Raw genomic sequence first — 115,343 nt, forward strand, 5'->3', positions numbered from 1 at the left:
GCCCGCCCTCGCCGCCTCCCCCGACCCGGACGCCGGCCGGCTGGCCGTACTGCTCGACTCCGCCTTCCTCCTTCTGCTCGCCACCTCGCTCAGCCGCTTCCTCACCCACCACCCCGGCAACCCGCGCATCCCCTGGGTGCTCGGCCTGAGCATCGCCCTGGCCGTCGTCCAGCCGGTCGGCTCCTGGCTCGCCCACCGCCGTCCGCCCGCCCCCGGGCAGCGCCGCCGCCCCTGGCCCCTGGCCGTGGTGACCGTGCTCTGGGTGGTCCTGGTGCTGGTCGCGCCGAGCTTCGCCTGGTGCGCCGTCCCGCTGGTCTACACCGCCCTGCGGACGCTGCCCACCCCGGCGGCGGTCCCGCTGGTCGCGGCGCTCACCCTGCTGGTGGTCGTCGGCGAGGTCCGGCTGCCGGGCCCGCTGGACGCCAACCTCGTCCTGCTGCCGCCCGCCGTCGCCGCGCTGGCCACCGGCGTCTTCCTGTACATGGAGCGGCAGGCCGAACGGCAGCGCGCGCTGATCGCCGACCTGGTCCGCACCCGGCGCGAACTCGCCGCCACCGAACGGCGGGAGGGGACGCTGGCCGAGCGCGAACGGCTGGCGATGGAGATCCACGACACCCTCGCCCAGGGCCTGTCCAGCCAGCAGATGCTGCTCCAGGCCGCCGACCGCACCTGGGACGGCGACCCGGCGACCGCCCGCGGCCACGTCCGCACCGCCGCCGAGGTGGCCGCCCGGAACCTCGCCGAGGCCCGCCGCTTCGTCCACGACCTCGCGCCCGCCGAACTCGCCGACGGCCGCGGCCTGGACCAGGCGCTGCGCGCGCTCGCCGAGCGGGAGGCCGCCGAGAGCGGACTGCCGGTCCGCTTCCACCTGGACGGCGCGCCGGTGCCGCTGCCGGCGGCCGCGCAGTCGGCGCTGCTGCGGATCGCCCAGGGGGCGCTGGCCAATGTCCGCGAGCACGCCGGGGCCTCGGCCGCCGCGCTGACCCTCTCCTTCCTCGGCGACCAGGCCGTCCTGGACATCGCCGACGACGGCCGCGGCTTCACCCCCGCCACACCGACGTCCCCCTCGCCCTCGCCGTCCTCGCCCTCACCGTCCTCCCCCTCACCGTCCTCCCCCGGCCGCGGCCACGGCCTGCCGGCCATGCGCGCCCGGCTGCGCCAGCTCGGCGGCACCCTGACCGTGGAGAGCGCCCCCGGCGAGGGCACCGTGGTCTCCGCGGCCGTCCCGCTCACCCCCGACCGCCGCTAGACCTGGAGCCGCCCGATGAACGCCGTCCCCGCCCCGTCCCCGGTCCGGCTGCTGGTCTGCGACGACCATGCCGTGGTCCGGGCCGGTCTGCTCGCCCTGCTGGCCAGTGCCGGCGACATCGAGGTGGTCGGCGAGGCGAGCAGCGGCGAGGAGGCGGTCGACCTGGCGGCCCGGCTGGCCCCGCAGGTGGTGCTGATGGACCTCCAGCTCGGCGACGGCATCGACGGCGTGGAGGCCACCCGCCGGATCACCGCGGCCCCGGACGCCCCGCACGTCCTGGTCCTGACCACCTACGACACCGACGCCGACATCACCCGGGCGATCGGCGCGGGCGCGACCGGGTACCTGCTGAAGGCCGAGCGGCCGGAGGAGCTGTTCGCCGCGGTGCACTCGGCCGCGCGGGGGCGGACGGTGCTCTCGCCGCCGGTGGCCTCCCGGGTCATGGCGCAGATGCGGGCCCCGTCGCCGCAGCTCACCGAGCGCGAGACGGACATCCTCGCCCAGCTCGCCCAGGGGCTCGGCAACCGGGAGATCGCCCGCGCGCTGTTCATCAGCGAGGCGACCGTCAAGACCCACCTCGGCCGGATCTACGACAAGTTGGGCGTCGACACCCGGGCCGGCGCGGTGGCCGTCGCCAAGGAGCGCCGGCTGCTCCGCTGATACCGACATCCCGTTCGGAATGTCGGATTCCGAACAAACGTCTTCGTCCCGCCCCGCCGCCTCCGACGGCATCCGAACGACCGGGCCCCATCAGCCCTTTCTCCCACCTCCCCGGCACCCCTTGCCATCCGGACCTCCATCCCCGATTGTGGATGTTCCGTGGATTTGAGCATTGACAAACCAACCATGCGGTTTGTTACCGTAACGATCAACGACGCCCCACCTCAAGGGGGCTTGCCGGGCCTGTGCGGAACGCTCTCGCCGGAGAGCTGTGCCAGGGGGGACGGCGGGAGTCCGGGGCGATCGGGGGGAGCGGCACGAAGCCGCGCGTCGACGCGGCGCGGAGCGGGTCCGGGGGGACTCGCTCCGCGCCTCCCTGCTTTCCACCCCACCCTCATCACCTCGCGACGACCCCGCGCCGCCACCGGCCCGGCGGGTAAACTGCACCGGGTAGTGCAATCCGCCGAGGAGGGACCCGCCCGATGAGCACAGCGAACCCGGCTCCGACCGCCGGCCCCTCCACCTCCCAACGCGACCTCGCCACCACCCACTTCACCCTCCTCCGCCTCCTCCCCCCGCCCCTGACCCGGCCGTCGGCCCATCTCCCTTGCCCGGTGGACCGGCCCGGTTCACACTGATCACCGGAACGAGGGGGACGCCATGGCGGAGGGGACGGCGGGCGGGCCGGCGGCGTTCGGTGCACGGCTCCAGGCGTTCCGCGGGCGGGCCGGACTGGGCCAGGAGGCGGCCGCGACGCGGGCCGGGATCAGCACCAGGGCGCTGCGCGACCTCGAACACGGCCGGGTCCGGCGGCCCCGGACGGACACCCTGCGACGGCTGGCCGGGGCCCTGGAGCTGACCGGCGCCGAACTGGCGGACCTGGTGGCCGCCGGCCGCACCGAGCCGGCCCGCGGCGCCGGCGCGCCCCGGCTGCTGATCCTCGGACCGCTCGCCCTCCAGCACGGCCGCACCCCCGTCCCGGTCACCGGTCCGATGCTGCGCCGCCTGCTCGGGCTGCTGGCCCTCAAGCACCCCGGTCCCGCCACCCCGCAGGAGATCACCGACACCCTCTGGCCGTCCGGGCCGCCCGGATCCCACCAGAGCCTCGTCCACGGCTACGTCAGCCAGGTCCGCCGGCTGCTGGCACCCGAGGACCTGAGGACCGCCCCGCCGACCGTCGTCCGCACGCCCACCGGCTACCGGCTGGAGGCCGCCCGGAACGAGATCGACCTCGGCCGGTTCGACGAACTGCTGGAGCGGGCGCACCAGTTGCACCGCGCACCAAACCCCGAGGCCGCGTACGAGGCGCTGACCCGGGCCCTGCGGTGCTGGCGCGGCCCGGTGCTCGCCGACGCGGACCCGGCGCTGCGCCGGCATCCGGCCGCGGTCGCGGCCGACGAACGGCGGGTCGGCGCCGCCCTGTTGCACGCCGACACGGCGCTGCTGCTGCGCCGCTCCGGGGAAGCCGTCCCGGTGCTGTCGGAGCTGGTGACCGCCGAGCCGCTGCACGAGGGCCTGCACGCCCGGCTGATCCTCGCGCTCGCGGGCTGCGGGGAGCAGGCCGCCGCGCTCACCGTGTTCGGCCGCCTGCGCGACCGGCTCGACGAGGAGTTGGGCGTCGCGCCGGGCCCGGAGGTCCACGACGCCCACCTGCGGGTGCTGCGCCGACAGGTGCCGCTCGCCCCGGTCGGCGGCGCCGCCCCGACCGGCCCGCGTTCGACCGGCCCGCTCGCCGCCGCGGCGCGCCCGGCCCAACTGCCCGCCGCGACCGGCTGCTACGTCGGACGGCGGCAGCAACTGGAGGAGCTGGACGCCCTCGTGGCGCCCGACCCGGCACGACGCCCGCACGTGGTGGCGGTGGTCGGCGCGCCCGGGATCGGCAAGACCGCCCTCGCCACGCACTGGGCACACGCGCGGCGCAAGCACTTCGAGGACGGGCAGCTGTTCGTCGACCTGCACGGCCACTCCCGGCTCCCGGCGCTGCGCCCCGGCGACGTCCTGGCCCGGTTCCTCCGCGCCCTGGGCGTCCGGCCCGACCGGCTGCCCGCGGACCAGGACGAGGCCGCGGCGCTGTACCGCACACTGCTCGCCGACCGGCGCATGCTGATCGTGCTGGACAACGCCCGCGACGCCGAGCAGGTCAGACCGCTGATCCCGGGCGCCCCGGGCTGCGCCGTCCTGATCACCAGCCGCAGCAGGCTCGCCGGACTGGTCGTCGACGGCGCCCGCCGGCTCGGTCTGGACGTGCTCGGCCCGGACGAGGCCCGCCACCTGCTGGGCAGCACCGTCGGCGCGTGCCGGGTCGCGGCCGAGGAGGAGGCGGCCCGCGAGCTCGTACGGCTCTGCGGCGGACTGCCGCTGGCGATCCGCATCGCCGGCGCCAACCTGGTGTCCCGCGGCACCCGGATCGCCGACCACTGCGCCGAGTTGGCGGGCGGCGACGTACTCGGCCGGCTGCACGTCGAAGGGGACCGGCACTCGACGGTGCGGGCCGCCTTCGACCTCTCCTACCGCGCGCTCCCGCCCGCCGCCCGGCGGATGTTCCGGCTCCTCGGCCTGATGCCCGGCCCGGACCTCACCGCGGACGGCGCCGCCGCGCTGGCGGGCTCCGCCCCGGCCGCGTCCGCCGCGCTGCTGGCGGCCCTGGCCGACGCCCACCTGGTGCAGGAACGGGCGGCCGGCCGGTTCGGACTGCACGACCTGCTGCGCTCCTACGCCCGCGAGCTGGTCGGCGGCGCCGAGGCGCACGCCGCCCGGAACCGGCTGTTCGGCTGGTACCTGGACCGCACCGACGCCGCGGCCCGACTGCTCTTCCCCACCGCGCCCGCCGCGGACCCGGCCGCCGGAGCGGCGCCGTCCGCGCCCGCCTTCCCCGACCACGGCCGGGCCGCGCAGTGGCTGGAGCGCGAACGCGAGAACCTGGCCGGCGCCGTCCAGGAGGCGTCCGGCACCGGCTTCACCGCCGTCGCCCGGCGGCTGGCCCGGCACCTGCACAGCTACCTGTCGACCGGGATGTACACCGGCGACTGCTCCGACGTCGCGACCGCCGCCCGGCTGCGACGCACCCGCCCCGGCCGCCGGGAGGATCCCGACGAGGACATCACCACCCTCGGCCTGGTCTGCTGGCAGCTCGGCCGGCTGCACGAGGCCGCCGCGCACTTCACCCAGGTGGCCCGCCACTTCCGCGAGCTCGACGCGGGCCGCGCGGAGGCGATCTCGTACACCAACCTCGGAGTCGTCCACCGGGCGCTGGGACGCCCCGCGGACGCGATCCGGGTGCTCGGCGGGACGCTCCCGGCGCATCTGCGCAGCGGCAACAAGTTCAGCGAGACGGTGGCCCTGAACGCCCTCTCCGGCGCCCACACCGACCTGGGCGACCACGCCACCGGCCGGCTGCTGGCCCACACCGCGCTCGCCGGCGCGCGGACCCTGCGCAACCGGGCGCTGGAGGCCAACGCCTTCCTGGCCCTGGGCGCGGCGCAGGAGCGCGCCCACCGGCCCTCCGACGCGGCCGACAGCTACCGCGAGGCGCTGCGCCTCGCCGAGTCGGTGCACGACCGCTTCCCGCAGGCCGCCGCGCTCGTCGGGCTCGCGACGGTCCAGACGTGCCGGGAGCCGCGGGCCGCCCTGCGCACCGCGGAGCGCGCCGTCGCGCTCTCCCGCGAGGCCCGGTTCCGGATGCTCGAAGGCTGCGCGCTCGACGCGCTGGCCCGGACCCGGTTGCGCCTCGGCGAGTCGCGGACCGCCCTGGAGAGCGGACGCGCCGCCCTCGCCGTGCACCGCGAGACCGGGCACCGGCCCGGCGAGGCGCGCAGCCAACTGGCGCTCGGCCACGCGCAGTCGGCCCTCGGCGCGCGCGGCCCGGCGTTCGAGCACTGGCGCGAGGCACGGCGGCTCTCCCGGGCGATGGGCGGCGTCCGGCTCCGCTGAGCACCGCTGAGCACCGCTGAGCGCCGGGCGGCGGCAGAAGGACCGGTCCGGCAGTTTCCCCGGTTCTGCCGGTCCCCCCGGCCCGGCCGCCGGGCACGCGACAGAACCGCAGGTCAGCACGGAGGTGCCCGCCCGGAACCCGCCTGCGGCCGAGCCCTTTCCCCTCCGGTCCGGCTACGGGAGCCCGACCAGCGCGGCTCCGTACGGTGGTCGCACCCCAGGCCGTGATCCCCCAGGAGCGTCCGATGAGCCGCTACGACCACCTCGCGTTCACCCCCGCGGTGCGCCGCGTCCAGCAGGAACTCGGCAGCGCCGCGGCGGCCGAGCGCCGCCTGCGGACGCCGGGCGGTGAGGAGCCCCAAACGCTCACCGGCGTCGAGGCCGACTTCATCCGCGGCCTCGACGGCTTCCTGTTCGCCACCGTGGGCGCGACCGGCTGGCCGTACCTCCAGTTCCGGGGCGGCCCACCGGGCTTCGTCCACGTCCTGAACGAGCGGACCCTCGGCTACCTGGACGTCCGGGGCAACCGGCAGTACATCACCACCGGCAACCTGCGCGGCGACGGCCGGGTCGCGCTCTTCTTCCTCGACCACGCCCGCCGGGCCCGCCTCAAGCTGTACGGCCGCGCCACCGCCGTCCCGGTCGGCGACGCCCCCGCGCTCACCGCCCGGCTGGACTCGCCGCGCACCGACGGCACGGTCGAACAGGTCGTCACCATCCGGGTGGAGGCCTTCGCCTGGAACTGCCCGAACCACATCACCCCCCGCCTCAGCCACCGCGAACTCACCGACCGCCTCGCACGGCTGGAGCGGGAGAACGCCGCCCTGCGCGCGGAACTCGCCGCGCACGACCGAGGAACCGAACGCCCGTGAAAGACCTCCTGACCGACCTGCCGTCCGACGCGCCGCTCTCCCCGGCGACGCCGCCGACCACCGAACCGGCGATCTGGTCCCGCAACTTCCGCTCCTACTTCACCGCCCGCAGCGCCGGCCTGCTCAGCTGGGCGATGCTGCCGGTCGCGGTCTCGGCCGGCCTGCTCAGCGGCGGGTACGGCCTGGACACCGCGGGGTACGCGATGGCCTTCCTGGTCGGCCCGTTCGCCGGCCTGGTGCTGTTCGGCGGGGTGCTCGCCGACCGCTTCACCGCCCGCCGGATGATGATCGCCGCCGACCTGGCCAACCTCACCACCCAAGCCCTGCTCGCCCTCCTCTTCCTCCACGGCATCGACCACCCCTGGCAGCTGTACGCCCTGCTGGCGGCGAGCGGCACCGCCAACGCGATGTTCCAGCCGGGCGCCTCCTCGACCGTCCCGCTGGTCGCGCGCGACGTCCAGGGCGCCAACGGCGTGCTCCGCACCGCCGAGGCGCTCACCGGACTCGGCGGCCCGGCGCTGGCCGGCGTCCTGGTCGGGCTCGGGAACACCGCCTGGGTGATGGTGATCTCCGCCGTCGCCTACGGAACCAGCGCCGCCTGCCTGTTCGCGCTCCGGCTCGGTCCGGTGCCCGCCCCGCCGGCCGGCGAGAGCTTCCGGCACGACCTCGCCGTCGGCTGGCGGGAGTTCCGCTCCCGCAGCTGGCTCTGGGGCGTGATCGTCATCTGGATGGTCTTCGCGGTGCTCTCCTGGGGCCCGCAGCTGACGGTGGCCGCCGGCGTCATCGTCCCCGAGCACGGCCCGACCGCCTTCGGCCTGCTCAACTGCGCCCTGGGCGCGGGCACCGTCGCCGGCGGCCTGCTGGCGATCCGCTACAAGCCCGCCCGCCCGCTCGCCGCCGGAGCCGTGGCGATACTGGCCTACCCCCTCTACCCGCTCGGCATCGTCCTCGACTGGCCGCTCTGGCTGCTGGCCGCCGCCCAGATCGCGGTCGGCGCCGGCACCGGCGTCTGGAGCGTCATGTGGGCCACCAGCGTCCAGACCCAGGTCCCCGGTGAGGTCCTCAACCGCGTCCACGCCTACGAGGTCGCCGGCTCCGTCGGCATGTACCCCCTCGGCAGCGCCCTGGCCGGCCCCGCCACCCACGCCTTCGGCACCGACCGCGTCCTCCTCCTCGGCGCCGCCGTAGCCCTCCTCACCGCCCTCGCCCTCCTCACCACCCGCCCCATCCGCACCCTCCCCCGCGCCCACCCCCGGCCCCACCCGGACAACACAAAAGCCGCAGGTCACTGACCTGCGGCTTTACCGTGGAGCGGGCGACGAGAATCGAACTCGCGCTATAAGCTTGGGAATCTCTTTCAGCCAAACGGGCATAACCGCAGGTCGCAGGCCGGATGCGCGCCTACGGTGAAGCCTCGAAGTGCTCAGATCCTTGACCGCTGTTGACCGTGGTTTACCGCTGCTACCCGCGCGCTAGTCGCGCACGACGCGTTTTGGCCGTTTCGATTCGTCGGCGGGCCGCCGTCGTCGGCGCCAGCCGAAGCTGCACGATCACCGGCGCGGCAGGCCGGGCTCGCGCCGGCCTGCCGGAGGTCGGTGACCTCGTCTGAGCACCTGGTTCGCTGGTGCCCGAGCTACTCCTGCAAGCGCGACCAGGCGGAACCGATCACCCCGACGCGGTCGCGTTCGCAGTAGAAGGCGGGACGGTCGCTTTGTCCGCCGCTATCGCCCTCCTGGAGGGCATCGCCCCGAGGAGGACGGAACCAGGTCATCTCGTTGGGCCGGTACATGCAGAGCGCCCAGAATATGAATACGGACGGCCGCGTGCTGATGGTCCAGCTGCGGGTGAAGGAGGGCGAGCTGATCGTCGACCGGGCACGGCACCCTGCTCGCCGTCACACTGAACGGCGGCAGTCGCCACGAAGTCACACAGCAGCTGCCCCTGCTGGGGATACCGTCTCACCGATCCGCGGTCTGCGCTCGTAATGCACGAGGTCGTTACTGAAGTTGAATTAGTGATGTCGGTGTGAAGCTGGTCAGCCGTCCATGGTCAGGCCTGTGGTGACGAGACACCCGTCAACGAGGTGGGGGCGATACTGGATCTGTTTCAGGCTGCTCAGGCCAGCTGGTCGAGGTTCGCGGCGGCGAGGTTGCCGATGGTGCGCTTGACCAGCCACCAGATGCCCTCTTGTGGGTGGAGGTCCGGTGCGTACGAGGGGAGCTGGAAGACGGTCGGGCGGTCCTTGCTCGCCTGGACGAACTCCTGCATCGGCGGCCGGGATACCGGTTTCGAGTAGGTCCGCTTCCGATGGCGCTGACTCCGTTGCGCGGTTGTCGGTCCGGCTGCCCCGCGGCCGGACCGGCCGCCGCGCGAGGGTGCTCCGCACGCCCGTGCGCACATCTTCGCGCCCCGGGGATGAGGCTTTCGCGCCCCCTGCGGCCGTCCTTCGGGCTCCTGCTCGCAAGGGGCGTCCTCCTTCCGACATCGCCGCCGAACGGAGCACTGGTGGCCACAGGTCTTTGTTTTGCCGCCTTCGCCGAACTGCACCACGGCCACTACGAGATGTACGCGCGGGTACGCCTGGGCGACGCCGGTCTCGCCGAACGGGTCGTCGCGCTCGTTCTGCGCAGGACCCGGACCGAGTGGGACCGGGCGCTGCGTGACGGGCCCGCAGCGTTCACGTGGTGCGTGCTGCGTGAGGCCGTCACCGCGGCCCGCGCGCTCGCCCCGGCCCCGCCGCCGGGCGGCCTTCACCGCGTGATGCCCGACCAGGCCGCCGACGCCGCGCTGCTGCACGACCGTCTCGGTCTGGCGCCGGCCGCCGTGGCCGCGGTGATGGGGCTGGACGAGCCGACCGTGCGCGCCCGGCTACTGGCTGCGCACCGCCGGTGCGCCGATCGCGTCGGTTCGGGAGGCTGGCGCACCAGCCACCCCGGTCGGCGACCCAAGGTTACAATCTGGCATCATTCCTCGAGCCATTGAAGGTCGCGGAGGTCGGGATCCAGCCGATTCCCAGTTCGGCGAGGACGAGCGAACCGGACACGAGTAAACACGCAGAGTGATGACTGGAGCCAGAATTGCAAACTATGCCCGCAACGGGCCATTACAACCTGTAGTGAGGTGTGATGCACGGGGCGTGGATAAGCGAGCGGCGGCTGACGGCGATCAGTCGTGCGACTCTCTCGGTGCCAGTCCGGCAAGCGATTATCGATCAGCAGCTTCAGCCCGGGGCAAGCATTCTCGACTACGGCTGCGGCCGGGGTGACGATGTGCGCAGCTTGCGCCATATGAACTTGAACGTCACTGGCTGGGATCCGCACTACTTCCCGACCAGCCAGCAGGAGCCAGCGGACGTCGTGCTGATCACCTACGTCTTGAATGTGATCGAGGACCCCGCCGAGCGGCGCGAAACGCTCTTGCGCGCCTGGGAGTTGACTCGTGGGGTGCTGGTGGCATCGACCCGATTGGTATGGGAGCGGAACAAGGTCAACGGCGCTCAGGTCGCCGATGGCGTCCTAACGAGTCGGGGCACGTTTCAGCATCTTTTCGGCGCGGGCGAGTTGCGCAGCTTTGTCCAGGACGTTACCGGAGTGCGCTGCGTTTCAGCAGCCCCCGGGGTCGTCTACGCGTTCCGGAACGACGTCGATAGAATCGCGTTCCTGGCTCGACGGATCGTGCCGGACGCAGGGTGGTTGGCCTCGGAGGACACCGCTTCGGCAATCGCCTCGGTGGTGGACTTCACTGAGCGGCGCGGGAGGCTGCCCCAGCTGGAGGAAATGCCGGTTCCGCTCTCCAGGTTGCTCGGTCACCTGCAGGGTTCAGAGATCCGGCGCTTGGTGCAGCGTTCTGCCGATTCGGAGAAGGTTACTGAGGGGGGCAAACGGACCACGTTGGGCACGCTGCTGTTCCTGGCGGTGGAGCTGTTCAACGGCCGGGGTCCGTTCGGGAGCTTGCCACTGCAGGTACGGCTGGACATTCGGACGCACTTCTCGTCCTATTTGGAGGCATGCAAGCGTGCCGACCGGCTGTTGCTGAAGCTACGTGACGATTCGTACGTGCGGGGCGCAATGCAGGCCTCCTCGGTCGGCAAGCTGACTCCGACGGCGCTCTACGTGCACCGCAGGGCAATCGACCAGATGCCGACTGTCCTACGGCTGTACGAGCATTGCGCGGCGATCGCTGCCGGCCGGCCTCCGGACTGGACGCTGATCAAGCTCAAGCACCGAGGCCGCGCTGTGAGTTGGCTCGACTATCCGGACTTCGACGCCGACCCGCACCCGCGGCTGCGTTCCTCGTACTCTGTCGAGATGGTCGGCTTGGAGACTACGTACCTGTCGTACGAGAACTCACCGAGCAGACCGCTGCTGCACCGCAAGCACGAGTTCCTCTCCCCAGACGATCCAGACGTACCCAAGTACCGGCGGCTCACCGACGCCGAGGTCCGCGCTGGCCTCTACGAGTCCCCGCATCTGATCGGAACGGAACAGGGCTGGGAGGCGGAGCTGGAGCGCTGCGGTCGTTCGCTGTGCGGGCACCGGCTGGTGCGGCGCATCCAGCAGCCGCGCGCCGTTGGGGATGATGCACGCTCCCCAAAACCTACTGCTGGAACTGGTTGACAGCGGCAACAAGTTCGGCCGCATCGAAGTCCTCAACCTGGGAGGGGAACCACGACAGGCGCAACCCGTTCGAGGAGACCTTCTCTGGCAAGCCCATGGCGGTCAGGACATGGCTGGGGGTGTAGGAGGCGCTGGTGCAAGCCGACCCGGTCGCGACTGCTGCGACGTTCTTGAGTCTGACGATGAGAGCCTCGGCGTCCACCTCGTCGAAGGAGATGTTGAGGATGTGCGGGACGGCGTGGTCGGGGTCACCGTTCAGATGGAAGCGAGTGGCGGCGAGTTCACCCAGGAGCTGCTCGCGGAACTTCTGCGCCCCGGCGAGCCATTGCTGGTGCTCATTGCGGAAGACCTCTTCCGCCTTGGCAAGTCCCATGATCAACGGGACCGGAAGGGTGCCCGGGCGGAGTTTTCGCTCCTGGCCGCCGCCGAACATGAGGGGTTGCAGGGGCACCCGGTCCCAGCCGCGCTTACGGACAAGCAGCGCGCCGACGCCCTTGGGGGCGCCAATCTTGTGGCCGCTGATGCTGACGAGGTCAATCGGCGCGGTGAGGTCCTCGGGGAGCTTGGCGAAGCCCTGGGCTGCGTCGACGTGGAAGTAGGTAGGGGTCTCGCGTAGGATGCGGGCCAGTTCGGCGACGGGCTGGATGACGCCCGTCTCATTGTTGACGTGCATCAGCGACACGAGCAGGGTCTCGGGACGCAAGCGCTCCTGGACCGCTTCGACGCTGACCCTGCCGCACTGGTCGGGTTTGAGGAAGTCGACCTCGAAACCGCGGCTCTGCAGGTGCTCCAGTGGTTCGATGACCGCCTTGTGCTCGATCGCCGAGGTGATGATGTGACGGCGTCCAGTCAGTTCGCCATGAGGCGCGAGTCCAAGCAACGCAATGTTGTTGCTTTCTGTCGCTCCACTGGTAAAGATCAACTCATTCGACTCGGCCGCGAGTTGAGCAGCGAGCTGGCCGCGCGCCTGCCCCACCGCCCTCTTGGCTCGAGCGCCGTAGTCATGGGTGCGACTGCCGGCGTTGCCGAAGTCTTCGGTCATCCAGTGCATGACGACCTCGGCTACGCGCGAGTCGACTCGCGTGGTGGCAGCGGCGTCCATGTACGTTACCAGCATCGCTACTCTCGTCTCCAAATCCCGCCGTGTACGTCATCCAGATAACGTACGTCACGGTACGATACAGCTGTGACGGATCAGAGAGTGGCACGTACGACTGGCGAGACGACGTCTGTCGGCTTCCAGTACGTTTTTCCTGCCATCCGGGGGGTTCAGGCCGGCAGAGAGTTCTTTGTATCGATGTGTCCCTTGCGGCTCATCCCGAAGATCTTCCTCTTCGATGACGACGAGATCGCTCCCGAGGTCCGCGCCCAGCGCGTCCTCAACAAGGGACGGCTGCCCGCATTGTCCCGCTACATCCTCGACAACCCCGACGACTACGTGTTCAGTGCGCTGACCGCGTCCATCGACGGGGACATCGCCTTCGAGGGCATCGCAGGCGAGGGCACCGGCATGCGCGCGGGCCAGATTCGGGTACCGATGGCAGCCAAGTTCTTGATCAACGATGGGCAGCACCGCCGCGCTGCCATCGAGCTGGCCCTCAAGGAAAATCCGGATCTTGGGGACGAGACGATCGCCGTCGTCTTCTTCCACGACGCCGGCCTCGCGCGCTCGCAGCAGATGTTCGCCGACCTGAACCGCCACGCGGTCCGACCCTCCCGTTCCATCGGCGTCCTCTACGACCAGCGCGACGACCTCGCGAACCTGACCCGGCTGCTGGCGCTGAAGTCCCCGGTGTTCAAGCAGCACGTCGAGATGGAGAGCAGCACCCTCTCCGCACGCTCGCGCAAACTGTTCACTCTCAGCGCCCTGCACTCGGGCAACCAGGCCCTGTTGCTGGGCCTGGAATTGAAGCGCGAGGACGCCAACACCCTGGTGCAGGAGTTCTGGGAGCACATCGACACCCTCATCCCCGAGTGGGCAATGGTGCGCGACCGCCGTCTGACGGCTCCCGACGTGCGCCGCGATTACATCCACAGCCACGGCATCGCGCTCCACGCGCTGGGCCGCGTCGGCAACACCCTGGTACGCGAATCAGTCGATCCTGCGGTGTGGCAGCAGAGATTGAAGAGGCTCACCTCAGTTGACTGGTCCCGCACCAACCACGACTGGGAAGGCCGGGCGATCATTGGCGGCCGGGTCTCCAAGAGCCATACCCAGGTCACATTGACTGTCAACTACCTGCGCCGCGCGCTGAAGCTGCGGCTCAGCCCCGAAGAGCAGCGTGCCGAAGACGCCAACAAACGAGGAGACGCATGAGCACCCTGATCCCGACCCCAGTTCGACGGGTCGTGCCGTTCGAGGGCAGCGGCCTGAAGCAGGTCGTAGCCGAGCTCACGGACGAGATCCGCGAGCTGTACCTCGCGGACGAGGTGCCCTGGGTCGTCGGCTACAGCGGTGGCAAGGATTCCACCGCCACCCTGCAGTTGGTGTGGCTGGCCCTGAAGGAGGTGCCGGTCGAGCAGCGCAAGAAGACCGTGTACGTCATCAGCACGGATACACTGGTGGAGAACCCGGTCGTGGCCGCGTGGGTCTCGCAGTCCCTGGAAACCATGCGGCAGGCAGCCGTCAAGCAGGAGCTGCCCATCGAGCCGAACCGGCTCACCCCGGAGATCAAGGACACCTTCTGGGTGAACCTGATCGGGCGCGGCTACCCCGCGCCCCGGCCGAAGTTCCGCTGGTGCACCGAACGTATGAAGATCCGCCCGTCGAACTCTTTCATTCGCCGGGTGGTGCGTCGCCACGGTGAGGCGATCATGGTGCTGGGTATCCGCAAGCAGGAGAGCCAGTCCCGTGCCCGCGCAATGGCCAAGCACGAGAAGCGGCGCGTACAAGAGCGTCTCTCCCCCAACGGCAATCTGCCGAACTCGCTGGTCTACAGCCCGATCGAAGCGTGGTCCAACGACGAGGTATGGACCTTCCTGATGCAGCAGGACAACCCCTGGGGTCACCGCAACAAGGACCTGCTGACGATGTACCAGAGCGCGACCGAGGACCAGGAGTGCCCGCTGGTCGTCGACAGCTCCACTCCCTCTTGCGGTGACAGCCGCTTCGGCTGCTGGACTTGCACGCTCGTCGAGAAGGACAAGTCGATGGCGGCGATGGTCAACAACGCCGACAACGAGATGGAGTGGATGGAGCCGCTCCTCTCGCTGCGCAACAAGCTGGACGTGACCGGCGAGGAAGAGCACAAGCTCCGGGACTTCCGCAAGATGAACGGCAGCATCCAGCTGTTCGACGAGCGCATCGTCCACGGCCCCTACACCCAGGCAGCCCGCGAGGACTGGCTGCGCCAGCTGCTGGCCGCGCAGAGCGTGGTGCGCCAGCTGGCACCTGAGCATGTCCGCAACATAGAGCTGATCACGATGGAGGAGCTCCACGAGATCCGCCGGATGTGGGTCTTCGAGAAGCACGAGGTCGAGGATTCCCTGCCCCGGATCTACGAGGAGGAGACCCACGAGTCCTTCCCCGGCCGGCCCCTGGACGAGCACCTCGCGCTCGGTGCCGGTGAGATCGACCTGCTGCGCGAAGCCTGCGACGGTGACGACCTGCTGTTCACAACCGCCCGCGAACTGCTGGAGGTGGAGCGCAAGTTCCGCACCATGACCCGGCGCTCGGGCCTGTTCGAGGCCCTGGAGAAGACTGTCAAGCGCGGCTTCTTCGATGGCAAGGATGATGCGCACGCACACGCGCTGAACAAGAAGAAGTTGCGCGAAGAGATCGCCGACCGCCTGCCGATGACGCTGACCGAGGACGAAGACACCGCCGATGCTTCTGCGTAACATCACCCTTCGCGATTTTGGGGCCTATCGGGGAAACCAGTCCCTGGAGCTCTCCACCAGCCCCGGGCGGCCCATCGTCCTGATCGGCGGCATGAACGGCTGCGGCAAAACCACCTTGCTCGACGCGCTCCAGCTGGTCCTGTACGGGCCGAGGGCACGCTGCAGTGGACGCGGCAACCGCCCGTACGAGACATACCTGCGCGAGTGCATCAACCGCCAGGCCGACCCATCCACCGGTGCGGAGATCGAGCTCGAGTTCTCCATCACCGTCGACGGCAACGAGCGCGTCTACCGCGTCTGCCGCAAGTGGGCTGCCAGCGGCAAGAGTCTGCACGAGTACGTCAACGTGCTCGTCAACGGCACCTGGGACCGGACCATCAGCGAAGGCTGGGCCGACCATGTCGAGGACCTCCTCCCGCTGGAGATCGGCTCGCTGTTCTTCTTCGATGGCGAGAAGATCGAATCCCTCGCCGACCCTGAACGCGCCTCCGCCGTGATCGAGTCCGCCGTGCACTCCCTGCTCGGCGTCAACACCGTGCAGCAGCTGCGCACCGACCTCCTCGCCCTACAGCGCCGGCAGAAGCTCACCGGCGAGGAGCGGGAGACCGTCGTCCAGATCCGCGAGCTGGAGAGTCGGCACGACGCCATCCAGCACGAGGTCGAAGCCGCCCACGCCAAGGTCGCCGAGCTGCGCTCCCGGCTGGACGCCGCCAAGGTCACCCTGGACAACGCCGAATACTCCTTCCAGAAGGACGGCGGCGCCCTCTACGAGCGCCGTCGCGAGCTGGAAGCCCACCGCAAGGACGCTGCCAAGGCTCTGGCTGCCGACGAGGAGGCCCTGGCCAACCTTGCTGCCGGTCCGCTTCCGCTACTGCTGGTTGGCGACCAGCTGACCGCCGTCTACAAGCAGGCCACTGTCGAGCAACAGGCCGACGAGTCCGCGCAGATCATCGGGGTCCTTGCCAACCGCGACCGCGACATCCTGGACCGCCTCGACGCGCTTCTGTCCACCGCAGACCTGAACGCCTTCCGCGCCCACCTGGACGGCGACCGCAAGGAGCGTGAGCTCGCCGGCTCGGCCGAGCGCATCCTCGCACTCTCCCCCGACGGCTACGGACGGCTCGCTGGCCTTGACCAGGTCCTCACCCACGAAGTGCAGCGGGCCCAGGAACTACTTGCCCAGGCCGCCGAGCAGGCCAGCATCCTCGCGACCCTCGACCGACAGCTGGCCGGTGTGCCGGACGAGAAGGTCATCGCCACCCGCATCGCCGAGCGTGAGCAGTCAATGCGGGCAGTACACCGCCTGGAAGCCGACCTGGAGAGCGCCCTGGCTGTACACGCAACCAGCAAGGGCCGCCGCGAAGCACTCACCGCCGAGCTGGAACGCGCCCACGAGGCACGGGTCAAGACCCTGGTGCGGGCCGAGGAGGTCGCCCGGATCATCTCCTACTGTGACCGCCAGCGCGCCGTCCTCGACAAGTTCGGCACCGCCCTGCTGGCCCGGCACATCAACCGGCTGGAGGTCGCGGTCCTCGACAGCTTCACCAAGCTCATGCGCAAGCACGGCCTTATCCGCGGCCTGCGTATCGATACATCCCGCTACCAACTCACCCTAATCGGAGCCGACGGCGAACCCCTCGATCCCGGCCGTCTCAGCGCCGGCGAGCGCCAGCTCCTAGCCGTCTCCCTGGTCTGGGGGCTCGCACGGGTCGCAGGCAACTGGCTGCCCAGCGTGATCGACACTCCGCTCGGACGTCTCGACAGTCGGCACCGTGAGCACCTGGTGGACCGTTACTTCCCGCAGGCCAGCCATCAGGTCCTGCTGCTGTCCACCGACGAGGAGATCGACGAGCGGCTACTCATGCGGCTCAGGCCCTCCCTTGCCCACACGTACACCCTCGTACACGACGACACCACGTTCACCACCTCGGTCCAGCCGGGCTACTGGTGGGGCACTGGAGCATCGCATGTCGCTTGAGACCATCCGCCTGTCCCAGCCCGCCCGCGACCAGCTCGTCAGGTTGAAGCGGACGACGGGAATCAAGAACTGGAACGTGCTATGCCGCTGGGCCCTGACCCTGTCCCTGCGCGAGCCCTCCACACCCCTGATCAAGGAAATCGTCACCGACTCGAACGTCGAGATGTCCTGGAGGACCTTTGCGGGTACTTACGGCGACGCGTACCTCGCCCTGCTGCGGCAGCGCTGCGCGACTGACGGCCTGCCGCTCACGGATGAATCGCTCAGCCGTGAGCTGACGATTCACCTGCACCGCGGCATCGGCTACCTTGCCGGCAACAAGGAAATCGCAACAATCCGCCAGCTCGTCGGTTCAGCCTGCGAGTAGCGAGGCCGCCGAGATCGGCACGGAGCGGCGTGGGGTCGGCATCGACTCCACGCCCTCCTCTCTCGTTCCTGACAAGCCAAGATGCCAACCGATCAATGCCCTGTGGAATCGGGGAAGGCCGTGCGCGGCCTACAGGGTGGCTGATGAGACGGCCCCTCGCCAAGCTGGGATGCCTCGTCGTGGAGATGGCACTCGCGCTCTCCAGTCATCCGATCGACCTGAGGTGCACGCTCGGGCACTCTGCCGGAGGTGTGACTCTGCCGGCCGTCGCCTCATCACCGCCTCCCCCCTGCGGCACTTCAGGTTTCCTCCGGAGGGTGGGTAAGTGTCAGCAACATCCTCTAGTGTTCGTCCTCACGAGGAACCGTGCGCGAGCCCTCGGAGGCCCGACCGTGCCCAGAGGAGAGGCGCCGCTCACTATGACAAGCGAGCTGCAAGATCTTTTACATTGTCACGGAGAGTACTCCGCTGGACGCTCCGCGGATTCGATCAATTGTTCGAGCCGTCGGCTCAGGGCGATGCCTACAGCCCACCTTGACAGCTCTAATGGCCTTCTGACCTGCAGTTTCGCTGATCGACTCACGGTCTGGACCTCCGGACCCCGGCGGTCTGCTGCCGTCGAGGAATCCAAAACAACCGCAACACTGGGGGAAGTCCGGCTGTGACTAACGGTCTCGCGCATACACGTTTCACGATGCTCGACGTAGACCAGGCGCCCGAGTCTCCTGGGTTGTACGCCTGGTACGTGAACTTCAGCGCCGGTCCGCACGACTGGAAGATGCAGCCCAGTCCGGACGGTGACCAAGCGATCGAGGGCTTCCTGCGGCTGCTCAGAAAATACGCCGGCTACTACGAGCCCCTGCCCATCGCCCTGCGCGGAAGCGGATCGTATGGAGCCACATGGGAAGGAGAACTCGAACTCGACACTCCCATGCGAGAACCGGGAGCAGCAACGTCTGGTGTCGATGTCGAAGAGGACAAGCGCCTCGAGATACTGATGGGCTCTCTTGACAACGAGGAACGCCGTCGGGTCATGGCCACCATCATGGAGATGGCGTCCCCAGTGTTCTCTTCCCCGCTCTACATCGGTGTCGCAACCAACTTGCGCGATCGGTTGCGTACGCACCGCAGAAACTTCACCAAGACGTACGAATGGCTGCGCGAACACCCGGAAGACACCGAGACGGTCCGTGCGAAGGCCAAGTCCTTCGGCGCTCGGGCGGCTGCTCGCAACATCGCCATGGCGAACCTCGAAGCCTGGATCATCGATATCGGCGAGACGGGCAGCGACGACCTGACTACCAAGCACCTGCGGGACACCGCCGAGTCGGCCGAATGGCTGCTCCACCGTATGTACGCGCCGATTCTCGGAAGGCAGTAAAGAGACCATGTTCGGGACAGGAACCAAGCTCACATTCCGTGACTGCGTCCAGGGGACGTGGGGCAGCTTCACCACGCCCGCGGGCCGCGTGGACTACATCATGACTAAGGCCCGCCTCGGTGAGGACTCCGACGACCCGGAGCGCCAGCTCACCAAGAGCCTCGCTCCGGTGCGCGAGGTCATGGAAGCCGGGGACCTCGACTTCAACCAGCTCCTGCAGCGTGACCTGGACGACCATCGGGTTGCGGTGAACCTGATCCCTTACCTCCTGAACCGCAAGGCCACCGGGCCGGCGTTCTTCCCGCCGATCGTTGCGGTGCTGCTGCCCTTCCGCAGCAAGAAGCCCTCCTTGTTTCCCTCCCTGGGCGAGTCGGCCGTAATCGAGGACGACGGCGCCCGATGGCAGCAGGAGCAGGCCGGAACCTCGTTCCAGGTCCAGCGTCTGCTGGGCGCGGATGACCGGCTGCACCCGGCCAGTGTCGGCAAGCTGTGGTGGAACAAGATCGAGTCTCAGCTGGTGGTCCTCGACGGCCAGCACCGTGCTATGGCATTGCTCGCCGTCGAGCGAACCATGACGAAGAGCTGGCAGAACTCCGGCGGTGCCCGCTTCCGATCCTTCTATGAGAACCAGGTCATCCAGGCGCTGGCGAACGTCGGGGACATGGATTTGAGCAAAGTCGAGGTCCCGGTGACGGTCTGCTGGTTCCCCGAGGAAACTGGGGAGAAGGCCAAGCCCCACGAGGCAGCACGCAAGCTCTTCGTCGACGTCAACAAGGAGGCACGACCGCCGTCCAACTCGCGGATCATCCTGCTGTCGGACGCGGAACTGAGCAACGTGCTCACCCGTCGGATGCTCAGCGAGTTGCGTAACGATACCAGCAACAGCCTGTTGCCCATCTACGCAGTCGAGTACGACAACCCCGAAACGAACTCCACCCGGCCGGCCCGCTGGTCAGTTCTCACCAACATCCACCTGCTCAAGTTCGCTGTCGACCGCTGCGTCTTCGGCCCTCCCAAATACTTGAACGACGTCTCGCAGAAGCTCGGTGGTCGACTCAGCCAGAGCATCATGGACGCTTGCATGCAGACACAGTTGGAACTCACCAACCTGTTCCCCGATCAGTTTGAGGACGGCGGCTTCACCTACCAACGGGGCGACCTCGGCAACGAGAACTTCCCCCTCGGGAAGCTCGACGCGATCAGCGACCGCTTCGCGGGCACATGGGGCAAGGCAATGCTGTCCTTGCTCTCCCGTGTCTCCCCTTACGCGGCACACGCCAGCGCGTTGACCCAGTCGAAGGAAGACTGGCACATCGACGATACCGGTCTCACCCTCGCCCATGACGCCATGTTCGGCGGCGTCGGCGTGTATTGGACGCTCAAGGACAGCTACACCCACTACGAGGATCAGAAGAACAACGGGACGCGCCCAGCGAAGTCCGACGTGATCCGTGCGTGGGAAGCGCTCAAGATCCGCGAGGAAACCTTCGAGACCTACCGTGCGACGGAATACATGGGCTCTGGGCGTGTCGCTGCGCTCAAGCAGTCGAAGGCGGCGTACGCCGTGTTCAACACCCATGCCTGCCAGTTGGGCATGATGATGACCCTCGGTTCATTGTGGGAGCTTCGGAAAGCAGAGCCGGGCGAGGCGGACCTAAACGATCTACCGAAGTTTGCTGACGCACTCGCGGCGGCATGGAACGCCTATTTCGCATTGGAGCCCGGTAAGGCAAAGGACCGCCGACTCGCCTTCAACAAGTCCGAGATCAGCCACCCGCTTAACCAGATCGGCAACATGGACACCCCGCAGGCCGTGTACTTCCGGTACTTCTGGCTGCAGGTACTCGACACACCCGAAGCGTGGGCGAATGTCGAACCGTGGTTCAAGGACCGTTCGGCGTTCTCCGCGATGCTCGGCACCGCTCGCGGCCTCTACCTAGGCCTGTGCACGGACCAGCAGTTCAAGGCACTGCGGACCAGCAAGCCTGGCACCAGTGACGCGAAGCTCCGCGAGGAGGCGGCAGCGGCCGCCAACAAGACGCTCGGCCGCGCGCTCAAGGAATGGTTCTACGGCTCGGACGAGCCGTTCCGGCTCTGGTTGGAGCAGTTCAAGCAAGCAGAGAAGCCCGCCTCTCATGTCGAATTCGGAGGAGACGATGCCTCTTCCGACAGAGCGGAGGACGCCGCAAACGAGGCCGAAGTTGCCGAGGACGCCCCCGCCACCAGCATCGACGAATTGCTCGGCGAGTAGATCAGGATCTGGCGGCGAGGACACAACCCGTCCTCGCCGCAGATCTGAGCAGTCAGCCCATCCGCCACAGACAAGGCCATCACGATGTCGTCCCCCGTCTCGTCGCCACCTCAGACATGGCGTTCCCTGCTGTCGTGGCTGGACCGGGTATCCGGTGAGCAGGCGCTGACGCTCCAGGGCTTGGGCGGGCCGGCGCAGTGGTGGCTGCACGAGGGACCGGCAGAGACCGAGTCGCGGCGCCACTATCTCAAAGACATCCTCGACACCCTGGGTTCCTTCCTCGAAACGAAACCGTTCGACGAGGAACCCCTGGGAACGCTCCTGCCAACTGTGCCACCACAGAGGAGCACCTCAAGTCTCGACCTCAACTCTCGGACCCTTACAGCTCTGAAGTTGCTTGGTGGGGCGACCCTCCGCGGGCTGCGAAGCGTCACGCCAGCCGACATACTTGCGATGCACACAACAAGCTACCGTGATCGCCGGGAGTGCCTGGTCGTACTCGTACGTGCCGCAACTCTGCCGGAGACAATGAACATGTCCGAGACCCATAGCAAATGGGAACAGCAGCCGGCGAACCTCGAAAAGCATGGCCTGACCTCCGATGACTCCTCGCAACCCGTCACATATGAGACGGGCAGCCCAGCCGAGGCACGAAACATCCGCGCTTGGGCTATCGCCAACGGTTTCGCCATTGCCGAGCGAGGTCGGCTCTCAGAAGCGGTCCGTGACGCCTACAAGGCTGCACATCGACGTCCCGAGACCACCAGAGCGGCCGAGTTGCGCCCAGCCGACGCGGCAGCCCCTGGGGCGCGCGCAGCCAATGAGCCGCATCAACGTCACGCCGAGACCGACTTTCTCCACTCGGGAGCGGCAATTCGCGCAGAAGCCATCAAGTCGTGGTTCGCCAGTCTGGACAATCGCCAGCAAGACCTGATCACTCTGCACCTGTGCGCCCAGGTGCCGCACACCGTCGACGACTTGGCAACGCAGCACCGCATTACGCGCGCCCGGATGGTGCAGTTGCTCCACGAGATCCCCCAGCAATTCGATTCCGCGGCAGCTCAGAACGGCGCGATGCGCAACGCCCTGATTCTCCTCAACCAGGCAACCTCCACGCCCGTGACCGGTCACGAACTCATCACACGGCACCCCTGGCTCGGGGTCGTAGTACCCGGGACTGAAGTGACGGTGCTGCAGGTGCTCATCGAGGTGCGCTGGTCCGGCTCGATGCAGCAGGGGTGGCTGTACTCAGACTCACTTCATGAAGCGCGGCGCGTGACGCAGCAGGCTCTGAGCCTGGAGCTGGGCGAGCGCATGTCCGTGACCGCTGCAACGCAGCTGCTCGCCAAGACCGGTTGGCAGTTGGTGCCGACCGAGGCATGGCTGCGCTTCTGCGGCTTGAGCCTCGTATCCAACCATGTGCAGCTTGATCCGGCAAAGCCCGCGGATCACTCGGGCGGACTGCACGCTCGACGTAGGGACATCGACTACGCGCTCGCGCCGGCACAGGACCCAGAGACGCGCGGCGAGCAGGTCCACGGGCCGGAGACTCCCGTTGCCCACCACTCCCGTACGCAGCAGCCTCCAGTTGGCGATGAGCGGCACGCACCCGTGGGGGTACGTCAACAGTTCACCGAAGCGCTCGACCAACTGCACGAATACGTCAGAGACAGCCACCCCGGAGTGCGGCTGGCGGATCTACTCCGTGGCGATGATCAGTTCCATGACGAGATAGGGACCTTGACGGCGCGCATCCTCGCTGCGAGCGCTGGTCCGGAGGGCTGGACGCTGCCTGCGGAGGCTTCCGACGCCTCGGCCCTCGGGTCGATCCCGACGGCGCCCGCCAGTATCGACAGGCCACAGCCCGGCGCGGAAGTCCCGGCGGGCCTGGAGCCGCTCGCCGACGAGGTGCCTGCTTCTCTCCGTGAGGCAGCCGTACCAATGTCTGCTTCTCCTGCCGAGTCGTTTGCTCTGGTAGCCAAGGGAGTCCGGGGGACACTCAAAGATCGTGCCCGGGAGGTTCTCGAAGAGCTCAGCCATCCGCTGCCCTCCCAGTTGCTGGCTGACCGTATGGGTGCCAACGTCAACCTGCGTTCACTGAAGGCTCAGCTTCAGAGCGATCCCCGCTTCATGCGCAGTGATGTCGACTCCTGGGGACTGCGTGAGTGGGATCTGCGCCCCTACACAACGATCAAGGAGTTGGTCGGGCAGGAGGTGGCCCGTGCAGACGGGGAGATCCCTACCGAGGAACTGGTCGAGATCCTGACGCGGGAGTTCTCCATCAATGAGTCGAGTGTGCGCCAGGTCGCCTCCACTCATCCGTTCACGGCTCGCGGTGGGATTGTTCGCCAGCTGGATTACGTGGGGTGGGCTGACGACACTTCCGGGGAGCCCCAGGTGGAGGCCAACACCAGCATCCCTGCGGTCGATGACGGCCCGTCGGTCAATGACCTGATCGACCTGATGGGATTGTCATGAACAGTCCTTCAGTCGTCCTGCGCCGCAGCGACCTGCTCGGCGACTATCGCAGCGACCGCTGCGATATAGTGCGCGACTTCTATGCTCCGGCCTTGGCGGCGGCTACTGCCTACGACCGCGCGGTCGGGTATTTCAGCGCTTCGGTGCTGGCGGTACTCGGGCTTGGGATCGGCGAGTTCGCTGCTCGCGGCGGGACGATGCGCGTCGTCGCCTCCCCACAGCTCAGCCAGGAGGACGTGGAGCAGATCAAGGCCGGCTATGCGCTGCGGATCGTCCTGGAGCAGGCAGCGCTGCGGGATCTGGAGCTGGCTGTCCAGGATCCGCGGGCGGCACACGGCTTGGGCCAGCTCGCTGCGCTCATCGCGGATGGCCGGCTGGACATCAAGCTCGCCTACGTCGAGGTCCAGGGCAGGGTCGGCATCTACCACGAGAAGATCGGCATCTTCCGTGACGGGCGGGACCTGGTCGCGTTCAAGGGCAGCGCGAACGAGACCATGCCTGGCCTGGTCGGCAACTTCGAGTCCATTGAGGTGTTCCGCACGTGGGAGCCGGGCGACGGCCCGCGCGCTGTGCGTATCGGCAAAGACTTCGAGGATCTGTGGCACGACCGCACCCCGCTGCTGCGCGTCATCGACTTCACCGATGCCGCGAGGGACATCATCGAGGCGTATGCGAAGCGCACAGCTCAGCAGCGTGAGCCTGCGCTGCCGCCCATGGACGGTGCCCCGCTGCCGCTGCCACTTCCGAACACCGCAGGCCGGCTGACCATCCCTGCGGAGCTGACGGTACGCGAGTACCAGAAGCAGGCCATCAGGCAGTGGTCGGCCCACGGTTGCCGGGGCATCCTGCGTATGGCCACCGGCACCGGCAAGACGCTGAGCGCCCTGTCAGCTGCCGCGCGGCTGGCCCAGGCACTGCACAAGAGCGGCGAGCCGCTGCTGACCCTGGTCATCGTCCCGTACCAGCACCTGGTCGACCAGTGGTCCAAGGACATCGCCTGGTTCGGAATGCAGCCCGTACGAGCCTACGAGTCCACGGCCAGTTGGTACGCGCAGGCCTCCTCGCTGTTGGACAGTCTGTCGCTGCGCTGCGCGCAGGGCGGCGTCATCGTGACCACCAACGTCACCTTCGCCGGAAAGCCCATGCAGGGCATCCTCGACCGCTACGAGGGGCGCCTGCTGGTCATTGCAGACGAGTGCCACAATCTGGGCGCCAGGCACCTGCGCGAGAAGCTACCCGACTCGGCGCAGTACCGGCTGGGGTTGTCCGCCACGCCGGAGCGCTGGTTCGACGATCGGGGCACGGACGCGCTGACGGAGTACTTCGGCGAGATCGTCTACGAGATGGGCATCGGTGATGCCATCAAGGCGGGTGCCCTCTGCCAGTACACGTACACCCCGGTGCTGATCGAGCTCGACGAGGAGGAGACCGAGCTCTACGCCGAGGTCACCAGCCAGATCGCCAGGATCATCGCATCGCAGGGCTTCTCCGAGGACGCCGACCGGGACAGCCCGCTGGGCAAGTTGCTGCGCAAGCGGTCGAACATCCTGGGCCATGCCCGCGCCAAGCTTCCCGCACTGCGGCAGGAGATCACCAAGCGGCGGAACGACTGGTACCAGTTGTTGTACTGCGCCGAGGGCCGCCACCCTCTCCTCTACGAGTACGGGGATGCCGAGGAGGCGACCCAGCTCCAGCAGGCACTGGTGATGGTGGGACAGGACCTACGCATGCCGGCCGCCCCGTACACCGCCGAGACCAGGCGCGACGAGCGGCAGAAGGTGCTGCGGCGCTTCGCACAGGGCCAGGACCTACAGGTGCTGCTGTCGATGAAGTGCCTGGACGAGGGGGTGGACGTGCCGGCCGCCCGCACCGCCTACCTCCTCGCCAGCTCCTCGAACCCACGGCAGTTCATCCAGCGCCGAGGCCGCGTGCTGCGAAAGTCGCCCGGCAAGAAGCGCGCAGACATCGTGGACTTCATAGTGGTCCCGCCCACGGGGACCGGCGCTCTGGCGCATGCGACCGAGCGCAATATGGTGGCCCGGGAGCTGACGAGGGTCACCGAGTTCGCGCGTCTCGCCGACAACGAGACTGAGACCCTTGACATCCTGCGTCCGCTACGCCAGCGCTACGGGCTCTTTGACACTTGACCTTGTCCAGCAGGCCCCTGAAGATCACGGAGAGCACCATGAGTACACCCGAGACCTTGGAAGACATCATCAGCAGTCTGTCGCCGGAAGCGAGGAAGCTCGTCATGAAGGTGTGGCAACTGGAGCGCGAGAACTTGCACGTCAAGAACCCGACTCTGTTGACCGACGAGATCGTCAAGGCTGCCAAGGAGCTGGCCCGGTGAAACTGCTCAAGCTCACGATCGAGAACTTCCGCGTCTTCCACGGTATCCAGGAACTCGACCTGGAGGTCACGGAGCACAAGCCGGCGGTGCTCATCTTCGGAATGAACGGAGCCGGGAAGACAACCCTGCTGAATGCTTTCACCTGGGCGCTGTACGGCAGCTTCTCCGGCGACTTCGAGCGCCAGGAACGTGTCATTAATGACCATACCTGGGCACTCACCCCGTTCGGTGCGCAGGTCGGAGCCTCAGTTCGGCTGGTCTTCGAGCACGAAGGCCATCTCTTCAGCGTGCTGCGTGCGGTGAACACGACCAAGGCAGCCGAGGAGCAGAGTGCTCTTCCCCTCGAGTTGACGGTTACCGAGACAGCTGGCGGGGTCAGCCAGAAGGTGGACAACGGCCAGGACCGGCTGCAGAAGATCCTCCCCGAGGGTCTGCGCCAGTTCTTCTTCTTCAACGGTGAGCGCATGGAGCGGATGTTCACCGGCGATCGCACCGACGAGGTCCAGCAGGCCATCAAGACGCTGATGGGCTTGGAGGAGATCGAGCGCGCCATCACCAACCACCTCCCCAAGGCGTCCAAGAAGCTGGCACGTCAGATCGAGCGCGGCGGTGACGGACGGCTCCAGCGCCTGACCGCCGGGCAGACCCAGCTCGAGCAGCAGAAGCTCGACGTCCACGAGAAGCTGCTGGAGTTGTCAGAGAAGGCCGCCGGCTACGAGCGCGAACTCGAGGAGACACACCTCGCGCTGCTGGCCAACGAGAAGGCCGCTCCGCTCCAGCGGCAACACTCCAAGCTCGAGGACCGGCGGCGCGATCTGCTGGCGCAACGTATCGAGCGTCAGGATCGTAAGAAGGACCTGCTCACCAAGAGCAGTTTCCTCGCCTTCACCAGCGGACTGGACGACAAGATCCTCGGCTTGGCCGATGGCATGCGCAAGCGCCGGGAGCTCCCAGCTGGGATTCAGCGGGACTACATCGACGGCCTGCTGGAGGACGGGTACTGCATGTGCGGGCGCGAACTGGCCGCGGGTTCCGAAGCGCGCCACGCCCTGGAGGAGCGCCGCTATAACGCCGGCCTCGCCGATGTCGAGAGCCGCTGGATGTATCTGGCCGGCAAAACCGCCGACCTCGGGCAGGCCAGGCAGGAACTCCTTGCCCAGTTGCAGGGGTGCATCCAGGACATCCAGGAGATCGAAGCAGGCATCCGGAAGGTCGATGCCGAGGAAAGCGATATCGCCCGCGACCTGGACGGCGTCAATATCATCGACGTCCAGCGCCTGGTGGAGCGCCGAAAGGACCTCGACTCGAAGCGGCTGGACACACTGCAACTGCACACCGTAGCCAAGGCGAAGCTCGCCGAACTCGACGAGCAGATCGAGAAGATCAGGCGTCAGTATCACTCCGCCCGGGTACAGGACGAGGAGTCTCGCCGGATTCAGCGCCAGGTCGCCCTGGTCGACGACGTCCTGACGGCCTTCGAGCGCATCCTCGCGGTCAAAACGGAGGAGGTTCGGCGGCAGTTGGACACGAAGGTCAAGAGCGTCTTCGCGCGGATCTGCATCAGGCCCTTTACGCCGAACCTGACGCCGTCCTTCGCCTTGGAACTGGTCAACGACTCCCTCGGTGGTGCCGCAGCCCGCAGTACGGGGGAGAACCAGATCCTTGGCCTGTCGTTCGTGGGCGCCGTCTCCGAACTGGCAAGGGAGACACACGACCGCAGGCTCGGGGCGGCTGAGGAGTCCCTGGGCGGGGGCGGGGTATACCCCGTCGTCATGGACGCCCCGTTCGGAAACCTCGATGTCGCCTACCAGAACGACATCGCCGAGTCGCTGCCCAAGCTGACCTCGCAGATCATCACGCTGCTGTCCCAGTCCCAGTCCCGGGGGCGGGTCCTGGAGCACCTCGGCGCGGCTGCCTCCCGAATGTACGTGCTGCGTTCCTACACGACTAACGCGAGCGCGCAGGAGCAGACCATTACGATCCGCGATCGCGCTGTCCCCTACGTCTCGCACGGCGAGTTCGACCACACTGTTCTGGAAGAAGTGACCGTCTGATGACCGTAGAGATCCGTTTCCGCCGGCCGGCGGAGCACGAGCAGTTGCTGACCCTGCTGACGGGCAAGGATGGGCCGTTCCGCGCGAACTACGAGGCGCTGCTATTCGCTGCGGCGCTCGGTCGCCACAAGGAGCGTCGCGAACCATTCGAGAAGTCGAGCGAGCCGATCCGCTATGCGCTCGTGGAGAACCGCTCCTATGGCGATGTGCTGATCGACCTGCTTGCGGCAGCTGAGGTCCCCGACGATGCGACGGTCCTGTCCGACGAGCGGCTCGCCGAGCGCCTTCAGATCTTCGAGGAGTACGCCAACGGCGGGCTGAACTTCCTCCAGGGCGAGGTCAACTCCCGGGGCAGCCGGGACCTGGTCGCGATCGTCACCTCGCTCGTCGTGGATGCCCTCGTGTCGGTGCCTCAGACAAACGACGACCCAATCAAGGACATGCTCAACGAGCTGGAGCGGTGGTAGCGCACATCTGACAGGCCCTGTGCGGAGGCTCAGTTTCCGATCGGATCCCCCGGACAACGGCGCGTTGTCGGACCTGGCACCTACCCTTTGAATCTCTTATGTGAGAATCAACATAATCCCAGGTCGCCGGCCATGCAGACCCCGGACACGGATGTTGTGGATCATGAAATCTTTGACCGCGGTTGACTGTGGTTTACCGCTGCTACCCGCGCAGTAGTCGCGCATGTCCGTTCACGTCCGCTTCGATTCGTCGACTCGGATGCCACCGTGATCGCGGTCAACCACGGCAGGCGGTCGGCGGGCCACACCGCCGCGAAGGATCCCCAACAACCCTGCGGCCATCTGTTGCCGTACAGCCATCCCGTCGACTCGCAGCCGACATGGCCGCCGCCGAGCCTCTCGGCCGATGCGTCGCCCGGGTGGCACGACAGCAAGCTCACAGGGCTCGAAGGCCCCCGAGCGGAAGCATCTCCACCGTGCCCATGAGGTCCAGACTGGTCGCACAAGCACCTATCCGTAGTCGCAGACTCAACGACCTGAAGATCGCAGCACGGCTCGTGAGACGGCCGTGCTACCGATCGGGCGACGCGACGATCCTCCGCCTCTGCGCTCGACCTGCGGTTGCCGTCCGCAGAGGAGGACCATCATGACCCGCAAGCCGAAGAAGCCGCGGCGCAGATTCGGCAACATCCGCCAGTACCGTTCCGGCCGCTGGAGCGCGACCTACACCGACTGCCACGGCCAAACCCGGCGGTCCCCGAGACCTTCGATACCGAATTCGACGCCATGACCTGGCTCACGCTCGTCCGGACCAACCTCACCCACCGCCGCCGTGCACAAGCGCCTTCCCGGTCAAGAGTGTCCTGTTCAAGGACTACGCCAAGGACTGGATCGACAACCGCCCCTGATGCCTACCACCCATGCGCTCTACCAGCGCCTGCTGCACGCACACCTCCTGCCCGCCTTCGGAAACGTGCCCGTCCCCGCATCACCTATGCAAAGGTCCGCGCCTGGAACACCGAACAGCGCGACACGACCGGACCCTCGGTCTCCGCCAAGGCCTACCCGCTGCTGAAGTCCATCATGGAACCCGCCGTCGCCGACGACGAGACCATCCTCCGCAACCCCTGCCGCATCCGCGGCGCCGACAGTGACTACCCCGCCGAACGCGGCGTCGCCACCATCGCCCAGGTCTTCGCACTTGCCGGCCATGTCGGCGACCGATGGCAGCTCCTCGTCCTGGTCGCCGCGCTCACCACCCTGCGGCCCGAGGAACTCGCCGCCCTGCGCCGCGAGGACATCGATCTCGCCTGGTGCCTGCTCAGGATCCACTCCCCCTCGCCGGAACTCGCCAACGGACGACTCGCCAACGGACGCCCCAAATCCAGAGGAACACGCACCGTCCAGCTGCCGGCCTTCCTCGACGACGCACGTCGCCTGCACAAGGACCACTACGCCGAACCCGGCCCCCTCGGGCTCAACGTCGTCCCGAATTATGGGCTAAACGGTCGATGAGGTCATCTATGCAGATCGGAGGCGGCGCCAGGGGTATTGGTGGTCGTTACTGGATGGCCCGGTTGCTGTGCTTTGCTGCTGTACTCCTGGAGGGCGAACAGGGGTGGGGAGCGATGGACGAGTGCATTCTGGCGATGATGGAGACCATGAGGTAGGTCGAGGCCGGCAAGCTGGTGCATGCCATGCGTGGCATGGCGGAGCTCAGCCCGGAGATCTCGGGACGCGACGTGCTTGTCAGGCTCGAAGTCGTGGCCGGGGAGGCCGAGGAACGGGCGAACGAGCGAGGCGATCGTGGCAAGCGAACCCGCTCGGGATGAGTGCCGGAAGTGTGGCCAGCCCATTGAGACCGACTCCGGGGGCCGCGAGCGTTGGCCACGGTTCCGATCGCAGTCGCGGGTGCCGAGCGGCCACCATTACGGATGAGGACGGTTGGAACGAGAACATTCCGCGATCGTGGGTTGCCATTCCGCAGAGACGGCCAACCCCAGTCACACGCGACCACGTCGACGTCTAGCGACATGAGCTTAGATTTCACAAAACGACCGCGACTGACCGCCGCTTACCGCTGTTGCCCGCCATTTGCCGCCGTTGACCGTGGCTACTCGCGCAGTAGTCGCGCACGAGCACAGAAAAGGGACCCATTGGTCTAGACAACCAGCAAGCCCCAGGTCACTGACCTGCGGCTTTACCGTGGAGCGGGCGACGAGAATCGAACTCGCGCTATAAGCTTGGGAAGCTCATGTTCTACCATTAAACTACGCCCGCCTGATGAGCCGTCAGAGACCGCTCGATCTGTCCCTCACTGTACCCCATCCGTGATGGTGGCCGCACAGGTGGGTGGTGGCGCGGGCGGGGCGCGGGGGGTGGGGGCGGGGGCGTACTGTGTGGGCCGCGTGAGAGTGCCCCGGCGGGTGGGCGCGGGCGGCGAGCCTTGGTGTGGAATGTCCGGTACATCCCCTAATGTGACGCTGGTCCCGGGGGCTCCGCCGTTCGGGGCGACGAGTACGGGTGAGTACTGGGGTAAGGATGGGAAGGGGATCGATGGAGCAGCGCGCCGTCGTTCGTTGTGCCGAGGGGCACCTGTTCAGCACCACCACGTTCCCGATGCAGAATCTCGGGCCCGGCCGGCTGGGGCCCGGGCGGCTGATCAGGTGTCCGCAGTGCGGACGGCTGCGGAGTTCGGTGCTGGCCGACGTACGGGAGCTGTCCGAGCCGCAACTGGCCCGGGCACTGCGGCTGGAGGCCGCGGAGTTCCTCGCCTGACGAGGACGGACACGGGAGAGAAGTGACAGGTGCGGCCCCGGACGATTCGTCCGGGGCCGCGTCGTGCACGTAACCTCGAAGCGTGCTGCTCTCTGACAAGGACATCCGGGCCGAGATCGACAACGGCCGGGTGGTGATCGACCCGTTCGACCCCGCGATGGTCCAGCCGTCGAGCATCGACGTGCGACTGGACCGCTTCTTCCGGGTCTTCGAGAACCACCGCTACCCGCACATCGACCCCTCCGAGGAGCAGCCGGACCTGACCCGGCTGGTCGAGCCGGAGGGCGACGAGGCGTTCATCCTGCACCCGGGCGAGTTCGTGCTGGCGTCGACCTACGAGGTCATCACGCTGCCGGACGACGTCGCCTCGCGGCTGGAGGGCAAGTCCAGCCTGGGCCGGCTCGGGCTGCTGACGCACTCCACGGCCGGCTTCATCGACCCGGGCTTCAGCGGGCACGTCACGCTGGAGCTGTCGAACGTCGCGACGCTGCCGATCAAGCTCTACCCGGGGATGAAGATCGGGCAGCTCTGCCTGTTCCGGCTCTCCTCGCCGTCGGAGCACCCGTACGGCTCGCAGCGGTACGGCTCGCGGTACCAGGGGCAGCGCGGCCCGACGCCGTCGCGGTCCTACCTGAACTTCCACCGTACGGACGTCTGAGCGGGACGAAGAGCGCACGGTGCGGGCGGTCACCCCTGGAGGGGTGGCCGCCCGCCGGCGTCTCAGGCCCGCTTCGGGCGGGTGACGGCGACCAGCTCGCTGCCGTCCTCGGAGAGCCGCAGCTCGGTGCGGAGCTCGGCCAGCTCGCCCAGGTGGTGCAGGTGGGTGCCGCCGCAGAAGATCCGCGCCGCGCCCTCGGGCAGCTCGCAGTGCCACTGGCGGCGGGCGGTCAGCTCCGGGCCGGGGACGTCGATGCGCACCGGGGCGTCGGCGGCGACCCAGGCGGCCAGCCGGCGGTTGACGGCCTCGGTGAGCCCGGGGAGGGCGTCCGCGAGGGCCGGGAGGTCCTCGGTGGCCTCGGCGGTGAAGCCCTTCTTGCGCAGCGACTTGCCGAGCCGGTAGGTGTCGGTGCTGGCCTCGGTGTCCATGACCGAGCTCGCCATGGCGAGGCTGTCGAAGTCCGGGTGGCCGAAGGCGTCGGCGCGGCCCGGGTCCTTGCGCCAGCGGGGCGCGAGCGCCTCGTTGAGGGCGAGGGCGAGCAGGTGGCAGCCGCTGTGCGAGGCGCTGAGCGCGCCGCGGCGCCCGGCGTCGACGGCGAGGACGGCGCCGCGGCCGACGAGGTCGCCCGGGTCGGCCGCGAGGACGTGCAGGACCAGCCAGGACCACTCCTCGTCGCCGCGCCGGACCGGGATGTCGGCGCCGACCAGCGGCGCGCCGCCGTCCGGGCCCACCGCGCCGGTGAGGCAGTCGACGACGGCCAGCTCGACGCCGTCCACGGTGAGGGTGCCGAGGTCGGCGGGCTGGTCGGGCCAGGTGTGGTCGAGCGGGTGGAACGGGGTCGCCCCGGTGACCACGGCGTAGCGGCCGTCGTCCAGCGGGTGCACCGCGAGCACCGTCGACTCGCCGGTCACCGCCCCGGCCGGGAAGCTGACGTGGGTGGTGGGGAGGGTCATGCCTGGCTCCGTGCGGGTGAGGGTGGACGAGTGGATGGGCAGGACAACGCGACGGGCCCCGCGAGGCGAGGCCCGTCGTCCATTGTCGCCGAGGGTCAGCCCAGGGTCGGCAGCTTGATCAGCACCAGCAGGGCCAGCAGCTGCAGCGCGGCCGCGCCGGCCGCCTTGCCCCAGGGCAGGTCGTGCACCCGGCGGACCATGAGGGCCAGCAGGTAGCCGCAGAGCAGCCAGGTGGCCCAGCCGACGGCCTGGACGAGCAGGTTGTCGGCGGGCAGGACGAGCGCCAGCAGCAGTCGGGGCGCGTCGGTGACCCAGCCGATCAGCACGGCGAGGCCGACCGTGGACTGCCACGGGCCGTCGCCGCCGAACTGCCGGGCCAGGCCGTAGGTCACGGCGCCGAGCATGGCGCCGGCCAGGGTGAAGCCGATCGCGGCGGCGAGCATCGCGGTGAGCGCCACGGTGAAGGTCGAGTTCACCACGTCGTCGCGGGTCAGGCCGATGCCGAGCACGGCGAGGGCGCCGTACAGCAGGGAGACGGTGACGGCGGGGAGCCAGACCTGGTGGTCCCGGGTGCGGTCGAAGACCGCGGTGGGGGTGCGGAACAGACCGGTCAGCAGCTCGCGCCAGGCCGGCCGGGGGCCGGTGGCCTGCGGCGCGGACTGGCCGCCGGCCCGGTAGACGGCGACGTTGTCCTCGCCGTGGCCCTGCTCCTGGCCGTAACCCTGCTCCTGGCCGTAACCCTGGTCCCGGCCGTAGCCCTGCTGGTCCCGGCCGTAGCCGTCCGGGTACGGGTACGGCGGCTGCCCCGGGTGGTAGGAGGACGGCTCGCCCGCGTACGGGTCGGCGCCGACCGGGAAGGCCCGGGTGTGGCCCGGGCTGTCGGCCGCGTACGGGTCCGGGTGCGGGGCCTGGTGCGGGGCGTGCGGCGCACGCGGACCGTACGGGTCGTACGGTCCGTACGGCTCCTGGTGCGGCCCCCGCTGCGGGCCGGTGAAGTACTCCGGTCCGTCCGTCGGCCCGTGCCCCCCGGGCGTCGCCTGCTGCTGCGGCGGCGCCGACCACCCGCCACGGGGGTCGGCGCCCTGACCGCTGTCGTATCGATTGCCAGCCACGTTCCGAAGGTACCCGCCCGGCGGGCACCGCGGTGGGCGAGCACCGGACCGGGTCCGGTTTGCAGCGAGCCTGTTACCGCCGCACGGCCTCCCGGCCCCGCACGGCCTCCCGGCCCCGCACCGCGACGGCCGCCTACTGCCGCGCGCCGACCTTCGGCCCGTGCACCGCCGCCGCGGCGCTGGTGCCGGCCGGGCACCCGCCCGGGCCGGCCGAGGTGCGCACGGCGCCGACCGGCAGCAGCGTGCCGCACGCGATCCGCACGCCGTTCGGCAGCTCGTTGTCGGACTCGACGATCGCGCCGTCGCCGATCACCGCGCCGTCCAGCGCGGTGCGGTCGCCGATGGTCGCGAAGGCGCCCACGATCGAGTCCTTGACCAGGGTGTCCGCCCCGATGACGGCACCGGGCAGGATCACGCTGCCCTCGACGATCGCGCCGGCCTCGACCACCGCGCCCTCGGCGACCACGGTGCCGCCGCTGAGCACCGCGCCGTGCCGCACGGTCGAGCCGGGCAGCGGCAGGGCGTCGCCGGTCGGGCCGGGGACGGCGGGCGAGTCGACCTTGCCGAGCACCAGGTCGGCCGAGCCGCGCACGAAGGCGGCCGGGGTGCCGAGGTCGAGCCAGTACGAGGTGTCGACGACGCCGCGCAGCAGCGCGCCGGTGGCCAGCAGCTCGGGGAAGGTCTCGCGCTCGACGGACACCTCGCGGCCGGCCGGGATGCGGTCGATGACCGAGCGGGTGAAGACGTAGCAGCCGGCGTTGATCTGGTCGGTGACGATCTGCTCGGGCGTCTCCGGCTTCTCCAGGAACTCCAGCACCCGCCCGTCGGCGTCGGTGGGGACGAGTCCGAAGGCGCGCGGGTCCTCGACCCGGGTGAGGTGCAGGGTGACGTCGGCCCCGGCGGCCACGTGGCCGTCGCGCAGGGCGGCGATGTCGACGCCGGAGAGGATGTCGCCGTTGAACACCAGGACCGGCTCGTCGGGGCCGCAGGTGAGCCCGGTGGCCGCGTTGCGGATGGCACCGCCGGTGCCGAGCGGCTCGCGCTCGGTCAGGTAGACCAGCTCGATGCCGTAGGGCGTGCCGTCCTGGAAGTGGTCCTCGAAGACCTCGGCGAGGTAGGAGGTGGCGAGCACCACGCGGGTGACCCCGGCCGCGGCCGCGCGGGCCAGCTGGTGCGCGATGAACGGAACGCCTGCCACCGGCAGCATGGGCTTGGGGGTGTGAGTGGTCAGCGGACGCAGTCGCGTGCCCTTACCACCGACCAGCATGATCGCCTCGGTCATGGTCTGCGCTGTTCCCCTTGTGGTCTCTGCGGCCCGGCCCGGCGGGCCGATACCTCCGTCGGTCTGCTGTACGCCGTCCCGGGGGCCGGAACGGATCGACCGGCTCGCGGCCGGTCCGGCGCCTACTGTATTTCCTTCCTCACGCCGGGCCGCCGGGCGGCCCGGCGTTCGGCGCCGGGGCGGGTGTCCGCGCGGCGACCCCGGGGCCCGAAAAAGCCCGGCCCGGACGGGCGCCGGTGGCACCCGCCGGGCCGGGCGGTTGTTGCAGAACTGTCGAACAACGCGCCTCAGGCGTCGACGGTCCGCGGCTCCTCGGCCTCGGCCGGCGGGACCGCCCTGACCGAGTCGAGCAGCAGCTGGGCGACGTCGACGACCTTCAGGTGCTCCTTGGCCGCGCCCTCGTTCTTCTTGCCGTTGACCGAGTCGGAGAGCATGACGAGGCAGAACGGGCAGGCGGTGGAGACGATGTCCGGATCGAGGGACAGCGCCTCGTCGACGCGCTCGGTGTTGATCCGCTTGCCGATGCGCTCCTCCATCCACATCCGCGCGCCGCCGGCGCCGCAGCAGAAGCCGCGCTCCTTGTGGCGGTGCATCTCCTGCTGGCGGAGCCCCGGGACCTTGTCCATGATCTCGCGCGGCGGGCTGTAGACCTTGTTGTGGCGGCCCAGGTAGCAGGGGTCGTGGTAGGTGATGAGGCCCTCGACCGGGTTGACCGGCACGAGCCTGCCCTCGTCGATGAGGTGCTGCAGCAGCTGGGTGTGGTGGATGACCTCGAAGTGGCCGCCCAGCTGCGGGTACTCGTTGGCGATGGTGTTGAAGCAGTGCGGGCAGGTCGCCACGATCCGCTTGACCGGGGCGTCCTCCAGCGCCGCGGTCAGGGTCTCGACGTTCTGCGCGCCGAGCATCTGGAAGAGGAACTCGTTGCCCAGGCGGCGGGCGGAGTCACCGGTGCAGGACTCCTCCTTGCCGAGGATCGCGAACCGCACACCGGCGGTGTGCAGCAGCTCGGCGAAGGCCTTGGTGGTCTTCTTCGCGCGGTCCTCCAGGGCACCCGCGCAGCCCACCCAGTACAGGTACTCGACCTCGGCGGGGTCGATGTCCTCGCCGATCACCGGCACCTCGATGCCGGTCTCCTTCTTGAGCTCCTTGACCCAGTCGAGCCGGGCCTTGGTGGCCATGCCCCAGGGGTTGCCCTTGTTCTCCAGGTTCTTGAGCATGGTGCCGGCCTCGGTGGGGAACGAGGACTCGATCATGACCTGGTAGCGGCGCATGTCGACGATGTGGTCGATGTGCTCGATGTCGACCGGGCACTGCTCGACGCAGGCGCCGCAGGTGGTGCAGGACCACAGCACGTCCGGGTCGATGACGCCGTTCTCCTCGGCGGTGCCGATCAGCGGGCGCTCGGCCTCGGCCAGGGCGGCCGCGGGGACGTCCGCGAGCTGCTCGGCGGTGGCCTTCTCGGTGCCCTCCATGTCCTTGCCGCCGCCGGCGAGCAGGTAGGGGGCCTTGCCGAAGGCGTGCTCGCGCAGGCCCATGATCAGCAGCTTCGGGGAGAGCGGCTTGCCGGTGTTCCAGGCCGGGCACTGCGACTGGCAGCGGCCGCACTCGGTGCAGGTGGAGAAGTCGAGGATGCCCTTCCAGGAGAAGTGCTCGACCTGGGAGACGCCGAAGACGGCGTCGTCGGCCGGGTCCTCGAAGTCGATCGGCTCGCCGCCGCTGGTCATCGGGCGCAGTTCGCCGAGCGCGGTGGAGCCGTCCTCCTCGCGCTTGAAGTAGATGTTGAAGAAGGCCAGGAAGCGGTGCCAGGCGACGCCCATGGAGGGGTTGATGCCGATGGTGATCGCCCAGGCGAAGGAGATGCTGATCTTCAGCATCGCGAACAGGTAGACCAGGTTCTCCAGGGTCCCGTGGGACAGGCCGCGGAAGGCCACCACCAGCGGGTAGGAGATCAGGTACTTGGCCTCGTAGGAGCCGACGTTCTCCAGCGCGCCCTCCAGGCCGCGCAGGATCATGATGCACAGGCCGATGCCGAGGATCGTGTACTCGACGTAGAAGGCCTGCCAGGCGATCGAGCCGGCGAAGCGGGACTTGCGGCCCGCCCGGCCGGGCAGGCTCAGCAGCCGGATCACGATCAGCGTCGCGATGCCCAGCGTGGTGAGGGTGCCGACCAGTTCGGTGAACAGCTCGTACGGCAGCCAGCCGCCGAGCACCGGCAGCACGAACTCGGCGTCGAACAGCTGGAAGAACGCGGTCAGCAGGGTCAGGCCCAGGGTGAAGAAGCCGACCGCCACGAACCAGTGGGCGATGCCGACGATGCCCCAGCGGTTCATCCGGGTGTGGCCGACGAACTCCACGCCCACGGTCTTCACCCGCTGCGCGGGCTGCCCGAAGCGGGTGGGGTCCGGCTGGCCGGTCCGCACCACCCGGTAGATGTACAGCGCCGCACGAGCGGCGAGCGCGGTGCCGACCACGAATGTGACCAGCGAGATGACGATCGCTGCTAGCTGCATCGGCTCTCCGTCTCCTGCGGCTTGCGTGTTACGGGTGTGCAGTGTCTCCGAGGGGAGTGTACTCGTCGGTAACTTCCAGGGCCGACGGGCCGGACATTACCGTTCGCCAACACTTCTCCTGAAGATGCTCAAGGTATGGCGGCAGTCACGCGCACGCACGGCCGACGCGGCCCGTCCGGCTCCACCCGGCCTTCGGCTCAGCAAACTTGAGCGACCCGGACTCATGGCTGTTGACGCCCTCCGCTTCGTCATGCATCCTTGAGCCCGTAAAGCTCAACTCTTCCGTGGAGGTATCTACGATGGCACGCGCGGTCGGCATCGACCTCGGCACGACGAACTCGGTCGTCAGCGTTCTGGAGGGTGGCGAGCCCACCGTCATCACGAACGCCGAGGGCGCGCGGACCACGCCGTCCGTCGTCGCCTTCGCGAAGAACGGCGAGGTGCTCGTCGGCGAGGTGGCCAAGCGCCAGGCGGTCACGAACGTGGACCGCACCATTCGCTCGGTCAAGCGCCACATGGGCACCAGCTGGAAGATCGGGCTGGACGGCAAGGACTTCAACCCGCAGCAGATCAGCGCCTTCATCCTGCAGAAGCTGAAGCGGGACGCCGAGTCCTACCTGGGCGAGACCGTCACCGACGCCGTCATCACCGTCCCGGCGTACTTCTCCGACTCGGAGCGCCAGGCCACCAAGGAGGCCGGTGAGATCGCGGGCCTCAACGTCCTGCGCATCGTCAACGAGCCCACCGCGGCCGCCCTGGCCTACGGCCTGGACAAGGACGACCAGACCATCCTGGTCTTCGACCTCGGCGGCGGCACCTTCGACGTCTCCCTGCTGGAGATCGGCGACGGGGTCGTCGAGGTGAAGGCCACCAACGGTGACAACCACCTCGGCGGCGACGACTGGGACCAGAAGATCGTCGACCACCTGGTCAAGGTCTTCCAGGCGGGCCACGGCGTGGACCTGTCCAAGGACAAGATGGCCCTGCAGCGTCTGCGCGAGGCCGCCGAGAAGGCCAAGATCGAGCTGTCCTCGTCCTCCGAGACCTCGATCAACCTGCCCTACATCACGGCCTCCGCCGAGGGCCCGCTGCACCTGGACGAGAAGCTCACCCGGGCCCAGTTCCAGCAGCTGAGCTCCGACCTGCTGGAGCGCTGCAAGATCCCGTTCAACAACGTGATCAAGGACGCCGGCATCTCGCTCTCCGAGATCGACCACGTCGTCCTCGTCGGCGGCTCCACCCGCATGCCGGCCGTCGCCGACCTGGTCCGCGAGCTGACCGGCGGCAAGGAGGCCAACAAGGGCGTCAACCCGGACGAGGTCGTCGCCATCGGCGCCTCGCTCCAGGCCGGTGTCCTCAAGGGCGAGGTCAAGGACGTCCTGCTGCTCGACGTCACCCCGCTGTCCCTCGGCATCGAGACCAAGGGCGGCATCATGACCAAGCTGATCGAGCGCAACACCACGATCCCGACCAAGCGCTCGGAGATCTTCACCACGGCCGAGGACAACCAGCCGTCCGTGCAGATCCAGGTCTACCAGGGCGAGCGCGAGATCGCCGCGTACAACAAGAAGCTCGGCATGTTCGAGCTGACCGGCCTGCCGCCGGCCCCGCGCGGCCTGCCCCAGATCGAGGTCACCTTCGACATCGACGCCAACGGCATCATGCACGTCGGCGCCAAGGACCTCGGCACCGGCAAGGAGCAGAAGATGACCGTCACCGGCGGCTCCGCGCTGCCGAAGGACGACATCGAGCGCATGATGCGCGAGGCCGAGCAGTACGCGGAGGAGGACCACAAGCGCCGCGAGGCCGTGGAGACCCGCAACCAGGCCGAGCAGCTCGTCTACTCCACCGAGAAGTTCATCGCCGACAACGCCGACAAGCTGCCGGCCGACGTCAAGACCGAGGTCGAGACCGCCATCGGCGAGCTCAAGGAGGCCCTGAAGGGCGAGGACATCGCGAAGATCCGCGAAGCCTCGGAGAAGGTCTCCACCACCGCCCAGAAGCTCGGCCAGGCGCTGTACGCCAACGCCGACGCCGCCGGTGCGGCCGGTGCGGGCGCGGGTGCGGCCGGTGACGCCGGTGCCAAGGACGACGACGTCGTCGACGCCGAGATCGTGGACGACGAGAAGCCCAAGGGCGGTGCGGCATGACGGAGAAGCCGCAGGGTGCCGAGCCCGGCGACGACTCCGCCGCCGAGGAGGCCGTGATCAAGGCGGCCGAGGAGGCCGCCGCGGCCGGGGCCGAGGGCTCCGCCGCCTCCGGCACCGATGAGGTCGCCGCGGCCAAGCGCGAGGCGGCCGAGCGCACCGCCGACCTCCAGCGCCTCCAGGCCGAGTACCAGAACTACCGCAAGCGGGTCGAGCGCGACCGGCTGACGGTCCGCGAGATCGCCGTCTCCAACATCCTGGAGTCGCTGATCCCGGTGCTGGACGACATCGGCCGCGCCCGCGACCACGGCGAGGTGACGGGCGGCTTCAAGTCCGTCGCGGAGTCGCTGGAGACGGTCGTCGCCAAGCTGGGCCTTCAGCAGTTCGGCAAGGAGGGCGAGCCCTTCGACCCGACCATGCACGAGGCGCTGATGCACAGCTACTCCTCGGAGGTCACCGAGGACACCTGCGTCCAGATCCTCCAGCCCGGCTACCGGATCGGCGAGCGGATCATCCGCCCGGCGATGGTCGCGGTCGCGGAGCCCCAGCCGGGCACCCAGACCGCGTCCGGCCCGGACGCCGACACCGCCAAGGGCGGGGAGAAGAAGGACCAGGCCGACGGTGGCTCGGACAGCTGACCACCGGTGACAGCTGACAACCCCTGCGCTGCGGAGTCGTACGCCGGCCAGTACGGCGGCCGGCTCCGCAGCGCGTTGTCGATGTGCCCGGGCACGGACGGCCGTGCCCGGCCCGTTGACAGCACAGTGACGATGGACCTCGGGAGGTGGCGCCGGCCATGAGCGGCAAGGACTACGTGGAGAAGGACTACTACAAGGTCCTCGGCGTGCCCAAGGACGCCAGCGCCACGGAGATCAAGAAGACCTACCGCAAGCTGGCGCGCGAGTTCCACCCCGACGCCAACAAGGGCGACACCAAGGCCGAGGAGCGGTTCAAGGACATCTCCGAGGCGTACGACGTCCTCTCCGACGAGAAGCGCCGCAAGGAGTACGACGAGGCCCGCAGCCTCTTCGCCAACGGCGGCTTCCGCCCCGGCGGCCCCGGTGGCACCGGCAGCTACAGCTTCGACTTCGGCGACCTCTTCAGCGGCAGCCAGGGCGGCGGCCAGGGCGGGCTCGGCGACGTCTTCGGCGGCCTGTTCAACCGCGGCGGCCGGCAGGCCCAGCCGCGGCGCGGCGCCGACGTTGAGACCGAGGTGACGCTCTCCTTCGAGGAGGCCGTCGACGGCGCCACCGTCCCGCTGCGGATGACCAGTCAGGCCCCCTGCCGGCTCTGCAACGGCACCGGCGCCAAGGCCGGCACCACCCCGCGGGTCTGTCCGACCTGCGTCGGCTCCGGCACGGTCAGCCGCGGCCAGGGCGCCTTCGCGCTCTCCGAGCCCTGCCGGGACTGCCGCGGCCGCGGCATGATCGTCGACGACCCGTGCCCCGACTGCCACGGCAGCGGCCGCGCCAGCTCCGCCCGCACCATGCAGGTCCGGATCCCGGCCGGCGTCCAGGACGCCCAGCGGATCCGGCTCAAGGGCAAGGGCGCCCAGGGCGAGCGCGGCGGCCAGTCCGGCGACCTGTACGTCACCGTCCACGTCGACGCCCACCCGGTCTTCGGGCGCAAGGGCGACAACCTGACGGTGAGCGTCCCGGTCACCTTCCCCGAGGCCGCTCTCGGCGGCACCATCGAGGTGCCGACCCTGAACGGCCCGTCGGTGAAGCTCAAGCTGCCCCCGGGCAGCGCCAACGGCCTGACCCTGCGGGCCCGTGGCAAGGGCGCCACCCGCAAGGACGGCACCCGCGGCGACCTCCTGGTCACCGTGGAGGTCGTGGTACCCCAGCACGTCACCGGCGACGCGCTGGCCGCTCTGGAGCAGTACCGCGAGGCGACCGCCTCCGACGACCCACGAGCCGCCCTGTTCCGAGCGGCGAAGGGAGCGTGACGACCAGATGATCCCCGACGACCCCATCGGCCCCGGTCTCGGCGAGGGCCTGCCCGGTGGCGGCGGCGCCCGCCGCACCACCCGCCGGAGCAGCCCGCAGCCCCAGTACGTGCTCACCGAGGAGACCCCGGTCTACGTGATCTCGGTGGCGGCCGAGCTCTCCGGACTGCACCCGCAGACCCTCCGTCAGTACGACCGGCTCGGCCTGGTCTGCCCCGACCGCACCGCCGGGCGCGGGCGCCGCTACTCCGCGCGCGACATCCAGCAGCTCCGCGAGGTCCAGCGGCTCTCCCAGGACGAGGGCATCAACCTGGCCGGCATCAAGCGGATCATCGAACTGGAGAACCAGGTCACCGCCCTCCAGTCCCGGATCGCCGAGCTGGCCGACTCCCTGGAGGGCGCCGCCACCGCGCTCCAGCAGCGCGAGGCCACCATCCACGCCTCCTACCGCCGCGACCTCGTCCCCTACCAGCCCCCCACCCCGCACTCCAGCGCCCTGGTGGTCTGGCGCCCCAAGCGCTGACGGCCGTCCCGCCGCCGCCGGTTTCCCCCTGGCCGGGGGGTGCCGGCGGCGCGGCGTTGGTGAGAGGGTGCTGAGGAGCGGGCCGGGCTTGCCCACCGGCGTGGCCCGATCCGGCATGCTGCACGGCGTTTCCTGCTTGGATACCTGGCAGTACCGGTAAGCACGGCCACGGCAAGGAGCCTCAGATGAGTGGACGAGAGCAGCTCGGTGCCACCACGGGTGGGACGGGCGTCCTCTCCCGAGGGGCGCGTGCGCTGTACCTGGCCATCATCGGGGAGAACGGGCGGCTCCCCAAGGACTCGGAACTCCTGTGCGACGACGCGGCCCGGGGCGAGCTGGTGGGCCTCGGCCTGCTCGTCCCCGACACCGACGAGCCCGACGTCCTGGTCGCGGTCGATCCCCGCCAGCTCTCCGAGAGCCTCAGCGCGAGCTGGCAGCGCCAGGCCCTGGACCTGCTCACCCGGGCGTCCGCGCTCAGCAACGAGCTGCACGACCTCACGGCCGCGTACCACTCGCCGGAACAGGCCGGCGGCACCATCGAGTACGTCCGCGGCAAGGTCCTGATCAATCAGCGGGTCCAGCAGATCGTCGCGGGCGCCGCCGAGGAGATACTCGCGGCCCAGCCCGGCGGGCCCCGGCCCTCCGACGCCCTCGCGGGCATCCTCGAACGGGACCTCGAAGCCCTCCGGCTGGGGATCACCCTCAGAACGATCTACCATCCGAGCACCCGCTACCACGCGCCCACCCGGGACTACGTGGCCGCGATCACGCAGGCGGGCGGCAGAGTCCGGACGCTCGACGAGCCGTACACCCGCCTGATCGTGATCGACCGCCGCATCGCGGTGATCCCCATCGCCGAGGACCTCAACCTCGCCGCGTTCATTCACGACCAAGCCGTCATCAGTTACCTGATCAGCGAGGTCTTCGAACGGAACTGGAGCCACGCGCTGGACTTCGACGGCGCGCGTGGCGTCCCGCAGCAGGTCGTCTCCGGGATGCGGCAGACGATCATCGACCTGATGCTGGAAGGCGTGAACCACCGCGTGATCGCCCGCCGACTGGGCATCAGCGAACGGACCCTGGCCCGCCACCTCGCCGAGATGCGGGACGAGCACAACGCGGAGTCACTGTTCCAGCTCGGTTACGCACTGGCTCGCAACAGCAGCATCGGTGAGCACCCCGAACTGTTCGGGTGACCGGTCCCCCGGCTCCGGGTTCAGTTCCAGATCGTGTCCGTCGCCAGCGCGACGGTCTTCTCCGACGACGCGTCGTGGCCCACCCGAATGTTCCAGATCGTGTCATCCGCCGAGCCGGCACCGCCAATGAGAATCGCCGCCCCAACGGCGAGTGGAACCAGGACAAACCGAACCACTCGACGTATACGAGACATGATGTCCTCTCTCCAATTCAGGGCTTTTCGCGGGTATCCAGCCCATTGTTTCGAACAACCTGCCACATAATGCCGCACGGCCGCACCGCAGGGCCAGAGGGCCGGGGCACCCAGTGCGTCATCTCTCTGCCAGTCATCGAGATGACACCGCAGGTCTGTGGACGGTGGTCGCGGTCGACAGAGACGATCAGTGCACTCCCCGGAGAGTCGACCGAGAAGAACGCGGGGGCAACAAAGGCAAACATGGGCACGACAACTTAGTTTTGACGGCAACGAATGCGCAGCAGCATTCCGATGGTCACCACCCAACGGGGCGCACCAGCCTAGTTGGCACCTATCCCCGGAGTCGACATGACCGAGCCCTACCTGCGTCACCACGACAGCCAGGCCCATGAGGGCCGGCGTGCACGCGTGTTCCTGGCCGCGCCGCTGATGCGGCTGACCGGGCCGGCGGACAGTGTGGTGACGCTCGCCAGCCGGACGCGGCTGACGACCCTGCGCACCACCCTCCTGCGCAGTGGCGCCGCCGTGTACAGCGCCCACCACAGTGACGCCTGGACCGTCGCCGGGCGCGCCCCCGAGCCCCGCGTGCCGTCGGACTTCCGCGCACTGCAGTCGGCGGACCTGGTCTTCGCCTACGTCGGCGCGCCGCTCTCCGCCGGTGTGAGCCTGGAGCTGGGCTGGGCCTCGGCGCTGCGCAAGCCGATCGTCCTGCTCGTCGACGAGGCGATCACCCACAACCCGCTGATCGCCACCATCGAGCAGGTCGCCCCCGTCCTGCCGCTGGTCTTCGACGACACCTGGTCCCAGGAGGCCCTCCACCACACCGTGGAGACCGCCCTCGACTGGGCCGGCATGGCGCTCTCGCTGCGCGAGGGCTTCTGGACCGCCCCCGGCGAGCAGTTCACCGTCCCCCGGCAGCAGCCCCCCGCCGTCGGCCCGTCCGGCTACTGGCCCACCGGCGCGGCGACCGGCTGACCGCGGCTCAGCCATCGCGGGTCCCCCGCACCCTCCGGGCGGACCGGTGCGTCCGCGGCCCGTCGTGGTGACCCCGCATCAGCCAGCCGAGCTGGAACAGCGTCCGGGCGCCGTGGCGTTCACGCATCCCGGCGATGTGGCCGGCCACCGAGCGTTCGCTCAGGCCGATCCGGGCGGCGATGGCCCGCTGGGTGAAGCCGCGGGAGAGGAGGCGGCCGATCCGGTCGGCCACCGGATGCGGACCGCCGGCCGACCAGTCGACGACGGTGGCACGGCCCCAGTCGCGCTCGAAGACGGCGACCAGCGCGTCCACGGTGGCCCGGTCGGTGATGAACGCGGCCGCGCTGTGGTCGGCCCGCGCGGAGACGACCGCCGTGGCCCGGTCGACGATGATCATCCGGTCGAACGCCTCGTCCAGCAGGCGGATCTGCGAACCGTGCGGGACCACCGCGCCCGCGTACTCGGCCACTTCGGGCTGACGGCGCACCACGGGCTGGTAGATGGTCCGGATCCGCCGCCCGGTCATCAGCAGCGGCAGGTCCTGGGTGAGGGACAGGGTGAGGGTGGCCCGCTGACGGATCCCGGGCTGCGCCGTCAGCAGTTCCTCCCGGCACTCGGCGACCAGCAGGGAGAGCCGGTGCCGAATGGCCTCCGGGCCCTCGACGCAGGGCGGCTCCGGGGCCGGTTGCCGGGTGGCGTCGAAGGCGGCGCTCAGCGGGGCGAGGGTGTCGGGCAACCCCTCGGCGCGGACCAGCAGCCGGGTCGCCTCGGTACGCAGGTCGGCGGCACGGCGGTCCCCGGCCGTGCGCGGGCTGACGGCGGTGTACCCGCCCGCGGCGCGGACCAGCAGACCGCGGGCGACCAGGCCCGCGAGCGCCGCCGGGTCGGCGGTGAGCGGCAAAGCGAGCCGGCCGCCGTTGGCGAGGGCGGTCAGGTAGAGGTCGTGCTCGGCGGGCGCGGGCTCATCCGTCGTCACGGCCGCCCCGCATCAGCCAGCCGAGCTGGAAGAGGGTCTGGGCGCCGTAGCGGTCGCGCAGGCGGGAGATGTGGGCGGCGACGGTGCGTTCGCTCAGGCCGAGGCGGGTGGCGACGGCGCGCTGGGTGAGGCCCCGGGCGAGCAGGCGGCCGACCCGTTCGGGGGCGCTGTGGGCGGGGCCCTGGCTGAGGACGGCCGACCAGTCGGTGGCGTCGGCGCGGGACCAGTCGCGTTCGAAGGCGTTGACGATGAAGGCGATCGCGGCCGGGTCGGTGATGAAGGCGGCGGTGCTGTGGTCGTCGGTGGCGGAGATGACCGCGACCGAGCGGTCGAAGACCATCAGCCGCTGGAAGGGCTCGTCCAGGACCCGGATCAGCGAGCCGCGCCGGGTGACCTCCTCGGCGTAGGCGAGCGCGGGGGGCTCGGAGAACGCGACGGGCTGGTAGATGGTGCGCAGCGAGCAGCCGCGCTGGAGGAGTTGGACGTCCTGCTGGATGGCGATCTTGAGCGCGTCCGCCGGGCGGGCGCCGGGCTGGGCGGTGAGCACCTCGGTGCGGCAGTCGGCGACCAGTTGGGCGATCCGGTGCCGGATGTGGATGTGGCCCTCGATGTAGACGGCGCCGCCGGAGCGCTCCGGCGGGCGGGGCATCGCGTCGTAGGCGCGGGTGAGGGCGTCCAGGGCGCCGGGGAGGCTCTCGGCGCGGACCAGCAGCCGGGTCGCCTCGCTGCGCAGCTCCGCGCCGAGCCGGTCGCTGACCGCGCGGGGGCTGACGGCGGTGTAGCAGGCGTCCATGGGGTTGGTCATCAACAGGCCGAGGGAGACGAGCCGGCGCACGGTCCCCTGGTCGGCCTCGGGGACGTCGGCGACGCGCATCCGGCCGCCGTCGGCGAGGATCGCAAGGTAGAGCCGGCGGGCGGCCTCGTCGGGTTCGCCGGTGGTCGCGGCGCCGGCCGTGCCGTCGACCCCGACCGAGCCGTCGACCCCGGCCGTGCCGCCCGGGATGGCCGTCGGGTCCGCCGTCGCCTCGAACGTCACGTCGACCGCTCCCTGCCGGATGCTCTCGGGTCTCTGGTGCTCCGCGCGCCGCGCGCGGTGGCCGGCGGTGATCACGGTACTGGGAACCGGCGGTCCCCCGGATCCCGGGTGCCGTCGCACGCGGGTCCAGGGGCCGCCGGTGTACGCCGCGGTCCCAGCGCTTCCGGCGAGGCGGAGCAGCAACGCCTCGCCGGCTCCGGTCCCGGGGGCCATCACCACACATGGCGTCCCGGCCGGCGCTCTTCCCCCCGATATGCAGGCACGTGCGGACGTGCCGGTCGCATCCAGTAATGAAGAGCAAGTCGCCGTCATCGGGCTGCGGTTGCCCGGACGACCTGGCGTGACTCCACCCTCACAGCGTGACGGCCGGTGAACAAGTGCCGCCCTGCTGCATGTTCTCGCAATTGCAGGAACCTGCACCGGCGATCCGGTGCGCCCCGTTGCGGCCCGCTTCCGCTTCCTGCGAACGTGCAGGTCACCGGGGTGGAGCGGGGTTTTTCCGACCGTCCGACCGGTCGGTCGCGGAGTCGCGTGTTCCGGAACCCGGGCGGTTCCCGGGGCGGGTCCGGCTCGGCGGGGAGGTCCGGCTCGGCGGGGCCTGCGCCTCAACGGGCCAGCAGCCGCCCGCCGGCCAGCGCGGCCGCCGTGCCGCCCGCCGCGAGCGCCCAGCCGGCCAGCAGCAGGACGAACAGTCCGGCGGCGAGCGCGGTGAAGCCGGGGAACCCGGTGTGCCGGGCGAGCGCGGCCGCCCCGGTGACGCAGGTGCCGACCGGGAAGGTGAACGCCCACCAGGTCATCGCGAACCCCATCCCGGCCCGCCGGGCGCGCAGGTTGGCGGCCACGGCGAGCAGCAGCCAGACCATCGCCGCGCCGAGCACCCCCACCCCGAACAGCTCGGCGAGGGCGCGCGCCGCGGGCGCCAGCTCGGGCAGGACCGGGCCGGCGGCGTCGGCGAGCTGGTGGACGGCGGTGGTGGACTGGCCGAGCGGGCCGAGCACCAGGAACAGCGTCGGGGTGAGCGCCAGGGCGGGCAGCTTGCTGTGCACCAGGCCGGTGAGCACCACCGGCAGCAGCGCCAGGGTGGCGAGCAGGCCGATCCCGAACAGCGCCGCGCAGCCGTACAGCAGGGCCTCCCGGGCCGCTCCGGCCGGCAGGTGCGGGACCAGCGCCGGGCCGGTGGCGGAGGCGACCAGCGGGGCGACCACGGGCAGCAGCCAGGTCGGGTTGGCGGCGAGCGGGGAGACGCCGTGCCGGGTGATCATCAGGTACGGGATCCCGGCGGCGACGGCGAGCGCGTACAGCGTGCCGGCCGTCCAGAGCGCGAGGTCGAGCGCGACGGCCGGGCCGGTGCCGACGACCCGGGAGCCGACGGTCAGGGTGCCGAGGCCGACCGAGAGCAGCGCCATCGGCGGGCAGCCGTAGAAGACGGCGGTGGCCGGGTTGTCCAGCAGCTGCTCACGGGCGGCCGCCCGGTGCCGGGTGAGGTGGACGGCCCGGGCGGAGCCGAGCACCAGCAGGCCGGCCAGGGCGAGCGCCCACATCAGCTCGGCGAACCCGGTCAGCCCCGGCCACCGCACCGGCAGGGCGGCCGCGCCGTTGGCGATGATCGCGGTGCCCATGACCGCCGCGTACCAGTTGGGGCCGAGCTGGGCGAGGTCGAGGCGGCGGACGCGGGTGGACGGACGTGGGTGGGGTGCGGTGCTGAGCAGGGTGGCCATGGCACCCACCGTCGCCCGGGGCGGACGCCACCGGTAGCGCCGCCCGCTCTATGAGGGCATAGCCTGAACCTATGGCCCTCTCTCCGCGCGTCCCCGAACTCGGTGCGCTGGAGCTGCTGCTCGCGGTGGCCCGGCTCGGCAGCGTCGGCCGGGCGGCCGCCGAACTCGGGGTGAGCCAGCCGACCGCGAGCGCCCGGATCAAGGGCATGGAGCGGCAGGTCGGCGTCCCGCTGCTGGAGCGCTCCCCGCGCGGCTCCCGGCCCACCGAGGCGGGCCGGCTGGTGGTCGAGTGGGCGCGGCAGGTGGTGGAGGCGGCGCAGGCGCTGGACGCCGGGATCGACGCGCTGCGCGAGCGCCGGGACGCCCGGCTGACCGTGGTGGCCAGCCTGACCGTCGCCGAGTACCTGATGCCGGGCTGGCTGCTGGCGCTGCACGCGGTCATCCCGGGCACGGCGGTGACGCTGCGCACCGCCAACTCGGCGGACGTGGCGGGCCACGTACTGGCCGGGGACGCCGACCTCGGCTTCGTCGAGGGACCGCTGCCCCCGGCCGGACTGGCGGGCGCGGTGGTCGCGGCCGACCGGCTGGTGGTCGTGGTGGCGCCGGACCATCCGTGGGCGCGGCGCCGCTCGCCGCTGTCCGGGCGGGAGCTGGCGGCGACCCCGCTGGTGCTGCGCGAGCCGGGGTCGGGGACGCGGGAGGTGCTGGAGATGGCGCTGGCGCCGTACGGCGGCACCGCGCCGCCGCGGCTGGAGCTGGCCTCGTCGACGGCGCTCAAGGCGGCGGCGATGACCGGCGCCGGACCGGTCTGCCTGAGCGAGCTGGCGGTGGTGGAGGAGCTGGCCACCCGGCGGCTGGTGGCGGTGCGGCTGGCCCCGGAGCTGGACCTGCGGCGGCCGCTGCGGGCGGTCTGGCCGTCCGGGCAGCGGCCGACCGGGCCGGCCCGGGAGCTGCTGGCACTGACCCGGCGGACCGCCGGGACCCACCAGGCGCGGATGGCACAGGCCCGGACCCTCCCGCCGAAGACGGCCCGCGAGGGCCCCGCGGCGCCGCAGGGCCCCGCCCTGCGGGTCCGCCCCGACCGTTCATCCAAAAGTTGAGCGGAATAGACTCAACTTAGTGCATGCTGTATCCAGCAGACATCACGCACGACGAGGGAGGACCCCCCAGCAGTGGACGCCAGCAAGTTCACCACCAAGACGCAGGACGCCCTGTCCGCCGCGATCCGGCAGGCCGGCGCCGTCGGCAACCCGGACGTCAAGCCGGTGCACATCCTGATCGCCCTGCTGGAACAGCCCGAGGGCATCGCCAGGCCGCTGCTGGAGGCGGTCGGCGCGGACGTGTCCCGGATCGACGCCGAGGCCCGCCGCGGGCTCGGCGCGCTGCCCAGCGCTTCGGGCTCCACCGTCGCCGCGCCGCAGCTGGCCCGCGACACCCTGGCCGTGCTGACCGAGGCGGGCAAGCGCGCCGACGACCTCGACGACCAGTACGTCTCCACCGAGCACCTGCTGGTCGGCCTGGCCGCCGAGGGCGGGTCGGTCGCCGACCTGCTGGTGCGGCAGGGCGCCACCGCGAAGGCGCTGCTCGCCGCGTTCAAGGACGTCCGGGGCAGCGCCCGGGTCACCTCGCCGGACCCGGAGGGCACCTACAAGGCGCTGGAGAAGTACGGCACCGACCTCACCCAGGCCGCCCGGGACGGCAAGCTCGACCCGGTGATCGGCCGGGACCAGGAGATCCGCCGGGTGGTCCAGGTGCTCTCCCGCCGCACCAAGAACAACCCGGTGCTGATCGGCGAGCCCGGTGTCGGCAAGACCGCCGTCGTCGAGGGCCTCGCCCAGCGGATCGTGGCCGGCGACGTGCCGGAGTCGCTGCGCGGCAAGCGCCTGGTCGCCCTGGACCTCGGGGCGATGGTGGCCGGCGCCAAGTACCGCGGCGAGTTCGAGGAGCGGCTGAAGGCCGTCCTCAACGACATCAAGCAGAGCGACGGCCAGGTCGTCACCTTCATCGACGAACTGCACACCATGGTCGGCGCGGGCGCCGGCGGCGACTCCGCGATGGACGCCGGCAACATGCTCAAGCCGATGCTGGCCCGCGGCGAGCTGCGGATGGTCGGCGCCACCACCCTGGACGAGTACCGCGAGCGGATCGAGAAGGACCCGGCCCTGGAGCGCCGCTTCCAGCAGGTGCTGGTCGGCGAGCCCAGCGTCGAGGACTCCATCGCCATCCTGCGCGGCCTCAAGGGCCGGTACGAGGCGCACCACAAGGTGCAGATCGCGGACGCCGCGCTGGTCGCCGCGGCCACCCTCTCGAACCGGTACATCACCTCCCGCTTCCTGCCCGACAAGGCGATCGACCTGGTCGACGAGGCGGCCTCCCGGCTGCGGATGGAGATCGACTCCTCCCCGGTCGAGATCGACGAACTCCAGCGCTCCGTCGACCGGTTGCGGATGGAGGAGCTGGCCCTGGAGAAGGAGTCGGACCCGGCCTCGGTCGACCGGCTGGCCAAGCTGCGCCGCGACCTCGCCGACAAGAACGAGCAGTTGAGCGTGCTCACGGCCCGCTGGGAGCAGGAGAAGAAGAGCCTGAACCGGGTCGGCGAGCTCAAGGAGCGGCTGGACGACCTGCACGGCGCGCTCGAACGCGCCCAGCGGGACGGCGACTTCGAGCGTGCGTCCAAGCTGATGTACGCCGAGATCCCGGCCGCCGAGAAGGAGCTCGCCGACGCCCAGGAGCGCGCCGCCGGCGAGGACGCCTCCGCCTCGATGGTCAAGGAGGAGGTCGGCCCGGACGACGTGGCCGATGTGGTGGCCTCCTGGACGGGCATCCCGGCCGGCCGGCTGATGGAGGGCGAGAGCGCCAAACTCCTGCGCATGGAGGAGGAGTTGGGCCGCCGCCTGATCGGCCAGGCGGAGGCCGTGCAGGCCGTCTCGGACGCCGTGCGGCGCACCCGCTCGGGCATCGCCGACCCGGACCGCCCGACCGGATCGTTCCTCTTCCTCGGCCCGACCGGCGTCGGCAAGACCGAACTCGCCAAGGCCCTGGCCGACTTCCTCTTCGACGACGCGCGGGCGATGGTCCGCATCGACATGAGCGAGTACGGCGAGAAGCACTCGGTGTCCCGCCTGGTCGGCGCCCCGCCCGGGTACGTCGGCTACGAGGAGGGCGGCCAGCTCACCGAGGCGGTCCGCCGCCGCCCGTACAGCGTGGTGCTGCTGGACGAGGTGGAGAAGGCCCACCCCGAGGTCTTCGACGTGCTGCTGCAGGTGCTCGACGACGGCCGGCTCACCGACGGCCAGGGCCGCACGGTGGACTTCCGCAACGCGATCCTGATCCTCACCTCCAACCTGGGAAGTCACGCGTTCAATGAACCGAGCCTGGTGGACCCGACCACCCCGGAGGAGCGGAAGAAGGACCTCGTGCTGGAGTCGGTGCGGGCCGCCTTCAAGCCGGAGTTCCTCAACCGGCTCGACGACATCGTGGTCTTCGACCCGCTGGGCACCGCCGAGCTGACCCGGATCGTCGACCTCCAGGTGGCCCGACTGGGCGACCGGCTGCGCGAGCGCCGGCTCACCCTGGAGGTCTCCGCGGCCGCCCGGGACTGGCTGGCGCTCACCGGCTACGACCCGGCGTACGGCGCCCGGCCGCTGCGCCGGCTGGTGCAGTCCGCGATCGGCGACCAACTGGCCCGGGCGATCCTGGCGGGCCAGGTGCACGACGGCGACACCGTGCTGGTCGAGCGGGACGAGGAGGGCGACCGGCTCACCGTCCGTGCCCGCGGGCCGCTGGAGAAGTAGCCGCCCGTCACACCTGAACGATCATGGTCCACTCCCGGGGTTCACCGGGCGTGGGCCGTGATCCGGCCATGCCCCTCCCGCCGGTTGCCACCCCTGTGAGGCAAGCCCCGGATGAGGCAGGATGGACTCGGAAGGGCGGCCTCTCATTGCCGACCACCATGTGCACTGAGGAAGAGGACCCCATGAGCATCGACCCGTCGTCCATCCCGTCGTTCGGCGTCCCCCAGGGCGGCCAGCCCGGAGGCCAGGGCGGGCGTCCGGCCGGACCGCCGCCGATCATCGTCCCGGACCAGAACCTGGTGGGCCAGCTCCTCGACCAGATGCAGCTCAAGCACGGCGTCGACGAGGAGGGCGACCTCACCGCCCCCTGGGAGGGCTTCCGCGTCTACTACATGTTCCGCGGCGAGCAGAAGGAGCTCTTCGCGGTCCGGGCGTTCTACGACCGCCCGTACCCGCTGGAGAAGAAGGGCGAGATCCTCGACCTGATCGACGAGTGGAACCGCGAGACCCTCTGGCCCAAGGTCTACACCCACACCCACGAGGACGGCGTGGTCCGCCTGATCGGCGAGGCGCAGATGATCGTCGGCACCGGCGTCAACCTGGACTACTTCGTCACCACCACCGCCAACTGGACCCAGGCCGCCGTGGGCTTCGAGCAGTGGATCGTCGAGCGCCTCGGCCTGCAGGACGACATCGAGGGCGAGGACGGCGAGGGCAAGCCGTCCGGCGACACCAACGAGAGCTGACCCCCCGGGGGGCTCCCCCGCACGGCCCGCCACCGGCACCCGGTGGCGGGCCGTCGCCGTCCCCGGGTGCCCCGGGCGGCCGGAGTGGTCAGCGGCGGCGCCGGCGGTACCTGAGGAGCAGAACACTCAGGGCGCCGAGGACGAGGACCGTGAAGCCGACCCTCACGGGGGTCGGAAGGTTCCCCGACCCGGCCGCCGACGCCTCGACCGCTCCGGCGCCGCCGGGATCCCTCGGGAAGGTGACGGTGGCGCGCGTGGTGTGCTCGGCCACGCCGCTCCGGAGCGTGAGCTCCACGGTCCACGGGCCGTCCGGCAGCCCCGCGTCCAGCGGGACGACCGCCTCCCCGGCGTCCCCCGGAGCCAGCGTGGTGCCCGTCTTCACCGGGAAGGGCCCGGCGCGCAGCCCGCCCGGCCCGTCGAGGAGGGCGAGCGTCCCGCCGATGTCCAGGGCACGGCCCCCCGTGTTGCGGACCCGGGCGTGGACCTCCCCCCGCCCGCCGCGGGCCTTGGTCGGATAGAGCCGCTCGATCGCGAAGTCCGCGGGCGGCTCACCGCCGGGACCGACGTCGACGTACATGCGGACCCCGACCCGCCCCAGGATCGTCAGGTTCTGCGAGCGGTCCGCGGGAGCGGCCGTCTGGGCCCAGATGACGCCGTACCGCTCCCCGGCGGCGGCTTCCCCGGGGATCCGGATGGTGGTGCGCACCCGTGCCGTTGCCGAGGGCGCCAGCTCGAGCTCCGTCGTGTCGAGCGACGTCCAGCCGGTCAGCTCGTTGGGGGTGCGCTCCGGTGCGAAGGTGAACTGCCCCTTCTCGATGCCGGCCGCCCCGGCGTAGACGCTGACGCGCATCGGCGTGGACGACGCGTTGGAGACCTCCACCCGCCGCTCGACGGTCGAGCCCGGTGCGACGTGGTCGACGATGTACGCCTGCGCCCGGGGATCGTCACGGCGGTTCTGCGGAGCGTCGAGCAGCTTGATGCCGATGCTCCGCTCCGCGGGGCTCGGCCGTGCGGAGGGCGTCGAGGGTGTCGAGGAGGGCGCGGGTGTCGAAGGGGCGGGCGTCGAGGGCGTCGAGGGCGTCGAGGGTGTCGAGCGGGGCGCGGGCGTCGAGGGCATCCCGTCCGCCGCTGCCGGGAGCACCCCGACCGCCTGGACGACGGCCAGCACCGTCAGCAGGACCCAGTACCGGCGCGCACCCTTCATCCGGTCACGCAACGGAGTGGGTCAGCGTTCCGGTGTAGATCCCACCGATCGCGCCGGTGGGCAGGGAGACGGTGACCGTCGGGTTCCAGGTCGCGGTGTTGTCCCCGACACCGCTGCTCCCGGTGACCACCGCCTGCGGGGAGTTGCTCAGCGTCACGCTGGTCGTGGTGGCGGTGATGGTGCCGGTCGTCGTCACCGTCCCTGGCACGTAGGTCGCGCTGGTCGCCGGAATCGTCGACGGACCGTTGGCGAAGTCCGTCGACGACGCGGTCACCGTCCAGGAGGCCGAGAGAAGGGCGCGCAGGTCGGTGACGTTCACCGGGCCGATCGGAGCGCTGACCTGGGTGCCGGGCGCTCCCGAGCCGAGGGCGGCGCTGACCGGCACCGACATCGTCAGCGCGCCGGACGTGACGACGAACGTGACCGTGGTGCTGGGGTCGAACGCCGCGACGGCGGTACCCGGCTGGACCATGGCGAGGACGGCGGCCGCGGCCGCGACGGAGATGATTCGTAAGCGCATGACAACTCCCGGGACAACGCCCGCCAGCGGGCATTCTGAGTGACTTGATGTCAGGCAAAAGCCGGTGATCGGTTCCCGCAAGCCGCGATCCGCCGCACTCCGCCATAGGGGCCGCATTTCAGCCGGATCGCGGACCGGACCGCCCCGCCGGGACGCTGAGGACGGCCCGGCACCACGGGAGCTTGTCCGCGGCCCGTGGCCGTCGGAGGATGGGCCCGACCGCAATCTGTGAGGAGCCGTGATGGGTGCGAGGCCGCTGTTGAACCGCCGGCTGGCGGGCATGGGAACGACGATCTTCGCGGAGATGTCCGCGCTGGCCACCGCCACCGGTTCGATCAACCTCGGCCAGGGATTCCCGGACACCGACGGCCCCGAGGAGGTCCGCGAGGCGGCTGTCCGGGCCCTGCGCGACGGGCGCGGCAACCAGTACCCGCCCGGCCCCGGCGTCCCCGAGCTGCGGACCGCGATCGCCGCGCACCAGCGGCGCTTCTACGGCCTGACCTACGACCCGGACACCGAGGTGCTGGTCACCGCCGGCGCCACCGAGGCCATCGCCGCGACGCTGCTCGCGCTGCTGGAGCCCGGCGACGAGGTGATCGCCTTCGAACCCTTCTACGACTCCTACGCCGCCTGCATCGCCATGGCCGGCGCCGTCCGCGTCCCGCTCACCCTCCGCGCCCCGGACTTCCGCCCCGACCTCGACGAGCTGCGCGCCCTGGTCACTCCCCGTACCCGGCTGCTGCTGCTCAACTCCCCGCACAACCCGACCGGCCTGGTCCTCACCCCCGACGAACTCACCGCCATCGCCGAACTCGCCGTCGAGCGCGACCTGTTGGTGGTCACCGACGAGGTCTACGAGCACCTCGTCTTCACCGGCGCCCACCACCCCCTCGCCGCCCTCCCCGGGATGCGCGAACGCACGGTCACCATCTCCTCGGCCGGCAAGACCTTCTCCTTCACCGGCTGGAAGGTCGGCTGGGTCAAGCCCTGTTCGCCTACCTATTTGCTGGCGAGCTGAGTACGACCCGCTGTCTCCTCACCTGATGGCCATCAAGCTCAGGTTGGCGAGCCGGTACTCCACAAACTCATCCCGCTCGTCAGTGGCGCTAAGTAAGGTGTCGGTGACCAGGGAGGGGTCACATGGCATCTGTCCGACCAAGTCGGCGAGTCGAGCGGGCAGGCGTGAACGCGCTACGCACCCTCCTTGAAGACCACGAGCACATCGTCCAGGAGATCGACGGTGGCAACGATCACGGCGAAGACATGCACGTGCTCCTGACTCGCAACGGCCGTAGGACAGGACACGTAGTCGCGATCCAGGTCAAGAGCGGCAAGAAGTACAAGCGGGCCAATGGGTATGCCATTCCCGTAGAGGATCACTATCACGACTGGAAAGAAAGTCGAATCCCGGTCCTCGGGGTGGTACACGACATGGAATCCGGCCGCCTCTTCTGGGTGAACCTTACACGCCGACTTAACCTTCCCGGAGAAGCCCCAAAGTGGGTCCAGATCCCCGCCGATTCCGAGCTGGCCACGGAAAGCATCCGAGGATTCGTCGCAGAAATTGAAATGTACATCGACAGTGAAGGGATGAGAATTCGCGGGGCCACGAAAGAGGAGACATTCGCAGGAGCCGTCCAAGCCCGACTCGGCAAATATGAGCCCAGGTCGACAGACGTCGCCAACCCTCTCTATGAGGGGATGGCCGAGATTGCGCTACGACACGAAGACAAGATCAAACGCTTCGCCCGCGAATACCTACGGATCATTCCCCTGCTGATCCTCGTAGGGATCATGATCTTTGAGTATCCCTACCAGGTGCGCTTCGTAAATAATTACGGTAGTGGCGTGCCGCCAACCCCATGGATCATGGGCCTCTATAGCTTCATCTTCTACATGGCCCTAACCCTCTTCTTTGAGTTTCGCGCCGGGAGGCTGCCAGCCAACACCGGAAGGTTCTTCGGGCTGATCGTCAGCAACTTTCTCTGGCTGCCATTGATTGATGACGGAAAAAGCGAATCATGGTGGGGAACTACATGGATTATTGCAGGAGCATTGGTGCCATCACTCGGCCTAAAGTTGCTGTTCGCCAGCTATATTCGCGCCGCCATGGACAGACGCCGCGCAGCGAAAGCGCGCACACCTGAAAGGTGAATCGCAACTCAATTCGCCAATACACGGATACCGACGCCTGCGCGAGAACTAGTCGACATCCCCTGGAAGACCCTTTGGGTACGCTGCGCGCAACCTCCTCCTTCGACCGGCTTCCTTCTCGGCGTAGAAGGCGCCAAGACAGAGGATCAGCGCCTGAGCGATAGCCGGCATCATCCAGACGAATACCCGGCTGAACATTGAATTGACCGGCCATGCGGCAATTTCTTCACCCACTCCCACATACCATCCGCAAGCCAGGAGAAGGTGGGCCGACCAGGAGATCAATCGGGCCCTTTTCCGCTCAGGATCCGTGCTGCCCGCCCTGTACAGATAGGTCACAGTCCCATAAAACCCGATCAGCCAAATCCATCCATTCCACAGCAAACCGTCATCCTCGCGAGCCGCGGCCTTATACAAGCCCGGCCCCGTCATGATAAATGCACAGATTAAGACAATGAAGAAAGATACTTTGACCGCTTGACTATCGAAACGGGGATGACGTTCGCGAAAGTCAACGGAGGCAACTCCTAGCTCATACGGAATCCCCCCGATCGGCACCTCGGCAACTGCCCTGTGACTGCCGAGCCGCCGCACCGCACGTCCGATCACCTGCGGAAATGTCCTTGGGGCATCTGGCATTGCCCCGTCACGCGCCTCTATAAAGCGCGACGCGCTGGCTACGAAATGAGCCACGGTGGTCGCGTCAAGGATTTCAGTCTCACCAATCGGAACGCTCTTCGGAGTCTCACCCCGACCAATCCGTTCCAGGAGGTGTTCGGTCATATTAACCCAGAACAGCTTGCGCAGCTCCGGGTCATAGACAACACCGATCACTGGAATCCGGCTCAGGGTCCAATCTCTGAGATGATTACGGCATGGGATTCCGTATCCGACGGGTCGCCTATAAGCTCCGCCACTCTTCACCTGGACAGCTACGATCTCGCCTGTCCGCTCCCCTAGCCTGGTGAAGCTCAGGTAACAGTCCTCCCCTTGGTCATTCCCCCCATCGATTTCTTGAACGATGTGACCCGCAGACTCCATCAACGAGCGAAACTCGTTTACCCCGGCCCTTTCGGTGACCCTTGTGGCGCGTACCTTGGTCATTTCGTCTCCCCCTCAGCTACTGCTCCGAATGGCGCCGTAATTCCCGGATCCAACAGCAGTGCGTGCTGCAGCTCACGCGGCACAACAGTTCGCCTGGCAGGCATGCAGAGATGGTACTCAAGTGGACTGACAATCAAGGATTTTGTTTCGACTTCGGCGACCCGATTCGGCCATCCCCCAGTCTCATGGAGGTACTCCCGTGGGCATACATGCTGTATCGGGCCTGCCCTGTTATGGGCTGATGGCCTTCCTGGGCAGCATCAGGAATCAGCACCCTTCGGGCCAAGCCGGCAAGCGAGACGCGCAGCGGTCTCCGGCAACACCAGCTCCACTCGGCGGCGACACAGGCCCTTGGCCACGAAGAAGCACGAGAACTTCCCGAACGGGCCGATCTCCCGGCACTCGTAGAGGCCGTTACCGCTGAGCGGCCAACCGTGGGGCTGGCCGCTCCGACCGAGGAACGTACGCGCGTACACGTACCTCTCGTCCGTGCCGCGGATCTTGGCGACCCATCCAACCGAGACTGAACAGATGAGGCGCTGGGGCATGATGGACACCTCTGGAAACGGGGCCGCGGGATCCGCGCTGGCAACGTCAAGGGGTACATCGAGCGCCGCTCTCGATGCGGCGGTCTGTTCGGCAGTGGCGTGCCGTGCGCACACTCCTGGGTCAAGCCCTGTTCGCCTACCTATTTGCTGGCGAGCTGAGTACGAACCTGCGGCACTGCCGAGCCACCGACAGTGTGGCTCATCGTCGTCTTCTTAGGCGGCCCAGCGGAGTACCGTCCGTAATTTCCTGGAGGGCGGCCAGCCGCGATTCCAGGTCGTGGAGTTCCTGTTGGGTGTGGGCCGCACGCATACGCATCTCGTCTGCGGCCTCCTCCGCCTGAGCACGCCGTCTCTCAATGCTGGCAAGCTCTGACATCGTTGCGTCCAACCGCCGTCGTGCTTCCCGAGCTTCGGCCTCAGCAACGCTCGCGACACGTAGTTGCTCTTCTCTGAGCCGCAGAGCCTCGGCCTCGTGGTCGTCCTGTTCTCGAGCCTCTTCGGTGGTGTCGGCCGTCTCTTCCGCAGCAGTCTCCCCTGCGGCTTCGAGCCGATCCTCCAAATCGGAGCACCTCTGCTGCAGCAACCTCGCATGCTGCTCGGCTCGCTCCAGAGCCTCGCTGAGATGATCGACTTGCTCACGAAGCTGATCGCGCTCTGCCCGGAGCCGCTCTTGATCACCTACAAGGCGCTCACTCTCGGCAGCCGACGCAACCGCTACGGTCGCCGCTTCGAGCTCAAGCTGACGATTCTCCCCCTCAAGCTCCCGTACGCGCTGGCGAGCCTGATCCAAGCCCTCCGCCAGAGTCTTCACCAAGGTGCTCGCCTTGCTCAGGTCCTTGTTGGCGGAGACGATCTCGTCGCGCAGGGCTTGTACTGAAGCAGACTTCGGGCTGACAGCGCGCAGGGCCGCCCGGTGCAACTGCCGGACGTGTTCGCGGACCTCTGCTGCGAGCTGGTTCCCCGAGACTTGGTCCCCGTCTGCGATCAACCTCTCAACAAAGTCAGCGGGCGGAACCTCCCGCCCGCTGAAGTACTTGGACAGCCTTCCGGCATCGCGGTACGCGAGGACTGCGTACCCTCGAAGCGATCTTCCCGTTCGCTGGCCGAGGAACCGCAGGATCTCAGCAAATTCACGACACTCAGGTCCGACGCCATCGGGAATCGGCCGAAAGTCCATCCGTCGCATCGCGACAGCCGCTTGTGGTCCACCCCTGGCGATCTCCGCACTCAAACGTATGCCGAGGTCCGCATCGGGAAGCAGCTCTCCTTCGATCACGCCGCCGTCGCCACCGTCTCCGTAGCTGCCTGACACAGACGCATCTCCTGGCCGTTGCTCGCCATCCGCAACAGTGTGCGGCTTGCCGCAACACCCGCCCTCTGAGCGACTGTTGCCGTATCAGCTCTACTCGTAGGCCACCGCAGAAAGGATCTCACGATGAGTCATGCAGAGACGCCAGACGATCCGAGGCCGCCTGTTTCCAGGCGGCCGGCCTCGCACCAGCTGCTGGCAACCCCCTGCGCTGTCTGCGGCAGTCTCGGCATCTGCTCGTTGGCCGGTTCTCCGTGGTGGGTGACTCTCCCGTGCATCAGCCTCGGGGCATTGCTCACCGCTCTGCAGACTGTCTTCCCCCAGGATTCCGCCGATCGAGTGGCATGGTGGAGGCATCGATGGGAGCGGACAAGGGCAGGGCGCCAGCTCGCCCGTTCGTCCTCCCCTCGGAGGACGAACCGCAATAGGCTTCGGCCCGAACCTGACGAGATCCAGGACCGTCGATCTTGAGCCAAGGAGATGGACACACATGGGCACAAGGCCGTTGCTGAACCGCAGGTTGTCGGGGCTGGGCACAACGATCTTCGCCGAGATGTCCGCCCTGGCCATCTCCACCGGCTCGATCAACCTCGGGCAGGGCTTCCCCGACACCGACGGCCCCGAGGATGTCCGCGAGGCTGCCGTCCGGGCCCTGCGCAAGGGCAACGGCAACCAGTACCCGCCCGGCCCCGGCATCCCCGAACTGCGCCAGGCCGTCGCCGAACACCAGCAGCGCTTCTACGGCCTGACCTACGACCCGGACACCGAGGTTCTGGTCACCGCCGGCGCCACAGAGGCCATCGCGGCGGCCCTGCTCGCGCTTCTGGAGCCCGGCGACGAGGTGATCGCATTCGAGCCGTTCTACGACTCGTACGCCGCCTGCATCGCCATGGCTGGCGCCACCCGCGTCCCACTTACCCTGCGAGCCCCATCGTTCCGCCCGAACCTGGACGAACTGCGCGCGCTGATTACCCCGCGTACCCGGCTTCTGCTGATCAACACCCCTCACAACCCCACCGGCACCGTCCTCACCGCCGACGAACTCGCGACCATCGCCGAACTCGCTGTCGAGCACGACCTCCTAGTGATCACGGATGAGGTCTACGAGCACCTCGTCTTCGGCACAGCCACCCACCACCCCATTTCCGCCCTGCCTGGCATGCGCGAGCGCACCGTCTCCATCTCCTCCGCCGGCAAGACCTTCTCCTTCACTGGATGGAAGGTTGGTTGGGTAACCGCGAGTCCGGCGCTCGTCTCAGCGGTCCGCACCGCCAAGCAGTACCTCACGTACGTCAGCGCAGGCCCATTCCAGTACGCAGTTGCTGAGGCGCTGCGCCTCCCCGAGAGCTACTTCGCCACCTTCCGCGCCAACTTGGTCCGCAAGCGGGACCTGTTGGTTGAGGGTCTCTCGTCGGCGGGCTTCCGCGTGTTCAACCCCGAGGGCACGTACTTCATCACCACCGACATCACCCCACTCGGGGAGAAGGACGGCCTGGAGTTCTGCCGTTCCCTGCCCGCGCGCTGCGGCGTGGTCGCCATCCCGAACGTCGTCTTCTACGACAACACCGAAGCCGGGCAGAGCCTGGTTCGGTTCACCTTCTGCAAGAAGGACGAGGTTCTGAGCGAGGCGGTAACGCGACTCCAGCAGCTCTGACCGACTGCGCGCGGGACAAGGGGACTACTTCGGCGGCTTTGCCGTGCTCTGCGCTCGACCAGCCCGACGAGGCCAGCTCGGCTTCTGGCCGATCGCGATGGCGCAGGCAGCCGCCGTCCAGATCCGGGCAAGCTCCATGCCGTCGGCCCTGCGATCAACGGAGCACATGAGGGCGATGATCCCGATGAGGCCAGCGAAGAGTACGAGCAGCACTGCTGGAACGGCCCGCAGCGGCAGGGCTAAGGCACGGGCGAAGGAGGATGCCTCGACCATGCCGTCACCTGGCCAGTACGGGGCTGGCCCCGAAGTCGGCGACCCAAGCTCGGGCCGCATGTTCCTTGGTACTGATCAGGATCTCAGCGTACCCAATCCCGCTGTGACTCAGAGGCTCCAGCTCATGCCACACACTCTCGGACATGGCCAGCACCAGGACCGACGCGCTGGCGTTTAGCGCACTGCGCAGCTCGGGGCCGTCGAGCAAGCGGAACGCATGGCTCACGTGACGACCGACGTAGCCGTGGTCGTCTCGGAATACCTCACCGCTGTGCAATGCCGCTCGGAGCCGGATCTGGGCGTCTGGGCGCGCAGTGCTGTTGTACTCGTGGACGGCGGTGGCCAGTGCTGGAACCACCGTGCCAGCGAGGGTGTGAAGCCCCGTGGACTCGTCGATCACGGCCATGATGCCGTCGCCCCGGTCGAGTAGGTCATAACCCTTCGCCTGTAGACCGCCTGCGGCCAAGGCGCGGCCAAGCGCCTCGTACAGGCCCTGCCTCATCGCGAGGCAGGCAGTGTCCGTGCGGCCCGTCTGGTTGAAGCCGGCGATATCCAGGCCGAAGAAGATCTTGCGCAGATGCTTGATCAAGCGGTCACGCCCCCGAGAGTGGCATTCCTCAGCATTCCGACTGAGTCAGAATAGCACTCTGACTGTCACTCAGCCGCCTTGGCACGCAACGCATCCAGATCCTGGATGACGATCTTCCGCCGCTCCGTGGTCACGACACCCTCGTCCCGCAGCAGCCGCAGAGTCCTCACGATCGCCTCACGGGACGCGCCTGCCCATCCGGCCAGGTCTTGCTGGGTTAGGGGCAGCCGCACAACGCCCGTCGCATCGTCGACCACTCCGATCTGCGGCACCAGAGCTACCAGGCGTGCGGCGACCCGTTGGGCAACAGTGTGGGTGACCAACTCCAATCGGCCCTGGTCGGCTTCACGGAGCCGCTCGGTGACGATCCCAAGCACGGCGACAGCAGCCTCCGGGTGCTCCCCAACCAAGGCTCGAAAATCCTCGGCAGAGATGGCGAGGGCCGTCACGTCAGTCAACGCGATCACCGATGCCGACCTCGGTGTGCCGTTGAGGGCGGCCTGCTCGCCGATGATCTCTGGCGCCTCTCGCAGGCCAAGGACGATCTCAGTGCTATCCGCATCCCGGGTCACCACCTTGGCGCTTCCAGCGCGCAACATCAGCACGTGGTTCGAGAGATCACCCTCCTGAATGATCGTCTGGCCTGCACGGAACCGGACCGCAGAGCCCACGCCTCCCTTAGAGACGAGCCCTTCCAGAACCTCGGCCTTCGTGAGGGCGCTCGCATCAGACATGGACACTTCCTTTTGGACTCGGGCGGACTCGCCCACAACGTAGAACACTTTTGATGGCCCTGGAATGACGGGCATTCAACCTATTCCTGCCTCTATCCCGGGTGCCCCTGGGCACGAGATCGGCTCGCTCAACGACATGAGGGTCGTCGCGGGGCAAAGATCTCAGGGGAGCTCAGATGCCAGCAGCGGGCACGATGCGCCTGCCACCCAGCGCGGACCTCACGGCGGTCATCGCCGCCCGGGCGCGGGCAGCACCCTCGGCGGCGATCGCTGCCCCGTTAACGGCTACCGACCGACGTCCGCCAAGGCCCGCACACGCCCGGCAGATCCCCGGCCGAGGCACCGGATCGTGACACTCGGCGCACTCCGCGTACCGGGGCCTTGTGGACCGCTCCTGCGCACGGGCGGGTGGCAGCTTGTGCTCCAGGCGGTAGCGGAGCACCGCTACCGCCGAGTGCACGGGCGTCGGCAGGCCCGGCAGTAGGGCCTGGGTCAGGTCGCTCGGACTACAGCCGCGCTCCAGCCACTGCGCGACGAGGGGCGCGAGCTCCTCGGCTTCGGCTTGGCCAACCCGCAGGCGCTGCTCCGGGCGGATCACCCGGAGCAGCGTGGCGACCGCCTCGCGGATCTGCTCGTCCGGGACCGCCACGGGCTGCTCGTCCGCCTCGTCCTCGTGGTCTTCCTCCCGCCCTCCCGTCCTCGCTTGCGGCTCGTCGGCGAGGACCGGCTCGGTCGCCTGCTCGGTGGGGAGGGAGGGTTCTTTCACCAGGTCCTTTACAAGGGCGTCAGCGCCGCCGGTGGTCGCTCCACCGGAGACCGGACGGGTGACACCCGGCAGCGCAGTCTGCGGGGTGTCGTAGACGTGGGTCTCGGTGATGATCGTGCCGTCCGGCATCCGGACCTTCTCGACCCGGTAGAAGCCGGCGTCGGACAGCTCCTTCAGGGCCTTGCGGATCGCGCTGCGTCCCTGGGGGCTGCTGTCGGCCATCTGCCGGCCGTCCTCGCGCCAGCCGTCAGAGCGGGAGAGGAGGTCCGCGAGCAGGCCCCGGGCGGTGTAGGAGAGCCGTCGGTACTGCAGGACGGCGTTGGGCAGCACGGTGAAGTTGCGCACGTGGGCGCTACGATGGACGCGCATCGGGAGTGTTGGCTCCTGTTGCCTGACCCCGGGATGTTTGCCGCATCGCCGGGGTCGCCTATTTTCGGTTGGACCACGGAACGTACCACAACGGCCAGGCACACAAGCCGCGTTGACGCCAGCGGCCTTGATCACATTCGAGATCGAGAAACCCACTGGCCGATGCTGTGGCGAATGACGCGATCGCTGGTGTGGAGCGCGGCCATGAGGTGGTCGTCGAGGTCGGCGGGGAGTGCCCCTACCCCGAGAGAGCAGGCGTGGAGAATGGCCTGGAAGTCCTGAGCCTGCTGGGCAGTGGCCAAGGCGGTGAACAGCGGGTGGGCAAGGGTCTCCCGAGCCGCGTAGCCGTCGGTGGTCTTCGTCGTCCGGCGGTGCAGTTCCGTGACGGTCTGGCGTGCGACCGGGGCGTCGCCCGAAGCGGCAATGTCCAGGAGGACGAGCCCCATTCTCGTGTCGAAGACGGCCATCCCGTCTTCGACAGGGCGTTCGAGATAGGTGGTCGCCAGGTCCCGCAGGACGCGACGCCAGGGCTGGCCCGACACGCGGCGACACAGCAGGGCCAAGCACTCGGTGACGGCTTCCTCCCAGGGCTCTTCGGGCACGGTCTCGGCCAGGAGTTCGCTGGTCTGGAAAATGTCCCCGCTGGTGAGGGCGGCGAGGACAGCGACTTGGCGGCCGTCGAGCATGCGTTGCCCGATGCCGTGATGCGCCTGGACGTGAGCGTGTGCCTCCGTCCAGCGTCCGGCGGCGGTCAGGGCGCGGGTGCCATCGGCGAGCAGGACGGTCCACAGCCAGGAGCGAACGGTGTGGCGGTCGGCGCGGTCCGCGACGAGGTCCGCGGGAACGGTGATGCCCTCGATGTCGGCGGGTTTGGCGTCGGTGACGGCATCGAACAGCGCCAGGAGGTGCTGACGGCCCTGGTCGGCTTGCCCAGCGCGGAGTCGTAGGCGGGCGAGGTTGACGAGGGGTTCGAGGGCGCGGATCGCGGCCGGGGCCGGAAGCGGGACGGCGTGCAGATAGGCGGCGGCGTGCCGGCGGCACATCGCGCGGGCGGTGGCGGGGTCGCCGATGTCGGAGGCGATCAGGGCAGCCTGGTTGTAGACGGTCGAGGCCGCACTCGGGTCCTCCCGTTCGGCTGCGGTGCGGGCGAGTTCGGTCAGTGCCGTCACGCGCTGGGGCAGGGGCAAGCAGGCGGGACGGGGCCGGGCGACGAGGGGGAAGCACTGGGTTGCGGCGTCAGGGAGTTTCCACACGGCCGGCATCGTTCCTCTCTGTGGTTGGGTCAGGGCCGAAGACGACGGTCCTGGCGGTGGCGGCGAGCGCGCTCTGGGTGGCGTAGGGCAGACCGGTCCGGTTCCAGGCGAAGATCACGTGGTGGGTCAGGACGTCGCGCAGGCCGCGGTGGAGTCTTCCGGCCGCGTGGAGTTCGGCAAGTTCGGCTCCGGCGTCGCGGTGGGCGCGGGCCCGGCCGGCGGCGTGGGCGAGCGTGCCACCCGGCCGCAGCGCGTGCAGCGGGTCCGCCGAGAGCAGGCGGCGGACGGCGGTGTGCAGCCGGTCGTCGCCGGTCGCGGGTTGGTCCCGGTGGGCGGCGACGCGGGCCCAGACGTCGCCCCGCTCGTACCAGTCCAGCCCGGCGGCGTGAAGCAGGAGGCTGCACAGGAGAAGGGAGGTCTCGACGGGGTGCGTGCGGGGCTCACCCGTGCGCAGGACGCTGCGGCTGTCGTGGTGGAAGAGCCGGTGGGCGCTGTCCATGGCTTGGGTGCCGCCGAAGGCGTGGACCTCGGGTTCGTAGATGCTCGGTGTCCAACCGTCGATGTGGCCGGCGGCGACCAGTTCGTCGAGCCTGTGGGTGACACGGTCGTGCCCGCCGGGCCCGGGCCGGTAGCGCATGCGCCAGCAGGGGTGTTTGCGGATGACGAACCAGGCGGCGAGGGCGCCTTCGGTCTCGGCGGCGTGCAGGAGCGGGGCGAGGTGGGTCAGGGCGGTGGCCTCGGCGCGGTCCCATTCGTGGAAGCTGACGTTGGCCTGGCGCCAGGGGGTCGGGTGCATGAGGGAGTCTCCGGGGTTCATGCCAGGGCGAGGAAGGTGTCCCAGTGCGGTCCGGGCGCATGTCCGGTGCCGATCGTGTGCAGGGCAAGGGCCGTCCCGGCGGCACCGTCGAGGAGTTCCGCGTCGTGTCCGCCCTGGTCGAGTGCGGTGATCAGGCGGTCGGCCAGGTGCGGCACCTCGGCGGTGATGGCGGGGTTTCCGGTTTCGGCGGCCATGCGCCATGCGGCGTGCAGCAGGCCGGCCATGCCGTGGCACAGCCCGGTCTCGGGAAGAAGGGCCAGCTGCAGTGGGTCGCGCAGGGCGGCGAGGATCGCGTTCTCGGCGTCGCGCACGCGCTGGGGGTCGCCGAGGGCCAGGCCGGCGAGCTGCTGGGCGCGGGCGGTGCCGCTCACCCCGTAGCACCAGGATGGCCTGGGCCGCAGGCCCGGGTGAAGGCGGTGGTCAGCCGTCTGTTCGACGGTGAGCTGGCCCGGCCACCACGGGCCCTCCTGGCTGTCCTGGCTGTCCTGGCGCCAGTGGTCGGTCCAGGAGCAGATCTGCTCGATGGCCTCCGCCGTGCCGCGAACGGCCGGGCCGTGGAGCAGGGCCCGGGACAGCACGGACAGGGTGGCGCTGATGCCGTGGGCGGTGCCGAAGTTGCCGTGGCCGTCGGGGTAGTCAGGGTGGGGTGCGCCGGTCGGTGCAACGTCCATCCACCAGGGCGGCAGCCCGACCGTGTCGGACAGCGGTTCGGTCAGGCGTACGAGGTAGGCGAGCACGTCGCGGGTGATCTCGTGGTGGGGATGCCGGCTCAGGTGGTAGGCGCCCAGCCCGGACAGGCCCTGGACCAGGTCGAACTCCTCCATGGGGGGCCGTTCGGCGCGGTTGATGCGCCGATGGGCAGCGGCCAGGCGAGTGCGGGTGACGGTGATGGTCGCCGCGTCAAGGCGGTCCAGGACGCGCCGGTAGCGGCCTTGTGTGGCGGCCGCGGTGGAGGTGACGAAGGCGAGTGCCGGGGCGCCGAAGTACAGATTGGCGTTGGCGGCGGCGCTGATGTCGCCGTGCAGGGCGGCCAGCAGCCAGGTGTGGGCGGTGTCCCAGTCACCATGGCCGGTGCGGGCACGTTCGATGTGCAGCAGGGCGATGCCCGAGGCGCCTCCGGCGAGCGACTGCGGCCAGGACCGGCCGCCTTCGGGCTGCCCGAGCGGCCACGCCGTTTCCGGGTCGGCGAGCGTCTGGACGAGCCGGTCGGCTGCGGCCAGTGCGGTGGTTGGGGTGGCTGTGGTCATTGCTACCTCCGTGCGGTCCGGCTCAGGGCGGCGGCCCGGGCCAGGTGCAGGTGTGCGCGTTCCTCGTCCAGGTCCGGGCCGTGCATCCGAACCTGGTGGAGGTGCAGCAGGTCCGGCAGCAGGTCCTCGGGGCTGGTGCCGGTGTCCTGGAGTGTCCGGCGGTAGGTCGCCAGCGCGTCGCGGCGGGCGGCCCACGCGGCGGTGACCTGTTCGCCCAGGACCGCGGGGCCGGTGGTCACGAGGTCGACGGCCTGGCGGTAGACGGTGCGGTCCGGGGAGGTGGGGCTGGTGCGGGTGTGGTCGATGAGCCAGCGCATCGCCGTGGCGGTGTCGCCGAGCAGGCCAGTGGCGATGTCCGTCATGCTCGCGGCGGTGACTGCATCCGTGTCCACCGCGCCGGTGGCGGCGAGTTGGGCGAGGGAGGCGGCGGAGTCGGCCGCGAAGTACCGCTCGGCCGCCTCGATCGCGTTCGGGCCGCCGAACCGCGCGGTCTCCGGGTGGTAGGTCTCCAGGATGGTGTGGGTGATGAGGCTGTGGCGCCGCAGGCGCCGACTCCACTTGCCAATGCATTCCATGGTGCGGCCGAGTGTCCCGGGCTCACACGACAGGCGCAGGCGGAGGTGGTCACCGGGATCGCGATAGCGGATGAACCACCATGGCGGGGAGCCCAGTTCGTCCAGCAGGTCCGGCAGGTGCCGGGTCAGGACCTGGTCCTGTCGCTCGCGGCGCCCGTGCAAGTGGAGCTGGATGCGGTCGTCGCAGCCGGGCAGGTGACCGTGCTCCCGGCCGGTGACGTGGCCCATCGTCTTGACCGGGGCGGCGTTCTGCACGGTGGCCAGAGGGATGACGACTTCGTGGGCCCGCCCGCCGGTCCAGCCCAGGTCGCGGGACCCCGGGGCGGGGTTGAGCGTCACGGTGGTGTCGCGGTCCAAGTGGGTTCGCAGCAGGGCCCGGTGCGCGGGCTGGGTGAGGTCGAGGGCGAGACGCTGGTCTGCTTCGCTCAGGTACACCTGCTCGGGCAGGTGCACGTCGCGACGCCATCGGGTCAGGGCCTGGTCCCAGGTGGTCCATGGTGTGTCGGCGGCGGGCAGATCGTCTTGAGTGAGAAGCCAGCGGGCTGGGGACAGGACCGTGCGCCGGTAGCGCAGGGCGGGCAGGAACGGCAGGTTGGAGGCGGCGGCGCCCCATAGGAAGCCGGTGCAGGGGACGGCCAGTGCGACGGGGGCCTCTGTCAGGAAGCGGGCCAGCGGATGGGAGTGGTGGCCCAGGTCGACGGCGTTCAGCAGCAGGGTATGGACGGGGCGGTTGCGGGAGATGGAGACCAGGTGCAGTTGCCCGGCGTCGGCGGTGACGGCCAGGTCCGTCACCGGGATCAGCGCGGTGTCCAGGTCGTGGAAGTCGCCGAGCGGGATCACCAGGTCGGCGGCCTGCGGGGCGCGGGCGACGTTCTGGGCGCGGGCGGACAACGGTGGGGAGCTGATCTGTGTGAGGACCGCGCCTTCGTGCACGCCGGGCAGGTTGCCGTACGACGTCGTCATGCGGCGGCGGTCCGCCTCGTCCAGCAGGTCGAGGAAGCGGCCGGTGGTGGAGCCGGCCGAGCGCGCCACCCCGACGACGTGCAGGGTGAACTCGCCCTGCTGGAGGGCCGTCAGGTCCTCGGCGTGGATCCGGACGGTCAGTTCGGTGCTGGGCTGCACGGGATGGCCCGGGTCGGTGGTGGCCAGGTGTTCCAGTGCGGCGCCGTCGAGTTCGACTTCGAGCCGGTGCCGCATGCCGGCGGTGTGGGCGAGCTTGATGAGGCGGGCGTCGCGCTCGGGCAACGGGGCGGGCTTGGGGGCGGCGGTGGCGCCGAGGTAGCCGGGCGGGTAGCCGAGTGCGTCGATGGCATCCAGGACGGAGACGGCTGCCCGGGGTCCGTAGCGTTCCAGGAAGCGGCCGTGCCATTCGGCCCAGCCGGTCAGCGCCGCCCGGGGCGCGAGGCGGGTGAGCGCCAGCGCGGCCGCTGCCGCCTCGGCGGCCACTGTCTCGGGGATGGTCAGGTCCCAGTCCACCTGCAGGTCGACCACGGGCATCGGGCTCTGGCGGATCTGCGCGGCCTCGGCCGAATCGAGGCGGGTCAGGTGGTGGTGAAGGACGGCGAGCGGATCCGTGACGGTCATCGCGGGGCGGAGGCTGGTGAGGAGAACGCCCTGCTTGACCAAGCCCGTCAGGAGATTGTCGACCGAGGACGCCAGCGCGCCGGGGAACGCAGCGGACAGCTTCGCGGCGAGGTCGCACCACGGAATGGGGGTCCGCGCACCGTCCAGGGCTTCGCGTACCGGCGCGGAGATGCGTACGTGCACGTGCTGCGGTCCCTCGCCTGCGGTCCGGCTGGGGCGGTGTTCGATGACCACATGGCCGTCGCGTTCCACGGCGAGGGAACTGGTGGTCAGCATCAGGTGGGGCCGCAGGACGAGGTGCGGCTCGAAGCGGTCGACCAGGGCCGTGCTGAACGCCGCGTCGGCTCTCGCGGTGGCGTGGTGTCCAGTACCGGCCCGCAGCGCGGCTGTGGCGGCGATGTGTGCGGGCGCGACGCCGGCGAAGAGACCGAACGGTGTGGCGCGGGTGCGGGCCCTCAGCAGATAGCGCACGACGGTGAGGACCGTGCGCCGCGTGTCCGGGGTCGGGAACGGCCTGCCGGAGCGGATCCGTTCCACCCGGTGCGCGAGGTCCGCGCTGGCGGCCGTGACGGCGGCCGCGAAGTCCGGTATCTCCCAGACCTGCTGCAGCCAGGATCGCCACGACTGCGTGTCCGAGCCGACGAGGTCGGGCCAGGGCACCTGCTGGTCTGGGTGCCAGGCGGCCGCCCTGACCAGGGCCGCATCGATGTGGCGGTACATGAGCCCCCTCCTGTCGCCGTGCGGTGCCCGGCCGCGTTCCCCACGCGGCCGGGCACCTTGATGGACTGGCCGGTTACGGGCAGCTGACGCACGCGGTCGCGCACGTCGAGTTGCAGCCGTCGTTCGTCAGGCGGATGAGCTGGTCCGCGGCGGGACCGCCCTCGACGATGGTGATGTCGAGGTCGAAACCGCTCAGGTCGTGCTGCTCGTCGGCCGGCTGCGAGGGCGCGATGGGGCCCTCCAACTGCACGGTCATGCATGCCTCCTTGGCAGATCGGTTGATGGTGTACCCGGGCCCCGGGCGGGGCCCGGGAGTCTCAGTGCCAGGTCGCCGTCACGATGCCGTGGCGTCGCAGGACGGCGTTGCCGGGCAGGGGGGTGGGCGCGGGGCCGGGCAGGTAGCGGAACATCGCGGCGCCGCGGCGGCGGTGGTCGCGGGCCCAGCGGCGAAGGAGCGTGACGTACTCGTCGGCGAGTGCTTCGGCGCCGGGACCGTGGGCGACCACGCCGCTCTCGAAGCCGCCGGTGTCCGCGTTCTCGCGGCGGGTGCGGTAGGCGAAGCTGTCCTCGCTCACCAGGGTGGGCACCCCGAACAGTGCGGACGCCTCCACGATGCCGCGCTCGACCACGTCGTTGGCGGCGTGCAGGCGGGCCGGGCTCGACAGGTTGAGGGTGAGGTAGAGCTCCAGCTCGTCGGGCAGGTCGTACGCCTCGCCGGACCAGCGCTCCAGACGGGGCAGGTCCAGCGCGCGGTCCAGCGCCCGGGCGTCGAGCGGCACCCGGATGTCGTCGCTCTGCACGGCGACTCCCTCGCGCAGCATCACCTTGCGTTCCTCGGCGGCGCCTTCGCCCTGCATGGGCACGAAGCGGGCCAGGGTGTACGAGCGGCTGACCAGGCCGGTGCCGTCGCGGTCGAAGGCGATCGAGCGGGTCGTGCCGCAGACCGTCAGCGGGACGACGAGGCGCCCGGCGGGTGCCAGCCCGTCGATCCACGACGGGGGGACGTCCCACGCAGCCGCCGTCACCATGATCAGGTCATAGGGGGCCCCGTCCGGCACACCGCCCTCACCATCAGCCAGGACTGTACGCACCTGCGGGTATCCGGCGTCGTCCAGACACCGCCGGGCCTGGTCGATCACGTCGCGGTCGATGTCCACGGTGGTGACCTCGCCCTGCTTACCGACAAGTTCCTGCAGGTAGGCAGCGTTGACTCCGCCGGAGCCGACCTCCAGCGCCTTCATGCCGGGTTCAATGCCAGCCTGTTCCAGCATCACGGCCTGCAGGTGGGCCGCCGACATGACGCTGAGCTCCAGGCCGTTCTCGTCCTTCTTCACCGGCACGGTGCGGTGCAGGTCGTAGGCGATCTCCGCTGGCGTGTCCGGCGCGAACAGGTGGCGGGGCACCGCGGCGAAGGCGGCGGCGACCGGCTCGCTCCTGATCCCGTCCTGGTCACGCAGCGCACGGACCATGTCCGCCCGCAGCACGTCGGGGTCGCGGACCGGCGAGTCGTCGATGGCAGTCATCCGATTACCTGTTTCTGTCGGGAGGTTGACGCTTGCGGCAGCCCGGATCGGCCCGGCGCTCAGGCAGGAGGCTAGCCAGAGAGCTCCATGCCGCGCGGGCAGGTACGCGCTGCTGTGGGGGCGGACTTCGGCGTTCGACTTAAGCGAACGTCTGGGAGTGGAGTTGGGCGCGCATCCGAACGCGGCAGATGTAGTGGTTGGCTCGCTCACACCCCGTCTCGCAGTAGGGCATGGTCACCGGTTCACCTGGCGCGTTGGGCAGTTGGCGTTCGCACGGCCGGGCGTGCTCCTGGTTTGGGGCAGGCTCTGCGGCGGCCGGTGGGGCAGCAGGCACCTGACCTGTTTGCCGACCGGTGTCAAGGCGACCTCCCAGCCCGGCGCGAGCGCCGAAGCGAGCAACAGCCCTCGACCGCCTTCGGCCTGCCGGTCACCGACCCCAGTGCCGCGCCGTCGGGGCAGTTCACCCGACTCCGGGTCATGGACTCTCACCTGCACCCCATCCGAGCCCATGGCAACCTCGACAACCAGCGGAACCCCATCCCCGCATGCCCGGACCGCATTCCCGACCAGCTCGCTCACCAGCAGCTCCGCGTCCTGGGCCAGATCGAGGCCGATACCGGCCTTGCCCAACCTGAACACTGCCAGCCGCCGCATCCTCGCCAGGTTCCCCTGGCCGGCGACCAGATGGACGGTCACACCCGCGTCGCCGTCCTGGACGTAGAACCCGGGTTTGCTCTGCAACAGCTCATCAATTGCCGAGACCATGGCCCCTCCCATCTGCGGGCTAGCGTCCGCGCAGCATCGGAACAAGTAACGCTCGGCTGACGTCGATTGACTATCAGTTAGCGCCTACCCTCAGAGAATGGACCCTTCTCAGCTTGGGCGCAAGTTTTCTACCCAAGTTGGTCGAGCGCGAGGAGATAGGTGTTCGCCTTGCTCGCGCAGGTAGTGCGACACTCTGCACATGTCCAACTCTCCGCTGGTTCCCACCGTCCGGCGCCGTCAGCTCGGCAAAGCCTTGAGGGGCCTGCGCAACACGGCCGGGCTAACGCTCGACGGTGCGGCCGAGGCCATGGGATGGAGGGGGCCGAAGCTCTCGAAGATCGAGAACGCCACCCAGTCAATCCGCCCCGCTGAGCTCACCGGCCTGTTGACCGTCTACGGCGTCAGTGACCCCGAGGTGTTCACCGCTCTGGACAGCCTTGCCAAGGACGCCAGCAAGCGGGGTTGGTGGCAGACCTACGGCGGCGTGCTGTCACCGGCCTACGCGGACTACATCTCCCTGGAGACGGATGCGGAGAGTATCCGCATCTACTCGCCAGGACTGGTTCCCGGGCTCTTGCAGAGCGCGGCCTACGCTCGCGAGACCATCGCGGCGATCGCGATGACCCGCTCCCCCGAGGAAGTCACAGCCCTGGCCGAGGTCAGGCAGGCCCGCCAGGCCGTCCTCAGCCGCACCGGCCGCCTGCCGCTGGAACTGTGGGCGATCATCCCCGAAGCGGTCCTTCACCAGCGCTTCGCGGTGCGGCCAGCCATCATGCGCGAGCAACTGCGGCGACTTCTCGACGCGGCCGAATTGCCCAACGTGACGATCCAGGTCATGCCCCTGGAGGCCACGCTGCACCCGGGCACCATCGGCGGTTTCAACCTGATCGGGTTCCCCGGGCCGCTGCCCGACGTCGTGCAGCTGGAGAACCTGCTCGGATCGTCCTACGTTGAGGACGCCGACGGCGTGAAGCTCCACGCTGCGGCCTTCGAGCGGATCCAGGCGACCGCCCTGCCGCCAGAGGATTCGCTGGCACTGATCGCACGCATGGAAGAAGGAACCCGCAAGTGAACGCACCAAAGGCCGACCTCTACGCCTACGACCTCACCAGCGCTGTCTGGCGTAAGTCCTCCGCGAGTGGAGGAGAGGGTGAGTGCCTTGAGGTCACCGACCTGCCCGGTGGGGGCCGGGCCGTCCGCGACTCCAAGAACCCCGACCGCGCGCCTCTGTGCTTCACCGCCCGCGAGTGGGAAGCCGCCAAGGCGGGCATCCTCGCCGGCGAACTCTGATCTACCCGCAGCCTTCGCCGGTCGCGGGGCTGCTTCCCGGCCACACCGGGGCACCGGGGCGGGGCCCCGGTGTGTCGTCGGCCGGACGGGGTCAGCGGGTTCGGTGTGGCGGGGTGCCAACGGGTGCGGCGGGCGGTGTGGCCGCTGGTGGGGGCGGCGCACCGACCTGCGGCGCAAGCGCGACCTGCTCGCGAAGGGCCTCACCGCCGCCGGCTTCCGGGTCTTCCTGCCCGAGGCACCTACTTCATCACCACCGACATCACCCCGCTGGACGAGAAGGACAGCGTCGAGTTCTGCCACACCCTCCCGCAGCGCTGCGGGAGGGTGGCGATCCCCAACGCCGTCTTCTATGACGACGCCGAGGCCGGCCGGCCTTGGTGCGCTTCACCTTCTGCAAGCAGGTGGCCGTCCTGGAGGAGGCGGTCGACCGGCTGTCCCGGCTCTGACCCATCACCCGGATCTCTCGCATGCCTTGACTATTCATCAACTTGCCCGGCCGGCACGGCTTTTGCCGCCCGTCGGGCGATTCGTGCTGCCCGCTCGGCAGGGCGTGGACGGGGTGGTGGGGCGGTACGAGCGGCGTGAGGAAGGTGGGGCGCACGGGACGTGTGGGCAGCGCGTGAACGGCGCAGACGGCGCGTGGGCCGGGGTGAGGGGTGCGCGCTGTGCATAGTCGTACACCGGGTCGATCAGAGCAGGGAAGCAGATGTGCTCGAAACGGTGAATGCTTGACAAAGTTGGGTAAATCACCGACGGACCCGGCGTATTCGTGCTTCTCTGCTGCTGAATCTCCAGCCGGAATCCTTCCTTCCACGGTCGGCCGCGCCCTGGACCGCACAGCCACGAACAGCCTCGCCTTGGCCTGGGCCTACTCGCTGCTGCTCGGCGGGCGCGCACGGAGCTGAAACGCGGAGCCGAGCATGCTCACCACTTTGCAGACCTCCTACACGGACACCCGCGCGGGTGACCTGGCCTGGTGCCTGGGCGGCGAACCGCTGCCCGCCCTCGCGGTCCGCGACCTGAGACTCGACGGCCCCGGCCACCCCGGCCCGTCCGGAACCCTCCAGCTGCGCCTGCTGGGCGCCTCCCACCAGGTGGCGATCACCGCCGGGCCGGGCCGCTGCCTGGAGACCGTCGCCTGCCTGCCCGGCCGCCGCACGCCGCTGCCCGCCCGGGTGGCCAAGCAGGTGGACGGCTGGGAGTACGAGTTCGCCGCCCGGATCGAGGCGCTGCCGCCGCACGACTTCGCCGCCCGCGCGCAGGAGTTGCTGGCCCTGGTCGAGGGGCATCCACGCGGGCTGGCCGGCGTCTTCCCCGGCGACCCCAGCGCCTTCACCGCGCTGGTCACCCAGGGCGGCGCGGACCGGCTGCTCTGGCGCACCTGGCACGCCTATCCACAGGAGGGGCAGCTGGTCTGTACCCGGTCCTCGCTGGTGGTGTCCCGATGACCGACACCGACGAGCCGCGCATAGCTCGACACATCGGCTTTCATTCGCACGCAGGAACGATTCGTCAACCTGCCATACCGCGCTGTCCTTCGAATGGGCGCAGCCGTCCGTCCCGCACGTCGCCTAGCGTTTGTTCGTGATCAATCATCCGGCCGGTCCGCCGCCCGCACAGCCGAGCCTCGACCTCGACGACGGCAGCCCGCCCCGGCCCGCCCGGAGCCTGACCCCGCTGCCGGCCCGCCGCCGCTCCCGGCTGCGCGCCCGCCCCGAACTCGCCCGGCTGACCGTCCTGCTGGCCGCGTTCGTCTGCGCGGCCTGCGGACTCGTCTACGAGCTGGAACTCGTGGCCCTCGGCGACTATCTGCTCGGGGACTCGGTCACCCAAACCTCGGTCGTGCTCTCCGTCATGGTGTTCGCGATGGGCCTCGGCTCGCTGCTCGCCAAGCGGTTCACCCGACGACCGGCCACCGCCTTCGCCCTGGTGGAGTGCGCCCTCGCGCTCACCGGCGGCCTGTCCGTCCTGGCCGTCTACTCCTGCTGGGCCTGGATCGGCCACCACCAGGCCGTGATGGTCGGGCTGACCTGCCTCATCGGTGTCCTCATCGGTGCCGAGATCCCGCTGCTGATGACCCTCATCCAGCGGATCCGCCGCGAGGACGCCGGACACGCCGCCGCCGACCTGTTCGCCGCCGACTACGTCGGCGCGCTGATCGGCGGGCTCGCCTTCCCGTTCCTCATCCTGCCCGTGCTGGGCCCCGGCAGCGGTGCGCTGGTCACCGGCGCGGTCAACGCCGTCGCCGGGGCCGCCGTGGTGCTCTGGCTCTTCCGCGAGGAACCGGCGCCCCGGGTGCGGCTGCTGCTCTGGGGCGGCTGCGGGCTCGTCCTGGCCCTGCTCGCCGCGGCCGCCGCCTGGTCCGGCGCGGTCGAACGCGCCGCCCGGCAGGCCCTGTACGGCGGGCAGGTCCGCTCCGTCAGCCAGAGCCGGTACCAGGAGATCGTGCTCACCGGCCCCGCCGAGGGACCGCTGCGGCTCTACCTGGACGGCCGGCTCGCGGTCTGCGGGCCCGACGAGTATCGGGGCAACGAGGGCCTCGTCCACCCCGCGATGGCCGCCGGGCCGGACGCCCGGGTGCTGCTGCTCGGCGGCGGGGACGGGCTGGCCCTGCGGGAGGTGCTGCGGCACCGCGGCGTGCGCTCCGTGCTGGTGGTCGACCGCGACCCGGCGCTCCCCCGGCTCGCCCGCACCGACCCCGGCCTCGCCGCGCTCTCCGGCCGCTCGCTGGACGACCCCCGGGTGCGCACCGCCCTGGCCGACCCGCTGGAGTGGCTGCGCACCGTCCGCCCCGGCCCCGGGGAGTCCTTCGACGTCGTCCTCGCCGACCTGCCCGCGCCCGCCGACGGCGGGCCGGTGACGTTCCACTCCCAGGAGTTCTACGGCCTCACCACGCGGCTGCTCGCCCCCGGCGGGCGGCTCGCCGTCCGCGGCGGCGACGAGCAGCACGGGCAGAAGGGCCTGTGGCAGGCGGAGTCGGGGCTGCGGGCCGCCGGGCTGCGGACCGTTCCGTACGCGGTCGCGGGCAGTGCCACGGCCAGCTGCCGCCCGGGGCCGGAGGGCAGCCAGAGCTTCCTGCTCGCCGCGGCCGCCCAGCCGCCGCTCACCCTCGCCCCGGACGCCCCGCCGCCCCGCGCCCTCACCCCGGACGCCCTGCGGGCCTCCGCCGCCCGCCTCACCGCCCTCCGCCCCCTCCACCCGCCCGCCGCCCTCACCCTCCTCGGCCCGCACTGACCGGGGGACGGCCGCCGCGGGGCAGCCGCGGGGGTGGGGCGCGGCGGCAGGTAGGGGACAGGGCGGGGCCGGGAGGGGGTTCGGTCGGTAGGCTCCGTGGCATGGAGCATGAGGTTGTCGTCCCGATGCCGGCCGGGCAGGTCCGGCAGGCCCTGCAGGATCCCGCGCTGCTGGCGCGTTCCGTGCCGGGGCTGAGCACCGAACCGGCCGCCGTCGGCGGTGGCGGGGCGGAGGAGATCGGCGGGCGGTTGAAGCTGCGGATCGGCACCTCCACCATCACGTACAAGGGCGTGCTCTCGCTGATCGAGGGCCGCGAGGGCGTGCTGACCGCGTTCGCCGAGGGCCAGGAGGCACGCGGCACCGGCGAGGCCACCGCGACCGTGCGGATCAGCGTCGCCGAGGGCGCCGGGGAGGGGACCGCGGTGGTCCGCTTCACCGGTGACCTGAGCGCCACCGGGCGGCTCACCGAGTTCGACGACGAGACGCTCGCCGCGGCCGGCCGCCGGCTGCTGGACCGTTTCGCCGCCGCCCTGACCTCCCCGGACGACGCGACCGAGGCCGATGTCGAGAGCGACGGGGAGAGCGAGGACGACGCCGACGCCGAGGGCGGCCGGGACGGCGCGGCCGGGGAGGCCACCGGCGAGGAGGCCACCGTGGTGTTCCTGGAGAGCCGCCAGGAGGACCGCGAGGACGAGCCCGGCGACGACCTCGACGACGACCTCTCCGACCTCATCGCCTTCTCCGACGCCGACGCCGAGCGCTTCGGCCTCCCGCTCGGGAACGCCGACGCGGACGACGACGACGTCGAGGAGCCCGCCGAGGCCGAGGAGCCCGCCGCCGCGGCCGAGCAGGAGGTGTCCGCCGAGCTCCCCGCCGAGCTGCCGTTCGGCTACGAGCAGGAGCCGGTGCTCGGCGGCCCGGTGCGCCGCAGCATCGTCGGCCGCTCCGCCGAGGAGGTCGACCACGCCCCGCCGCGCGGCCCGTACGCGCCCGCCCTGCCGGCCCGCAGCGCCCGGGCCCGGGCGGCCACCCGCTGGGGCGGGGACGCCGGCGGCATCGTGGTGCCGGGTACCGGCGGCCGCAGCGCGGTGCCGTGGGTGATCGCCGGCGGCGGGGTGGCCCTGCTGGGCGGCGCGGTGGTGCTGGTCAGGGCCCTGCGGCGACGCTAGCGGCCGGTTCAGGGCCTAGACTGGACGCTCATGAGCAACGACCGCGACGCCCTGCTGGCGCAGATCAAGGACAAGGCCGTCGTGCACGGCAAGGTCACCCTCTCCTCCGGCAAGGAGGCCGACTACTACGTCGACCTGCGCCGGATCACGCTGGACGGCCAGGCCGCTCCGCTGGTCGGCCGGGTGATGCTGGACGCCACCGCCCACCTGGAGTACGACGCCGTCGGCGGGCTGACGCTGGGCGCCGACCCGGTCGCCGCCTCGATGCTGCACGCCGCCGCCGCGCGCGGCCGTGAGCTGGACGCGTTCGTGGTCCGCAAGGCCGGCAAGGCGCACGGCCTGCAGCGCCGGATCGAGGGCCCGGAGGTCAAGGGCCGCCGGGTGCTGGCCGTCGAGGACACCTCCACCACCGGCGGCTCGGTGCTGACCGCCGTCGAGGCGCTGCGCGAGGCCGGCGCCGAGGTGGTCGGCGTCGCGGTGATCGTCGAGCGCGGCGGCGCCGCCGCGGTCGAGGCCGAGGGCCTGCCGTACGTCACCGCGTACACCCTGGAGGACCTCGGCCTCTGAGCCGGGCCCTCCTCCCCGCACAAGCGAACGGCCGGGGCCGGTGTGTTTCACGTGAAACACACCGGCCCCGGCCGTTGTGCGGCAACGGGGACGGGCTCAGTCGCGCCGGTGGCGGCCACCGCCGGTCTGGACGGCCTCGCCGGTCTCGGCGGACTGCTCGCCGCCGGCCTTCTTCTTCTTGCGCTCGCGCAGCACCTCGAAGATCATCGGCGAGATCGAGAGCAGCACGATCAGCAGCACCGCCGGGATCAGGTACTTGTCGATCACCGGGGCGAGCGCGTCGCCGAAGAAGTAGCCGATCAGCAGCATCGACTCGGTCCACAGGACGCCGCCGACCACGTTCCAGAGGAAGAAGGTCCTGGCCGGCATCTCCAGGGTGCCCGCGACCGGGTTCAGGAAGGTCCGGACGATCGGCATGAAGCGGGCGAGCACGACGGCCTTGCCGGGGCCGAAGCGGTTGAAGTACTCCTCGGCCTTCTGCACGTACTCGCGCTTGAAGATCTTCGACTCGGGCTTGTCGAACATCCTCGGTCCGACCTTCACGCCGATCTGGTGCCCGAGCTGGGCGCCGGCGATCGCCGCGATCGGGGCCCCGATCAGCAGGGTCGCGAGCGGCAGCCGCGCACCGTCGCCGAGCACCGACGAGGCGGCGCTGGAGGAGGCCACACCCGCGATGATGAGCAGCGAGTCACCCGGGAAGAAGAACCCGACCAGGAGGCCGGTCTCCGCGAAGATGATCGCGATCAGCCCGATGGCACCGAGGGACGAGATCAGTGATTTGGCGTCGAGCAGATTGACGGCCAGCTGGTTGTAGTCCACACGGCGCAGGATAGCGGTCCCGCCTTTACCAGGGCTTCGCCCCCGGGGTCGAGCGCGTCATCCTCCTTTCGTCGCACCCCGCCTCCGCCCACCGGGAAGGCCGCGCGCCGGCCGTCCCGACAGGCGGGCCGCATGGTGGAGCCGACCGGCATTCTGGGAAGATGGCACCGGCGTCCGGCCCGCAGTGGCGAACACCCTCATCGCCGCACCGCGGCCGCTGCCTCGAACCTTGGTACCGGTCCGCCGCACCGCAGAGCCGCGCACCGGCCCCGGTACCCCGGAGTCGTCACAAGGCGTACACAGCGTCGGACAGCACCGTCCGTACGCCGCAACCCGACAGGAGCGGATTCGCATGCCCATCGCAACTCCCGAGGTCTACAACGAGATGCTGGACCGGGCCAAGGCGGGCAAGTTCGCCTACCCGGCGATCAACGTGACCTCGTCGCAGACCCTGCACGCCGCGCTCCGCGGCTTCGCCGAGGCCGAGAGTGACGGCATCATCCAGATCTCGACCGGCGGCGCGGAGTTCCTGGGCGGCCAGCACAACAAGGACATGGTGACCGGCGCCGTCGCGCTCGCCGAGTTCGCGCACATCGTCGCCGCCAAGTACGACATCACCGTCGCGCTGCACACCGACCACTGCCCCAAGGACAAGCTGGACGGCTACGTCCGCCCGCTGCTGGCGGTCTCCGCCGAGCGCGTGGCCCAGGGCCGGAACCCGCTCTTCCAGTCGCACATGTGGGACGGCTCCGCCGAGACCCTGAGCGACAACCTGGCCATCGCCCAGGAGCTGCTCGCCCAGGCCGCCGCCGCGAAGATCATCCTCGAGGTCGAGATCACCCCGACCGGCGGCGAGGAGGACGGCGTCACGCACGAGATCAACGACGAGCTGTACACCACCGTCAACGACGCCGTCCGCACCGCCGAGGCGCTGGGCCTGGGCGAGAAGGGCCGCTACCTGCTGGCCGCCTCCTTCGGCAACGTGCACGGCGTCTACAAGCCGGGCAACGTCGTGCTGAAGCCGGAGCTGCTGCGCGAGCTGCAGGACGCGATCGGCAAGCAGTACGGCAAGACCGACCCGTTCGACTTCGTCTTCCACGGCGGCTCCGGCTCCACCACCGAGGAGATCGCCACCGCGCTGGAGAACGGCGTCGTGAAGATGAACCTGGACACCGACACCCAGTACGCCTTCACCCGCCCGGTCGCCGGCCACATGTTCGCCAACTACGACGGTGTGCTGAAGGTCGACGGCGAGGTCGGCAAGAAGAACACCTACGACCCGCGCACCTGGGGCAAGCTGGCCGAGGCCGGCATGGCCGCCCGTGTGCTCGAGGCCGCCCAGCAGCTGCGCTCGGCCGGCAACCGCCTGAAGTAGGCCCCGCGCCCCGAGCGAGGTCCTGCGTCCGTGCCCCCCGGTGGTTCACTGGGGGGCATGACCATTCACGAGAACCTCCTCGGGGGTCCGCCCCCGACGCACCTGCCCCCCGAGCCCGCTCCGCTGGAGCTGCTGGCCGGCGGCGCCTCCCCGGCCGAGGTCGCGGCGAAGTTCCCGACCTCCTCGTTGGCCTGGGCCCAGCTCGCCGACGACGCCTACACGGCCGGCCGGGTCGTGGAGTCCTACGCCTACGCGCGCACCGGCTACCACCGCGGGCTGGACGCGCTGCGGCGCAGCGGCTGGAAGGGCCACGGCCCGGTGCCGTGGGAGCACGAGCCGAACCGCGGCTTCCTGCGGGCGCTGCACGCGCTCGGCCGGGCCGCCGCCGCAATCGAGGAGAAGGAGGAGGCGGAGCGCTGCACGCAGTTCCTGCGGGACAGCTCGCCGACCGCCGCCGCCACCCTGGGCTGACACCCGGACCCCGGTGACCGGACCGTCCGCCGTCCCCGCTGCCCCTACGGGCAGCGGGGACGGTTTCTGCCCGTTCCGTGCATACCGGGTACGTGGACATTCACCGCTTCGCCATGCCAGGGTGGGCCCGCGAGGGGGCGCGCACGTCAGTTCGAGGGTTCGCGACCCCACCGGTCGACAGAGAGCCCGAGCGTGCCCGAACCCAGCCCCGCCCGCCGTTCCCGCAGTGCGGCGCGTCCCGGGCCCCGCCCCGCGCGCCGCGCGACGGCCGCAGCGGGCCGCCGGGCCCCCGGCCGGCCCCGCACCCGCGCGCGCACCGGACCGGCCTCCCGCCGCCGGCGCCCGCCGCGCCGCCGGCTCGGGCCGGGCATGCTCGCCGCCCTGGTCACCGCGGTGGCGATCCTCGGCGGCACGCTCCTCGTCCTGAACCGCCCCGATGCGCTGCCCGGCACCGACCGGACCGCTCAGGCCCGGGTCGCCCCGTCCGAGGACGGCACGCCGCCGCCGTCCGCCGCCGCCCCCGCGCCGGCCGAGACCCCGGCGGCCCCCGTCCCGCCGTCCCCCGCCCCCACCACGCGGCCGAGCGGGCCGGAGAGCGCCCCCGCCAAGGGCACCGGCACCTTCACCGTCGCCCAGGGCACCGCCGAACCGGTCGGCCGGGGCCGGATCCGCCGCTACCGGGTCGAGGTCGAGGACGGCATCGGCATCGACGCGGCCGCCTCCGCCGCACAGATCCAGGGCATCCTGGGCGACAAGCGCGGCTGGACCAGCGACCGGAAGAACGGCTTCCAGCTGGTCGCCGGCGGCGGCTACGACTTCACCGTGAAGATCGCCTCCCCCGCCACCGTGGACCGGATCTGCGGCGCCGCCGGGCTGGACACCCACGGCGAGGTGAACTGCAACGTCGGCAGCCAGGTGCTGGTCAACGTCAAGCGCTGGACCGCCGGCTCGCCGCAGTTCGACGGCCCGATCGACGAGTACCGGGCACTGGTGATCAACCACGAGGTCGGCCACCGGATCGGTCACGGCCACGAGGGCTGCCCCGGCCCCGGCAAGCCCGCGCCGGCGATGATGCAGCAGATCTACGGGCTCAAGGGCTGCAAGCCCAACGCCTGGCCGTACAGCGCCGACGGCGGCTATCTGAGCGGGCCGTCGGTCCCCTGAACCGGACCGCGCCAAAACGGAGTTGAGCCGAGCAGCGGCAGGTACGCCCGCAGATCGCTGCGCTCGCCGCCGGCGGACACCGCGGCGGCGTCGACCGCCTCCGCCCAGCCGGTGCGGCCGGTGGCCAGCCGGATCCAGGTCAGCGGGTCGGTCTCGACCACGTTCGGCGGGGTGCCCCGGGTGTGCCGCGGCCCCTCTACGCCCTGCACCACCGCGTACGGCGGCACCCGCAGCTCGACCGCGCCGCCGGGCACCCGCTGGGCGAAGGCGTCGGCGAGCATCCGGGTGACGGCGGCCACCGCCTGCCGGTCGTGCGGGAACGGCTCCGGGCCGAGCGCGTCGGCCAGGTCGTCGGCGTGCACCACCGCCTCGACCAGCCGGGTCACCAGGAAGTCGGTGAGCGGCATCGAGCCGAGCCGGATCTCGAACCGCCGGGCCGGGTCGGCCGTCTCGGGCCGCTCCAGGGCCGCCGCCAGCGCCTCCACGGCCCGGTCGAAGGCGGCCGCCACCGAGGCCGGGTCACCGGCGAACTCGTCCGCCGTCCGCGCCCTGGCCTGCTCGTCGAGCAGCGGGGCGATCGCGGCGACCCGGGCCGTCCACTGCGACAGGTCCAGCGGCGGCCGGCCCTCCAGCGGATCGTCGAGGTGCGCGGGCAGCCACGCGAGCTGGACGGCGAGGTGCGCCACCAGCTCGCGCACCCGCCACTGCCCCAGCCGGGTCGGCCGGTCGAGGTCGGCGGCCGTCAGCCGGTGGACGGCCGCGCGCAGGGCCGCGCTCTGGGCGACCAGCGCGGCGCGCACCCTGGCGGGCTGGTAGGTACGGGACTTCGCAGGCATGGCCCCCAACATACGCCCGGGGGCGGACGGTTCCGATCGGAACCGTCCGCCCCCGGGGAGACGCCTCGGCCTCAGCCGAGCAGGGCCTCGATGACGCCGGTGTGGGCGTCCTTCAGCTCCGCCAGCGAGACGGTGAACCGGTCCTGGACGTCCAGGCTGTCACCGTCGACCACACCGATCCGGGTGGCCGGCAGGCCCCGCGCGGTGCACATGTCGTTGAACCGGAGCTCCTCGCTGCGCGGCACGGCCACCACGGCGCGGCCGGCCGACTCGGAGAACAGGAACACGAACGGGTCCAGTCCCTCGGGCACGACGATCCGCGCGCCGCGGCCGCCCTTGAGGCAGCTCTCCACCAGGGCCTGGCCCAGGCCGCCGTCGGACAGGTCGTGCGCGGCGTCGATCATGCCGTCGCGCGAACCGGAGATCAGGATCTCGCCGAGCAGCCGCTCGCGCTCCAGGTCGACCTTGGGCGGCAGACCGCCCAGGTGCTCGTGGACCGCCTGCGACCAGGCCGAGCCGCCCAGCTCGTCCGCGGTGTCGCCGAGCAGGTAGAGCAGCTGCCCCTCCTCGGCGAAGGCCACCGGGGTGCGGCGGGTGACGTCGTCGATGACGCCGAGCACCGCGACCACCGGGGTCGGGTGGATGGCGACCTCGCCGGTCTGGTTGTACAGCGAGACGTTGCCGCCGGTCACCGGGGTGCCCAGGGTCAGGCAGGCGTCGGCCAGACCGCGGGTGGCCTCGGCGAACTGCCACATCACGTCCGGGTCCTCGGGGGAGCCGAAGTTGAGGCAGTCGGAGACGGCGAGCGGCTTGGCACCGCCGGCCGCGACGTTGCGGTACGCCTCGGCGAGGGCCAGCTGGGCGCCGGTGTACGGGTCCAGCTTGGTGTAGCGGCCGTTGCCGTCGGTGGCGACCGAGACGCCGAGGTTGGTCTCGTCGTCGATCCGGATCATGCCCGAGTCCTCGCCGTGCGAGAGCACGGTGTTGCCGAGCACGTAGCGGTCGTACTGGTCGGTGATCCAGGACTTGGAGGCCTGGTTCGGGTGCGAGGCGACCTTCAGCAGGTCGGCCTTGAGGCCCTCGCCGGTGGTCGGGCGGGCCAGCCGCTCGGCGGTCGGGGCGTCGGCCTGCAGCGCGTCCTGCCAGCTCGGGCGGGCGAACGGGCGCTGGTAGGTCGGGCCCTCGTGGGCGACGGTGCGCGGCGGCACGTCCACCACGAGCTCGCCGTGCCAGAAGATCTCCAGCCGCTCGCCGTCGGTGACCTCACCGATGACGTTGGCGATGACGTCCCACTTCTCGCAGATCTCCAGGAAGCGGGCGACCTTCCCGGGCTCGACGATGGCGCACATGCGCTCCTGCGACTCGCTCATGAGGATCTCCTCCGGCGAGAGCGTGTGGTCGCGCAGGTGCACGGTGTCGAGGTCGATCCGCATGCCGCCGGAGCCGGCCGAGGCTAGCTCGGAGGTGGCGCAGGACAGCCCGGCGCCGCCGAGGTCCTGGATGCCCTTGACGAGCTTCTCGCGGAAGATCTCCAGGGTGCACTCGATGAGGAGCTTCTCCTGGAACGGGTCGCCGACCTGCACGGCCGGGCGCTTGGCCGGCTTGCTGTCGTCGAAGGTCTCGGAGGCGAGCACCGAGACGCCGCCGATGCCGTCGCCACCGGTGCGGGCGCCGTACAGGATCACCTTGTTGCCGGCGCCGGAGGCCTGCGCGAGGTGGATGTCCTCGTGCTTCATGACGCCCACGCACAGCGCGTTGACCAGCGGGTTGCCCTGGTAGCAGGCGTCGAAGACGACCTCGCCGCCGATGTTCGGCAGACCCAGGCAGTTGCCGTAGCCGCCGATGCCCGCGACGATGCCGGGCAGCACGCGCCGGGTGTCCGGGTGGTCGGCCGCGCCGAACCGCAGCGGGTCCATCACGGCGACCGGGCGGGCGCCCATCGCCAGGATGTCGCGCACGATGCCGCCGATGCCGGTGGCCGCGCCCTGGTAGGGCTCGATGTACGACGGGTGGTTGTGCGACTCGACCTTGAAGGTGACCGCGTAGCCCTGGCCGACGTCGACCACACCGGCGTTCTCGCCGATGCCGACGAGCATCGCGTCCGTCTCGGGCTTCTTGTCGCCGAACTGCTTCAGGTGGACCTTGGAGCTCTTGTACGAACAGTGCTCGGACCACATGACCGAGTACATCGCGAGTTCCGCGCCGGTCGGGCGGCGGCCGAGGATCTCCCGGATGCGCGCGTACTCGTCCTGCTTGAGGCCGAGTTCGGCCCACGGCTGGGCGGCGTCCGGGGTCTGCTCGGCGTTCTTGACGGTGTCGAGGCTCATCAGGCGTTCACCAGCTGCTTCAGGACGGAAGTGAAGAAGCCCAGGCCCTCGGTGGTGGGACCGGTGAGCGGCTCCACGGCGTGCTCGGGGTGCGGCATCAGACCGACGACATTCCCGGCGGCGTTGGTGATGCCGGCGATGTCGCGGTACGAACCGTTGGGGTTGACGTCGAGGTAACGGGCGACCACCCGGCCCTCGGCCTCCAGCTCGTCCAGGACGCGCTCGTCGGCGACGAAGCGGCCCTCGCCGTTCTTCAGCGGCACGACGATTTCCTGGCCGACCGCGTAATCGCGGGTCCAGGCGGTGCCGTTGTTCTCGATCCGCAGCTTCTGGTCGCGGCAGATGAAGTGCAGCGAGTCGTTGCGGGTGAGCGCGCCGGGCAGCAGGTGCGATTCGCACAGCACCTGGAAGCCGTTGCAGATACCGAGAACCGGCATTCCCGCCCTGGCCTGCTCGATGACGGTGTCCATCACCGGCGAGAAGCGGGAGATCGCACCGCAGCGCAGATAGTCGCCGTAACTGAATCCGCCGGGCAGGACGACCGCGTCGACCTGGTGGAGATCCTTGTCACGGTGCCAGAGGGCGACCGGCTCGGCGCCGGCGAGGCGGACCGCGCGCCGGGCGTCGCGGTCGTCGAGGGAGCCGGGGAAAGTGACGACGCCGACGCGGGTGGTCACTTGCCCTCCTCCTCGACGCGGACCGTGAAGTCCTCGATCACGGTGTTGGCGAGAAAGGTCTCGGCGGCTTCGCGGATACGGGCGAGCGCGGCGTCGTCGACCGGGCCCTCCAGCTCCAGCTCGAAACGCTTGCCCTGGCGGACGTCGGAGATCCCGGTGAATCCGAGACGGGGCAGTGCACGCTGCACCGCCTGTCCCTGGGGGTCGAGGATCTCCGGCTTGAGCATGACGTCGACTACGACGCGTGCCACTGGCACTCCCGGTGGTGTCTTCGTGAGGCGGGGGAACTCCAGACTACCGGGGGTTTCGGGCGGGATTGCTGGCCGGGCGGGGTGACGCGCGTAGACCCACGCCCCTTACGCCGCAAGGCCTCCATCCCCCCGGGACCCCCCGCCGTACGCCCCTTTTCGCCGGATTCCCCGGTCGCCGCGGGAACCGCCGAAGAGCACCCGAATACCGGCACTCCGGACAGATCGGCCAGCCGAGTGCACCGGGTATCCGGCGCCCCGGCGAAGACACGTGAATATCCGGAAAAGAAAGCCGGACTCTTCGATTTCTCCCCGCTTCGGGTGCAGAATAGGGCCACCTGCCGCGGCAGTGCTGCGTATCCGGCACGGCCATCCGGCCTGCCCGTATGCACGTGCGCGATAGGTGCACATCAGGCCCGGGGGCGCACCCGCACCCTTGTCGGCCGAATTGCCCGAGAGGATTGACGCCCATGGCTCAGCGTGTAGTTGTCACGCTCTCCGACGACCTGGACGGCGGCTCCGCCGCGGAAACCGTCCACTTCGGCGTGGACGGGAAGTCGTACGAGATCGATTTGTCCGTGGACAACGCGGAAAAGCTGCGGGAGGCCCTCGCCCCGTTCGTCGCCGCCGGCCGCCGCCAGAGCCGTACCGGGAAGTCCTTCCGCCGTACCGCCCTCACCCCGGACCCGGCCGCCGTGCGCGCCTGGGCCCAGTCCCGCGGCATGGAGCTGCCGGCCCGCGGCCGGATCCCCAAGCACGTGTACGAGGCGTTCGCCGAGGCGAACTGAAGCCCGCGGACACCGGTCGTCTCGCCCGCATCCGGCGGGCGGGACGACCACCCCTTCGGATGCTGTAGAGTATTCCTCGTCGCCGCAACGGAGAGATCCGAAGAGGCGGCCGGTGCCCCACCAGGCACCGTGCGGACGTGGCTCAGTTGGTAGAGCATCACCTTGCCAAGGTGAGGGTCGCGAGTTCGAATCTCGTCGTCCGCTCGCAGTGCGCGAGCACAGCACAATTACATAGTTCCATCCTGCGGACGTGGCTCAGTTGGTAGAGCATCACCTTGCCAAGGTGAGGGTCGCGAGTTCGAATCTCGTCGTCCGCTCCAGTACGAAGGGTCCTCTCGGTCGAGAGGGCCCTTCGGCGTTTCCGCCTCCCGACACCCATGACATTTGTCAGCGCGGACCCGTGGATCCGCACCGGGTTCTCATGAGGGCGCGCACTGCCCCCGGCCCCCGGCCGACGGGAGGCTTGAGGCATGGAAACGAGCCAGCCCCACCACCGCGGCGACCACGTGATCGAGGTCACCGACCTCCACCGCCACTACGGCGCCGGCAGCAGCCGCTACCACGCCGTCCGCGGCGTCGACCTGGCCGTCGGCCGCGGTGAGCTCTTCGCGCTGCTGGGCACCAACGGGGCCGGCAAGACCTCCACCATGGAACTGATCGAGGGCCTGGCCGCCCCGGGCGAGGGCCGGGTCCGGGTGCTCGGCCACGACCCGTACCGCGAGCGCGCCGCCGTCCGGCCCCGGATCGGCATCATGCTCCAGGAGGGCGGCTTCCCCGGCGACCTCACCGTCGCCGAGACCGGCCGCGCCTGGGCCGGCGCCACCAGCCACGCCCGCCCGCTGGACGAGGCGCTGGAGCTGGTCGACCTCGGCCACCGCCGCGACGTCCGGGTCAAGCAGCTCTCCGGCGGCGAGCGCCGCCGCCTCGACCTGGCGATGGCCCTGCTCGGCCGGCCCGAGGTGCTGTTCCTGGACGAGCCGAGCACCGGCCTCGACCCGGAGGCCCGTGCCGCCGTCTGGCGGCTGGTCCGCGAGCTGCGCGCCCAGGGCACCACGGTGCTGCTCACCACGCACTACCTGGAGGAGGCCGAGGAGCTCGCCGACCGGCTGGCGATCATGCACGGCGGCCGGATCGTCGCCGCCGGCACGGTGGCCGAGGTGATCGCCGGGCGGCCGTCGCGGATCTCCTTCGAACTCCCCGAGTTCACCGGCACCTCGATCCCGCCGCTGGCCGGCGCCGCGCTGACCGCCGACGGCCGCAAGGTCACCGTCCAGACGCCGCACCTCCAGGCCACCCTGACCGAGCTGCTCGGCTGGGCCGGCCACCACGGCATCGCCCTCGGCGCCCTCGACGCCCGCAGCGCCTCGCTGGAGGAGGCCTTCCTGGCCATCGCCTCCGAGGCCGCCCACCAGCCCCCGGCCGACTCCCCCGCCGCTCCCCCCGCCCGCCGCAAGCTGATCGGACTCGCCCGATGACCGCCGCCACCGTCACCGCCACCGCCACCGGGCCGAAGAGCACCTCCGTCCGCCGGCTGCTCTCCCTGGGCCGCGCCGAGGGCACCCTGCTGCTGCGCAACCGGACCGCCCTGTTCACCGCCGTCCTGCTGCCGCTGTTCCTGGTCTTCGGGCTGCAGGGCATGCTCAAGAAGCAGGCCGAGAGCAACCCCGGCCTGGACGTCGACTCGCTGCTGGTCAACGGCGCGGTCGGGATGGTGATGGCCTTCGTCGTCTACTACAACCTCACCGCCGCCTACGTGGCCCGCCGCGGCGAGCTGGTGCTCAAGCGGCTGCGCACCGGCGAGGCCCGGGACCTGGAGATCCTGGCCGGCACCGCCGTCCCCTCGGTCGGCCTCGCCCTGGTCATGTGCACCGTGATCGGTGTCGTCGGCGCCACCGCCCTGGACCTCACCGCCCCGGTCAACCCGGTCCTGCTGGCCGTCGGCCTGGCCCTGGTCGTCACGACGCTGATGGCGCTGGCCGCCCTCTCCAGCGCCTTCACCCGCACCGTGGAGAGCTCCGGCATCACCACCATGCCGGTCCTGCTGCTCACCCAGTTCGGCTCCGGCCTGTTCATCCCGCTGGAGGTCATGCCGGACCAGCTCGCCGACATCTGCCGGCTGCTGCCCACCACCCCGGCCTTCCAGCTGGTCCGGGTCGGCTGGTTCGGCACCGACGGCTCCGCCGCCCCGACCGGCTTCGCCGGCAGCTGGGCCGCCGCCGCCCCGCACCTGGTCACCGGCGGCATCTGGCTCGCCCTCACGGTCTGGGGCGCCGTCCGCTACTTCCGCTGGGAGCCGCGCCGCTGACCCCCGGGCGCTTTTCGAACCGAAGGTCCGCTCCCCGTTCCGCCTCTGATAGGAAGGCAGCAGCAGAATCATGATCGAACGGGGAACAGAGCAGATGGGCGTCACGAATCCGGTGCGCGCGTGGAAGGGCTACTCCAAGCCCCAGCGTTCCGAGCTCTACCTCCGCTGGTCGCTCTACCTGATGGCGCTCGCCCCGCTGCCGCTCACGCTGCTGATCAACTCGGCCGACCCGGACGCCGGAACCCACCCGGCCGCCCGGGTCGCCCTGGTGCTCGGCCTCGCCCAGACCCTGGTCACCCTGCGGGCCTACCGCACCTCGCTGGACCACTACCTGAAGCGGCCCACCGACCACCTGCGCTGGCTCGCCCTCAACGGCGGCCTCGCGGTGGCCGGCTCCTGGGCGGTGCTGCTGCTCGGTCCGAAGGTCGGCTCGGCCCCGGGCGCGGAGCAGGTGGTCTTCACCCTCCCGCTCGCCAGCACCGTCCTCTTCTCCGCCTTCGGCCCGGCCTCGGTCGGGCTGCCCCCGCGCCGGGCGGCCCTCGCCGGGGCCGCCGGGCTGCTGGCCGTGCTGCCCGCGATGCTGCTGACCGGCGCCGGCGTGGCAACCTCGATCGGAGCGGTGGTCGGCAGCGCGCTGGTGATGGTCTTCATCGGGTGCAGCTGCCGCAGCTTCGCCTGGCTGCAGTCGGTGGTCTGGGAACTGGACACCGCCCGCGAGGCCCAGGCCCGGCTGGCCGTCGCCGAGGAACGGCTGCGGTTCTCCCGCGACCTGCACGACGTGATGGGCCGCAACCTCACCACCATCGCGCTCAAGAGCGAACTCGCCGTCCAGCTGGCCCGGCGCGGCCGCCCGGAGGCCGCCGACCAGATGGCCGAGGTCCAGCGGATCGCCCAGGAGTCCCAGCGCGAGGTGCGCGACGTGGTCCGCGGCTACCGCACGGCGGACCTGCACGCGGAGGCGATCGGCGCCCGCGCGGTGCTCCGCTCCGCCGACGTGGTCTGCGAGATCGACCTCGGCGAGGACGCCGACCGGCTCCCCGCCCCGGTCCAGTCGGTGCTCGGCTGGGTGATCCGCGAGGCCACCACCAACGTCCTGCGGCACAGCGAGGCCGGCAACTGCTCGATCCGGCTCCGCCGCGAGGACGACCGGGCGGTGCTGGAGCTGGAGAATGACGGGGTGCCGGCCGTGCCGCTCCCTTCCCAGGGCAGCGGCACGGGGCTGCGCGGACTGCGTGAGCGGCTCGCCGCCCACCACGGCGAGCTGGCCCTGCCGGACGCCGGACCGGGCAGCTTCCGCCTGCTCGCCAGCGTCCCGCTGCAAGGCTCCTGAGACTCCACGGCCCCGCGAGGGCCAGCACGGAAGGCCCCGCCGATGACCGACCCCGCGCCCGTCCGCGTCCTGCTCGCCGACGACGAGCACCTGATCCGCGGCGCGCTGGCCGCGCTGCTCTCGCTGGAGGACGACATCACGGTGGTCGCCGAGGCCGCCTCCGGACCGGAGGCGCTGGCCATGGCCCAGGCGCACCGGCCGGACATCGCGGTGCTCGACCTGCAGATGCCCGGACTGGACGGCATCGAGGTGGCCACCAGCCTGCGCACCCTGCTGCCGGACTGCCGCTGCATGATCGTCACCGGCCACGGGCGCCCGGGCTATCTGAAGCGGGCCCTGGAGGTCGGCATCCGGGGCTTCCTGCCGAAGACGGTCTCGGCGGCCGACCTCGCCGGGATCATCCGCACCGTCCGGGCCGGCGGCCGGTACGTGGACCCGGAGCTGGCGGCGGACGCGATCGCCGCCGGGGAGAGCCCGCTGACCCCGCGCGAGACGGACGTGCTGGAGCTCGCCGCGGACGGCACCTCGATCGCCGGGATCGCCGAGCGGGCCTCGCTCTCCCAGGGCACCGTCCGCAACTACCTCTCCGCGGCCGCCGCCAAGCTGGGCGCGGAGAACCGGCACGCGGCGGTGCGGATCGCCCGCGAGCACGGCTGGATCTGACCGCCGGGCCCGCGGGCGCTCGCGCCGTGAGCGGGGCTCAGGCCCAGCTGAGGCCGGTCACCCGCTCGTAGGCCTCGACGTACTTGGCGCGGACCTTCTCGACCACCTCGGCGGGCAGCTCCGGCGGCGGCTGCTCGCCCTTGCGGTCCCAGCCGGACGCCGGGGAGGTCAGCCAGTCGCGGATGATCTGCTTGTCGAAGGAGGGCTGCGGGTGGCCCGGCTCCCACTGGTCGGCCGGCCAGAACCGCGAGGAGTCCGGGGTCAGCACCTCGTCGCCGATCACCAGCTCGCCGTCCAGCAGGCCGAACTCGAACTTGGTGTCGGCCAGGATGATGCCCCGCTCGCGGGCGATGTCCCGGGCCCGGGAGTAGACGGCCAGGGTGGTCTGGCGCAGCTGGGCGGCCAGCTCGGCGCCGATCCGGCGGGCGGTCTCCTCGTAGGGGACGTTCTCGTCGTGCTCGCCGACCTCGGCCTTGAGCGCGGGGGTGTAGACCGGGGCGGGCAGCTCGGAGCCGTCCTCCAGGCCCTCGGGCAGGGCGATGCCGCAGACGGTGCGGGAGTCGCGGTACTCCTCCAGGCCGGAGCCGGCCAGGTAGCCGCGGGCCACGCACTCGACCGGGACCATGTCCAGGCTGCGGCAGACCAGGGTGCGGCCCTTCCAGTCGGCCGGGGCGCCGGCCGGGACCTCGGTGGAGATCACGTGGTTGGGCACGATGTCGGCGATCCGCTCGAACCACCACAGCGAGAGCTGGGTGAGGATGCGGCCCTTGTCCGGGATCTCGTTGGGCAGCACCCAGTCGTAGGCGGACGTGCGGTCGCTGGCGACCATCACGAGGTCACCCGACTCGGTGCGGTACAGGTCGCGCACCTTGCCGGTGTGCAGGTGGACCAGGCCGGGCACCTGGACCGGCTCGGGCTTGGTGACAAATCCGCTCAAGGTCGTCTCAGTCCTCAGGGGTCGTTCGCGGGCGGTGCGGCGCGAAAGGGGAGGTCACTGGGGTCGAGTCTGTCACGACCGCCCGCGCGAGCCGGTCCGAGGGCCGTTCGGTCGTTCAGTCGTTCTTGCAGAGGCGGTCCAGCAGGTTGGCGGTGGCACGCTGGATCCGCTCGTCGGTGAGCCCCGGGCGGTCCAGTGCGGGCGACCAGGCGAAGGTGCCGGAGGCGAACACGTAGGCGCCGCTGGGCGCCCGGTAGAGCGAGGTCTCCTGGTAGCGGGTGCGCCCGGCCGGGTCCTGGTACGGGGAGTGGGCGAGCAGCACCCGTTCGGTGTGACCGGGCAGGGCGACCTTGGGGTAGTAGCGGTCCGCCTCGCCGGCCACCAGTCCGGGCAGCCCGTCGCCCTCGTGGAGGGCGGTGCCGGCCCAGAACCAGTGCGCGGTGTGCCGGGCGACGAGCGGGACGGCGGTGGCGACCCGGCCGGAGTACTGGACGCCGAGCAGGTGCTGTTCCGGCTCCCCGGCGTCGCGCCACAGCGCGCTGGCGGCGCCGGGCGCCCCGGCGGCCGGGTTGTCGGGGCCGACCTTCTGGCGCTTGCGGCAGTTGAGCATCCGGTTGGGCTCGCCGGAGGGGCCGGGGCTCAGCTCGACCCGCCAGTACATGGTGTTGGCGGAGAGGAAGACCAGCGAGGTGCCGCCGTCCCGGGCCGCTTCGACGGCGCGGCGCATCGGCGCGGACCAGTACTCGTCGTGGCCGGGGAAGACCAGCGCCTTGTGCCGGGAGGCGTCGACCAGTCCGGCGTGCAGGTCGGTGGCGGTGGCGTAGGAGAGGTCGTAGCCGTAGCGCTCGGCCCAGCGGATGAAGTCGTAGGCGTGGCCGACGTGCAGCGGGAGCCCGGCGGTGGCGTGCGGGCGGTCGAAGGAGACGGTGACGGCCGCCTCGGTCTCGCCGACCAGCAGGCCGCCGTCCCAGGCGTGGTAGAGGCTGGCGCCGCTGCGGCCGTCCTCGGGGAAGAGGTTGTACGCCTGCCAGGTGACGTCGGGGACGACCAGCAGCAGTTCGGCGGCGCTGGTCCGGTCCTCGAAGTCGCGGACGGTGAAGGGGATGTGGCTGCGGTGCAGCATGTCGGCGGTGGTGAGCACCGCGACGTACGCGCCGGGCCGCCAGTGCTGCGGGATCTGCAGCCGCCAGGTGTGCCACCAGTGGTGGCAGGAGACGGTCCGGCCGGCCACCAGCGGAGTCGGCTGGACCATGCCGGCGATCAGCGGGCTGGAGGTCATGTGGTGGGCGCCGTCGCCCGAGTAGTGGCCGATCCGGTAGACGTCGACGGTGAACTCGCGGGGCGGGTTGACGGTGACCCGCAGGTCCACCGAGCCGCCGGGTCGGACCACGCCGGCCGAGGCGAAGCCCTTGATCTGCTGTTCCCCGTCGTTGGCGCTCAGCGGGGTGCCGACCGGGGGCTTGCCGCGCACCGCGGCGGCCAGCGGGCGCTGCCCGGGGGCGTCCACCGAGACGTACCAGGGGACGTCGCCCTCGGCGTCGGCGAGGTACTGGTCGGGGTGGTCGGAGCTGCGCAGCCAGGGCAGCGGGCCCTGGCCGAAGGGGTCGGAGACGCTGTGCGCGTGCGTCCCGGACTCCCAGCGGCGGTTGAGTTCGGTCCCCACGCGCGCCCCTCCCAGGTGCACCTCCGCCGGGGTGGCATGTGCCTCCCGGATGTGCGTGCGGACTAATACACCACACCGTGCTGGCGCTGCGTCACCCCACGGTAGCAACTAGTGGCGGGAATCTTCCGGCCGTGCCCGGGGAGGGCCTCCGGCCTGCGACGACCCGGGGCGGCCGGTTCGCCCGGGGGCGCTCACGGGTGGGGTTCGCGCCCCTCTCGGGGGTGCCGGTCAGAGCCGGACGGGCTTCTCCAGCCGGACGTCGGCGGCGTCCAGCCAGGCCCGCAGCGGCCCGTCCTGGCCCTGTTCGACGGCCTGGGCGACCGGTTCGGCGAGGTCGGTGCGGCGGACCCCGCCGAGCAGCAGCACCGGGCCGTCCAGCCAGTCCAGCCCGGGGACGGCGCCCGCGGTGTCCACGGCGGCGCAGCAGACCATCGCGGTGACGTGGTCGACCAGCACGTCCCGCCCGGTGCGGACCGGTTCGAGCAGCGGCGCGGGGGCGGCGGTGCCGGCCGGCCTGGCGGCGAGGGCGGCGGCCAGCCGCTCGCCGTCGCCGTCGGCGAGCCGGCCCAACAGCCTGGTCAGCGTCGGGGCGCCGGGGCGGTTCTGCGGGGCGAGCAGGTCCAGGGCGGACTGCAGGGCGGCGGCGCGGGCCCGCCAGCCGGCGTCCACCACGTCGGCCGGGTAGTCGGCCCAGTCCAGTTCGCGCCAGCCGCCGGAGGCGGGCGCGCCGAAGAACAGCTCGGCGGCGAGCCGGGAGACCGCGGCGTCCACCGCGCCGGGCTCCTCCAGCAGGTCGCAGGCCGGGCGGTCGCCGAGCCGGCTGCCGTAGCCGTCGGCCAGCCGGTCGCGCCGGGACAGTTCGGTGAGCGCGGCGACCACGCCCGCGTTGAGGTGCGCGGGGTGCCGGCCGAGCCGCCAGGCGGGCAGGGCGACCCGGGTGAGCAGCCGGTCCCAGCCCGCGTAGGCGAGGCCGACCTGCTCCTGGGCGGCGATCCGCAGGCCGTAGTCGACGCCGCGGGCCTGTTCGGAGGCCCAGCCGGCGACGGACCGCTCCAGCTCGGCGGCGTGCTCGCGGCAGGCGCCGAGCAGCCGGCGGGTGATCCGGTCGGTGATCCGGTCGGCGAGCGCCGGGCGGCGCCGGGGCGGGCGCGGGTCGCCCGGGCCGGGGGCGCCGGCCGGGCCGGCGGCGGAACCGGCGTCCAGGCTGGCGTCGAGGGCGCGCAGGAAGCGGCGGGCGGCGGCGATCTCCGGGTCGGCGGCGGCCGCGGTGCCGGCCACCACCGGGGCGAGCAGGGCGCGCAGCTCGCCGGCCCGCATCCACCAGAGGAAGGGCGAGCCGATCACCAGGACCGGCGCGGGCGGTGCGCCGTCGGCGGTGCGGGCGCGGCGGCGGGGCCGGGGCGCGGGGACGTCCTCCAGCCAGCTGTCGCAGTCCGGGGTGAGCGCGACGGCGGAGGGCGCGGGGACCTCCAGCCGGTCGGCGAGTTCGTCGATCAGCCGGTACAGCTCGGGGGCCTGGGAGCGGCCGAGCGGCACGGCCGGGGTCTGCGGCGGGACGGCCCGGCGGTACCCGCGGGCGGCCGCGGCGGCCACCAGCAGGGTGAGCGCGGCCACCGCGCAGACCGTCCAGCGGGCGAGGTCCCAGCCGGCGGCGTCCAAGGAGCCGGGGGCGCCGATCCGGCCGGTGAACCGGCCGGCGAGCAGGACCACCGCGGCGGCGGCGGGCAGCGCGGCGGCGGCCAGGGCGAGTCCTCGGATCCGCAGGACCGCCTGGGCGTGAGCGCGCGCGGTGTCGACAGCGGCCATACGGAGCGGCACCCCCTTCGGAGCCCTCGGGTGCCCGGCGAGGGGCCCCTGAGCCGATTCGAAACGATCAGTTCCGACAGGGAAACGGCGGCGGCCGAGCCCCGGTCGTCATGCTGCGTGGCGCTTCTGACATTTTCGACGCCCGTGTCCGGGTGGGTGTTCCGGATCGCCCCGGTTCCACTCGTCCCGGTGACGCCGCCCGGATTCCGGACGACCGTCCAGGGGCGGCCTCGGCCGGCCCGGGCGTGTCCGGTCCGGCCGGACGCCGTCCAGCATCCCCCCGCGCGACCGCGGCTACCCGGCGGCGGGCGGAAGCGGCCCGACCTGTGACGCCGTGGTCCAGCGCACCATAAGGCCGGGCGCCCGGTTACGTCAGCCGGATGCGGCCGCTGTCACTCGATGGGCTGGATTCCGGCCGCCGAACGGTGCGCCGGCCCCGGAAGCCGCTCCGGCCCCGCCGGTGCCCGAAACGCCGGACGGCGCTGCGTCCATGGGGGTTGTCCACGGGGCTCACGGGGCTCATGGGACGCAGCGGGGGTCGCACGCGGGGCGGCGAACGCCCGGGCCCCCGGCGCGCGGATCGCTCGCCGGGGGCCCGGGGAAGGGGAGGGGGTGCGCGGCCGCTACTGCGCGGCCTTCAGCGCGATGTCGCCGCGGTGCTGGCCGCCCGCGAGGGAGATCCGCTCCACCGCCCGGTAGGCCCGCTCGCGCGCCTCGGCGAGCCCGGCCCCGGTCGCGGTGACCGACAGCACCCGGCCGCCGGCGCTCAGCACCCGGCCGTCCTCGGCCGCCTTCGTCCCGGCGTGCAGCACGTACGCGGTGCCGTCGGCGGCCTCCGCCTCGGCCAGGCCCTCGATCGGGTCGCCGGTGCGCGGAGCCGCCGGGTAGCCCTCGGCGGCGATCACCACGGTGACCGCGGCGCCCTCGTCCCAGCGCAGCGGCTCCAGCCGGTCCAGCGTGCCGGTCGCCGAGGCGTGCAGGACCTCGGCCAGCGGGGTGCGCAGCCGGGCCAGCACGACCTGGGTCTCCGGGTCGCCGAAGCGGGCGTTGAACTCGATCACCCGGGTGCCGCGCGAGGTCAGCGCCAGACCGGCGTAGAGCAGCCCGGAGAACGGGGTGCCGCGGCGGCGCAGCTCGTCCACGGTCGGCTGCAGGACGGTCGCCAGGACCTCCTCGACCAGGCCCTCGGGCGCCCAGGGCAGCGGCGAGTAGGCACCCATGCCGCCGGTGTTCGGGCCCTGGTCGCCGTCCAGGGCGCGCTTGAAGTCCTGGGCCGGCTGGAGCGGCAGGACGGTGCTGCCGTCGGTGATCGCGAACAGCGAGACCTCGGGGCCGTCCAGGTACTCCTCGATCACCACCTGCTCGCAGGCGGCGGCGTGGGCCAGCGCCTCGTCGCGGTCGGAGGTGACCACGACGCCCTTGCCGGCGGCCAGGCCGTCGTCCTTGACCACGTACGGGGCGCCGAAGGCGTCCAGCGCCTCGGCGGCCTCGGCGGCGGTGGTGCAGACGTAGGAGCGGGCGGTGGGCACGCCGGCGGCGGCCATCACGTCCTTGGCGAAGGCCTTGGAGCCCTCCAGCAGGGCCGCTTCGGCGGACGGGCCGAACACCGCGATGCCGGCCGCGCGCACGGCGTCGGCGACGCCCGCGACCAGCGGGGCCTCCGGGCCGACCACGACCAGTTCGACGCCGAGCCCGCCGGCCAGCGCGCTGACCTGCGCGCCGTCCAGCTGGTCGACCGGGTGGACCGTCGCCACCTGCGCGATCCCGGCGTTGCCCGGGGCACAGTGCAGCTCGGTCACGGCGGGATCTTGGGACAGAGAGCGGCACAGGGCGTGTTCGCGGGCGCCGCCGCCGATGACGAGGACCTTCACGCTGCGCAAGGGTAGCCGGTGGCCGGTTCCGGCCGCTCTCCGGTCCCGTAGGAAGAGACAATCACGGGGCGAGGGTGCCCGCACGGCCTCGGAGGATCCTCCGGCTCCGGACCCCCGCGATCACCGCGCGGTGGCCGGGTCAGGACAGTGGGTCACCGCGCCCTCGCTCGGACGGGTGAAATCCCGCCGACCGCCACAACCCTCTCACCTCGGGATCCGGTGGCCGAATCCGGTAACGATCATTGGCGAAGCGCCCACACGGTAAGCCATTTGGCGGTAAGAAGTGCTGTTGGACCACCACCGGCGGCCGCCGGTGACGCCGCCCCGGGGCACCCAGCACGCTCCGGAACGGCGGTGTGGCCGCCGCGTTGCCCGGCGTTTCACGAGCCGTCAGGCCGATGACACGTCAGTCCGCGCAGAGTCGGAACCAGCCAGACCAGCAGTCCGCCCGCCACAGGGAGCCCCACAGGTGAGCCAGCCGGAAATGCAGCCCGAGGAGAGTGCCTGGGGCAAGGAGATCGGCGAGGAGGACCCGCCCGCCGCGACCGTGGCGCGCCGCGCCTCGACCCGCCGCCGGTCCGATCTGAGCACCCGCCAGTTCCCCCTGGGGGACTGGGGCGAGCCCGCCGAGCGGCTGGAGGAGCTGTACCGCTGGTCCGAGGAGCGGGCGGTCGAGGCCGTCGAGTGGTACCGCCGGGACCGGATCTGGAAGCGCCGCTGGGCCCGGCTGCTGCGCTTCGGCTCGGCCGGCTTCGCGGTCGGCGGGGTCACCGCCCCGCTGGTCGACCTCACCGGGGCCGTCGACAACGCCACCAGCTGGGGCTACGTCGGGCTGGCGCTGGCCGCCGCCTGCTACGGCGCGGACCGGGTGTTCGGCCTGACCTCCGGCTGGATGCGCGACGTCTCCACCGCGCAGGCGCTGCAGCGCCGTCTGGAGGCCTTCCAGTTCGACTGGGCCTCGGAGTGCGTCCGGGAGGTGCTCGGCCCCACCGAGGGCACCGCGGGCGAGGCCGCCGAGCGGTGCCTCGGGGTGCTGCGGCGGTTCTGCGAGGACGTCTCGGACATGGTCCGCACCGAGACCTCGGAGTGGATGCTGGAGTTCCGGGCCGGGATGACCCAGCTGCCGACCCAGGTCGCCGGCAGCTGGGGCGGGCGCACCGAGCCGGGCATCGGCGCCCAGGTGCGGGTGCTGCCGCCGCCGGGGACCAGGCCCACCATGCCGCGCCAGCGGCCGCCGGAGGGCCCGCTGCGGTAGCCGGGCGGCGGCGGACCGGGGGCCCGCCCGGGCGCCCGGGGCCGGCTCGGCCGCCGGGCCCCGGGGGGTCGGGTCGGGGGTGGGGCCGGGGCCGGCTCAGGCGAAGACGATCATCGAGCCCTGGTGCAGGCTCCGGGTCGCCGCCGCGTACAGGCCCGCCCAGGCGTGCCGCTCCCGGGCGAACGGGTGCAGGTCGTCCAGCGGCGGGCCGAACGGCTGCTCCAGGCCGGTCGGGCCGAGCGGCCGGGTCGGCGCCGGCGGGTCGAGCGGGTCGATGCCCAGCGCCGGGGCGACGGCCCGCAGCTCGCGCAGCAGCCCGTGGCTGGAGCCGAGCGGGCCGCCCGAGGCGAGCAGCGACTCCTCCACCAGCGGGGCGGCGAACTCGATCGGCACGTACGCGCCGGCGTGGTCGAAGTGCCAGACCAGGTGCGACTGCTCGGCGCTGCTCTCGAACATCTCCAGCAGCTGCTCGTAGTCGCCGCCGAGCGCGTCCACCGGCGTGATGTCCAGACCGGTCAGGCCCAGCAGGTAGGCCCGGCGCAGGAAGTGCAGCGAGTCGTAGTCGAAGGCGGCTATCGGCTCGACCGCCCCGCTGAGCCCCGGCACGAACCGGTAGACCGGCATCTCGGGCAGACCGCGCGAGGCCAGCACCTGGTTGTAGAGCGCGAGGTCGTCCCGGAAGGGGTTGTCGGGGCTGTGGCTCAGCACGTCCACCAGCGGGACGAGCCAGAGGTCGCAGGCCATGGCCGGCTCTTCCTCTCCGGACGCGGGGAACCGGCCGCGCGGCGGCGGACGGCGGATGGGCGGGTCGGTGCCCGGAGCGCCGGTACGCGGCGCGGCCGGGACGGACGACCGCCCACCCTACCGGCCCGGCGAGCGATGCGGACCGGACCGCCCCCCGGGCAGCTGGTCCGGCGGCGGATCGGGCAGCCGGCGGCCGAACCGCCCGTACGGGACCGAGCGCGGCTGCGGCACCAGGCCGAGCCCCAGGCCGAGTTCGCGGCCCAGCTCCCGGCCGAGTTCGCGTTCCCGGCCCCGGGTGCCGTCGGCCGCGCGGCCCGGTTCCACCGGTCGGGCGGGCTGCTCCGGACCGGGCGCCTCGGTGGCGCCGGGCCCGGGGCCCGCCCCGGTCTTCCCCGGCGCGGCGTCCCCCGGGGTGTCGGGCGGCGGCGCGGCGTCCTGGCCGCCCGCCGCGAGCGGGCGCCCGGTCAGCAGCGACAGCACCCGCACCGTCTCCACCGGCTGGCCGGCCAGTTCGGCCAGCAGTCCGACGGTGAAGAGGTTGTACTCGCAGACGATCCGGTGCGAGCGCGCCACGTCGCGCGCCTCGATCGCCTCCACCAGCTCCAGGTGGTCGTCCCAGCAGACCCCGCCCAGCCGGGGCATCGACCGCAGGTACCGCGCCGCGAACATCCACGACTGCACCCGCAGCCAGTCCAGGTAGTCGGCCATCCGGCGGTTGCCCATCAGCCCGCCGACCTCCTGCCAGAACCGGCGGTCGCAGCCCACCATCACGTCCAGGTTCCCGGCCCGGGCCGCCCGCGCCGCCGCGTCCGCCCGGCGGCGCAGCGAGGCCAGCCGGCTCTCGTCCGGCCGACCGGGGTCGGTGGCCATCCGGCGGTAGAAGCTGTCGGTGATCAGCACCCGGGTCTCGAAGATCTCCCGGAAGTCGTCCCAGCCGAACTCGGGAACGGTGAAGCCGCGGTGGTGCTCGGCCCGGAGCAGCCCCTGCGCGGAGAGGTCGACCAGCGCCTCCCGGGCCGGGGTCGCCGAGACCCCGTACAGCTCGGCGATCTCCTTGACGGTGAAGTTCCGCCCCGCCGCCAGCCGGCCGGCCATCATCTCCTCGCGCAGCGCGCCGGCGATCTGCTCGCGCAGGCTGTTGCGCTGGATCACGGGACGGGTGTCGCCCGCGTCGGTGTCGAACATGCGCGCGACCTCCTCGGGCGGGCTGGACGGTCTGACGGGAACAGACCGGCGACGTACGGGCTGGTAACACGACGAGGGCTCATCTTCTCAAAAAGGACACCGACGTGTACAAGCCCCCCATACGCCCCGGCGCGCCCCCGCGCGCCCGGCCGTCGAAAACGGCCCCGTCAGCGCTGCACCGGCGCCGGGATTCCCAGCAGCCGGTCCCGGTGCACCGGGAACTCGGCGCGCGCCTTCGCCACCTCCGCCGGATCGAACTCCACGGTCAGCACCTCCTCCCCGGCCCCCGCCTCGGCCAGCACCCGGCCCCACGGGTCCACCGCGATGCTGTGGCCCGCCTGCTCGACCCCGCCGTGCGTCCCCGCCGTGTTGCAGGCCAGCACGTACGCCTGCTCCTCCACCGCCCGCGCCCGGCTCAGCAGCGTCCAGTGCTCCCGCCGCCGCTCCGGCCAGGCCGCCGGCACCACCAGCACCTGCGCGCCCGCGTCCAGCAGCGCCCGGAACAGCTCCGGGAACCGCAGGTCGTAGCAGGTCGCCAGGCCCAGCGTGCCGACGTCGGTGACCGCGGTGACGATCTCCTGACCGGCACCCATCACCACCGCCTCCCCACTGTCGAAGCCGAAGCGGTGGATCTTGCGATAGGTGTGCACCAGCTCGCCGTCCGGGGCGAACAGCAGCGAGGTGTTGTAGATCGGCCCGTCGGGATCGCGCTCGACGATCGAACCGGCGTGCAGCCAGACCCCCGCCGCCCGGGCGGCCGCCGCCATCGCGTCCGAGGTCGGCCCGTCCAGCGCCTCCGCGCCGTCGGACCAGAGGTCGTGGGCGAAACCGCCGAGCGGCCACAGCTCGGGCAGGACCACCAGGTCCGATCCCCGCTGCGCCCGCACCAGCGCGGCCGCGCGGGCCCTCCGCTCGGCCGGGGGCTCGGCGTCGGAGACCGCGAGTTGGATCAATGAAGCGCGCACAGTACCACCGTCCACGGCAAGAGTCCTACGATCGTCACCCGAAAGCGCTGCCCTGCTCTCACCCGGCAGCGTAACGTGCGGTTAGCGTGTGCGCCCGGAAGCCGGATTTCCCGGCCGACCCAGGAACCCGCGGGCACGCGTGGCAAGGCAGCTGACGGAGGGCCGGAGATTCCCGTGACGGACAACCAGACCGTGCAGGCTTACACCGAGGCGTGGACCCAGTCCATCGAGGCGATATCCGAACTGGTGGCCCCGCTTCCCGAGGGCTCCTGGAACCGGGCCACCGAGTGCCCCGGCTGGTCTGTCCGTGACATCGTCGCGCACGTGATCGCCGTCGAGTCCGAGCTCCTCGGCGACCCCCGCCCGATCCACTCCCTCCCCCGCGACCTGCGCCACGTCACCACCGAGGCCGCCCGCTACCTCGAACTTCCCGTCGACAAGCGCCGCTGCCACACCGCGCTGGAGATGACCAGCGAGCTGGAGTACACGATCATCCGCCGCTCCCGCGCGCTGCGGAACGCCAAGCAGATGCCCAACGAGCCGGTCCGCCGGCCGGGCGGCCCGCAGAGCCACGACATCCCGTACCACGAGCTGCTGCGGCTGCGCGCGTTCGACGTCTGGGTGCACGAGCAGGACCTCCGCCGCGCCCTCGGCGTCCCCGGCAACCTCGACTCCCCCGCGGCGCTGGTCACCCGTGACGTCCTGCTGCAGGGCCTGCCGAAGGCCGTCGCCCACCGGGCCGGCGCCCCGGCCGGCACCGCCCTGGTCGTCGACGTCACCGGCCCCGTCGAGTTCCTGCGCACCGTGCGCGTGGACTCCGCCGGACGCGGCACCGTCGACGAGTCCATCAGCCTCGCCCCCGACGTCCAGCTCACCCTCGACTGGGAGACCTACGTCCGCCTCGCCTGCGGCCGCGGGCGCCCCGGTCCGGTGAAGGTGGAGGGCGACAAGGAGCTGGCCGACCGCGTCCTGGCCAACTTCTCCGTCACCCCGTAGCCCCGGCCATCACCCGCCCGGCGTACACGCACCGTGCACGCCGGGCGAGTGCGCCTCGCGCTCCCGTGCGTCACATTGGGACCAGTAGCCCCGTCCGTTCGGCCTCGTTACGGCGGACGGGTGCACGGTGCCGGGGCGCGGGAGCGCGAGCCGTGCGAGCAGGACCCTGGCCTCCCGGGAAACACGGACTGCGGACATGCGGCTCGTATGCCTGACCAAAAGTCAGGCATACGACGTTTCCGCAGGTCGGAAGCCCTACGCCGACACCGCCGCGAGCTTCTTTTGTAGCCGCAGGATCATCAGGGTGCCCGCCGCCAGCGGCACGTACTGCCAGCAGAACGCCCAGCGGAAGGCGCTCGCCGTGTAGCTGTCGGCGCCGGACGGGCTGAGGGTGTCCAGGAGGACGCCGATGCCGAAGAGGGTGATCATCGTGCCGATGAAGCCGCCCATGTTGACGATGCCGGAGGCGGTGCCGAGGCGTTCGACGGGGACGCGGGCGCGGGCGTAGTCGAGGCCGACCAGCGAGGCGGGGCCGTTGCTGCCCATCACCAGGACGACCGCGACCAGCAGCCACAGCGGCGGGTGGCCGCCGGGCCAGGCGAGCGCCACCGCCCACAGCAGCGCGGTGGCGCCGATGACGGTGAGCACGATGGGCATCCGGGCGCGGGCGGTGCGGGACAGGACGCGGCCGAAGAGGAAGCCGAAGCTCATGTTGGAGAGCACCAGCAGGGTGAGCAGGCCGCCGGCCGCCGCGCGGGTCATGCCCTGGGCCTCGACGAGGTAGGGCAGGCCCCAGAGCAGGCCGAAGGCGTTGCCCGGGAACTGGGTGGTGAAGTGGATCCAGAGCCCCAGCCGGGTGCCCGGCTCCCGCCAGGTCTCCCGCACCTGGCGCGCGATGCCGGGCCGGGGCTGCGCGGCGGGCGCCACCGCCTCGGCGGGGCCGTCCGGCGCCTCCCGGAGGAAGAGCGCGACGAGGGCGAAGACGGCGATGCCGAGCAGGGCGATGGCGGTGAAGGTGGGCGTCCAGCCCTCGCTGTGCAGGGCCTGGGCGAGGACGACGGTGGTGACCAGGTTGCCGCTCATGCCGGCGAGGCCGGTCAACTGGGCGACCAGCGGGTTCTTGGCGGCGGGGAACCAGCGGGCGGCGATCCGCAGCACGCTGATGAAGGTCATGGCGTCGCCGCAGCCGAGCACGGCCCGGGAGGCGAGCGCGGGGCCGAAGGAGCCGGAGAAGGCGAAGGCCAGCTGGCCCGCGCTGAGCAGCACGACGCCGAGCAGCAGCACCCGGCGCGGTCCGAACCGGTCGACCAGCAGGCCGACGGGGATCTGCATGGCCGCGTAGACGAGGACCTGGAGGATCGAGAAGGTGGAGAGCGCGGAGGCACCGATGCCGAAGCGGTCGGCGGCGTCCAGGCCGGCGACGCCGAGGCTGGTGCGGTGGATGACGGCCAGGACGTAGACGCTGACGCCGATGGACCAGGCGAGCCAGGCGGCCCGCCCACCCGGGGGGTGGTGGGCGGCGGTGGGACCGGGGGCGGGGCCGGTGCCGGCACGGGGAGCGGGGACGGACAGGGGGCGGACTGAACTGGCGGGCTCCACGGTCATAGTGGCCCCAGATTAGTCATCCCATCATTGAACGCCTAGGGCGGGGTCGGGAGGCCGGACACGAACCATCCGCTCCGCGCGCCGCTCAGCCGACCACCGTCCAGGACACCGAGCGCGTCATGTAGCGGTCCCGGAAGGCCTCGTCGCGGACCCAGTCGGTGGTGTCCCGGACGGTCGCCGTGACGGTCGCGCCGTGCCCGGGCTCCAGCGGCAGCCACGCGGTGTCCAGCCAGCTGCGGTCCGCCGCCTGCGGCTCGACGGGGACGCCGTTCACCGTCCAGTCCACCCGCAGCTGCCGGGCGCCGGCCAGCGGGAGCGGCCGGACCTCCAGCCGGGGCCGGCCGGTGACGTCGCCGGGCGCCGGAGCCGGGTCGTCGGTGGGTCTGACCCGCCGGTAGATCTCCTCGATGATCGCCTCCCGCGAGGGCAGGTTGTAGGCCCCGCCGAGGGTGCGCATCACCGAGTCCGCGGTGGGCCGGTAGACGCCGTTGGCACTGCGGTAGGCGCCGACCGTCCCGGCGCCGTCCGGGGACTCCGCGCCCAGCCAGCGCCACCACTTGGTCTGCTTGCGGCGCATCTCCTCGGCGTTGTCGGTGGCGAGGTTGGGGTAGTCGGCGTCGTCCGGCGCGCTGTCGTACTCGTCGCCGAGGTCCCCGACGGTGTGCCCTATCTCGTGCTGGATGATCCGCCCCGCGTCCGGGCTGCCGCCGGCCAGGGTGGTCACCCCGGTGCCGCCCGCACCGCCGTACTCGGTGGAGTTGGCGAGCGCGATGAGGTACTGCGGGCCCTCGCCGCGGCCGGCGTAGCGGGCGGTCGCGTCCTCGTCGGCGCAGAGCAGCCGGGCGGTGCCCTCGCACCAGAAGTGCATGCCGAGCGGGGTGGCGGGGCGCCGGCCGCGGTTCTCGGTCTCGGCGATGCCGGAGACCGGGGAGACCACCTCGACCCGCCTTATGTTGAAGAACCCCTGGTAGCTGCGGAACGGCTCGATGTCCATCAGCGCGCGCCAGGCCCGGTCCGCCTGCTCGCGGAACAGGTCCTGGTCCCCGGCGCCGTAGCCGTCGCCGAGCAGGACGAGGGTGATCCGGTTGGCCGGGTCCCCGGTCCGCCGTATGTCGACGGTCGGGGCCTCCCCGGCGGTGTGCAGGTCGGCGCGCTGCACGGCGGTGTGCGGCGGCACCGCGCGGTCGGCGGGGGCGCCGGGCCCGATCACCCCGAACGGCGGGGGTCCGGCCAGTTCGAGCGCGGCCGGGAGCACGGCGGTGGACACCAGCACGAGCGCGGCCAGACTCCGGACGATCCGGCCAGGGTTGCCAGGCGGCATACGGGTGCGTCCTCGACGTTGCGGTCACCCGGTGTCGCCCGGGTGGTGGACGCGAAGACGTACCCGGCCCGGTGTGTCGTCCTCACCGAATGCCGAAAAAGTCACCGACCTGGACGAATCACAAGAATCTCACCAGTCATACCTATGAGTCTGATCAAGTGCTTAACCGACCACCGTCCGTGAGGCCGGGGTCACCCGCGACTCCCGAAGCACCCGACTTTCCGCGGCGGGAGCAACCCCGGCCGGACTCGAACGTCTTTTCCCGTGAGGACGAACCTTGGAGCCGCAGCATGCCGGAGAACACCACCGCCCGCGCCGACGACGACACCGCCTGGTCCTGACCCCCGCCCGGGCCCGGGACGAAGGCCCCCAGGACGAAGGGGCCCTGCCTCCGCACGGCGGTGCGGGAGGCAGGGCCCCTTCATCGTTGCCGGGGCCGGCTCAGCCCCAGGTGATCAGCCGCTTCGGGTGCTCCAGGATGCCCGCGATGTCGGCCAGCACCTTGGAGCCCAGCTCGCCGTCGACCAGCCGGTGGTCGAAGGACAGGGCCAGCGTGGTGACCTGGCGCGGGACGACCTTGCCCTTGTGCACCCACGGCAGCTCCCGGACCGCCCCGAAGGCGAGGATGGCCGCCTCGCCGGGGTTGAGGATCGGGGTGCCGCTGTCGACGCCGAAGACGCCGACGTTGGTGATCGTGACCGTGCCGCCCTGCATGTCGCCGGGCGCCGTCTTCCCCTGGCGGGCGGTGTCGATCAGCTCGCCGAGCGAGACCGCCAGGGCCGACAGGGTCTTCGCCCCCGCGTCCTTGACGTTGGGGACGATCAGGCCGCGCGGGGTGGCCGCGGCGATGCCGAGGTTCACCTGGCCCTTGATGACGATCTCCTGGGCCGCCTCGTCCCACTGGGCGTTGATCTCCGGGTTGCGCTTGATCGCGGTGAGCAGCGCCTTGGCGACCAGCAGCAGCGGGCTGACCCGGACGTCCCGGCCCAGCTCGCCGCTCTCCTTGAGGCGGCGGACGAACTTCATCGTCCGGGTGACGTCGACCTGGACGAACTCGGTGACGTGCGGGGCGGTGAAGGCCGAGGCCACCATCGCCTGCGCGGTCGCCTTGCGGACGCCCTTGATCGGCACCCGGACGTCGCCCGCGCCGGGGACGGCCACGGGGGCGGCGACCGGTTCGACGGCCTGCTCGACGACCGGGGCCTCGGCCGGGGCCGGGGCGGCGGCGGCCGCCGCGTGGGCGTGCAGGTCCTCGCGGGTGATCACGCCGTCCGGACCGGTCGGGGTGACGGCCCGCAGGTCGATCCCGAGGTCCTTGGCCAGCTTGCGCACCGGCGGCTTGGCCAGCGGCCGCTCGCCGGTCACCGCGACGGCCGGGGCCGGGGCCGCGACCGGAGCGGGAGCCGGAACGGGCGCCGGGGCCGGAGCCGCGACGGGCGCCGCGACCGGAGCCGGCGCGGCGGCCGTGGTGCGGCGGGCCCGGCGCTGGCTGCCGCCGGTCCGCGGGCCGTAGCCGACCAGCACCTCGCGCCGCTCGGGCTCGGCGGCCTCCGCGACGGCGGCCGTGGCGGCGGGTGCCGGGGCGGCGGCCGGAGCCGCGGGCGCCCCCGCCTCGCCGGCCACCGCGACCGAGATGATCACGGTGCCGACGTCGACCGTCGCGCCCTCGGGGAAGAACAGCTGCTCGACGGTCCCGGTGAACGGGATCGGCAGCTCCACGGCGGCCTTGGCGGTCTCGACCTCGCAGACGACCTGGCCGTCGGTGACGGTGTCACCGGGCTTGACGTACCAGCTGAGGATCTCGGCCTCGGTGAGGCCCTCCCCCACGTCCGGCATCTTGAACTCGCGGAGCGAGCGAACTTCGGTGGTCATCATCGCTCCCCTGGATCAGTACGCGAAGGCGCGGTCGACGGCGTCGAGCACGCGGTCGAGGTCGGGGAGGAAGGCCTCCTCGACCCGGGACGGCGGGTACGGCGCGTAGTAGCCGCCGACCCGCAGGATCGGCGCCTCCAGGTGGTAGAAGCAGCGCTCGGTGAGCCGGGCGGCCAGCTCGGCGCCCATGCCCAGGAACACCGGGGCCTCGTGCACGACGATGCCGCGCCCGGTCCGCTTCAGCGACTCCTCCAGGGCCGCGAAGTCGACCGGGCTGAGCGAGCGCAGGTCGACGACCTCCAGCCGGCGGCCGTCCTCCTCGGCGGCCGCGGCGGCCTCCAGGCAGACCTTGACCATCGGCCCGTAGGCGATCAGCGTGGCGTCGGTGCCCGGGCGCACGATCCGCGCGTCGTGCAGGCCCAGGTCGGCGGCGTCGCCGACCTCGCCCTTGTCCCAGTAGCGCCGCTTGGGCTCCAGGAAGATCACCGGGTCGTCCGACTCGATGGCCTGGCGCAGCATCCAGTGCGCGTCGTGCGCGTTGGACGGGCTGACCACCCGCAGACCGGCGGTGTGCGCGAAGTACGCCTCGTGCGACTCGCTGTGGTGCTCGACGGCGCCGATGCCGCCCGCGTACGGGATGCGGACGGTGACCGGGAGCTTGACGTGGCCGAGCGCGCGGGCGTGCATCTTGGCCAGCTGGGAGACGATCTGGTCGAAGGCCGGGTAGACGAAGCCGTCGAACTGGATCTCCACGACGGGGCGGTAACCGCGCAGCGCGAGGCCGATCGCGGTGCCGACGATGCCGGACTCGGCGAGCGGGGTGTCGATCACCCGGCCCTCGCCGAAGTCCTTCTGCAGGCCGTCGGTGATCCGGAAGACGCCACCGAGCTTGCCGATGTCCTCGCCCATCAGGAGAGTCTTCGGGTCGCTCTCCAGCGACTTGCGCAGCGCCTCGTTGAGCGCCTTGGCGATGCTGAGCTGACCGGCCATCAGAGGTTCTCCCCCGCCTCGAAGGAGGCCGCGTACTCGACGTACCCGGCCCGTTCCTCATCGACCAGCGCGTGCGGCTCGGCGTAGACGTGGTCGAAGATCAGGGTGGGGTCCGGGTCCGGCATGCCGCGCACGCCCTCGCGCACCCGCAGCCCGAGCTGCTCGCTCTCGGCCTCGACCGAGGCGAAGAACGCCTCGTCGGCCAGGCCCTGCTTCTCCAGGTGGGCGCGGAGCCGGGTGATCGGGTCCTTGGCCTTCCAGGCCTCGGTCTCCTCGGTGAGCCGGTAGCGGGTCGGGTCGTCGGAGGTGGTGTGCGCGCCCATCCGGTAGGTGAACGCCTCGACCAGCACCGGGCCGTTGCCGCTGCGGGCGTGCTCCAGGGCCCAGCGGGTCACCGCGAGGCAGGCCAGCACGTCGTTGCCGTCGACCCGCACGCCCGGGAAGCCGAAGCCGGAGGCGCGGCGGTACAGCGGGATCCTGGTCTGGGTGGTGGTGGGCTCGGAGATCGCCCACTGGTTGTTCTGGCAGAAGAACACCACCGGGGCGTTGTAGACCGAGGCGAAGGTGAAGGCCTCGTTGACGTCGCCCTGGCTGGAGGCGCCGTCGCCGAAGTACGCGATCACCGCGTCGTCGGTGCCGTCCTTGGTGATGCCCATCGCGTAGCCGGTGGCGTGCAGGGCCTGCGCGCCGATCACGATGGTGTAGAGGTGGAAGTTCTTCTCGTTCGGGTCCCAGCCGCCGTGGTTCACGCCGCGGAACATGCCGAGCAGGTTCAGCGGGTCCACGTCGCGGCACCAGGCGACGCCGTGCTCGCGGTAGGTGGGGAAGGCGTAGTCGCCGGGCCGCAGCGCGCGGCCGGAGCCGACCTGGGCGGCCTCCTGGCCGAGCAGCGAGGCCCACAGGCCCAGCTCGCCCTGGCGCTGCAGGGAGGTGGCCTCCGCGTCGAACCGGCGCACCAGCACCAGGTCACGGTAGAGGGCACGAAGCTCGTCCGGCTCCACGGTGAGCGGGAAGTCCGGGTGCTCGACCCGCTCGCCTTCCGGGGTGAGCAGCTGCACGAGCTCCGGCTGGGCGTCCTTACCCGTGGCGCGGAGGGTGTCGGGGACGCCGGGAGCCGCCTTCTTGCGGGCCCTCGCCGTGCTTTTGACGGTCACGTTCACTCCTCGGTCTGTCCGGCCGCCCGGGGTCGCCGGTGACCGGTCCGGTCACCGCCTCGCGGGGCGCGCGTGGGTGTGCGCTCCCATCTGCGGGGCAGGTGGTGATCCTGTTCCGACGGCGTCCCTCACGAGAACGTTACCCAGCGTCCGCCCTCGGCGCGTCTGCGCTAGGACGTCCTACTTGTTCGGGGTCTACAAACGCGCGTGTGGCGCAGCTCTCAATTCGGTCGCCTTCAGGACACCTGCGCACGCTATCCGGGCGAAGGCTCCTGCGTAAGGGGGTTACCGGCATCGGTTTCGACCGCTCTGGCCGGATCGCGACCCCGGTCCGGTGCGGGCGGGAGGTCTTTCGTAGGGTGATATGGGAGGCTTTGCGCGTGACTGATAAGGGACAAATCAGGGTATTCCTTCTCGACGACCACGAGGTGGTCCGCAGGGGCGTTCACGAACTCCTCTCGGTCGAGGACGACATCGAGGTGGTCGGCGAGGCCGGCACCGCCGCCGAGGCGCTGACCCGGATCCCGGCGGTCCACCCCGACGTCGCGGTCCTGGACGTCCGGCTGCCCGACGGCAACGGGGTCGAGGTCTGCCGGGAGATCCGCTCCCGGCTGCCGGAGATCAAGTGCCTGATGCTGACCTCGTTCTCGGACGACGAGGCGCTGTTCGACTCGATCATGGCCGGTGCCTCCGGCTACGTGCTGAAGGCGATCCGCGGCACCGACCTGATCACCGCCGTCCGGGACGTCGCGGCCGGCCGCTCGCTGCTCGACCCGGTCGCCACCAGCCGGGTACTGGCGCGGCTGCGGGACGGCGGCGAGAAGGAGGACGAGCGGCTCGCCCAGCTCACCAAGCAGGAGCGCCGCATCCTGGACCTGATCGGCGAAGGGATGACCAATCGTCAGATCGGCAACGAGCTGCACCTCGCCGAAAAGACGGTGAAGAACTACGTCTCCAGTCTGCTCGCGAAGATGGGGATGGAGCGCCGGACGCAGGCGGCCGCTTTCGTGGCCCGGCACCAGGCGGACCACCAGCACGGATAGGGCGGATGCACAGAACTGACGACCTGTCAAGGACCCCCGCCGAGAGGTCTTAACCTCTGGCTGTGACTTTCAGCCAGACCCTTGCCCTTGCACCAGCCCGTCCCGACCTCACCGCTCCCCCGATAGGAACCCTCAGCCCGCCCGTCCCCCACGCCGCGCTCGCCGAGGTCCTGCGCCGCTACCGGGTGGGCCGCCTGCTCACCGCCGAACCCGTCGCCGAAGGCCTGCTGAACCGCGGCTACCGGATCACCACGGAGGCCGGCGGCTACTTCCTGAAGTGCTACGTCGACGCCGCGACCGCCGGCCGCGAGGCCGTCGCCGCCCACCACCGCGCGATGGGCGCGCTCGCCGCCCTGGGCCTGCCCGTCACGCCCCCGCTGGCCCTCGCCGGGCGGACCGCCACGATCGCCGCGTTCGGCGGCCGGCTGTTCGCCCTCTTCCCCTGGGTGGAGGGCCGGCACCGGCACGGCACCGAGCTGGCGCTGTCGCAGTGCGCCGCGCTGGGCGCGCTGCTCGGCCGGCTGCACGGCGCGCTCGACGAGGTCTGCGCGCCCGTCGCACACCCCTCCGGCTACCGCAGCGCCGACCCGCTGGACAGCTCCGCGCTCGCCCGCGAGCTGCGCCGCCGGGCCCGCGAGCACCAGCCGCACGGCGAGCTGGACGCCCTGGTCGAGCGCCGGCTGACCGAACGGCTGGAGCTGCTCGCCGAGCACGCCCACCGCCGGCCCCTCCCGCAGGCCGCCCCGCCCACCGGCTGGACCCACGGCGACTTCCACGGGCTCAACCTGCTGCACTGCGGCGAGCGGATCGCGGCGGTCCTGGACTGGGACAAGCTCGGGCCGCAGCCGCGCGCCGAGGAGGCCGTCCGGGCGGCCACCCTGCTCTTCAACGACCGCGTCACCGGGGTGCTGGACCTCGTCCGGGTCCGGCACTGGTCGCAGTCCTACCGGGCCACCGGCGCCGCCACCGCCGAGCACCTGGCCGCCGCGGCGCACCGGGTCTGGTGGGAGCGGCTGAACGACTTCTGGATGCTCCAGTGGCGCTACCAGCGGGCCGACCACCGGGCCGACCCGCTCTACCCCGCCTCGGCGGGCCAGTTGGCGTGGTGGTGCCAGGAGTACGAGCAGGTCCTGGACGCCTTCGCCAACTGACCCCGAGGGGCCCCGCGGCTCAGCCGGTCGCCGGAGTGCCGCCGCCCGTGGGCTGCGCCGGCTTCGACGGGCCCCCGCCCCCGCTCCCGCCCGCCGGAGGCGTCGTGTTGGCGCCGCCTCCCGGCGGGTTGGTCGCCGGAGCCGTGGCCGGGGGCGTCGTCGCGCCGCCGCCGGTCCCCGTGCTCGGGGCACCGGTCGACGGGGCGGTGGCCCCCCCGGTCGACGTCGCGGACGGCGTCGACGGCTTGCTGCTGGTCATGGTCGGCGTCGCCGTCGGGCTCGGCGTGTTGTGCTTGCCGGTCGGCTGGTTCGGCTGCTGGTTCGGGTTGCCGCCGCCGTTGTTGTTGGTGTCGGTCGGCTGCTGCGGGCGGCGGGTGTTCTGGCCGGTCGGTCCCGGGGTCGTGGTCGAACCGGTGCTGGGCGTGGTGGCCTCCGGGGCCGTCGACACCACCCCGGCGGACGGGCTGGTGCCGCTCGGCGTCCCCTTCGTGCCCTCGTCGTTGCCGCTGAGCGCCAGGGCGATGCCGGTGCTGGCCGCCACCACCACCGCCACGATGCCGGCCACCCAGCGCCACGGCCCGCGTCCGCGTCCGCGCCCGCCGCCGGGGCCGTTCCCGGAGTCGTCCCCCCCGTACGAGCCGTCGGCCGCCGGGTAGGGCGAGGACGGCGTGTGCGGGCCGCCCGGCACCTGGTAGGGCAGCATCGTCGTCGGGTCGCCCGGGACACCGGCCCCGAGCACCGCCGTCTCGTCCGCGCCGACCGCCGGCAGCGCGCCGCCGTGGACCGGCCCGACCGCGGTGCCGACGGCCCAGCCGCCGGTGCCGCCGGTCAGCTCGCGCAGCGCGTGCTCGATGTGCGCGCGGAACTCGTCGGCGTCCTGGAACCGGTCGTCCGGGTTCTTGGCCAGCGAGCGCAGCACCAGCGGGTCCAGCCCGGCCGGCACCCGCGGATTGGCCTGCGAGGGCGGCAGCGGCTGGTCCTGCACGTGCTGGTAGACCACCGACAGCGGGGTGTCGCCGGTGAACGGCGGGCGCAGCGCCAGCAGTTCGTACAGCATGCAGCCGGCCGCGTACAGGTCGGAGCGGTGGTCGACCGGCTTGCCCAGCGCCTGCTCCGGCGAGAGGTACTGCGGGGTGCCCATGACCATGCCGGTCTGGGTCATCGTCGAAGCGGTGCCGGTGAGCGCCCGGGCGATGCCGAAGTCCATCACCTTGACCGCGCCGTTGGTCGTGATGATGACGTTGGCGGGCTTGATGTCGCGGTGCACGATGCCGTGCCGGTGGCTGTAGGCCAGCGCCTCCAGCACCCCGGCGATGATGATCAGCGCCTGGTCGACCGGCGGCGCCGCCTCGTCGACCAGCAGCTCGCGGACGGTCCGGCCCTCGACCAGCTCCATCACGATGTAGGGCGTCGACTCCTCGCCGACGTACTCCTCGCCGGTGTCGTACACCGAGACGATCGCGTGGTGGTTGAGCGCCGCGACGGCGTGCGCCTCCCTGGTGAAGCGCAGCCGGGCGATCTCGTCCTGCGCCAGTTCGCCGCGGAGCAGCTTCACCGCGACGGTCCGGCCGAGCCGGACGTCCTGGGCGGCCAGCACCTCGGCCATGCCGCCCCGGCCGAGCCGGTGGGTCAGCCGGTAGCGGCCGTCGCCGACCGTGCCCAGCGGGGCCGCGGTGCCCCGGCCGGGGGTCTGCGGGCCCCCGTACGGCGGCAGCGCGGTCGTGGCGGCGTCGCTACCGGGCTCGGGCATCCTCGGCGCCCCGCCGGCCGGACCGGTCGCCCAGGCCCCGTCGTCGTCGTCCGGATGCTGCGTCTGTGCCATCGCTCCTCGCCCCGGGCCTTCGCTCGGATCGCGGTGCCCTGTCGCTCGTATTCCCCGAACGCTACCGCCTCCGGCGCCCCCTGCAGCACGCGCGATCCGGACGGAACGCGTCAGAGCAGGCCATTGCGGTCGGCCGGACCGTCCAGGCGCAGCACCGTGGCGGTCTGGCCCGAGACCCGGGAGCCGGAGCCCGACTTCGTGTTGTCCCGCTCGGCCCGGTTGACCACGATCGCGATGATGATGACCGCCAGCACGATCACGCCGACGATGATGCCGACGATCACCAGCGCGGTCGAGCAGCCGCCGCTGTTCGACGCCGGGGCCGGCTGGAACGGCGGCGCCGGCATCGGCTGCGGCGCGGCGAACGGCTGCGGGGTGTGCGGCTGCGGGAAGGCCGGCGGCGGCGTCTGGAACGGCTGCGGCTGCGGGAAAGGCTGCGGGGTGTGCGGCTGCTGGAAAGCCGGCGGCGGCGTCTGGAACGGCTGAGGCTGCGGCTGCGGGAACGGCGTCGGCGTCTGCGGGGCCTGCGGCGCCGCGTGCACCGAGCGCGGCCCGTCGGTGATCACCAACGGGTTGCTGGCCGCCAGCGGGCTGCCGCCGCCCTTGGCCGCGCCCATCAGCCGCTCCGCCTCGTCGCGCATCGCCGCCGCGCTCGGGAAGCGGTGCGCCGGGTCCTTGCGCAGCGCCCTGGCCACGAACTCGTCGACCGCCGGGCTGAGCCGCGGGTTGAGCGTGGACGGCGCCGGCGGCTCCTCCTGGACGTGCTTGTACGCGATCGAGAAGGCCGAGTCACCGTCGAAGACCAGCCGGCCGGTGAGCATCTCGAAGAGCATCACGCCGACCGAGTAGAGGTCGGAGCGGGCGTCCACCGGCTTGCCCAGCGCCTGCTCGGGCGAGAGGTATTGCGGCGTGCCGACCACCATGCCGGTCTGGGTCATCGAGGTGACCCC

At 71.0% G+C, this 115,343-nt stretch carries 92 protein-coding genes, 3 tRNA genes and 3 pseudogenes (2 of these 98 only partly in view); 54 read left to right on the forward strand and 44 right to left on the reverse strand.

Annotated features, from left to right (window positions below; genetic code table 11):
• From ACFCLZ_RS18655 to ACFCLZ_RS18675, 5 genes are all read left to right on the forward strand, one after another.
• Positions 1-1,249, forward strand: partial view of a sensor histidine kinase gene (locus tag ACFCLZ_RS18655; RefSeq protein WP_380286051.1) — the 3' portion only. Its footprint begins 56 nt before the window's first position; the window shows 1,249 of its 1,305 coding nt (coding positions 57-1,305); its start codon lies off the left edge, out of view; it ends in the stop codon at positions 1,247-1,249.
• Between the two features lie 15 nt (positions 1,250-1,264).
• Complete coding sequence (locus ACFCLZ_RS18660) at positions 1,265-1,909, forward strand: response regulator (protein WP_380286052.1); 645 nt, start codon at positions 1,265-1,267, stop codon at positions 1,907-1,909.
• A gap of 660 nt (positions 1,910-2,569) precedes the next feature.
• Positions 2,570-5,839, forward strand: coding sequence for a BTAD domain-containing putative transcriptional regulator (locus ACFCLZ_RS18665; protein ID WP_380286054.1), 3,270 nt, complete (start codon positions 2,570-2,572; stop codon positions 5,837-5,839).
• A 245-nt stretch (positions 5,840-6,084) separates the two neighbouring features.
• A complete protein-coding gene (locus ACFCLZ_RS18670) occupies positions 6,085-6,711 on the forward strand; it encodes a pyridoxamine 5'-phosphate oxidase family protein (RefSeq protein WP_380286056.1) in 627 nt (208 codons plus the stop codon).
• Positions 6,708-8,003 (forward strand): MFS transporter, encoded by a 1,296-nt coding sequence (locus ACFCLZ_RS18675; protein WP_380286057.1) that lies wholly within the window; start codon positions 6,708-6,710, stop codon positions 8,001-8,003. The genes ACFCLZ_RS18670 and ACFCLZ_RS18675 overlap by 4 nt, the downstream gene beginning before the upstream one ends.
• 823 nt (positions 8,004-8,826) lie before the next feature.
• Here ACFCLZ_RS18675 and ACFCLZ_RS18680 read toward each other — a convergent pair.
• A complete protein-coding gene (locus tag ACFCLZ_RS18680; RefSeq protein ID WP_380286058.1) occupies positions 8,827-8,979 on the reverse strand; it encodes a hypothetical protein in 153 nt (50 codons plus the stop codon).
• 237 nt (positions 8,980-9,216) lie between these two features.
• Between ACFCLZ_RS18680 and ACFCLZ_RS18685 the strand changes: the two genes are divergently transcribed.
• On the forward strand, positions 9,217-9,693 hold the full coding sequence (locus ACFCLZ_RS18685; RefSeq protein ID WP_380286059.1) for a hypothetical protein: 477 nt from the start codon (positions 9,217-9,219) through the stop codon (positions 9,691-9,693).
• Positions 9,694-9,836: 143 nt separating this feature from the next.
• Positions 9,837-11,327 carry a DNA phosphorothioation-associated putative methyltransferase gene (locus ACFCLZ_RS18690; protein WP_380286060.1) on the forward strand — a complete coding sequence of 497 codons (1,491 nt, stop codon included), beginning with the start codon at positions 9,837-9,839 and terminating at the stop codon, positions 11,325-11,327.
• On the opposite strand, the gene dndA is transcribed toward ACFCLZ_RS18690, so the two are convergent.
• Positions 11,308-12,444, reverse strand: a complete 1,137-nt coding sequence (dndA, locus tag ACFCLZ_RS18695; RefSeq protein ID WP_380286061.1) for a cysteine desulfurase DndA — start codon at positions 12,442-12,444, stop codon at positions 11,308-11,310. The two genes, ACFCLZ_RS18690 and dndA, sit on opposite strands and share 20 nt — an antisense overlap.
• An 84-nt stretch (positions 12,445-12,528) precedes the next feature.
• Between dndA and dndB the strand changes: the two genes are divergently transcribed.
• From dndB to ACFCLZ_RS18755, 12 genes are all read left to right on the forward strand, one after another.
• Positions 12,529-13,644 carry a DNA sulfur modification protein DndB gene (gene dndB / locus ACFCLZ_RS18700; protein ID WP_380286209.1) on the forward strand — a complete coding sequence of 372 codons (1,116 nt, stop codon included), beginning with the start codon at positions 12,529-12,531 and terminating at the stop codon, positions 13,642-13,644.
• Positions 13,641-15,167, forward strand: a complete 1,527-nt coding sequence (dndC, locus tag ACFCLZ_RS18705) for a DNA phosphorothioation system sulfurtransferase DndC (protein ID WP_380277434.1) — start codon at positions 13,641-13,643, stop codon at positions 15,165-15,167. Before dndB ends, dndC begins: the two co-directional genes overlap by 4 nt.
• Entirely contained in the window at positions 15,154-17,145 is a 1,992-nt protein-coding gene (gene dndD, locus ACFCLZ_RS18710; protein WP_380277436.1) for a DNA sulfur modification protein DndD, read from the forward strand. The genes dndC and dndD overlap by 14 nt, the downstream gene beginning before the upstream one ends.
• Positions 17,135-17,512, forward strand: a complete 378-nt coding sequence (gene dndE / locus ACFCLZ_RS18715) for a DNA sulfur modification protein DndE (protein ID WP_380277438.1) — start codon at positions 17,135-17,137, stop codon at positions 17,510-17,512. Before dndD ends, dndE begins: the two co-directional genes overlap by 11 nt.
• Positions 17,513-18,206: 694 nt before the next feature.
• Positions 18,207-18,893 carry a GIY-YIG nuclease family protein gene (locus ACFCLZ_RS18720; protein ID WP_380277440.1) on the forward strand — a complete coding sequence of 229 codons (687 nt, stop codon included), beginning with the start codon at positions 18,207-18,209 and terminating at the stop codon, positions 18,891-18,893.
• An 88-nt stretch (positions 18,894-18,981) separates the two neighbouring features.
• Positions 18,982-21,144 carry a hypothetical protein gene (locus ACFCLZ_RS18725; RefSeq protein ID WP_380277441.1) on the forward strand — a complete coding sequence of 721 codons (2,163 nt, stop codon included), beginning with the start codon at positions 18,982-18,984 and terminating at the stop codon, positions 21,142-21,144.
• Between the two features lie 84 nt (positions 21,145-21,228).
• Positions 21,229-23,622: a histone-like nucleoid-structuring protein Lsr2 gene (locus tag ACFCLZ_RS18730; RefSeq protein ID WP_380277443.1), complete on the forward strand. Its 2,394-nt coding sequence runs from the start codon at positions 21,229-21,231 to the stop codon at positions 23,620-23,622.
• On the forward strand, positions 23,619-25,769 hold the full coding sequence (locus tag ACFCLZ_RS18735) for a DEAD/DEAH box helicase family protein (RefSeq protein WP_380277445.1): 2,151 nt from the start codon (positions 23,619-23,621) through the stop codon (positions 25,767-25,769). The genes ACFCLZ_RS18730 and ACFCLZ_RS18735 overlap by 4 nt, the downstream gene beginning before the upstream one ends.
• Before the next feature lie 38 nt (positions 25,770-25,807).
• The gene (locus ACFCLZ_RS18740) at positions 25,808-25,972 is read left to right on the forward strand and encodes a hypothetical protein (protein WP_380277447.1); all 165 of its coding nucleotides are present in this window, start codon (positions 25,808-25,810) and stop codon (positions 25,970-25,972) included.
• Positions 25,969-28,026, forward strand: coding sequence for an AAA family ATPase (locus ACFCLZ_RS18745; RefSeq protein ID WP_380277449.1), 2,058 nt, complete (start codon positions 25,969-25,971; stop codon positions 28,024-28,026). The genes ACFCLZ_RS18740 and ACFCLZ_RS18745 overlap by 4 nt, the downstream gene beginning before the upstream one ends.
• The gene (locus ACFCLZ_RS18750) at positions 28,026-28,493 is read left to right on the forward strand and encodes a DNA phosphorothioation-associated protein 4 (RefSeq protein WP_380277451.1); all 468 of its coding nucleotides are present in this window, start codon (positions 28,026-28,028) and stop codon (positions 28,491-28,493) included. The genes ACFCLZ_RS18745 and ACFCLZ_RS18750 overlap by 1 nt, the downstream gene beginning before the upstream one ends.
• Positions 28,494-29,576: 1,083 nt before the next feature.
• A complete protein-coding gene (locus tag ACFCLZ_RS18755) occupies positions 29,577-30,008 on the forward strand; it encodes a hypothetical protein (RefSeq protein WP_380277452.1) in 432 nt (143 codons plus the stop codon).
• Positions 30,009-30,699: 691 nt separating this feature from the next.
• Here the strand turns inward: ACFCLZ_RS18755 and ACFCLZ_RS18760 are convergent.
• Positions 30,700-30,773, reverse strand: a tRNA-Gly gene (locus ACFCLZ_RS18760).
• 261 nt (positions 30,774-31,034) lie between these two features.
• Between ACFCLZ_RS18760 and ACFCLZ_RS18765 the strand changes: the two genes are divergently transcribed.
• Together ACFCLZ_RS18765 and dcd are read left to right on the forward strand one after the other, a co-directional pair.
• A complete protein-coding gene (locus ACFCLZ_RS18765; RefSeq protein WP_045938839.1) occupies positions 31,035-31,271 on the forward strand; it encodes a hypothetical protein in 237 nt (78 codons plus the stop codon).
• Between the two features lie 82 nt (positions 31,272-31,353).
• Positions 31,354-31,929 carry a dCTP deaminase gene (dcd, locus tag ACFCLZ_RS18770; protein ID WP_380277455.1) on the forward strand — a complete coding sequence of 192 codons (576 nt, stop codon included), beginning with the start codon at positions 31,354-31,356 and terminating at the stop codon, positions 31,927-31,929.
• 62 nt (positions 31,930-31,991) lie between these two features.
• Here the strand turns inward: dcd and ACFCLZ_RS18775 are convergent, their stop codons facing one another.
• The 4 genes and pseudogenes from ACFCLZ_RS18775 to ACFCLZ_RS18790 form a co-directional block, all read right to left on the reverse strand.
• Positions 31,992-32,882, reverse strand: coding sequence for a metal-dependent hydrolase (locus tag ACFCLZ_RS18775; RefSeq protein ID WP_380277456.1), 891 nt, complete (start codon positions 32,880-32,882; stop codon positions 31,992-31,994).
• A 95-nt stretch (positions 32,883-32,977) separates the two neighbouring features.
• Positions 32,978-33,994 (reverse strand): YIP1 family protein, encoded by a 1,017-nt coding sequence (locus ACFCLZ_RS18780; protein WP_380277458.1) that lies wholly within the window; start codon positions 33,992-33,994, stop codon positions 32,978-32,980.
• 208 nt (positions 33,995-34,202) lie between these two features.
• Positions 34,203-35,276: pseudogene (locus ACFCLZ_RS18785) on the reverse strand (sugar phosphate nucleotidyltransferase); the annotation flags it as partial.
• A 287-nt stretch (positions 35,277-35,563) separates the two neighbouring features.
• Entirely contained in the window at positions 35,564-37,786 is a 2,223-nt protein-coding gene (locus tag ACFCLZ_RS18790; RefSeq protein WP_380277459.1) for a (Fe-S)-binding protein, read from the reverse strand.
• 299 nt (positions 37,787-38,085) lie between these two features.
• Here ACFCLZ_RS18790 and dnaK point away from each other — a divergent pair, with 299 nt between their 5' ends.
• The 6 genes from dnaK to ACFCLZ_RS18820 all read left to right on the forward strand — a co-directional run bounded on the left by dnaK (position 38,086) and on the right by ACFCLZ_RS18820 (position 44,772).
• Positions 38,086-39,936, forward strand: a complete 1,851-nt coding sequence (gene dnaK, locus ACFCLZ_RS18795; RefSeq protein ID WP_380277461.1) for a molecular chaperone DnaK — start codon at positions 38,086-38,088, stop codon at positions 39,934-39,936.
• Entirely contained in the window at positions 39,933-40,571 is a 639-nt protein-coding gene (grpE, locus tag ACFCLZ_RS18800) for a nucleotide exchange factor GrpE (protein WP_380277463.1), read from the forward strand. Before dnaK ends, grpE begins: the two co-directional genes overlap by 4 nt.
• Positions 40,572-40,729: 158 nt before the next feature.
• On the forward strand, positions 40,730-41,881 hold the full coding sequence (gene dnaJ, locus ACFCLZ_RS18805) for a molecular chaperone DnaJ (protein ID WP_380277465.1): 1,152 nt from the start codon (positions 40,730-40,732) through the stop codon (positions 41,879-41,881).
• Between the two features lie 7 nt (positions 41,882-41,888).
• Positions 41,889-42,404, forward strand: a complete 516-nt coding sequence (locus ACFCLZ_RS18810; RefSeq protein ID WP_380277467.1) for a heat shock protein transcriptional repressor HspR — start codon at positions 41,889-41,891, stop codon at positions 42,402-42,404.
• Between the two features lie 185 nt (positions 42,405-42,589).
• The gene (locus ACFCLZ_RS18815; protein WP_380277469.1) at positions 42,590-43,600 is read left to right on the forward strand and encodes a LuxR family transcriptional regulator; all 1,011 of its coding nucleotides are present in this window, start codon (positions 42,590-42,592) and stop codon (positions 43,598-43,600) included.
• A gap of 545 nt (positions 43,601-44,145) precedes the next feature.
• Positions 44,146-44,772 carry a hypothetical protein gene (locus ACFCLZ_RS18820; RefSeq protein WP_344335757.1) on the forward strand — a complete coding sequence of 209 codons (627 nt, stop codon included), beginning with the start codon at positions 44,146-44,148 and terminating at the stop codon, positions 44,770-44,772.
• Between the two features lie 7 nt (positions 44,773-44,779).
• On the opposite strand, the gene ACFCLZ_RS18825 is transcribed toward ACFCLZ_RS18820, so the two are convergent.
• The 3 genes from ACFCLZ_RS18825 to ACFCLZ_RS18835 form a co-directional block, all read right to left on the reverse strand.
• Positions 44,780-45,748 (reverse strand): LuxR family transcriptional regulator, encoded by a 969-nt coding sequence (locus ACFCLZ_RS18825; RefSeq protein WP_380277471.1) that lies wholly within the window; start codon positions 45,746-45,748, stop codon positions 44,780-44,782.
• On the reverse strand, positions 45,735-46,784 hold the full coding sequence (locus tag ACFCLZ_RS18830) for a LuxR C-terminal-related transcriptional regulator (RefSeq protein WP_380277473.1): 1,050 nt from the start codon (positions 46,782-46,784) through the stop codon (positions 45,735-45,737). The genes ACFCLZ_RS18825 and ACFCLZ_RS18830 overlap by 14 nt, the downstream gene beginning before the upstream one ends.
• Before the next feature lie 605 nt (positions 46,785-47,389).
• Complete coding sequence (locus ACFCLZ_RS18835; RefSeq protein ID WP_380277475.1) at positions 47,390-48,502, reverse strand: TDT family transporter; 1,113 nt, start codon at positions 48,500-48,502, stop codon at positions 47,390-47,392.
• A gap of 71 nt (positions 48,503-48,573) precedes the next feature.
• On the opposite strand from ACFCLZ_RS18835, the gene ACFCLZ_RS18840 reads away from it, so the two are divergent.
• The 3 genes from ACFCLZ_RS18840 to ACFCLZ_RS18850 all read left to right on the forward strand — a co-directional run bounded on the left by ACFCLZ_RS18840 (position 48,574) and on the right by ACFCLZ_RS18850 (position 53,042).
• Positions 48,574-49,602, forward strand: a complete 1,029-nt coding sequence (locus tag ACFCLZ_RS18840) for a LysR family transcriptional regulator (RefSeq protein WP_380277477.1) — start codon at positions 48,574-48,576, stop codon at positions 49,600-49,602.
• Between the two features lie 72 nt (positions 49,603-49,674).
• Positions 49,675-52,296 (forward strand): ATP-dependent chaperone ClpB, encoded by a 2,622-nt coding sequence (gene clpB, locus ACFCLZ_RS18845; protein ID WP_380277479.1) that lies wholly within the window; start codon positions 49,675-49,677, stop codon positions 52,294-52,296.
• A gap of 182 nt (positions 52,297-52,478) precedes the next feature.
• The gene (locus ACFCLZ_RS18850) at positions 52,479-53,042 is read left to right on the forward strand and encodes a YbjN domain-containing protein (protein WP_380277481.1); all 564 of its coding nucleotides are present in this window, start codon (positions 52,479-52,481) and stop codon (positions 53,040-53,042) included.
• A gap of 88 nt (positions 53,043-53,130) precedes the next feature.
• Here ACFCLZ_RS18850 and ACFCLZ_RS18855 read toward each other — a convergent pair whose 3' ends face one another.
• Both ACFCLZ_RS18855 and ACFCLZ_RS18860 read right to left on the reverse strand, forming a co-directional pair.
• Complete coding sequence (locus ACFCLZ_RS18855; protein ID WP_380277483.1) at positions 53,131-54,246, reverse strand: peptidase; 1,116 nt, start codon at positions 54,244-54,246, stop codon at positions 53,131-53,133.
• A gap of 4 nt (positions 54,247-54,250) precedes the next feature.
• Positions 54,251-54,766, reverse strand: a complete 516-nt coding sequence (locus tag ACFCLZ_RS18860; RefSeq protein ID WP_380277485.1) for a hypothetical protein — start codon at positions 54,764-54,766, stop codon at positions 54,251-54,253.
• Positions 54,767-55,007: 241 nt separating this feature from the next.
• On the opposite strand from ACFCLZ_RS18860, the pseudogene ACFCLZ_RS18865 reads away from it, so the two are divergent.
• A pseudogene (locus ACFCLZ_RS18865) lies at positions 55,008-55,763 on the forward strand (aminotransferase class I/II-fold pyridoxal phosphate-dependent enzyme); the annotation flags it as partial.
• A gap of 143 nt (positions 55,764-55,906) precedes the next feature.
• Positions 55,907-56,920 carry a DUF4365 domain-containing protein gene (locus tag ACFCLZ_RS18870; RefSeq protein ID WP_380277487.1) on the forward strand — a complete coding sequence of 338 codons (1,014 nt, stop codon included), beginning with the start codon at positions 55,907-55,909 and terminating at the stop codon, positions 56,918-56,920.
• A 48-nt stretch (positions 56,921-56,968) separates the two neighbouring features.
• Here the strand turns inward: ACFCLZ_RS18870 and ACFCLZ_RS18875 are convergent, their stop codons facing one another.
• Positions 56,969-58,024, reverse strand: a complete 1,056-nt coding sequence (locus tag ACFCLZ_RS18875; protein ID WP_380277489.1) for a DUF4365 domain-containing protein — start codon at positions 58,022-58,024, stop codon at positions 56,969-56,971.
• 747 nt (positions 58,025-58,771) lie between these two features.
• A complete protein-coding gene (locus tag ACFCLZ_RS18880) occupies positions 58,772-59,884 on the reverse strand; it encodes a hypothetical protein (RefSeq protein WP_380277491.1) in 1,113 nt (370 codons plus the stop codon).
• A gap of 487 nt (positions 59,885-60,371) precedes the next feature.
• Here ACFCLZ_RS18880 and ACFCLZ_RS18885 point away from each other — a divergent pair, with 487 nt between their 5' ends.
• Positions 60,372-61,535, forward strand: a complete 1,164-nt coding sequence (locus ACFCLZ_RS18885) for a pyridoxal phosphate-dependent aminotransferase (protein ID WP_380277492.1) — start codon at positions 60,372-60,374, stop codon at positions 61,533-61,535.
• Between the two features lie 24 nt (positions 61,536-61,559).
• On the opposite strand, the gene ACFCLZ_RS18890 is transcribed toward ACFCLZ_RS18885, so the two are convergent.
• The 11 genes from ACFCLZ_RS18890 to ACFCLZ_RS18940 form a co-directional block, all read right to left on the reverse strand.
• Positions 61,560-61,808: a hypothetical protein gene (locus tag ACFCLZ_RS18890; protein ID WP_380277494.1), complete on the reverse strand. Its 249-nt coding sequence runs from the start codon at positions 61,806-61,808 to the stop codon at positions 61,560-61,562.
• A gap of 4 nt (positions 61,809-61,812) precedes the next feature.
• Positions 61,813-62,397 carry a hypothetical protein gene (locus tag ACFCLZ_RS18895; RefSeq protein WP_380277496.1) on the reverse strand — a complete coding sequence of 195 codons (585 nt, stop codon included), beginning with the start codon at positions 62,395-62,397 and terminating at the stop codon, positions 61,813-61,815.
• Between the two features lie 65 nt (positions 62,398-62,462).
• Positions 62,463-63,131 carry a Crp/Fnr family transcriptional regulator gene (locus ACFCLZ_RS18900; protein WP_380277498.1) on the reverse strand — a complete coding sequence of 223 codons (669 nt, stop codon included), beginning with the start codon at positions 63,129-63,131 and terminating at the stop codon, positions 62,463-62,465.
• Positions 63,132-63,303: 172 nt separating this feature from the next.
• The gene (locus ACFCLZ_RS18905) at positions 63,304-64,242 is read right to left on the reverse strand and encodes a hypothetical protein (protein ID WP_380277500.1); all 939 of its coding nucleotides are present in this window, start codon (positions 64,240-64,242) and stop codon (positions 63,304-63,306) included.
• A 155-nt stretch (positions 64,243-64,397) separates the two neighbouring features.
• Positions 64,398-65,435, reverse strand: coding sequence for a hypothetical protein (locus tag ACFCLZ_RS18910; protein WP_380277502.1), 1,038 nt, complete (start codon positions 65,433-65,435; stop codon positions 64,398-64,400).
• Positions 65,436-65,502: 67 nt separating this feature from the next.
• Positions 65,503-66,315 carry a thiopeptide-type bacteriocin biosynthesis protein gene (locus tag ACFCLZ_RS18915; RefSeq protein WP_380277503.1) on the reverse strand — a complete coding sequence of 271 codons (813 nt, stop codon included), beginning with the start codon at positions 66,313-66,315 and terminating at the stop codon, positions 65,503-65,505.
• 17 nt (positions 66,316-66,332) lie between these two features.
• A complete protein-coding gene (locus tag ACFCLZ_RS18920; RefSeq protein WP_380277505.1) occupies positions 66,333-67,583 on the reverse strand; it encodes a lanthionine synthetase C family protein in 1,251 nt (416 codons plus the stop codon).
• 2 nt (positions 67,584-67,585) lie between these two features.
• Positions 67,586-70,462, reverse strand: coding sequence for a lantibiotic dehydratase (locus tag ACFCLZ_RS18925; protein ID WP_380277507.1), 2,877 nt, complete (start codon positions 70,460-70,462; stop codon positions 67,586-67,588).
• Positions 70,463-70,535: 73 nt separating this feature from the next.
• Positions 70,536-70,718: an FxLD family lanthipeptide gene (locus ACFCLZ_RS18930; protein ID WP_380277509.1), complete on the reverse strand. Its 183-nt coding sequence runs from the start codon at positions 70,716-70,718 to the stop codon at positions 70,536-70,538.
• A 61-nt stretch (positions 70,719-70,779) separates the two neighbouring features.
• Positions 70,780-71,985, reverse strand: a complete 1,206-nt coding sequence (gene fxlM / locus ACFCLZ_RS18935) for a methyltransferase, FxLD system (protein ID WP_380277510.1) — start codon at positions 71,983-71,985, stop codon at positions 70,780-70,782.
• Between the two features lie 234 nt (positions 71,986-72,219).
• Positions 72,220-72,750, reverse strand: coding sequence for an ATP-binding protein (locus tag ACFCLZ_RS18940; RefSeq protein WP_380277512.1), 531 nt, complete (start codon positions 72,748-72,750; stop codon positions 72,220-72,222).
• 199 nt (positions 72,751-72,949) lie between these two features.
• Between ACFCLZ_RS18940 and ACFCLZ_RS18945 the strand changes: the two genes are divergently transcribed.
• From ACFCLZ_RS18945 to pyrE, 7 genes and pseudogenes are all read left to right on the forward strand, one after another.
• Positions 72,950-73,822, forward strand: coding sequence for a helix-turn-helix domain-containing protein (locus ACFCLZ_RS18945; RefSeq protein WP_380277514.1), 873 nt, complete (start codon positions 72,950-72,952; stop codon positions 73,820-73,822).
• Positions 73,819-74,040, forward strand: a complete 222-nt coding sequence (locus tag ACFCLZ_RS18950; RefSeq protein WP_380277515.1) for a DUF397 domain-containing protein — start codon at positions 73,819-73,821, stop codon at positions 74,038-74,040. The genes ACFCLZ_RS18945 and ACFCLZ_RS18950 overlap by 4 nt, the downstream gene beginning before the upstream one ends.
• A 157-nt stretch (positions 74,041-74,197) precedes the next feature.
• A pseudogene (locus ACFCLZ_RS18955) lies at positions 74,198-74,486 on the forward strand (aminotransferase class I/II-fold pyridoxal phosphate-dependent enzyme); the annotation flags it as partial.
• A gap of 474 nt (positions 74,487-74,960) precedes the next feature.
• Positions 74,961-75,488, forward strand: coding sequence for a DUF2617 family protein (locus ACFCLZ_RS18960; protein ID WP_380277516.1), 528 nt, complete (start codon positions 74,961-74,963; stop codon positions 75,486-75,488).
• A 136-nt stretch (positions 75,489-75,624) separates the two neighbouring features.
• Positions 75,625-77,274 carry a polyamine aminopropyltransferase gene (locus ACFCLZ_RS18965; protein WP_380277517.1) on the forward strand — a complete coding sequence of 550 codons (1,650 nt, stop codon included), beginning with the start codon at positions 75,625-75,627 and terminating at the stop codon, positions 77,272-77,274.
• A gap of 101 nt (positions 77,275-77,375) precedes the next feature.
• Positions 77,376-78,443: a hypothetical protein gene (locus ACFCLZ_RS18970; RefSeq protein ID WP_380277519.1), complete on the forward strand. Its 1,068-nt coding sequence runs from the start codon at positions 77,376-77,378 to the stop codon at positions 78,441-78,443.
• 30 nt (positions 78,444-78,473) lie between these two features.
• Positions 78,474-79,010 (forward strand): orotate phosphoribosyltransferase, encoded by a 537-nt coding sequence (gene pyrE, locus ACFCLZ_RS18975; RefSeq protein ID WP_380277520.1) that lies wholly within the window; start codon positions 78,474-78,476, stop codon positions 79,008-79,010.
• 96 nt (positions 79,011-79,106) lie between these two features.
• On the opposite strand, the gene ACFCLZ_RS18980 is transcribed toward pyrE, so the two are convergent.
• On the reverse strand, positions 79,107-79,829 hold the full coding sequence (locus tag ACFCLZ_RS18980; RefSeq protein WP_380277522.1) for a DedA family protein: 723 nt from the start codon (positions 79,827-79,829) through the stop codon (positions 79,107-79,109).
• A gap of 352 nt (positions 79,830-80,181) precedes the next feature.
• On the opposite strand from ACFCLZ_RS18980, the gene fbaA reads away from it, so the two are divergent.
• The 3 genes from fbaA to ACFCLZ_RS18995 all read left to right on the forward strand — a co-directional run bounded on the left by fbaA (position 80,182) and on the right by ACFCLZ_RS18995 (position 82,839).
• The gene (gene fbaA / locus ACFCLZ_RS18985) at positions 80,182-81,204 is read left to right on the forward strand and encodes a class II fructose-bisphosphate aldolase (RefSeq protein ID WP_380277524.1); all 1,023 of its coding nucleotides are present in this window, start codon (positions 80,182-80,184) and stop codon (positions 81,202-81,204) included.
• Positions 81,205-81,261: 57 nt separating this feature from the next.
• Positions 81,262-81,675 carry a DUF3151 domain-containing protein gene (locus ACFCLZ_RS18990; protein WP_380277526.1) on the forward strand — a complete coding sequence of 138 codons (414 nt, stop codon included), beginning with the start codon at positions 81,262-81,264 and terminating at the stop codon, positions 81,673-81,675.
• A 192-nt stretch (positions 81,676-81,867) separates the two neighbouring features.
• Positions 81,868-82,839, forward strand: coding sequence for a DUF3152 domain-containing protein (locus tag ACFCLZ_RS18995; protein ID WP_380277528.1), 972 nt, complete (start codon positions 81,868-81,870; stop codon positions 82,837-82,839).
• On the opposite strand, the gene ACFCLZ_RS19000 is transcribed toward ACFCLZ_RS18995, so the two are convergent.
• The 4 genes from ACFCLZ_RS19000 to purS all read right to left on the reverse strand — a co-directional run bounded on the left by ACFCLZ_RS19000 (position 82,812) and on the right by purS (position 86,930).
• Positions 82,812-83,675 (reverse strand): sterol carrier family protein, encoded by an 864-nt coding sequence (locus tag ACFCLZ_RS19000; RefSeq protein WP_380277530.1) that lies wholly within the window; start codon positions 83,673-83,675, stop codon positions 82,812-82,814. The genes ACFCLZ_RS18995 and ACFCLZ_RS19000 overlap by 28 nt on opposite strands.
• A gap of 71 nt (positions 83,676-83,746) precedes the next feature.
• The gene (purL, locus tag ACFCLZ_RS19005; RefSeq protein WP_380277531.1) at positions 83,747-86,002 is read right to left on the reverse strand and encodes a phosphoribosylformylglycinamidine synthase subunit PurL; all 2,256 of its coding nucleotides are present in this window, start codon (positions 86,000-86,002) and stop codon (positions 83,747-83,749) included.
• Entirely contained in the window at positions 86,002-86,679 is a 678-nt protein-coding gene (gene purQ / locus ACFCLZ_RS19010; RefSeq protein ID WP_380277533.1) for a phosphoribosylformylglycinamidine synthase subunit PurQ, read from the reverse strand. Before purQ ends, purL begins: the two co-directional genes overlap by 1 nt.
• Positions 86,676-86,930: a phosphoribosylformylglycinamidine synthase subunit PurS gene (gene purS, locus ACFCLZ_RS19015; protein ID WP_376086746.1), complete on the reverse strand. Its 255-nt coding sequence runs from the start codon at positions 86,928-86,930 to the stop codon at positions 86,676-86,678. Before purS ends, purQ begins: the two co-directional genes overlap by 4 nt.
• Before the next feature lie 467 nt (positions 86,931-87,397).
• Between purS and ACFCLZ_RS19020 the strand changes: the two genes are divergently transcribed.
• The 7 genes from ACFCLZ_RS19020 (at position 87,398) to ACFCLZ_RS19050 (ending at position 92,013) form a co-directional block, all read left to right on the forward strand.
• A complete protein-coding gene (locus ACFCLZ_RS19020) occupies positions 87,398-87,715 on the forward strand; it encodes an Lsr2 family protein (protein ID WP_327678940.1) in 318 nt (105 codons plus the stop codon).
• 131 nt (positions 87,716-87,846) lie between these two features.
• Positions 87,847-87,919, forward strand: a tRNA-Gly gene (locus ACFCLZ_RS19025).
• 40 nt (positions 87,920-87,959) lie between these two features.
• A tRNA-Gly gene (locus tag ACFCLZ_RS19030) sits at positions 87,960-88,035 on the forward strand.
• 150 nt (positions 88,036-88,185) lie between these two features.
• Positions 88,186-89,190 carry an ABC transporter ATP-binding protein gene (locus ACFCLZ_RS19035; RefSeq protein WP_380277535.1) on the forward strand — a complete coding sequence of 335 codons (1,005 nt, stop codon included), beginning with the start codon at positions 88,186-88,188 and terminating at the stop codon, positions 89,188-89,190.
• On the forward strand, positions 89,187-90,020 hold the full coding sequence (locus ACFCLZ_RS19040) for an ABC transporter permease (RefSeq protein WP_380277537.1): 834 nt from the start codon (positions 89,187-89,189) through the stop codon (positions 90,018-90,020). The genes ACFCLZ_RS19035 and ACFCLZ_RS19040 overlap by 4 nt, the downstream gene beginning before the upstream one ends.
• Positions 90,021-90,114: 94 nt before the next feature.
• Complete coding sequence (locus ACFCLZ_RS19045) at positions 90,115-91,350, forward strand: sensor histidine kinase (RefSeq protein WP_380277539.1); 1,236 nt, start codon at positions 90,115-90,117, stop codon at positions 91,348-91,350.
• A 42-nt stretch (positions 91,351-91,392) separates the two neighbouring features.
• Entirely contained in the window at positions 91,393-92,013 is a 621-nt protein-coding gene (locus ACFCLZ_RS19050) for a response regulator (RefSeq protein ID WP_380277541.1), read from the forward strand.
• 37 nt (positions 92,014-92,050) lie between these two features.
• Here ACFCLZ_RS19050 and ACFCLZ_RS19055 read toward each other — a convergent pair whose 3' ends face one another.
• The 4 genes from ACFCLZ_RS19055 to purD all read right to left on the reverse strand — a co-directional run bounded on the left by ACFCLZ_RS19055 (position 92,051) and on the right by purD (position 98,290).
• Positions 92,051-92,950, reverse strand: coding sequence for a phosphoribosylaminoimidazolesuccinocarboxamide synthase (locus ACFCLZ_RS19055; RefSeq protein ID WP_380277543.1), 900 nt, complete (start codon positions 92,948-92,950; stop codon positions 92,051-92,053).
• Positions 92,951-93,065: 115 nt separating this feature from the next.
• Positions 93,066-94,613, reverse strand: a complete 1,548-nt coding sequence (locus tag ACFCLZ_RS19060) for a N,N-dimethylformamidase beta subunit family domain-containing protein (RefSeq protein ID WP_380277545.1) — start codon at positions 94,611-94,613, stop codon at positions 93,066-93,068.
• Positions 94,614-94,841: 228 nt separating this feature from the next.
• Positions 94,842-96,419 (reverse strand): hypothetical protein, encoded by a 1,578-nt coding sequence (locus ACFCLZ_RS19065; RefSeq protein ID WP_380277547.1) that lies wholly within the window; start codon positions 96,417-96,419, stop codon positions 94,842-94,844.
• Between the two features lie 623 nt (positions 96,420-97,042).
• A complete protein-coding gene (purD, locus tag ACFCLZ_RS19070; RefSeq protein WP_380277549.1) occupies positions 97,043-98,290 on the reverse strand; it encodes a phosphoribosylamine--glycine ligase in 1,248 nt (415 codons plus the stop codon).
• 469 nt (positions 98,291-98,759) lie between these two features.
• Between purD and ACFCLZ_RS19075 the strand changes: the two genes are divergently transcribed.
• The gene (locus ACFCLZ_RS19075) at positions 98,760-99,545 is read left to right on the forward strand and encodes an SLATT domain-containing protein (protein WP_380277551.1); all 786 of its coding nucleotides are present in this window, start codon (positions 98,760-98,762) and stop codon (positions 99,543-99,545) included.
• A 96-nt stretch (positions 99,546-99,641) separates the two neighbouring features.
• On the opposite strand, the gene ACFCLZ_RS19080 is transcribed toward ACFCLZ_RS19075, so the two are convergent.
• The 3 genes from ACFCLZ_RS19080 to ACFCLZ_RS19090 all read right to left on the reverse strand — a co-directional run bounded on the left by ACFCLZ_RS19080 (position 99,642) and on the right by ACFCLZ_RS19090 (position 102,439).
• Positions 99,642-100,289 (reverse strand): hypothetical protein, encoded by a 648-nt coding sequence (locus tag ACFCLZ_RS19080; protein WP_380277552.1) that lies wholly within the window; start codon positions 100,287-100,289, stop codon positions 99,642-99,644.
• Positions 100,290-100,406: 117 nt separating this feature from the next.
• Positions 100,407-101,474: a GntR family transcriptional regulator gene (locus tag ACFCLZ_RS19085; RefSeq protein ID WP_380277554.1), complete on the reverse strand. Its 1,068-nt coding sequence runs from the start codon at positions 101,472-101,474 to the stop codon at positions 100,407-100,409.
• 167 nt (positions 101,475-101,641) lie between these two features.
• Complete coding sequence (locus ACFCLZ_RS19090) at positions 101,642-102,439, reverse strand: carbon-nitrogen family hydrolase (protein ID WP_380277556.1); 798 nt, start codon at positions 102,437-102,439, stop codon at positions 101,642-101,644.
• A 174-nt stretch (positions 102,440-102,613) separates the two neighbouring features.
• Between ACFCLZ_RS19090 and ACFCLZ_RS19095 the strand changes: the two genes are divergently transcribed.
• Positions 102,614-103,435 carry a maleylpyruvate isomerase family mycothiol-dependent enzyme gene (locus ACFCLZ_RS19095; protein ID WP_380277558.1) on the forward strand — a complete coding sequence of 274 codons (822 nt, stop codon included), beginning with the start codon at positions 102,614-102,616 and terminating at the stop codon, positions 103,433-103,435.
• A gap of 255 nt (positions 103,436-103,690) precedes the next feature.
• On the opposite strand, the gene ACFCLZ_RS19100 is transcribed toward ACFCLZ_RS19095, so the two are convergent.
• From ACFCLZ_RS19100 to pdhA, 5 genes are all read right to left on the reverse strand, one after another.
• Positions 103,691-105,040, reverse strand: a complete 1,350-nt coding sequence (locus ACFCLZ_RS19100; protein WP_380277560.1) for a nitrate/nitrite transporter — start codon at positions 105,038-105,040, stop codon at positions 103,691-103,693.
• An 85-nt stretch (positions 105,041-105,125) separates the two neighbouring features.
• The gene (locus ACFCLZ_RS19105; RefSeq protein WP_380277562.1) at positions 105,126-106,361 is read right to left on the reverse strand and encodes a M64 family metallopeptidase; all 1,236 of its coding nucleotides are present in this window, start codon (positions 106,359-106,361) and stop codon (positions 105,126-105,128) included.
• A gap of 441 nt (positions 106,362-106,802) precedes the next feature.
• A complete protein-coding gene (locus ACFCLZ_RS19110) occupies positions 106,803-108,236 on the reverse strand; it encodes a dihydrolipoamide acetyltransferase family protein (protein WP_380277564.1) in 1,434 nt (477 codons plus the stop codon).
• Positions 108,237-108,248: 12 nt separating this feature from the next.
• A complete protein-coding gene (locus ACFCLZ_RS19115) occupies positions 108,249-109,223 on the reverse strand; it encodes an alpha-ketoacid dehydrogenase subunit beta (RefSeq protein ID WP_380277566.1) in 975 nt (324 codons plus the stop codon).
• On the reverse strand, positions 109,223-110,377 hold the full coding sequence (gene pdhA / locus ACFCLZ_RS19120) for a pyruvate dehydrogenase (acetyl-transferring) E1 component subunit alpha (protein ID WP_380277568.1): 1,155 nt from the start codon (positions 110,375-110,377) through the stop codon (positions 109,223-109,225). Before pdhA ends, ACFCLZ_RS19115 begins: the two co-directional genes overlap by 1 nt.
• A gap of 380 nt (positions 110,378-110,757) precedes the next feature.
• Between pdhA and ACFCLZ_RS19125 the strand changes: the two genes are divergently transcribed.
• Positions 110,758-111,420 carry a response regulator transcription factor gene (locus tag ACFCLZ_RS19125; RefSeq protein ID WP_350543164.1) on the forward strand — a complete coding sequence of 221 codons (663 nt, stop codon included), beginning with the start codon at positions 110,758-110,760 and terminating at the stop codon, positions 111,418-111,420.
• Positions 111,421-111,482: 62 nt separating this feature from the next.
• Positions 111,483-112,571, forward strand: a complete 1,089-nt coding sequence (locus tag ACFCLZ_RS19130; protein ID WP_380277570.1) for a phosphotransferase enzyme family protein — start codon at positions 111,483-111,485, stop codon at positions 112,569-112,571.
• A 19-nt stretch (positions 112,572-112,590) separates the two neighbouring features.
• On the opposite strand, the gene ACFCLZ_RS19135 is transcribed toward ACFCLZ_RS19130, so the two are convergent.
• Complete coding sequence (locus tag ACFCLZ_RS19135; protein ID WP_380277572.1) at positions 112,591-114,393, reverse strand: protein kinase; 1,803 nt, start codon at positions 114,391-114,393, stop codon at positions 112,591-112,593.
• 110 nt (positions 114,394-114,503) lie between these two features.
• Positions 114,504-115,343, reverse strand: partial view of a protein kinase gene (locus ACFCLZ_RS19140; protein WP_380277574.1) — the 3' portion only. Its footprint extends 534 nt past the window's final position; the window shows 840 of its 1,374 coding nt (coding positions 535-1,374); its start codon lies off the right edge, out of view — the gene reads right to left on this strand; the stop codon is at positions 114,504-114,506.

The organism is Kitasatospora purpeofusca (genome assembly GCF_042691725.1).
In the GTDB taxonomy this organism is placed as follows: domain Bacteria; phylum Actinomycetota; class Actinomycetes; order Streptomycetales; family Streptomycetaceae; genus Kitasatospora; species Kitasatospora purpeofusca_B.

Excerpts from the sequence above, each read along its gene's own strand:
- ACFCLZ_RS18660 (WP_380286052.1), top strand. The coding sequence starts at position 1,265 with ATGAACGCCGTCCCCGCCCCGTCCCCGGTCCGGCTGCTGGTCTGCGAC.
- ACFCLZ_RS18665 (WP_380286054.1), top strand. The coding sequence starts at position 2,570 with ATGGCGGAGGGGACGGCGGGCGGGCCGGCGGCGTTCGGTGCACGGCTC.
- ACFCLZ_RS18670 (WP_380286056.1), top strand. The coding sequence starts at position 6,085 with ATGAGCCGCTACGACCACCTCGCGTTCACCCCCGCGGTGCGCCGCGTC.
- ACFCLZ_RS18680 (WP_380286058.1), bottom strand. The coding sequence starts at position 8,979 with ATGCAGGAGTTCGTCCAGGCGAGCAAGGACCGCCCGACCGTCTTCCAG.
- ACFCLZ_RS18690 (WP_380286060.1), top strand. The coding sequence starts at position 9,837 with ATGCACGGGGCGTGGATAAGCGAGCGGCGGCTGACGGCGATCAGTCGT.
- dndA (WP_380286061.1), bottom strand. The coding sequence starts at position 12,444 with ATGCTGGTAACGTACATGGACGCCGCTGCCACCACGCGAGTCGACTCG.
- dndC (WP_380277434.1), top strand. The coding sequence starts at position 13,641 with ATGAGCACCCTGATCCCGACCCCAGTTCGACGGGTCGTGCCGTTCGAG.
- dndD (WP_380277436.1), top strand. The coding sequence starts at position 15,154 with ATGCTTCTGCGTAACATCACCCTTCGCGATTTTGGGGCCTATCGGGGA.
- dndE (WP_380277438.1), top strand. The coding sequence starts at position 17,135 with ATGTCGCTTGAGACCATCCGCCTGTCCCAGCCCGCCCGCGACCAGCTC.
- ACFCLZ_RS18720 (WP_380277440.1), top strand. The coding sequence starts at position 18,207 with ATGCTCGACGTAGACCAGGCGCCCGAGTCTCCTGGGTTGTACGCCTGG.
- ACFCLZ_RS18730 (WP_380277443.1), top strand. The coding sequence starts at position 21,229 with ATGTCGTCCCCCGTCTCGTCGCCACCTCAGACATGGCGTTCCCTGCTG.
- ACFCLZ_RS18735 (WP_380277445.1), top strand. The coding sequence starts at position 23,619 with ATGAACAGTCCTTCAGTCGTCCTGCGCCGCAGCGACCTGCTCGGCGAC.
- ACFCLZ_RS18740 (WP_380277447.1), top strand. The coding sequence starts at position 25,808 with ATGAGTACACCCGAGACCTTGGAAGACATCATCAGCAGTCTGTCGCCG.
- ACFCLZ_RS18750 (WP_380277451.1), top strand. The coding sequence starts at position 28,026 with ATGACCGTAGAGATCCGTTTCCGCCGGCCGGCGGAGCACGAGCAGTTG.
- ACFCLZ_RS18755 (WP_380277452.1), top strand. The coding sequence starts at position 29,577 with ATGGAACCCGCCGTCGCCGACGACGAGACCATCCTCCGCAACCCCTGC.
- ACFCLZ_RS18765 (WP_045938839.1), top strand. The coding sequence starts at position 31,035 with ATGGGAAGGGGATCGATGGAGCAGCGCGCCGTCGTTCGTTGTGCCGAG.
- ACFCLZ_RS18775 (WP_380277456.1), bottom strand. The coding sequence starts at position 32,882 with ATGACCCTCCCCACCACCCACGTCAGCTTCCCGGCCGGGGCGGTGACC.
- ACFCLZ_RS18790 (WP_380277459.1), bottom strand. The coding sequence starts at position 37,786 with ATGCAGCTAGCAGCGATCGTCATCTCGCTGGTCACATTCGTGGTCGGC.
- dnaK (WP_380277461.1), top strand. The coding sequence starts at position 38,086 with ATGGCACGCGCGGTCGGCATCGACCTCGGCACGACGAACTCGGTCGTC.
- grpE (WP_380277463.1), top strand. The coding sequence starts at position 39,933 with ATGACGGAGAAGCCGCAGGGTGCCGAGCCCGGCGACGACTCCGCCGCC.
- dnaJ (WP_380277465.1), top strand. The coding sequence starts at position 40,730 with ATGAGCGGCAAGGACTACGTGGAGAAGGACTACTACAAGGTCCTCGGC.
- ACFCLZ_RS18810 (WP_380277467.1), top strand. The coding sequence starts at position 41,889 with ATGATCCCCGACGACCCCATCGGCCCCGGTCTCGGCGAGGGCCTGCCC.
- ACFCLZ_RS18815 (WP_380277469.1), top strand. The coding sequence starts at position 42,590 with ATGAGTGGACGAGAGCAGCTCGGTGCCACCACGGGTGGGACGGGCGTC.
- ACFCLZ_RS18820 (WP_344335757.1), top strand. The coding sequence starts at position 44,146 with ATGACCGAGCCCTACCTGCGTCACCACGACAGCCAGGCCCATGAGGGC.
- ACFCLZ_RS18835 (WP_380277475.1), bottom strand. The coding sequence starts at position 48,502 with ATGGCCACCCTGCTCAGCACCGCACCCCACCCACGTCCGTCCACCCGC.
- ACFCLZ_RS18840 (WP_380277477.1), top strand. The coding sequence starts at position 48,574 with ATGGCCCTCTCTCCGCGCGTCCCCGAACTCGGTGCGCTGGAGCTGCTG.
- ACFCLZ_RS18850 (WP_380277481.1), top strand. The coding sequence starts at position 52,479 with ATGAGCATCGACCCGTCGTCCATCCCGTCGTTCGGCGTCCCCCAGGGC.
- ACFCLZ_RS18855 (WP_380277483.1), bottom strand. The coding sequence starts at position 54,246 with ATGAAGGGTGCGCGCCGGTACTGGGTCCTGCTGACGGTGCTGGCCGTC.
- ACFCLZ_RS18860 (WP_380277485.1), bottom strand. The coding sequence starts at position 54,766 with ATGCGCTTACGAATCATCTCCGTCGCGGCCGCGGCCGCCGTCCTCGCC.
- ACFCLZ_RS18870 (WP_380277487.1), top strand. The coding sequence starts at position 55,907 with ATGGCATCTGTCCGACCAAGTCGGCGAGTCGAGCGGGCAGGCGTGAAC.
- ACFCLZ_RS18875 (WP_380277489.1), bottom strand. The coding sequence starts at position 58,024 with ATGACCAAGGTACGCGCCACAAGGGTCACCGAAAGGGCCGGGGTAAAC.
- ACFCLZ_RS18885 (WP_380277492.1), top strand. The coding sequence starts at position 60,372 with ATGGGCACAAGGCCGTTGCTGAACCGCAGGTTGTCGGGGCTGGGCACA.
- ACFCLZ_RS18890 (WP_380277494.1), bottom strand. The coding sequence starts at position 61,808 with ATGGTCGAGGCATCCTCCTTCGCCCGTGCCTTAGCCCTGCCGCTGCGG.
- ACFCLZ_RS18900 (WP_380277498.1), bottom strand. The coding sequence starts at position 63,131 with ATGTCTGATGCGAGCGCCCTCACGAAGGCCGAGGTTCTGGAAGGGCTC.
- ACFCLZ_RS18915 (WP_380277503.1), bottom strand. The coding sequence starts at position 66,315 with ATGCACCCGACCCCCTGGCGCCAGGCCAACGTCAGCTTCCACGAATGG.
- ACFCLZ_RS18920 (WP_380277505.1), bottom strand. The coding sequence starts at position 67,583 with ATGACCACAGCCACCCCAACCACCGCACTGGCCGCAGCCGACCGGCTC.
- ACFCLZ_RS18925 (WP_380277507.1), bottom strand. The coding sequence starts at position 70,462 with ATGTACCGCCACATCGATGCGGCCCTGGTCAGGGCGGCCGCCTGGCAC.
- ACFCLZ_RS18930 (WP_380277509.1), bottom strand. The coding sequence starts at position 70,718 with ATGACCGTGCAGTTGGAGGGCCCCATCGCGCCCTCGCAGCCGGCCGAC.
- fxlM (WP_380277510.1), bottom strand. The coding sequence starts at position 71,985 with ATGACTGCCATCGACGACTCGCCGGTCCGCGACCCCGACGTGCTGCGG.
- ACFCLZ_RS18940 (WP_380277512.1), bottom strand. The coding sequence starts at position 72,750 with ATGGTCTCGGCAATTGATGAGCTGTTGCAGAGCAAACCCGGGTTCTAC.
- ACFCLZ_RS18945 (WP_380277514.1), top strand. The coding sequence starts at position 72,950 with ATGTCCAACTCTCCGCTGGTTCCCACCGTCCGGCGCCGTCAGCTCGGC.
- ACFCLZ_RS18960 (WP_380277516.1), top strand. The coding sequence starts at position 74,961 with ATGCTCACCACTTTGCAGACCTCCTACACGGACACCCGCGCGGGTGAC.
- ACFCLZ_RS18970 (WP_380277519.1), top strand. The coding sequence starts at position 77,376 with ATGGAGCATGAGGTTGTCGTCCCGATGCCGGCCGGGCAGGTCCGGCAG.
- pyrE (WP_380277520.1), top strand. The coding sequence starts at position 78,474 with ATGAGCAACGACCGCGACGCCCTGCTGGCGCAGATCAAGGACAAGGCC.
- fbaA (WP_380277524.1), top strand. The coding sequence starts at position 80,182 with ATGCCCATCGCAACTCCCGAGGTCTACAACGAGATGCTGGACCGGGCC.
- ACFCLZ_RS18990 (WP_380277526.1), top strand. The coding sequence starts at position 81,262 with ATGACCATTCACGAGAACCTCCTCGGGGGTCCGCCCCCGACGCACCTG.
- ACFCLZ_RS19000 (WP_380277530.1), bottom strand. The coding sequence starts at position 83,675 with ATGCCTGCGAAGTCCCGTACCTACCAGCCCGCCAGGGTGCGCGCCGCG.
- purL (WP_380277531.1), bottom strand. The coding sequence starts at position 86,002 with ATGAGCCTCGACACCGTCAAGAACGCCGAGCAGACCCCGGACGCCGCC.
- ACFCLZ_RS19020 (WP_327678940.1), top strand. The coding sequence starts at position 87,398 with ATGGCTCAGCGTGTAGTTGTCACGCTCTCCGACGACCTGGACGGCGGC.
- ACFCLZ_RS19035 (WP_380277535.1), top strand. The coding sequence starts at position 88,186 with ATGGAAACGAGCCAGCCCCACCACCGCGGCGACCACGTGATCGAGGTC.
- ACFCLZ_RS19040 (WP_380277537.1), top strand. The coding sequence starts at position 89,187 with ATGACCGCCGCCACCGTCACCGCCACCGCCACCGGGCCGAAGAGCACC.
- ACFCLZ_RS19045 (WP_380277539.1), top strand. The coding sequence starts at position 90,115 with ATGGGCGTCACGAATCCGGTGCGCGCGTGGAAGGGCTACTCCAAGCCC.
- ACFCLZ_RS19050 (WP_380277541.1), top strand. The coding sequence starts at position 91,393 with ATGACCGACCCCGCGCCCGTCCGCGTCCTGCTCGCCGACGACGAGCAC.
- ACFCLZ_RS19065 (WP_380277547.1), bottom strand. The coding sequence starts at position 96,419 with ATGGCCGCTGTCGACACCGCGCGCGCTCACGCCCAGGCGGTCCTGCGG.
- ACFCLZ_RS19080 (WP_380277552.1), bottom strand. The coding sequence starts at position 100,289 with ATGGCCTGCGACCTCTGGCTCGTCCCGCTGGTGGACGTGCTGAGCCAC.
- ACFCLZ_RS19085 (WP_380277554.1), bottom strand. The coding sequence starts at position 101,474 with ATGTTCGACACCGACGCGGGCGACACCCGTCCCGTGATCCAGCGCAAC.
- ACFCLZ_RS19100 (WP_380277560.1), bottom strand. The coding sequence starts at position 105,040 with ATGACCGTGGAGCCCGCCAGTTCAGTCCGCCCCCTGTCCGTCCCCGCT.
- ACFCLZ_RS19105 (WP_380277562.1), bottom strand. The coding sequence starts at position 106,361 with ATGCCGCCTGGCAACCCTGGCCGGATCGTCCGGAGTCTGGCCGCGCTC.
- ACFCLZ_RS19110 (WP_380277564.1), bottom strand. The coding sequence starts at position 108,236 with ATGATGACCACCGAAGTTCGCTCGCTCCGCGAGTTCAAGATGCCGGAC.
- ACFCLZ_RS19115 (WP_380277566.1), bottom strand. The coding sequence starts at position 109,223 with ATGGCCGGTCAGCTCAGCATCGCCAAGGCGCTCAACGAGGCGCTGCGC.
- ACFCLZ_RS19135 (WP_380277572.1), bottom strand. The coding sequence starts at position 114,393 with ATGGCACAGACGCAGCATCCGGACGACGACGACGGGGCCTGGGCGACC.